Here is a 115,343-nt window from a genome sequence, read left to right as displayed (position 1 = left end):
TAATTTAGCATTATTGGCAGCATCATCGCCATGCTCACCAGCATAACGTGCAGAGTAAATACCAGGAGCACCACCAAGTGCAGGGACGCAAATACCTGAGTCATCTGCTATAGCTGGTTTACCCGAAATCTTAGAAGCATGTCGTGCTTTGATAATGGCATTTTCTACAAAACTTAACCCATCTTCCACCGCATCCTCAATGTTCAGTTGTCCTTGAGGCACAACGTTAACAGGGAGTTTTAATTCTTCAAATAACTTTTCGAACTCAGCTATTTTCCCTTTATTGTTGCTCGCTAAAACCAAAGTACCTTGATCTAACCAATCTTTAGACGCCATGTTGAATCACTTTCTGTTTCAAATTTGAAGCTATTCTAACGGATATTTGCGATGATACAGATGAACTCATCTTTAAAATAACCAATCATTAAACATGAGAAATTTAAATAGCATTCATATTCGTCAAGCAGAGATCGCAGATGTTGAAAATATTGCGTCCTGTATTGCTTTAGCTTTGAACCACTTTGATGAAATACCAAAAAGTAAGTCCCTATTTTCAAAATAAGCTCTTGTATCGCACATCAATCATCAAGAGATAAAATACTTTGTTGCAGAATTAAAGCAGTCGCTTGTTGGGATGATTGCTTACAAACAACCCACTCATATTTTTCATTTTTTTGTTCATCCAAATCTGCAATTTCAAGGCGTTGGAACTCTTTTATTTAATTATGTGTTAGATCAATTAAATCAAACGGAGATCCAGCAGATAACAGTCAATGCGCATATAGGGGCTGTTCATTTTTATAAAAAATTAGGTTTTACTTCACAGAGTGAAGTGGACATATTCGAAGATCTGAAATTCATAAGAATGAAGAAGATGATCGAATAAAAAAAGCACCGATAGGTGCTTTCTTCAAACTTATAAGCGTAATTAACGGCTTTGAATCCATTGATCAGCACGATCACGTGCAGTACGAATTTGTTCTGGTGTCAGGTTGGCAGCCAAAGCCGTCTTTTTTGTCTCAGACATATTGATCACTTTATTATCTAACATGCCATCACGTGTAGAAAGCTCATACCATTGGTAAGCACTCATATAGTTTTTCTTTTGCTCTTCCATAACGGCTAAATTGAAGCTTGCACGATTGTCACCATGACTTGCTGCTTTTTCGAAGTATTGGCGAGCTAAGGTTTCATTTTTAGCAACACCAATACCGTCAGCATACATACGACCCACATTCAGCTGAGCAGATGAAATACCTTGATCGGCTGCTGCCTTATACCAAACGAAAGCTTGCTTTAGGTCTTTAGCAACATCTTTACCATGTTGATAATGTGTTGCCAAATAAAACTGGGCAGCCGGTTGACCTGCTCGAGCAGCTTTTTGGAGCTCAGATACAGGCATACGTGAATACTGTGCAGCTAGTGCAGAAGTTGATGGCTGTTGAGGTACATAATCTGCATGAACTTGGAAACTCAACAACCCTAGAAATAATGAAGTACCTAAGAATAACTTTTTCATAGAGCGCTCACTCGATAAATCGCGACCTCGCCAAACAAGTTCGGGATATGCTTGCTGAGCAAACTCCCTTGTTGATTCCCATTCACGGCTAAACGGTCAATAATTTTAATTTGATTCTCAGCACAAAGTGCTTCGAAATCCTTAAACGTGCACAGATGGATATTTGGAGTGTTATACCACATATAGGGTAAGGCATCCGAAACAGGCATTTTCCCTTTTAAAGCAAGGAAAGAGCGTGTTTTCCAGTGTGCAAAGTTAGGAAAAGTAATAATTGCTTGTTTCCCAACACGCACCATATCGCGCAAAAGCACATCAGGTGCATCTACAGCTTGCAAAGCTTGTGCCATGACAACATAGTCAAATGACTGGTCTGCAAAGCGTCCCAAACCGAGGTTCAAGTCTTGTTGGATGATATTTAACCCTCGACTGACTGCAATTGCAATCTTTTCTTGATCGATTTCTAATCCGTATGCACGAATGTTGTGCTTTTTGCTCATATGAGCCAGTAACTCACCATCGCCACAACCAAGATCTAAAATGCTTGAATCAGGTTTAATCCATTTTTCTGCAAGCTTCTGATCGATACGCATTACACGGTCTCCTTAGGGGTTGAAGCAAGATGGTCTATACCACCTAAGAAAGCCCTTAAAGTTTTGACATATAAAGGGATAGGGAACAAGAACGAGTCATGACCTTGTTCTGCATCAATATCAACATAGCTCACAGGCTTATGATTGGTAATCAATGCATCCACAATCTCAACAGATCGGGAAGGAGAGAATCTCCAATCCGTAGTAAATGAAATCACAAGGAATTTACATTTTGTATTCGACATTGCTTTAACTAAAGATTGTTCATACTCACGAGAAGGATCGAAGTAATCCAAAGCTTTAGTCATGATCAAGTAGGTATTCGCATCAAAGTTACGACTAAATTGTTCACCTTGATAGCGAAGATAACTTTCAACTTGGAATTCAACATCGAAACCATACATGAATTTGCCAGATTTTAAATCACGACCAAATTTTTGTTTCATGGCTTCTTCAGAAAGGTAGGTAATGTGACCTACCATCCGCGCTAGAATAAGACCACGTTTAGGATAGCTGTCTTTTTCTAAATAGCGACCATGATGAAAATCAGGATCAGACAAAATGGATTGGCGCGCGACCTCATTAAACGCGATATTTTGCGCTGAAAGTTTAGGTGCACTGGCAATAATGACACAATTATTTAATCGGTCAGGATAATCTACAGACCACTGAAGTGCCTGCATGCCTCCCAAAGAGCCACCAATAATAGAGTGCCAAACAGTGATACCAAGACGATCAGACAGCATTGCTTGAGTTTTAACCCAATCGCGCACGGTCACTAATGGAAAATCTGGACCATAAGGACGATTTTCATTTTCAGGATTTGGGGAGGTTGGTCCTGTTGATCCGTTACAACCACCAATATTGTTTAATGCCACCACAAAAAATGTATTGGTATCAATTGCTTTGCCTGGCCCAATACAAGCATCCCACCAACCTGCTTTTTTATCATCTTCATGGTGATAACCAGCAGCATGATGATGACCAGAAAGCGCATGGCAGATCAAAATTGCATTAGATTTATCTGCATTGAGTGTGCCATAAGTTTCGACCATCAATTCGAAACGTGGTAAAACGCGGCCACATTCTAATGCGAGTGGTTCTTCAAATTGGAACTTTTGTGGAACAACAATGCCCACTGAGTCAGCTGGAAAAGACACAGGATAAATTCGCCTAAAATCTTAAGTATGAATAAATAAAAGGATACCACTTGAGGGTATCCTTCTAAAGTCATTTTCGTGCTAAATATTATTGCTAATATTTATACTGCCGCAGCGATCACTTGATCTGTGCTCAAAACACCTTGATCAATTAAACGATTTGTACATGCAATAATTCCTTCAATAGATGAAGTCACGATGTTGTCATGTACACCAGCACCGAATGCTGATTTACCTGTACCTTTGACTTGAAGTTCAATTAGTGCCAACGCTTTAGCATTTGCACCAGAACCAATGCTACGTTCTTCATAGTTCACAACATCGATTGGCAACTGTAAAGCATCTAAAATTGCAGAGATTGGTCCGTTGCCTTCACCACGTAGATGTTGAACTTGACCACCGACTTCAATATCTAATTCAATGACTTGATTGCCATTTTCATCAGATAATCGATAGTTTTGCGCGACATAATGTTTATCTTTCTGATTTACATATGTACTTTGGAATAAACTCCAAATTTGCTCAGCAGAAACTTCTACGCCTTCTTCGTCAGCTACCTGTTGCACGACTTGCGAGAACTCAATTTGTAAGCGACGTGGTAATACGACGTTGTAGTTCGACTCTAACAAGTATGCGATACCACCTTTACCTGATTGTGAATTGACACGAATGACTGCGTCATAATCACGTCCCAAATCTTTAGGATCAATTGGTAAGTAAGGCATGTCCCAAATTTCTTCGTTTTTCTGGAACTCAAAGCCTTTTTTAATCGCATCTTGGTGTGAGCCAGAAAATGCAGTAAATACTAAATCACCCGCATATGGATGACGTGGATGAACGGGTATACCTGTACATTCTTCAATAGTAGAAATGATTTCATTAATATTTGAAAAATCTAGATTTGGAGCGACACCTTGGGTATACATATTTAATGCAATCGCTGCAACGTCAACGTTACCTGTACGTTCACCATTACCAAATACACAACCTTCCACACGATCAGCACCAGCCATGATCGCTAACTCGGATGCTGCAATACCGCATCCACGGTCATTGTGACAGTGTACAGAAATAATGACACCATCGCGGCGTTGTAAGTTGCGATGCATCCATTCAACTTGGTCAGCGTAAACATGAGGCCCAGAAACTTCAACAGTTGCGGGTAAATTCAAGATAACTTTATTATCTGGGCGAGCATCCCAAATTTCAGTGACAGCATCACAGACATCTTTTGCAACTTCTAATTCAGTTGCGGTAAAGCATTCAGGAGAGTATTGGAACACCCATTCAGTTTCAGGATATTGCGCTGCATACTCTTTCACTTTCTGAGCCGCATTCACCGCTAAAGCTTTCGCACCCGCTACATCAACATTCAATACTTTTTGGCGGAATGTTGGTGAGTTTGAATTATAGATATGCACTATTGCACGTTTTGCGCCTTGTAATGATTCAAATGTACGTTGAATTAAGTGATCACGAGCTTGAACTAATACTTCGATATATACATCATCTGGAATATGATTTTCTTCGATTAATTTACGGGTGAAGTCAAAATCAATCTGTGAGGCAGATGGAAAGCCAATTTCAATATGTTTGAAACCAATTTTCACCAACATTTGGAACATCTTGAACTTTTGTTCAATGTTCATTGGTTCGAAAATAGCTTGGTTACCGTCACGAAGGTCGGTGCTCATCCAGATAGGCGCTTTATTAATTTCGTTATTTGGCCATTGACGGTCAGGTAAGTCTACACGTTGGTACATGCGACGGTATTTTTTGCTTGGATCAGCCAACATCATGAGATAACTCCTTTCATAGCACAACATGCTTGGGTCTTGTGTAAAGGCACTGCGCTATTTATATCGATTGTGTCTATTCTATCAATTTACAAGTGGCTTACTGCATCATTTTGCTGAATTCTCTAAAAATCTTTTGAATATATAGAGCTTAGCTATACCGTCACAGTGCTTGTAAATTCTTTCTTTTATTATAGTGCGATCTTCAAGAGAATTATTCCCTGATTTAGATCAAAGTATGATGAATGTGAAATTTTTTTTCACAATATATTTTTTTTTAATAAAATTTTTCATTATAAAAATTAACGATGAAAAATAAATTAGAGTTCTGCCCATTTTCGAATTAAATTGTGATAGAGGCTCGTGAGTTTGATGACTTGCTCATGTTGATCTCCTAATGCCATACGAAGTTGCTGAATAGATTGATCTAAAGTAAATAACATATGTCGATTTGAATCATCTCGAATCATACTTTGTACCCAAAAAAATGATGCCAAGCGACAACCCGATTGGATAGAAGTGACCTCATGTAAGCTAGTAGATGGATAAAGTATCAAATCTCCTGCAGGGAGTTTGACTTCGTGATATCCATAAGTATCTTCAATGACTAATTCACCGCCGTCATATTCGTGCGGATCACTCAAGAATAAGGTACAAGATAAATCTGTTCTCAAGCGTTCTTGTGAGCCTTGAACTCTGCGAATCGAGTTGTCGACATGAAAACCGAATGATTGATGCTGTTCATAGCGATTAAACAGAGGGGGGATGATATCTAGTGGAATTGCTGCTGATAAGAATAAAGGATGTTGACCTAGGGATTCTAAAATAATATCACCTAGATGTTTGGTCAGGGGATGATCATTAGAAAGTTGCTGATTATGTTTCACTGTTGCAGAGAGTGTTCCAGCTGTTACCTTTCCATTGACCCAATCTACTTTAGACATTTCTTCACGAAAATATCGAACTTGTTCGGGGCTTAGAATATTTGGAATATGATGAATCACTACGATCACTCACTGCTTTAGGTGATGAAAAGCATAGCTCGTATAGAGCTATGCTGAAATGAAATTAAAACTTGAAATTTAAAGACAATACAGCATTTCGACCTTCAGCTTCAGTTGCATAATGTGAAGCATAAGCTTTCGTGAAATAACGTGTATCTGAGAGATTATTGACGTTCAATTGAAGATCAATATCTGAATTTACTTGATAGCGAGCCATGGCGTCATAACGAACATAGCCTGGTACAAATTTGGTATTTGCAGCATCTCCATACACTCGATCCATAGCTAAAACACCAGCACCTAATTGTAATTTAGGGAGAACTTGGTAAGTTGTCCACAAAGTGGCAGAGTGTTTTGCGACATTTTGGACTTGGTTACCATTAGTTGGGCTAGCCGAATAACTTCCATCGCTATTTTTGACATAACCTGCATCAACAATTTCACTATCTAAATATGTGTATCCTGCAGATAAAGCCCATTTATTTGTGATATTGCCGTTTAAGCCTAATTCAACGCCATCAACACGTGTCTCACCAATATTTCTTGTAAATCCATCACTATCTAAAGCGCGAGTATTTTCTTTTTCTGTACGGAAAATAGCAGCTGTAAGATTAATTCTGTTATTCAAAAGGTCCCATTTGGTTCCGATTTCATAGGTTTTGACTTCTTCAGGTTTGAGGTTGTTAATTGCTCTTGCTTGTGCATCAGTTGTATTGCGTCCTGGGACACTTAACCCTTCTGAACCATTACCAGCATCGATTCCAACGGGATTAGCTGAAGTCGCATAGCTTGCATAAATTGATCCATTTTCTCTTGGTTTAAAGGTTAATCCAGCTTGATAATTGAAGAAATCGTGTTTTGAATTATATTTTGTTCCTGCTTGAATTGCTGAAGTGCCTGAACCAGTATCTTGATTGTATTTCATTTCAGTTTCGAATTCATCCCAGCGAATACCAAGGTCAAGGAGCCACTGAGGATTAAGCTCAATATTATTTAGGGCATATACTGATTGTGTTTCAGATTTAATCTTCATGACATTTGGATTCGCTTGAACTTTACCTAGCCAAGCATCATTCGAATTGGGGTTATAAAGATCAGTACACCAACCATTTGAAATATTTAATGAGCATGCATTATTAGCACCACTACCGCCTATTAACGTGGTATTAGGGTCGGTTACAATGTTTGTGCCGCGTTCAGAATCTTGTTTACTGTATTCAGCACCCAAATTGAAATTATGTTTTATGATGCCTGTTTGGAATTTACCTGTTAATGCGAGTTGATCTGTAAAACTGTCAGTGTTTGTTAGGTTGGTATTTAGACGACGCCAAACTTTTCCATTTGCGACGTTGCCCTGACTGTCATCTGGTTGAGTCCATAAGTAATTATTTTTTGATTTGCTATAGACAGCAGTATTCGTCAAGCTTAGATTTTCGCTAAAATCGTGCTCTAGCTTAAGGGTCCCACTTTGATTTTCTTGCTTTTGAAAATCACGATTTAACCAACCGTAGTATGTACCCTGTTTAACATCAACGGGTGAGCCGACGGTCGCTTTTCTGTCAGTGTCGTATTTATATGGAATACCTGAATCTGGCTTATCATCAGACTTTAGGTAGTAGTAGGCTAGTGTCGCTCGAGTGGGCGTGTCTAACCCAAAGCTAATACTTGGTGCAATACCAGCACGTTCATATTCAGCGCCATTATGTTGTCCCGCTTTTTCATTCTGGTGACCCATTGCCACGACACGAGTCGCAATACCATTCCCAAAATCTTTATTTGCATCTAATGTGATACGTGCATAAGCATCAGTACCGCCAGCAACAGAGCCTTGGAAAGCATCTCCAGATTTGGCTAATTTGGAAATTAGGTTAATACTACCACCCGTAGAACCTCCACCACCTAAAGTAGAGGCGGAGCCTTTGGTGACTTCAACCTGTTCGACAGCAAACATTTCACGGTTTTGAGAAGTAGAGTTTCTTACACCGTCAACGTACATTGAACTTTCAGAGTTATAACCACGGATAAATGGACGGTCACCATTTGGGTTGCCACCTTCGCCCGCACCAAGTGTAATTCCTGGAACAGTTCTTAAAGCATCAGACAGCGTAGTCACTTGAGTATCTTGTATCTGTTTTTGAGAAATAACAGAGATTGATTTTGGGGTATCGAGTAAGGGAGCAACGTATTTAGCGTTTGAGGATTTGTCGACTTTAAATGACTGCTCTGATTGAGCCTCTGATTTAATTGTTTCTAAATGCGCTGTATCTTCTTGTGCAAAAGTTTGACCTGAAATAACAGCCAATGACGTTGCTATAGCAGATGAAACGATTTTTTTACGTGTTGTGATAAAGGCCATGTTTAACCTGATATGAATTTGTTTTCAGGTTGAGAATAATAATGATTCTTTTTTAGCTTTAACGGATCTTAAAATTGATATTTGCGATTTAAGTCAAACTAAATAACGGAAGCTTAAATGTAATAATGTAATATTATGTATATAAGTAAATGAATTTAAATAATATTGGAAAAATTAAAGTTTCTACATTTTTGTATGGCTATTTTTAATAGGGAATTTTATTAAAATAAAAAACCCTGCTAGCGCAGGGTTTTGCTAGAGAGAATCTACCTAGAATTAGAAATCATATGAAATAGATAACCAGTAGTTACGACCAGCTAAGTATGTGCCTTCAGAGCTACGTCCAATTGAAAGATATTTATAAGCTTGTTGAAGATCGCCGTTAATATCTACATATTCCATATTTTGAGTAAAGTCTTTATCCAATAGATTGTTTACTGCAGCATTAATACGAATTTTATCGTTCAGTTGATAACTTGCACCAAGATTAAATAAATTATAACCAGAAAATTCGTTATTGGTTTGTTCCAAAATACTAATTGAGCCAGCGTCTGTAGGTTCACTAGTAAATCGAGGACGACCAGATTGATATTCATGTTGTAACCATAGGTCTAAAGAGTCATTAATGTGCCAAGTAGATGTTAGGCTAGCTAAATGTTTCGCAGTAGACTCTAAAGCATATCCTTTGTCTTGACCTTTAGTTATTTCTGAATCGGTATAGGTGTAAGCCGCTTTTAAGCTCCATTCTGGAATAATTTGATAATTTAGGGATGTCTCTAAACCATAAATTTCTGCTTCATCCGTGTTGAAACTCTTGCTATAAGAAGTTGCTTTATCACTAAGATTAGAGCAATCATTGGTGTTACAACTGAACGTTCTAGAAACGATCTTGTCTTCAACAACGTTGAAGAATGCAGTTGCTGTAAGGTTAAAATTATCAGAAGGTTGATAATTAAATCCAAGCTCATAGTTGATTGATGTTTCAGGATCTAAATCTGGATTTCCAAGACTCGGTGTAGCACCTTGACCACTATAACCATTGATTCCGTCGTAAAGATCCTTAGCGGATGGTGTTTTATAACCTGTACTTACGCCACCTTTGATCGTTAGTGCATCATTGGTGTTCCAAACTAAATAAGCCCGCGGACTAAATTGTCCACCAAATCCGCTATGATCTTCGAAGCGACCACCGAATGTGAAAAATAAGTTGTCTTTGAGTTGCCATTCATCTTCAGCGTAGAGAGACCAAGTATCCTGTGTAAATTCTTTTCCTATACCTGCAATATCATCTGCAATGGTTGTATCTTTGTATTCAGTACCAACTGTTAATTTATGACTTTTGATTGGTGCAACAATATGAGAGTCAATCACAAGATCTTTATTTTCGAGTTTTCGAGCTTGACCTGCTAACTCTGGGAATGCATCTGTTGGAATGGTGCGACCTTGGGTCTCTGTTGTGTTATGGCTTAGATAAGTTTTCCACAAACCAAAATCATAGTTACCATCATGACCAAGTGCAAATTGAGTTCGATTGAACTCAAGCTCATCGTTATAGCCTGCGATACCACCACGAGAAATAAAGTTTCCTAAACGTTGATCTGTGTTGTCATAGCGTTGGCTAGAATAAAAACCATCGATCCATAAAGCATTTTGTTCATCTAATTTAAAGTCTAATTTTGCACCATAATCATAATTATCTGCTTTAGTTGGGCGTGGATCACGGCTAGTCGAACCCTCAACAATACGTTCAGAACGTTGACGATCCAAATAGCTACCTCTTAATTGTAAACCTAAGCGGTCATTAATAAGTGGACCATTAATCACAAAACTAGATTTCCAAGAGTCTGCTTCAGCATTACTTTCCATAATGTTGCCACTCGTTGTGACATTTGCTGACCACTGATCTGCAACTTTTTTAGTAATGATATTGATCACACCACCCATTGCTTCTGAACCATAGCGAGTAGCCATTGGTCCACGGATAACTTCAATTCTCTCAATAGCGGCTAGAGGCGGTAAAAAACTATTAGAGGTTTCACCAAAGCCATTAGGTGTTACATCTGATGAGGTTGTTTGACGGCGTCCATCAATAAGAACTAAGCTATAGTCATTACCAAGACCACGCATCTTAACGTTAAGGCCAGATGTTTTCCCAACTCCAGAACGAATATCAATACCAGGGACATCTGATAAAAGATCAGCGATGCTTGTCGCATTTTTCTTTTCAATATCTTCTTTAGTTACAACACTAATAGATGCAGGTGCATTTTTAATATCCTGCTCAAAACCCGCAGCAGAAACGACAATTGTCGAAAGTTGATGAGCACTACTTTCATTTGAGGTATTTGCAAATGTTACACCGCTAGACAAAGCGAATAATGCAACTGTAAGAGGTTGAAGCTTAAACTTACTCATATTATGTTCTTCCGCTGGTATGAGTGATGCTTGAGGGCATGATCAAATTTGATGCAAATATTAATGATAAACTTTATCATTTGCAATAAAAAACAAACAATAATTAAGAAATATGAATTGAATATGGTCAAACCTTGTGAGCAAAAAAATATTCTCAGGTTCATAAAAAAGATGGTTTGAAAAAGGTATTTTGTATATCTTTGATTGTTGTCATATAATGTGGCACTTTAAAAATTGCAATTACTATTTCTATATCGAGGAAGCCATGCAAGTAACTTCTGAAGCGGTTTCGGGCGTAGCCCGTCGTTTAAATGTATCTGTACCGACGAGCCGTGTTAATGAGCAATTCGAAGCTCGTTTAAAACGTACTGCTAAAACAGTTAAGATCAACGGCTTCCGTCCAGGTAAAGTGCCTTTAAATGTTGTTCGTCGTGAATACGGCGCGAGTATTTACCAAGAAGTGGTAAATGATGTTATTCGTGACACAGTATTCGAAGCAATTCAACAAGAGAAAATCAATGCTGTAGGCATGCCTAACATTGAAAAAGTTGAAAACAAAGAAGATGCTTTAGTTTATGAAGCAACTGTTGAAGTTTACCCAGAAGTTTCAGTTAAGTTTGACGGTTTAGAAGTTGAACGTAAATCTACTGAAGTAAATGATAAAGATGTAGATCAAATGATCGAAAATCTTCAAAAGCAACGCGCGACTTGGACTGAAACAAAAGGCATGGCTAAAAAAGACATGCAAGTTACTTTTGATTTCGAAGGTTCTATTGACGGCGAAAAATTTGAAGGTGGTTCTGCTGAAGACTTCAAACTTGTATTAGGTTCTGGTCGTATGATCCCTGGCTTCGAAGACGGTATCGTTGGTATGAAGAAAGGCGAAGAGAAAGTAATTGATGTAACTTTCCCTGAAGATTACCAAGCAGAAAACCTTGCAGGTAAATCAGCTCAATTCAAAATCACAGTTAAGCTTGTTGAAAAACAAAAGCTTCCTGACGTAGATGCTGAATTCCTAAAAATCTTTGGTTTAACTGAAGAAGAAGGTGTTGAGAAGTTAAAAGCTGACGTTCGCAAAAATATGGAACGTGAAGTGAAAAACGGTCTTCGCAATCAAGTGAAAGGTGCAACTTTTGATGCGCTTGTAGCTGCAAATGAAATCGAAGTACCTGCATCTATGTTGTCTCAAGAAATTGACCGTCAACGTCAACAAATGATCCAACAGTTTACTCAACAGTTTGGTGCTCAAGGCGCTAAAGCATTTGATTCAAGCATGCTTCCAGATGAATTATTCAAAGAGCAAGCTGAAAAATCAGTAAAATTAGGTGTTTTGGTGAGCAGTATTCTTGCTGAAGCAAAAATCGAAGTTGATCAAGCACGTGTAGAAGCTTATATCGAAGATATGGCGACTTCTTATGAAGATCCTACAGAAGTTATTGAATACTTCAAAAATGATAAGCAACAACGTGCACAAATCGAAGCTGTTGTTTTAGAAGACCAAGTTGTAGATCACATCTTAGCGTCTGCTAAAGTAACTGATAAAGCTGTTAGCTATGAAGAATTGTTGAAAGAACAACAAGCTCGTCAACAAGGCTAATCGGTTATCCGAAGGAAGAGGCGCTTAACGCGCCTTTTTTCTTGTAAAAAATATGGATCAACTTGTCCTGTATTCACAAAGCCTAATTAAAAAATATCTGATATTTAATGGTGAATATTTTGCATTTTCGACAATTATCCCTCATATTGTGAAAATGTATTGAGTGACAAAAAATTCAGGAATAAATAACGTATGTATGTTCCAACAATTGATAATGCTTTGGTTCCAGTTGTCGTAGAGCAATCATCTCGTGGTGAGCGTTCTTTTGATATTTTCTCGCGTCTTTTGCGCGAACGTGTAATTTTCTTAACGGGTGAAGTTGAAGACAATATGGCGAACTTAATCGTTGCGCAAATGTTGTTCTTAGAAGCTGAGAATCCAGAAAAAGATATTCATCTGTACATTAACTCACCTGGTGGTTCAGTGACTGCGGGTATGGCAATTTACGATACGATGCAATTCATCAAACCAGATGTCGTGACATATTGTATGGGCCAAGCAGCCTCAATGGGCGCTTTTTTATTGAATGCTGGTGCTAAGGGTAAACGTTACTGCTTAGAAAACGCTCGTGTTATGATTCACCAACCATTGGGTGGTTTCCGTGGTCAAGCTTCAGATATTGAAATTCATGCACGTGAAATTCTATTTATTAAAGAGCGTTTGAACCGTCTAATGGCTGAACACAGTGGCCAAGATTATGAAACTGTTGCACGTGATACAGACCGTGATAACTTTATGACCGCTCAAGCTGCAAAAGAATATGGTTTGGTCGATGAAGTTTTAACGAAACGTCCGCAACTTTAAGCTGTAAAGCATAGAAATTTATTTGGAGTGAAGATGTCTGAAAATCCTCAAGGACAAAAGCATTGTTCATTTTGCGGTAAAACGCAGTCTGAAGTGGGTAAACTCATTGCAGGCGAGGACGCTTACATTTGTAATGAATGTGTAGATGTATGCTTAGATTTAGTTCAGACGAGCCAGCAAGTCGAAACTGGTGAATGGGCAACTCGTCCATTACCTAAGCCGCATGAAATTCGTGCAGCTTTAGATCAATATGTGATTGGTCAAGACACTGCGAAAAAAACGCTCTCTGTTGCGGTATATAACCACTATAAACGTCTTAAAGTGACTCAATCAACTGCAAAGTCAGAAGATCGTGTAGAACTTGCTAAAAGCAATATCTTACTCATAGGACCAACAGGTTCGGGTAAGACTTTGTTGGCGCAAACTTTAGCGCGCTTATTAGATGTGCCATTTGCGATGGCTGATGCAACGACATTAACTGAAGCTGGTTATGTTGGTGAAGATGTTGAGAATATCGTTCAAAAATTGCTACAAAAAGCAGATTACGATGTTGAGAAAGCACAGAAGGGTATCATTTATATCGACGAGATCGATAAGATTACCCGTAAGTCTGAAAATCCTTCAATAACACGTGATGTTTCAGGTGAAGGTGTTCAACAAGCGCTTTTAAAAATGATCGAAGGCACGGTAGCTTCAATTCCACCTCAAGGTGGTCGTAAGCATCCACAGCAAGAGTTCATTCAAATTGATACGTCTAATATCCTGTTCATCTGCGGTGGTGCATTCTCTGGTTTGGAGCGTGTCGTGCAACAGCGTCAAGAAAAAGGTGGAATTGGTTTCACTGCTGACGTGAAGACTAAAGATGACTCTAAGAAGTTATCTGAATTATTTAGTCAGGTAGAAGCTGCCGATCTTGTGAAATTTGGTTTAATCCCTGAATTCATTGGTCGTCTGCCAGTGATTGCAACGCTCGAAGAATTGGACGAAGAAGCATTAATGCAAATTTTGACTGAACCAAAAAATGCATTAACGCGTCAGTATCAATACTTGTTCGAAATGGAAGATGTTGATCTATTATTTGAAGATTCAGCATTGCGAGCTGTTGCGAAAAAAGCACTTGAGCGTAATACAGGTGCACGTGGTTTACGTTCAATTCTTGAAAACGTCTTACTCGATACGATGTACGATTTACCAAGTCGCTCTGATATTGGTACTGTTGTGATCAATGAAGCTGTGATCAATGAAAATGCTGAACCAGAATATCGAACTGAGCGCCAACCTAAACAAGAACAACAAGTTGAAGAAAAGGTCGATTTAAAGATTTTAGATACTAAATCTGCTTAATTGATTGTAATTCATCTGAAACGCGTAAAAAGTCCCACTTTTTGCGCGTTTTTTGTTTTTAATCTCGGATTGAGATGATAATCTAACGATAACAAAAATATGACATAGAATAAAAAGTATTCGTGATGAGGGATAATCATGCGATCAACCGTAGCAGTGTGTGCTTTGAGTCTGTTTCTTGTGGCATGTCAGACACATAAAGGGCTTAACGAAAATAATCAAACTCATGTGGTTTCAACGTTAAAACCGGTAGATTTTAGTGAGAAAAAAACTTTTGTATCTCAGAAGCTAGCTCAATATAAAGTTGCAGGATTTGATCTGGGCTCATGGGTAAATCAAAAACCAGGACAGTTTTTCAGCCGTGTAAAACCTCAACATCAGCAAGCCGCAGTGTTGTATCTGTACCGTCCTGATAGTAAGTGGAATCGTCAGGAAATTATTGCACCGAGTTTTTTTCTAAATGGTAAGCGCATTCCGAGTTTAATCAGCAATCATTATTATTGGATAGAGCTGGCTGAAGGGGATTATCAACTTAGTATCAGTCGACCTTTAACTGTGATGCATTTTCAAAAACCTTTGGTTGCAAGTTTTAGTGTTAAAGCGGGGCAGCAGTATTTCTTAAAATATGAAGAAGAACAGTTTCGAGGTGGACCAAATGGTAGTGAAGATCTCCTCAGAGTTGGACCATTGATGCAAATGCCAACAAAACAGGCATTAAGAGAAATTGGCATGACTCAGTTGAAAACGCCTGGGCTTAACTATGTTGCCGTTATTCAACCGAACGGAACATTGCAAAAATCAAAAGAAAAAATTAAAAATAAAGAATATAAAGCCAGTGATGATGTGCGCTTAACAGAACCTTTTAAGATATATGATCCACGCACATGGTAACTCTGATTCAGCAGAATGGTTTTTAGCTTATTTCGAGTCAGTATGAATACTTTGTTTTTGTAGTTGTTCTAATTTCTTTTGGACTTCAGCAAAATTCTTTTCTGTAGATTGTAAAGAGCCTGCAAGTTGTTGATTCAGGATTTTCATGGATTCTTGAGCAACAAGTGGACCTTTATTTAAAATGGATTGACCTGTTGGAGAGGAATAAAAGTCGATCTGGGCTTGAACTTCTTGGGCATCATAGACATCTTTATAAATTTTGAGATAGATCGGTTTAAGTTTTTCCCAAGAAGTTTGCTTAATATTTTCTTGGTGAATTTTATCAGCCAGTTCATTGGCAATAACTTGTTGTTGTGGTGTTAATTTTTCGGCCTTAACAATATTTTGAACAATGCTATAGGCCTGTTGATCAATTTGAGGTCGGATTTGTTTAAGTGTACTTTGTAAGAGCTGATCTAAATTCAATACTTGTATGAGTTTTTCGATTTGTTGATCAGTCGCTTGAGCTGCCATAACCGCAGGTGAGCAGATCATGCATCCGCTCAAAAATAATGTTCTTAAAATTTTCATGAGTATTCTCGGTATAAAAAAGCACCCTAATGATAGAGTGCTTTTTGAACTTGAGACAAGTCGAATATTATTTATTGTGCAGCTGCATCTACAACTGGAATTTTACCAATTTTAGCCTGCCAAATTTTTGGTGCAGTTGCGTGAACTGATGTTCCGTTAACGTCTACTGCAACAGATACAGGCATATCTTTAACCACGAACTTATAGATTGCTTCCATACCTAAATCTTCAAAAGCGACAACTTCCGCTTCTCGAATTGCTTTAGATACGAGATATGCAGCACCGCCTACAGCCATGAGGTAAGTTGCTTTATTGTCTTTGATTGCTTCAATCGCAGCAGGACCGCGGTCCGCTTTACCGATCATACCGAAAAGACCAGTTGCTTCTAAAACTTGACGTGTGAACTTATCCATACGTGTTGCAGTTGTTGGACCTGCAGGACCTACAACTTCGTCACCCACTGGATCAACAGGACCAACGTAGTAAATGAACTTACCTTTAAGGTCTACAGGAAGCTCTTCACCGTTGTTTAACATATCAACCATACGTTTGTGCGCAGCGTCACGACCTGTATAGATTGTACCGTTAAGAAGAAGCGTATCACCTGGTTTCCAAGAGTTCATTTCTTCTTGTGTGATGTTATCTAAGTCAACACGTTTAGAAGAAGATGAGTCCCAAGTGACTTCAGGATAGTCTTCAAGTTTAGGTGCAATAATATTCGCAACACCTGTACCGTCTAGTGTGAAGTGTGCGTGACGAGTCGCAGCACAGTTCGGGATCATACCGACTGGTTTACCCGCAGCGTGACAAGGGTAGTCTTTAATTTTGATGTCTAGAACAGTCGTTAAACCGCCAAGACCTTGTGCACCAATACCCAGCGCGTTTACTTTCTCGAAGATTTCGATACGAAGTTCTTCAAGTTTATTTTGTGGACCACGACGAAGAAGCTCGTCCATGTTGATCTCTTCCATCAATGCTTCTTTAGCAAGCATCATGGCTTTTTCAGCTGTACCACCGATACCAATACCGAGCATACCAGGAGGACACCAGCCTGCACCCATGGTTGGTACAGTTTTCAGTACCCAGTCCACGATTGAATCAGATGGGTTTAACATTGCAAGTTTAGATTTATTTTCTGAACCACCGCCTTTTGCTGCAACAGTGATATCTACTTTGTTACCTGGAACAAGTTTATGGTAGATCACAGCAGGGGTGTTGTCTTTCGTATTCTTACGGCCAAAAGCAGGATCAGCAAGTACAGATGCACGAAGTACGTTAGAGTTTTCTAAGTAACCTTGGCGAACACCTTCGTTAATCGCGTCGTCTAAGCTCATTGTTAAATCAAATTTAACGTCCATGCCCACTTCAACGAATACGTTGACGATACCAGTATCTTGACAGATCGGACGGTGACCTTCGGCACACATACGTGAATTGATTAAGATTTGTGCGATCGCATCTTTGGCAGCTTTGTTTTCTTCACGGTCATACGCACGACTCATTGCTTGGATGAAGTCTTGTGGATGATAGTAAGAAATGAACTGAAGCGCATCTTTAACGGATGTGATCAAGTCGTCTTGCTTGATAATAGTTGTCATACAAATATCTCTTGAGCGGGCTGATAGCTAGCGGGCTAAATTATAAGACAAAATGATTCAATTGTGGCTTTTTTGCTGAGGAATTGGGCGAAAGTTTAATTGGGAACACTGAGGGTTATTTTTCTAAATAATTTAAAAGAGGTTAGAGTTAGTTCTAACTTTATTAACTCATATAAAAGCAGGATTAATGAATAAATTAATCCTGTTTGGAAATAAATTTTATTTTTAAAATTCTTCAATTTTTTAAGATTTCGAAGTCAAGCTACATCTTGCTTATGTTGCTGAAAATCTGAATTATTTTTTGCCGTTGGTCTATATGGTGCATCTTTCAATCCTAGGTTTTCTCTTAATGTTTCACCTTCGTACTCCGTTTTATGTAAACCACGCTGTTGTAAAATAGGTACAACATGATCAACAAAATCTATAAAAGTACCTGGTGTGTAAGATGGTGAAATCAAGAAGCCATCGGCTTCTTCACTATGGAAAATTTCTTCAATCTGATCCGCTATTTGTTCCGCAGTTCCAATCAGTTGAGGAAGTAAAACACCTTGAGCGTAAAGTTGACCTATATCACGAATGGTTAGATTATCTTTATCAGAAAGCCGTTTAGCGAGGTTGAACAAGCCTTGCGAACCTGGTACCTCAATGTTGGAGATACCTTCATCTAAATGATATTGAGAAAAATCATGATCAGTATGAGCTGATAAAGTAATTAAACCAGAAATTGGGTCAGCCTTTTCATTGTGAAATTTTTGCTGAGCTAGTGCTGCTTCTTTAGTTTCGCCGATAAATGGAATGAATGCAGGAAAAATCTTAATTTGATCAGGATTACGACCATGGGAGATCGCTCGACGTTTCAGATCTTGATAAAATGCTTTACGACCTTCACTGGTTGGATCAATTTCAAAGATCGCTTCTCCCCATTTTGCAGCAAAATCACGACCACGATCTGATGCCCCAGCTTGGAAAAATACTGGGCGACGTTGTGGAGATCTAGGAACAGAAAGCGGACCTTGCACATTGAAGTTGCTAGTTTTATGCCCTGTAATATTGATCTTGTTAGGGTCTGCAAATGTACCAGATTCTTTGTCTGCAAGTATTGCATCTGCTTCCCAACTGTTCCAAAGTTTCAAAGCGAGGTCAACAAATTCCTCAGCACGGTCGTAACGTAAGGATCGGTCTAAAATATCTAAGTGTCCAAAATTTTTGCTCTCAGCTTCATTTAATGAAGTAACAATATTCCAGCCTATTCTACCATTTGATAAATGATCAATCGTTCCGAACGCACGAGCGATGTCAAATGGACTAAAATGTGTGACTGATTTAGTGACAGCAACCCCTAGATATTTTGTAACAGCGGCAATACTTGTTGCAACGTGAAGAGGGTCGAGGCTTGCTGTAAATTGAACGCCTTTTTGAATCGATGCTTCAATTGAATTCCCAAATCGTTCTGGAAAAGCAAGCATGTCTGCAAAAAAGACAAAATCAAATTTCCCCCTTTCTAATGTCTTGGCAATTTCGTGATAGTAGGAGGCTCGTGTAAAATCAATTCGACTTTCAGGATGTCGCCACGCAGAATGACTATGCGTGACATGTGAAGCCATGGTGAAACCAGCAAGATGAAGTTTTTTCGACATGGATTGATGCTCTCATTATGAATACATCTACCTTAATGTGATTGTTTTTTTAAAAAAAATAATTAATTTAGAAATCTTTTTATAATAAAAATATTTATGATTTAATGAATAGTTTATGTATAAAAATTAATCTCAACGAATTAAACCAATATTAATCCAATGCTTAAAAATACGTTGATAAATATCATAGATAAATAAAAATATTTGAGATCCAAATTTTTTCCAAATATAAATCCCAAAAAAGTTGATGATAAAAGCAAGATAAAATGCACCGATCATATCAAGAGGGAAGTGAACGCCAAGATAAATACGCGACCATGCGACACTTAATGCAAATACAAAAAAAATTGCGGCAAGTTTAAAACATCGAGAAAATAAAAAACCAAAAGCTACAGAGCTGAAAAATAACATATGATCGCTAGGAAATGATCCATTTGCTTTGTGTTCAAGTAGCGTCATTCCTATGGGGATGGCAAAGGGGCGAGGGCTATAAATAAAGTGAGAAATTAGCTGACTTGTAGCGAATGCTAAAATAGTCACAAAGAATATTCTAAGCAGAGTTTCTTTCGTATTTTTACTGACTAAGAACCATCCAATAAAGAAAAAACAGATCACAAAATAAAACAGATCATGTGCAATAAAAAATGCAAATCGAATTAATCCTGTTGATGAGTCAGGAGAAACGTTGAGTACATCGAATAGAAAATAATTAAATTGTTGTAGGGTCATGAATGAAGATTAAGAATGAGATGAACTATCTTTATCAAAATATTACTTGAAACGTACGGTTAATTTGTCATTTTATGTGTACCATAGAAACGTTTTGAAGATGCCTTTTTAATCATCACAAAAAGGCATCTAATTTAATTAAGCAGATTGTTGATCTGCTTGAATAGCGGTGAGTGCAATAGTGAAAACAATGTCATCGACCAAAGCTCCTCGAGATAAGTCGTTGACCGGCTTATTTAAACCTTGCAACATTGGTCCAACACTTACAACGTTTGCAGAGCGCTGAACAGCTTTATAGGTGGTATTACCTGTATTAAGATCTGGGAAAATAAAGACATTGGCGCGTCCAGCCACTTGAGAGTCAGGAGCCTTAGAACGTCCCACACTTTCGACAGATGCAGCATCATATTGAAGGGGGCCATCAATCAATAAATCTGGACGACGTTGTTTTGCGATGCGTGTTGCTTCAGCAACTTTTTCAACATCAGCACCTGTGCCAGATGTTCCTGTTGAATATGAAATCATGGCAATACGTGGATCAATACCAAACGCTTTGGCTGAGTCGGCAGATTGAATCGCGATTTCAGCAAGTTGCTCTGCATTAGGATCTGGATTGATTGCACAGTCACCATAAACATACACTTCATCTGGTAATAACATAAAGAAAACAGACGAAACTAAAGAGTAATCAGGTGCCGTTTTAATCAACTGAAATGCAGGGCGAACTGTATTGGCTGTGGTATGAACTGCACCTGAAACTAATCCATCCACTTGATCTAGTGCTAGCATCATGGTTCCAAGAACCACTGTATCTTGTAACTGTTCTTTCGCTTGCAGTTCATTTAACTTGCCTTTACGCAACTCAACCATTGGTGCAACATAGTTGTCCCGGATGAGATCTGGATCAATAATTTCTAAATCATCAGGTAATTCAATCCCTCGAGCTTTGGCTACATCTAAAACTGCTTCTGGTTTTGCCAGTAAGATACAGTGAGCAATACCACGTGATTGGCAGATCGCGGCTGCTTGAATCGTACGAGGTTCATCACCTTCAGGAAGAACAATTCTTTTCTTCGCTGCAATTGATTTTTGTACCAACTCATGACGGAATGCAGATGGAGAAAGTCGTGGTTGGTATGAGCCATTCAGCAACTGCGTTACCCAATCCGCATCAATATGGCTAGATACAAATCGAGTGACTTGTTCAGCGCGAGCAGTATCATCTACAGGAATTTCATTGCTTAAATTAGCCAATTGAGTCGCTGTTTCAAATGTACTCAGTGGTGTGTGTAAAATAGGTAAGCCCTGTTTTATCGCAGCTTGGCAGAAAGCCAGTACTTGTTGATTAGGCGCATAATGTTCAGTCAGTACTAAACCTGCAAGAGGAATACCATTGCTGCTTGCTAAACTACTTGCAAGTAAGACATCAATACGATCTGATGCGCTAATAATCAGTTCTCCTGCCGTGAATTTGTGCAGTTCGCGCTCGATATTTGAAGCGATCAGGCTACTATGCAGAACACGTCGTTGTGCAGCCTCACCTAAGTTAATCCATTCTGCTTGAATATGTTGCGCGATATCAGACATTCGCGGCACACTTAAAGTATTACTAAATGGTACTAATGCAATAACAGGAAGTTGTTCGGAACCAATCAGTGGATGTGTTTTTTGAATTTCCCCAACAAATTGTTGAGTCTCTTGTGTCAGACGCAGACTTGGATCAATGGTCACTGGAATCTGTGCAGACTCCTCGGACAGACCTTTGGTTCGCATGAACAGCACACCAGCTGTTCGGTTGCTGTTTGCTCCACCAAAATTACGTAATTGGGTTTCTACTTTTTCTGCTGTATAGGCTGGTTGTTTGATATCAGCATTGCTCACAATGATGACTTTCGCATCTAGTGCTTGAGCAAGTTGAGCATTCAGTTCAGATGCAAAACTATCACGACTGTTTGGAACTAACCCTTCCACAATAATAAGATCATGTTTTTTAGCAATTTGACGATGTAGACGAACAGCTTCTTCTAATAACTCATCACTTTCACCAGCATTTAATTGCTGAACTACATTTTGATATGAGATTGGTTCAACTGTTTCGTTCTGAGAAACATGGCGGAATAACGCTGTGGTGCGATCGAAATTTTCAGCATGTACTTCTTGTGAAAATGGCTTCACAAAACCAGCTTTTACACCTTGACACTCAAGTGCATAAATTAAGCCTAAACACGCTGATGTCAGACCTACACCTTCACCAGTTGGAACAAGTACAATTGTTTTCATATCATCAAAATCTATATCTAAAAATAAAAAATAAATATGTCTGCCTGGGCGACTACTTAAGCAGTCGTGGTTTCAAGTTCAGACTTTTTTTCAGATGAATTCACATCTCCGATTTGATTCACCACATGTTCTGTTTCTTGTGCAATACGTCCTTCTTCATCTGTAGGAATGACCCAAATTTGCGGACCAGTACCATTATCAATGCGACCTTCTGTACCGCGAGCTAATTGGTCATTTTTTTCTTTACTAAAGTTAAAACCAAAATGTGGCAAATAAGATAATGTTTTTTCACGAATAAATGCTGAGTTTTCACCAATACCACCTGTGAAGAATAAGCCATCAAGACGAGGTAAACCACAGCTAAGTGCTGCTAATGATTTAGCAAGACGATAGCAGAATACTTCAATAGCAAGTGCAGCATCTTCATTGCCTTCTTCTGAAGCTTCGATAAGTGTTCGCATATCGTTTGACAGGTTTGAAAGTCCTAATAAACCAGATTGGCTATTGAGCATTCTGTCAATTTTGTAAATGTCCCATCCTAGGTTTTTGGCTAAAAAATTATGTAAACTTGGGTCTACATCACCACTACGGGTACCCATCACTAAACCTTCGAGTGGCGTTAATCCCATAGAGGTATCAACACTTTTACCATTCCAAATTGCACAAGTAGAACTACCATTGCCTAAATGAGCGGTGAGCCAACCACCTTTACGGAAACTACCAGCAAGCTCAGAACCACGATCTGATACATAGGCATGGCTCGTACCGTGGAATCCATAGCGGCGAACATTATGTTCAGTGTATAAAAATTTTGGTACCGCATAACGATAGGCATGCGCTGGCATTGTTTGATGGAACGCTGTATCAAACACTGCAACCTGCGGTAAGTCTGGGAACAAACGTTTAGTCGCTTCGATCCCAACGAGATGTGCAGGATTATGTAATGGAGCTAAAGGTGTTGCTTCACGGATTTTTTCAATAATTTCATCGGTGATTAACTCTGCTTGAGTTAAAGAACCACCATGTACAATACGATGACCAATGGCATCAGGCTTGTGATTCGCTAAGCGAGATAATCCAACTTCAAGTGCTTCTTTATGGTCTGCATTTGGAATACGAATATCAACTGGTTCGTTGCCTACAGTCACGCCTTTGATGCGCGCTTCTGGCGTACCTAAGTTTTCAGCAAGACCATGAATTCGGAAATCTTGATCTTTAAGTAATAATGCAAACTTGATCGAAGAAGAACCGCAATTGATGATAAGAACTGAATGAGGCATGGTGTGTTCCTTTACTGGCAATTTTAATATTTCGTTTGTTTTCTTCCAAATGAACAAAAAATGTTATTTCTTGATCGTGAAGCATTTGTATCATGCGTTTTTTTATTGTCCTAGATAGACTTTAGGTGATTAGACTTAAGCACTATCGACCACTAAGGCGATAATAATTAAAATTTATAGTCTTTCTTTATTCATTTATTAAATAAATGATGGTTATGTTTTAATTAAATTGTATGCGTAAAACATAGCATGTATTGTATTTTTTATATACCACTTCTGGTTTGTAATTGATTTAATTTATACGTTTTTTATTTCGTTATGAAGAGTTGAATCACTCAAAAACAAAGCCCTTTACTCAAAGGGCTTTGTTTTTTTAAGTTAGATTTATTGACGGATTTGGCCATCGCCTAAAACAATCCATTTTTGTGAGGTGAGTCCTTCTAATCCGACTGGACCTCTGGCATGAATTTTATCTGTTGAAATGCCGATTTCAGCACCTAAACCATATTCAAAACCATCAGCAAAACGAGTAGAGGCATTAACCATGACCGAACTTGAATCGACGCGAGTAAGGAATTTTCGGGCCGTGCTAAAGTTTTCAGTAATAATCGAATCAGTGTGATGCGATCCGTATTTATTGATATGCAAAATTGCTTCTTCAACGCCACTGACCACTTTAACCGCTAAAATAGGTCCTAGATATTCCTCATACCAGTCTTCTTCGGTCGCAGTTTTAATCTGTTCACCTAAAATTGCTTTGACTTTCAAGCAACCACGCAACTCAACTTGTTTTTCAGCATAAAGTTCAGCAATGCGAGGCAGAAAGTCATCAGCAACTTTTTCATCAACCAGCAGCGTTTCCATGGCATTACATACGCCATAGCGATGAGTTTTTGCATTTAACGCAATTGGCAATGCTTTTTGTAGATCTGCTTGGGCCTCAACGAAGACGTGACAGTTACCATCAAGATGTTTGATTACAGGAATAGTCGCTTCACGTGTAATACGTTCAATTAAGCCTTTGCCACCACGTGGAACAATAACGTCAACATACTCAGAGAGGGTAATCAATTGCCCAACTGCAGCACGATCTGCTGTATTGACAACTTGGACTGCGTTAACTGGTACACCAGCTTGCTCTAAACCTTTTTGAATTGCGGTAGCAATGGCTTTGTTTGACTCTAATGCCTCTGAACCACCGCGAAGAATGATGGCATTGCCAGACTTAATCGCTAAAGAGGCTGCTTCTAGAGTGACGTTAGGACGTGATTCATAAATCATACCTACGACACCTAAAGGCACTCGCATTTTTCCAAGCTGAATACCAGACGGGCGATAAGCTAGGTCAGTAATTTCACCAATGGGATCAATTAAACTGATGACATCTTTAAGACCTTGTAACATTCCACTGAAGCGTGTGGGTGTAAGTTCCAAACGATCGAGTAATGCGCTGTCTAAATTGTTTTCATGACCACGAGTCATGTCTAGTTTATTCGCAGCTAGAATTTGAGCTTGATGGTCTTCCAAAGCGGTATGGATTGCCGTCAAAGCATTATTTCGTTCAAAAGTCGAAGAGCCAGCCAAAAAGCGTGAAGCTTCACGCGCATTCTGACCGACGACTTGCATGTACTGTTCGATGGAGTCTTGCATAGCAGTTTAACTGATCATTTTAAAATCTCATTCAAATAGTAGCAGCGCAGATGACAACAATCTATGTTTATCAGCGAAAAAAGCTAAGTTGATAAAACTTGTAACTATTTTTAGAACCTAACGGCAGTTAAAAAAGATAAAAGGTGAATTCTTGCATTGCGCAGATTTCATGCATCTGTATAAAATGAAATGAATGTTAATTATGTTGCATAATCATAACGAATTGAGAGTATGATCAAATTAACGGCTGTGAAAACAAAACAATAAAGCCAAATGGAGATAAGGGAATGAATTCCATGATAAAAATGGAGCTTGAAGATTATTCAGCTGAAGACAGCACTCATTTTTTTGATCTGTACCATAAAAATAGTTTTAAAGAGCCGCCACGAACCACATGGATTGATGGCTGGAAAATTGAATATATGGCGATCGCATCGCCAGAAACACTGTACCAGACGCCAACGCTGATTGTCGGAGGCGCATTTCAAAATTTTAATTCATATAAATATTGCGTTGAACAGCTCTTCGAGAAAGGACCTGTTATTTTAATCGACTTACCATCTTTAGGTTCAAATCAACAAATCCACAATCGTGATACTGGAATTTCTGCTGGTACTCTAGAGCTACCAGAGCTTTCAAAAATGTTAGGTCAATGGTTGGATTTGGTGGAGATTAAGAAAGTCTCTGTCATGGGGATGTCATTAGGCTCTGTGGTTGCTTCCTGTTTTGCTCATTATCACCCAGAACTGGTAGATCGATTGATTCTGATGGGCGTCATGCAGAAGACGCGTAAAAGCTGGCGTATGTTGCTTGAAGAGTCATTAATATTGATGCAAGAGCAACGTATGGATGAGTTTGGTCAGGCTGTCATTTTGTACTTAGTGAATCATGCAAAATTAGATCAAACGCGTATGTCTCCAACAGCTAAACGACTTTTTTATAAGCAGATGTCTGAGTTTGATATCGCTGAGCGTGAGCGATATGAAATCAACTGTAATCGTTTATTGCGTCTTTCCCATGTTCCAATACCGATGTGTAAAACATTGGTAGCATGTGGTCAATTCGATAGTTTTACTTTGCCATTTGAGAATGCGAATTTTGCCTTGCAATGTCCTGATGTTGAGTTTGCAATGATTGCAAATGCGGATCATGTGCCTCAACTGCAACGCCGAAAAGAAACCATGAATCTTTTTACCAGTTTCTTAAAAGGCGAATCGATTCATAATCTAGATGGGATCATTTATTTAGATAAAGACCAAATGCAATCTTTGGATCGTAGAGGAGAAGTTCGATTTGCCCTTAAAAATGCACATTCTGTTTTAATTCATCAAACAAATGCACAACGTTTTGAAGTTGAAATTAAAGACCTGAATTACTTTGGTGTATCATTCTTTTTGGATGACCCATCTCAAGTTGAAGTATTACAGGCAAATGCTCGAAGTTTTGCAATTGAATTTGAGGATGAGCAAGGACATTTTGCTGTCGAATGTTTAATGTTCGATTTTATTGGAAATGAAGTAAGAGCATTATTCAAGCATGGTTATTTTGAAGTAGCTGATCGCTTACTTCAATTTATAGATACCCATAAACACAATGACAGCGTGGATTAGGCTGTCATTGAATTCAATTGAATCAGAAAATATACTCTTCTTAATATTTAGATAAACGAATCATTATTTTATTGCATGAATCATCCATACTAGATCACCAAGATGCTGATCTGTATCCATATTTTGATTCTTTTTTTCAAAATACAGTTGAGGTTGAATGACTTCAACTTCAGTAAAACCTGACAGTTTAAAAAAGTGCTGTACCTCTAAAGGGTCTTTAAAGTGGAAGGTAAATGCACTTCTTGAAGCGTATTTGAGTAATTTGCTGCTCGACCAAATTAAGTTAGCCAGTTTATGTTGCACAGGCTCGGGATAAAGGTCAGTTAAATAATGAAGCGTTTGGAATGGTTGACCAAAACGCACAATCGAATTCAGCAATTGTTTGAGTAAATCTTGATTAAAATAATTGATTAATCCTTCACTGATAATCACTAGCGGTCGTGTTGGGTCGAATTCGTCAAAAGCTGTTTTGAAATCATCCGTGAATAAGTCTGCTGATAAAACTTTAGGGCTTTCGGGATCGATTTTATTCAAAGCGGATTGTTTTGTGGTAGCCATGTCTGGTAAATCTAATTCGCGATAATCTATTTCGGGATAATGGGATCTAAACCACCAACCACGAGGTGAAAGTCCCGCTGCAATTTCTAAAATTTGCAGGTTTGGATATTGTTTGATTAATAATTTTAAATGGTCGTCTAATAATGTATGTCGTGTCTTCAGGGTTGAACGCATACTTCCACCGATAAACTTCTCAGCCATACTTTCAAAAGGGTGAGCGAATTGCACCAACGCTTTACCTTTCGAAGTCGCAAATGCTTCGTGAGAGATACCCATTTGGTACCAAATATAGCCAGTGTAGTGAGCAGTAAACGAAATATGACGGTGCTTTGATTGTTTTGATTGAGACATACACATCCTTAGCTATGATTATTATTGGATTGGTCAAGATAAAGGGAGCATTAGAATGCTCCCTGTATTATTAAAATGATTGTCTAAAATCTTCAATGACCTTTTTGACAGATTTCCATTCGTTGCCTAAGTCAAGTTGTTCACCAATGCGAATCTCTTGAATCTTACCGCGCATACGCTCTAAGCGTTCTTGGTTCGGCAATGGATAATTCTCTATGGCACTGAGCGCGACACATGCAGATTCCCGATTATTGCAGACTAAGCCCATATCACAGCCAGCTTCAAGCGCGGCTTTGATGCGAGCATCTGCACCACCTGCAACACAAGCTGCTTGCATACTTAAGTCATCAGAAAACAGGACACCGTCAAACTGAAGTGTTTCACGAAGTACTTTTTGAACCCAATACTGAGAAAAACCAGCAGGATTTGGATCTACTTTTTCATAAATCACATGTGCTGGCATGAGTGCGTCAAGTTGAGGTTGGAGTTGAATAAAGCTTTGCATATCTTGAGCTTCAATTTCAGCATAACTTCGTGTATCCACAGCTGCCGCAATATGTGAATCTGCTTTAACCGAGCCATGGCCAGGGAAGTGTTTCCCCGTGGTTGCCATGCCTGCGCGTTTCATACCTTGCATAAAGGCTTGGGCTAAAGGGATGATATCTGAGATATTTTTAGCAAAAGCACGGTCACCAATAACATCGCTGATGTCGTTAAGGTCTAATACAGGTGCAAAGCTAAAGTCGATCCCGACTGCAAGGACTTCGGTAGCCATGAGCCAACCGCATTGTTCAGCCAATTCAATTGCTCGATCTGGCTGACTTAAATAGAGCTCACCGAAACGTCCCATGGCAGGAAGGAGAGTGAAGCCTTGTTTTAAACGTTGTACGCGTCCGCCTTCTTGATCGACTGCAATTAAAATATCGGGGCGAACTTGGCGCATATGATCCGTTAAGGCGCGAACTTGTTGAGGTGATTCAATATTTCTTCCAAACAAAATGACTCCACCGACTTGTGGAGATTGAAGGAGTTGAATATCTTCTTGATTAAGTGTTGTGCCCTCAATATCAAGCATCAATGCGCCAATCATAGTGGAATCCGTGATTCTAATTTTAAAAGAGAAAACAATACCCGAATTCTGCAATGATTTGCTACATTTTCTCCGTACAGATTATGATAAAACTATACGGCAGAAATAAAAAAGTTGTTTAAGGTTTTGAATATTAATATTTCTATCTGAAAACAATAGTGTAAATTTGGTTTATCCAAGGAAAGACAAATTCGTTATGAAACTTCAAACAATCGCTTGCGCGGTAGCCATTGCCACTGGTGGTTTATTTTTTGGTCATACAATTAATGTTGCGATCGCAGCGAATGAACCAGCGGTTCAACAGGTTCAAAATATAAAGCCCACACAAGAACAAGCTTTAGTTTCAAGACAATTAGCAACTTTGGTGGATCGTCAGCACTATTTAAATATGCGTTTAGATGCTACGACCTCACAACGTATTTTTGATATGTATATTGATAGTCTTGATCCTGACCATAGCCTTTTCTTGGCAGATGAAGTGGCAAACTATAAGAAAAAATACGGACCAACTTTTGGAGCGGCGCTCAAAGCGGGTAACCTTGAAGGACCTTATGCCATTCACGCTCAATATCGTGATCGTTTAAAGTCATTCTATGAGTTTATGTTGGCGGAGTTAAAAAAACCGCAAAACCTAAATCAACCTAATGTGTTTATCGAGTCTGATCGTGAAAAGGCTCCATTTTTCAAAAATAAAGCTGAGCAAGAAAATCAATGGCGCAAAATGTTGGTGTCTCAGTTAATCAATTTAACGATTGCTAAAGAAGAAGATTTGGCTAAGCAAAAAGCGCTGAAAGATGATCCTTCTTTAGCAGCAGGACAAGATCTCACTTTAGCTGAAGATTTAACGCCAGTTCAGACTTTGACCAAGCGCTATATGCGTCAATTAGAACGTATGAAGCGTACAAAAAGCGATGACGTTTTAGAAAAAACGCTCAATGCTATGTTGGCGACCTATGACCCGCACAGTAATTATTTCCCGCCAATCGATGCGATTGAGTTAAATCGTCAGACCACATTGCAGCTTGAGGGGATTGGTGTGTCGATCCGTCCAGAACGCGGGAATGAAGACTATACGCGTATCGAGACGATCGTAGATGGTGGTCCTGCGTTTAAGACGGGACAGGTCAAGTCTGGTGATCGTATTATTGGTGTCGCGCAAGACGGTGACAAAATGGTCGACGTCATTGGATGGACCAGTTCTGAAATCGTTGGATTGATCCGAGGTAAGCGTGGGACTAAAGTCACCATTAAATTGCTCGGACCTGGAGCATCTATGAGTCAGGCACGTACCGTAACTATCGTACGTGATGTGATTCAAGAAGAGGATGCGGGTGTACGTTCAAGAACAGTTGAAATTGTACGTGATGGCAAGAAACATAAAGTTGGAGTAGTCGAAATTCCATCGTTCTATTACAACTACCGTGCCCGTCGTGCTGGTGAAAGCTATCGTTCAGTATCTGAAGATACCAATAATGCATTGAAAAGTTTAGCTGCGCAAAATGTCGATGGCATTATCGTTGATCTTCGTAATAACCCTGGTGGTTCACTCGAAGAAGTGGCAAAAATGATTGGGCAAGTGATTAAATCTGGTCCAGTGGTTCAAATTCGGGATGGGAATGGTAACGTCAGTGTCTTCGAAGATCGAGATGGAGGTGCTCAAACCTACGCAGGTCCGTTAGCGGTCATGGTGAATCTGGCTTCTGCATCAGCAAGTGAAATCTATTCAGCTGCTGTGCAGGATTATGGTCGTGGGATTGTGATTGGAAGTACTACGACAGGTAAGGGTACAGCTCAAGTTCAATTGGACAGCTTAGCGTATGGTCAAGCGACATTGACGCAACGAAAGTTTTACCGTGTTACTGGTGGAAGCACACAAAATAAAGGGGTTGTGCCTGATATTCAATTGGTTGATATCTACGATGAAGAGTTTGGGGAGCGTAAAGCTAAGAATGCTTTAGAGTGGGATACCATCCCTACAGCTCCTTTCAAACGTGAGGGAGAAGTGCAAGCCTTTGTACCAAAATTAGCTGCTCATTCAAAACAGCGTGTTGCGAATGATATTCAATTTAAGTATTTAGAAGCGCGTAAAGCGATTTCGCAGAAAGCTAAAGAGAATAAACAAATCGTGTTGGATATCGATCAACGTAAAGCTGAACTCATCGCTTTGGAAAAAGAAACGTTGGCAGAAGAAAATAAACGCCGTATAGCAATGGGTAAAACTGCTTATCCAAATTGGGAAAGTTATCAGGCATCGATGGAAGCTTTGGCTGAATCGCGTGCTAAGATGAAAACTAATCAACGCCCACCTTTACCTGAAGAAGAGGCATTTGTCACTGAATCAGCTCATATCTTGCTCGATTACATTGCCTTGCAAAAATAAAAATATTTATTGTTAAGTTTTACTTAAAAAATGGCGTATTTCGATACGCCATTTTTTATGGATATCGCCGAAAAACAACTTGACGTTCAATGAGATGGTGATATTGTTGTAGGCGACAAATGCTCATTAAAAAGTTGAACCTTCTTACATTTATTTACTGTACTTTTGGGGTTTAAATAAAATAAAAACAGGTTCAGGTACGGATAAGTCTCTATATGATTCATATGAGTTACGATTATGCAATGGTGGCGGGTTCTGCTGTGGCGGCAGTGATCGTCTGCTTTATTGCTATTTCATTTGAACAACTCATTAGTACCCACAAAAACCCAGTTGGTCAAAAAGTGCTGCTCGGTGTAAGTGGCATGATATTTGGTCTTGCGATTTGGGTCATGCATTTTGTTGGAATGCTAGCTTGTCATTTGCCCGAAGATCATAGTTTCGATGTAGGTTTGACGCTATTTTCTTATGTGATCGCAGCTCTCGCTTCAATTTTTGCCATATGGCTCACGACTAGATCTACACTTCCTTTAGCTAGATTAGTTTTGGGTGCACTTCTGATGGGTTTCGGTATTTCAGGTATGCACTATACTGGAATGGCGGGATTGATCGTTCCCAACTACATTATTCGTTATGACACCATTTTGGTGATTTTTTCTGTGCTGATTGCTGTATGTGGTTCAGGGTTGTCATTCTGGCTGATGTTTAAATATAAGCGTACCTATCACAATAAATTGGCATTCAAGCTTGCCGTGGCATTCATGATCGCTTTTAGTATTGTGGGAATGCACTATATTGGTATGGCGGCTGCGACTTTTCAACCCGTGGATGCCAAATATGCAGCATTGAATCAACTCCATGAAGGTCAAGGTTTATTACTTTTTGTCATTATATTTGTCACCTGCTTGGTTTTAGTGGTCAGTTTTTTTGTCGCTATTTTAGAATTACGACTTGAAGAGAGAAATCAACAACTAATCAAAATGAATAAGGAATTGGAAAGCCTTGCCCTTCAAGATAATTTGACCAAACTTCCAAATCGACTTTTTTTGCTTGATTACACCACTTCATTATTTTCACTTCACCAATCTAAAGATCATAAAGTTGCATTCATTTATATTGATTTGGATCGTTTCAAGGCAGTAAATGATGCTTTTGGACATCATATTGGTGATCAGCTTTTAGTGAATTTAGCACATCGACTTCATGCATTACTCGAAAAAAACCAAAAATTAATTCGTATTGGTGGTGATGAGTTTTTATTGGTTGTTGAAGATTTTTCTACAGACCAAATTGATCAAGTTGCCAATCTAGTATTGAGTAAAATCCAAGAAGGCTTTGTGATTTCGGGGAAGGAAATCAATATCTCAGCAAGTTTAGGTGTGGTCTATTATCCAGATCATGGTGCTGATTTACATGATTTGTTGGTGAATGCTGATGCTGCAATGCTGATGTCCAAAGAGCAAGGTCGCAATACTTACAGTGTGTTTAACTATTCATTAGATCAACAAGAAATCGCACGTAGCCAATCAAAACTAATTAATGATTTGTATCGTGCTGTTGAAGAACAACAATTCATTTTATTTTATCAGCCGAAATTCACAGCAGATTTTAAAATTTGTGGCGTTGAAGCTTTAATTCGTTGGAAGCATCCAAGTCTAGGACTTCTAGCACCAAATATGTTTATTGAGGGTGCGGAGCAAACAGGTCTTATTATTAAAATGGGCTACTGGGCTCTTGAACAAGCGTGTATACAGATTCAAGCTTGGCAAAAAAAGAAATTGCCTTTCTGTCCGATCGCTGTAAATTTATCAGCTGTACAATTTGAACATAAAGCGCTGGTAGATACATTAAGATGTTTAATCACGCAATACCAGATCGATCCAGCCCATTTAATTATTGAGATTACTGAATCGACAGCAATGCATCATATCGATGTCAGTATTCGTACTTTTGAGAGCCTACGTAATTTGGGGATTGGGCTTGCGATTGATGATTTTGGAACTGGTCATTCAAGCTTCTTATATTTAAAGAATCTCCCGGTAGATGAACTTAAAATTGACCGTGAATTTATTCGAAATCTTTCACCCAATACTAAAGATGAAATTATCTTAGAAAGTATTATTGTATTGGCTAAACGTTTAGGTTTGGTGGTGACAGCTGAAGGCGTTGAAACTCAAAAACAAGCCGATATCTTAAAACGTTTAGGTTGTCAGCAATTACAAGGCTATTTATTGGGTATGCCATTACCTGTGGATCGTTTAGAAAGCACATTTAAGAACTATTAACTTCTGGTCAGTTTCTGATTCATCACATTCACATTCGGTATTGATCTGCTACAATATCGCCAATTTTTATTTTGATCTTTTTTGATCTTCTAAACTGCATGTCTGCAGTAGGTGTTATTCATGAGCTTTAAGCAAGAGTTAGCGGAGCAAGTTGCTCAGCGACGTACATTTGCCATTATTTCCCACCCCGATGCGGGTAAAACAACAATGACGGAAAAGTTATTGTTGTGGGGGCAAGCGATCCAAGTTGCAGGTATGGTAAAAAGCCGTAAATCTGACCGTGCTGCGACATCAGATTGGATGGAAATGGAAAAAGAGCGTGGTATCTCGATCACGACCTCTGTGATGCAGTTCCCTTATAAAGACAAAATGATCAACCTGCTCGATACACCGGGGCATGAAGATTTCTCTGAAGATACATATCGTACCCTTACAGCCGTAGATTCAGCGTTGATGGTGATTGATGGTGCGAAAGGTGTCGAAGATCGTACGATTAAATTGATGGACGTGTGTCGTATGCGTGACACACCGATTATTTCTTTCGTTAACAAAATGGACCGTGAAATTCGCGAGCCACTTGAACTACTCGACGAAATTGAAAACGTACTTAAGATTAAATGCGTACCTTTAACTTGGCCTTTAGGTACAGGCCGTGACTTCGCGGGTGTTTTTAATCTGATCGAAGAAAAATTCTATGTCTATAAAGCAGGTTTTGGTTCAACCATTACAGATATCGAAATTCGTGACGGTTATGACCATGCTGACCTTCGTGAAAAAGTCGGTGAATTAGCTTGGGCTGCATTTGAAGAGTCACTAGAATTAGTTCAAATGGCAAATGAACCGCTTGATCGTGAAGAATTCTTAGCAGGGCGTCAAACTCCAGTATTGTTTGGTACAGCGTTGGGTAACTTTGGTGTAGACCATGTCTTAAATGCATTTAGTGAATATGCACCACCACCAAAAGCACATCCTACCCAAGATCGTAAAGTTGAAGCGACTGAAGAGGGTTTCTCTGGTTTTGTCTTTAAAATTCAAGCCAATATGGACCCTAAACACCGCGATCGTATTGCTTTCATGCGTATCTGCTCAGGCAAATATGAAAAAGGCTTGAAAATGAAGCATGTACGTATTGGGAAAGATGTGCGTATTTCAGATGCATTAACTTTCTTGGCGGGTGATCGTCAGCATTTAGAAGAGGCATGGCCAGGTGACATTATTGGTTTACATAACCATGGTACGATTCAAATTGGCGATACTTTCACTTCGGGTGAAAACTTGCAATTCACAGGTATTCCTCACTTCGCTCCTGAAATGTTCCGCCGTGTTCGTTTAAAAGATCCTTTGAAATCGAAGCAACTCCAAAAAGGTTTAAAAGAGCTTTCAGAGGAAGGTGCAACGCAGGTATTTATGCCACAAAACAGTAATGATCTTATTGTGGGTGCTGTGGGTGTTCTTCAATTCGAAGTTGTAGCTTATCGTTTAAAAGAAGAATACAAAGTAGATTGTATTTACGAGCCTGTGAGCATTAACACTGTTCGTTGGGTTTCATGTCCAGATGAGAAAAAATTTAACGAATTTAAGAAAAAAGCACATGACCAACTTTCAGTTGATGGTGGTGGGCATTTAACGTACTTAGCACCTAGCCGTGTCAATTTACAATTAATGCAAGAGCGTTATCCTGATATTGTTTTCCGTAATACACGTGAACATTAATTTTGCTTGAAAATGTAAAACAGCTTCCTCGTGAAGCTGTTTTTGTATCAGAATAACCAATGATTTAATTTTGGTTGATTTTTGTGATTACTCTAAACTTACAAAAAAAACGATTGCGTATTCTTCTTGCTACCTTAGTCATTGGGATGGCATCTTGTGAAAAACAACCAGAGTCTAAGACACAAAAGTCAGGGCAGTCTGCCCAAGTTAAAAACGCTGATGTGTTACCATACTTAAATGATGACGCGTTTCAAGTTGAAATAAAGAGCGAAAATTGCACAAAATCGGTCTGTGAAAAAATTGAAATTTTAAGTTTAAAAACCGCAGATCAGTGGGTCAATCAACAACTTAACAACCATTTGGCTTTTGTGATTCAAGATCAAATTAATGAAAAAGAACAATTGAGTTTGGATCAATCCATCGAAACCTATATAAGTCGCTCTGAATCATGGATGAAGGAGTTTTCACTGAATCAGCCTTATGAGTTGGATATACTGACGCAAGTCGCCACCCAACGAAATCAATATGTGTTGATCCAATTCATTGTTAACACAAAACAAGCTGAAGTGATCGTTAAAGATCGTGGTTACTTTATGGTATTGGATCGAAAGCAGAAAAAAGTTTTACAGTTGCAGGATGTGATTCAAAAGAACCAAATAAATGATTTTGAAAGAATACTTCAAGTGTCCTATCAAAAATGGTTAAAGGCCCAGAGTGGTGAAGTGAGAAGTATCGCTCCAGTGAATCTCAGCTGGCAAAATCAGGAATGGTTCTTTGATGGTGAAGGGATTGGTGTTCATATTCGTGCGAACGAAATTGTCAAAGGTGGTGAGCAATTGGATATCTATTTGAGTCATGCTCAAACCAAGCAGGTGGTTGTACCGCAGATCTTTCAAAAGATGTTTTGAAATATTACAAATATTGTAATGTAGCATATACAATTGCAGTTAAACCCATACAAACGAAGCTTGAGCTATCAATTTCATCGGGTTAGGCTTAAATCAATGATAAATGACCGTTTCTCCTCAAGGTTGTGAGATGTTAAAAAATAAAATAGTTTGGACTGTATCTGTACTTACTGCCGCAATTACGCTGAGCGCATGTCAGCCAAAAGGGGACGGGCCTAAAGAGTCACCTGACACTCAAACTCAAGCAGCATCGGAAGTTCAGATACTCGTGCTTCAGGGTGAAACTGAAAAAGTGCCTGTTCGGTTGGTAGAATGTGATGGTAACAATTGTCCAGAAATTTCAATTGATCGATTGAGAACGAATCAATTTGTGTTAGATGGCTTAATTGATCAAGCGATTATCAAAAATTTACAAGAAACGCTAGAGTTGTTCGAACCTGAGCAGACGCTGCCTAAAGACAAAGATACTCAAGCCGCAAGTGAAGTTGTTGAATATAAAACTGCAGCGCAGTTACTTGCAGAGCAGATTCAGCCCTATATTGATAACTTTGTGGGTTTAGATAAAGAGTTAAAGCACTTGGGGGTTGGACATCAAATTAGTTTGAGTATTAGTCCTAAAATTTTAAATTCACAAGGACCACTTGCAACCGTCGTATTGAATACGAGTAACTATTTAGGAGGTGCACATGGTTCTTCTTCACAAACTTACTTTAATTTTGATTTGAAACAGCAGAAACAAGTGTCACTAGATCAAATTTTAGTGAAAGACCAAAAGAATAAATTAAATCAATTGGCCCATGATGAATTTAAAAAATGGGTCATAGATTCGCAGTTAGCAGATAACGTTGAAGAGTATGAAGAGGCTTGGAAATTTAAACTCACTGATAATTATTATTTGGGTAAAAAGGGTTTAATTCTTCAATACGGTGAATATGAAATTGGTCCTTATGTGGTGGGTTTGCCAAGACTTACGATTCCTTATGAAAAGCTACAGGGTGTGATTAAACCTGAAATGCTGGAGGCTGTTCATCCTTCGGTTCAAGTTGCTGTACCTCAAGCTGCAGGTGAAGCAAAATAACATGTCCATGCCACGTTTGTTTGATACGCATACGCACTTTGATGTAGAAGATTTTGACTTCGATCGTGAGCAACTTGCGTATCAGGCTAAACAGAAGGGAGTGGATGCCCTTGTACTGATTGGGTTTCAACACCAACGCTTTCATACATTGATTGAAACACACCATTGGTTAAATGGTTTAGATCAGGCACCGAGGAGTTATCTCGCTCCTGGTCTACATCCTTTTTATATCGAACAACATCAGCCTCATCATCTAGACGATCTAAAAAAAATTCTTGAAGTACAACAATGCATCGCCGTTGGAGAAATTGGTTTAGATACTTTTCTCAAGCAACATAAGCAGTCGGAAGTTTTCGCTAAGCAACAGGATTTTTTTGCGCAACAAGTCGATTTGGCTCAACAATTTAAGCTTCCTGTGCTGTTACATATTCGTAAATCTCATGCTGAAGCATTAAGGCTGTTAAAAGCAAAGCAATTTGTTCACGGTGGTATCGCCCACGCATTCAGTGGAGGGATAGAAGAAGCGAAGGCATTTATTCAACTTGGATTTAAGTTAGGGGTCACGGGACAGATTACCAATCCCAATGCTAAAAAATTACACCAAACAGTTCAGTATGTTGGTATTGAACATCTGGTCATTGAAACAGACTGTCCTGATATGACGCCATTATGTTGTCAAGCTTCAACTGAACACCGTACCCGTAATACCCCACAGAATTTAATTTATGTTTTAGAAGGTTTGGCACATAGTTTAAATACAAAAGTCGAAGACATTGCGCAACGTGTTTGGGAGAATAGTGTGTCTGCACTCAACCTAAAAAATGAACTGAAATTGTCGTGAGTTCAAAACTCTCTATTCCTCCGAAGTTTTGCTAAAATACGCCTTTTCCAAATAGTGTTAGAGCAATATGACTGACTTAGTTCATGATGATGAATATGAACGCCGTTTTACGGGTGTAGCCAAAATTTATGGTGAAGAAAATTTTCAGCATTATGAAAACAGTCATGTCATGGTGATTGGTATTGGCGGTGTTGGCTCTTGGGCTGTCGAAGCTTTGGCTAGAACAGGTTTGGGCGAGGTAACACTAGTTGATATGGATTCTGTTGCAGCGTCAAATATTAATCGTCAGTTACCTGCGATGACATCAACATTAGGTCATGAAAAAATTGAAGTGATGGCAGAGCGTTGTCGCCAAATTAATCCACGTATAAAAATCAATTTAATTGATGATTATCTAACGCCTGAAAATGTAACGGAGATTTTGAGTTCAAATCCAGATGTTGTGTTGGATTGCATTGATGATGTCAAAGCAAAACTCGCATTGATGCTACATTGTCGTTTCAATAAAGTCCCTTTGATTGTATCTGGTGGTGCTGGTGGTAAATTAGATCCACTCAAAATTCGGGTCGCAGATTTGTCAAAAACAGAATACGACCCAATGCTGGCAAAATTAAGAAGTCAGTTACGCTCAAAAGGTATCTGTAAAAAGCCGAAAGAGAAGTTCGGTATCACCTGTATTTATTCGGTGGATAATCCTTTTTCGAATGCTGATATTTGTGCGAGTGCTGGGTTAAGATGTGGTGGTTATGGTTCAGCCGTGGTGGTGACATCAAGTTTTGCAATGGTAGCAGTGGCTGAAGTGTTAAAACGATTAGATTCGATTCAAGCAAAACAAGCCTAAAAGTGATTATCAAAAAAGGTCTCTATCAAGAGACCTTTTTAATGATGAAATTGGTTTATTCAGCATTGATTTTTAAGCTTTCTTGTTCAGCATGTCTTTGAATGGCTTGTTGCATACCGATTAAGGCATTTTCAATATCTTTTAATGTTTTCGCGTTACCCCCACTCAGGGCTTGTCGCCATTTTCGTGCACCAGGAAGGTTTTGAAATAAGCCTAAAATATGACGTGTAATCACTGAAAGTGGCGCACCATCAGCTAAACGTTTTGCAATATATGGCATCATCTCCTGCATGATCTCAAAACGATCAGGTGCTGACAAACTCCATAATTGTCCTAGTTCAGCCAGTAGATAAGGATTGTGATAAGCCTCGCGACCAATCATGACACCATCCACATGTTGTAAGTGTTGTTGAGTTTCAGCAAATGTTTTGATCCCACCGTTGATTTCGATCAATAGTTCTGGGCGATCTTGCTTTAAGCGATAAACATCTTCATAACGTAAAGGCGGAATGTCCCGATTTTCTTTCGGTGACAAACCTTGTAGTAAAGCAATGCGTGCATGCACGATAAAATTTTGACATCCCGTTTTTGCAACGGTATCGACAAAATGCAGCATCTCCTCATAAGATTGCATATCATCGATGCCGATTCGGTGTTTTACCGTGACGGGAATATCAACTGCATTTTGCATTTCAGCAATACATTCAGCAACCAGCTCAGGCTCAGCCATGAGGCAAGCACCAATTTTATTGTTTTGAACGCGATCACTAGGACAACCAACATTCAAATTGATTTCATCATAGCCCCAATCTTGAGCCATTTTAGAGCAGGTTGCGAGGTCTTTAGGATTTGATCCACCAAGCTGTAACACAATAGGGTGTTCTTCTTTGCTGTAATCTAAATGACGGGCTGCATCGCCAAATAAAATTGCGCCTGTGGTTACCATCTCGGTGTACATGATGATATTTGGATTGAATAGACGTGCAAAAAAGCGGTAATCACGGGTCGTCCAATCCATCATTGGGGCGACGGAAATTCGAGGCTGTAAGGATTGGATATAAGACATGGTGAAACCTAGATTGAGTAAATCGTGAAAAGCTCGGCATCTTACCATAATTTAAAAAATGGTTCATTGAGGAGGGGCATGAAACACTTGATAATTCAGGTAATATTAGACAGATACGCCCAGAATTTAATAATGGAACTAAAACACATTATTTATTTGATAAGAATGGGTAATATACTGGGAAATGGTGATATGAAAATATTTTTATCAGATGTACAACAAGTATTCAGCGGCTTATTGACCCATAAAATCAGTCGAGAGGAAGCTGAAGAGTGGGCAAGAATAAGGATGAATGCGCTTGACCATAATGAATTGTTTTTTGATCCTCCTACTGAAGAGAAGCTTCTATGGAAAGCAATAATTTATTTGAGTGGTGTAGCTTTAAAAATATCACCTGAGGAATATATGGAAGATGATGATGGTATCAAAGAGATGTTTAATACTTATTGGTCAAAGTGATGTGGCGTCATGTATTAAACTGGACGGTATATTTAGCCAGACTTTGAGGAAGTTTAATACACTGCTTTATCGAATAGATAAAGGATGTGTGGATATGGGCTATGAAGCCAAATGTGGGTTTTCAAAATGATGAGTGGTTTTAAAAACCCAGGAGACTTTTTACTCATTTTGGCTTATTTTTTTATTTTTCAGGCTACATTGACTCTCTTTGGTTGGCAATTAAAAGAGAAAAGAGAAAAGATATTGAACTGGAGTATTGTAATTGGCTCGCTTCCATTTGTACTCAGTATTGAATTGTTGTTTGATCACTATCAGAATTCATTTTTTGGGGAACTAACATTAATTCTCACTTATTTTTGTATATGTTTTGCTTTAAATACATTTTTTTGGATATTTAGTTTTTTATTTAAATTAAATCTACTTAAAATTAGATGGTATTTTTTTTCTTATATCAATGTTATAGGCGGTTGGATATTTTCAATATTAATTTAAATATTATCAGAAGCTTTGGCTTTTTTTATATAAATCTTTTTATATGAATAAATCTTTATTATAGGAAATATAATTTTTTATTTTAATTGATTTGAATCAGGCGGTTATGAATTATTGTTTGCAACAAAGCCTCTTGGTTATTATATTTTTTTGCTTGGTATAAATATTAGGGTTCTTTCATAAATCATTTTTTACTCAGTTCTAAATTATAAACCCCTGCGATTAAACTGAATCTTAATCCCAATCTTTTGCCACGGTTGCGATATCGCTCAGCAAGGATTTTGAAGGTCTTCAAAGTTCCAAATACATGCTCAATCCCAATTCTTCTTTTATTGATTTCTTGATTGTAAACTTTTAGCTCAGGATCTAGTTTACAGCGCTTTTTTGCTTTTAATGGCAATAGACTATTTGGATACACCGTATAAATCCCTTGATAACCTTTATCAGCAAGAATAAAGCACCTTTAGGAATCTGATTCAAGTTGCGTTTGAAAAGCTCAAAATCATGTACTGCACCACGACTCGTGCATAAACTTAGAACTTGCTGTGTTCTATAATGGATAATGGCCTGAACTTTAAAAGTATGTGCCTTCTTCTTGCCACTATAGCTTTTCTTCTGTTTTTTAGGTCTTTGTATTGGAATTTCTGTGGCATCTACGATCACCACATTCCAGTCGATACCTTCGCCTTCAGGCAAGCTCTTGGGTAAATTAAATAGATTGGACTTGATCAGGCAATCCTCTACGTGGCGGACGATTCTTGAAGCAGTAGGCTCTGACACACCATAACTGGTTGCGACATGAAACAATGTTCGATATTCACGCCAATAACTTAAGCACAGCAGGATTTGATCTTCTACACTTAACTTAGATGGTCTACCTTTAGCAGGTACAAGCATTTTTAGCTGTTCCGCCATTAAATCAAAGGTTGACCATGAGATGCCTGTATATCGCTTAAACTGTGTTTCAGAAAGCTTCTTTGAGTCGATGTATTTCATTCGCAAATTATGTATGAATATTTAAAATTATTCGGTACAAATAATCAGCAAAGGATAGATCTTTTTTTGATTTATGAAAGAGATATAATTTAAATTTTTCAATCATTGGTTTAAAAAGTGTTCAAGTGAAGTCATATTTTATTGATGATTTTATTTTAGAATTCTATTAGCTAATCCTTCAAGAATAAACTTAGCTGCTTGAGTTTGACTCTGGATAAAACCATTATATTTTGGCAAATCATCAGCTACATCTTGCACACGACGATGGTAAAAAATATGCATATTTTCAGGGGGAACTTGCGAGAAGTCTTTTAAGTTCCATTTAGGAATAAATACCAACTGATCTAATATTCCAAATTCAATAGAAGGGGAATGACATTGTTTGCATATCCCACGACGGATATTGGGTGGTGACTTCAAACGTTTAAAAGTAGTCTGTTCAATATTCAAATCATAAACATCTTGTTTTAGAAATACCAAAACATCGGAAAATGTCTTACCTGTATATTCTTGGCAAACTTGGCAGTGACAAATAAAATGTGCGATGGGTGCATGAGAAAAGCGAAAAGTATTTGCGCCACAAGAACAACTTGCTTCAACATTGAAAGGCATGTGATTTAAATTTGACATAAAACTTCCTTGTTTAAGATCTATTCATAGATGAAATTAAAAATTTAAAGTTCGATTGAGTATCATGCAGGATGAATAAGGGACTCTGATGAACTTTGAATCTTCTAGTTAAAATTCGATGAGCACTGATATCGTATAGGAATTAAAGAATACCTAAAGTGCACTGATATCAGATCCGATCTTTTTGGGGTCTACCAAAATTTTAGCGTGTTGTTCAGGATCACCTAAGGCTTGAAAAGCATCTTTAACTCCTGCAAGACCTACAACGCCTGTTATCAGAGAAGAACAATCAATTTGACCTTCAGCGATCATATGGAGCGCATCTCTGAACTCAAGTGGCGTATAACCAATCACAAACTGGATTTCGATTTCTTTGTTTAAAGCCAAAGCGGGTTCGATGCTGTCGGATTGCATACATACACCCACACCGATAATTTTAGAAAATAATGGCGCACCGTTAATAATCTGTTGAAGGATGCCTGGCATCCCGACACATTCAAAAATCACAGGACGTTTGGGTAAAGCACCTAATTTGTCAGCCACACGCCACGCATGCCACCATGGAATATGCATAGACTGAATCTTTTCAAAAATACCGATTCCATAGTTAATCGCTTCAGAAGCATCACCCAATAAACCGTATTCTTTCCAACTCTCAAAAGGCGAGGATTGTTTAGGATCAAGGACGACATCTGCGCCACAAAGTTGAGCCAGCCGACGGCGATTTGGTGAAAAGTCACTGGCAATAATTTTTTTCACACCAATCGCTTTGAGCATTAAAATGACACCTAAGCCTACTGGACCACAACCAATAACAATTGCGGGTTCTGATTTCTTTATTCTGCTCCGACGTACTGCATGTAAAGCAACTGCCATTGGCTCGGTCATTGCCGCAAGACCGGGATGTAATCCATTTGGCACTGCAAACATGAGTTGAGATTGCACTAAGATTTGTTCGGCATAACCACCAGAAGCTTGAGGGGAAAGACCAGTCGCTTGATAACCCCACTGATCAACTTTCAATAGTGGCATCGCACAAACTAAGGTATCTGTTTTAAATTTTTTTCTAGTTTTAGGACCATAATCTAGAACACGACCGCAAAATTCATGCCCCATGACAAAACGGTCTGTTGACTTTGCAACACCTTTTAGACCCACTTTAGCCGTAAGTTCATGCATGTGGTCACAACTATGTTGCATATGTAAATCACTGCCACAAATACCACATCGCACAACTTCTAATAAAGTTTGTCCTTGTGATGGTGTTAGATGGCTGACATCTTCAAGTGTTAATTCATTTTGATGACATACAACTGCTTTCATTCTTGTTCACGAATATTTTTTATAATGATAGTGAACAGTGTGTGTGATTACGCACAAGAGATACACAGCTTTAGAGGACTGAATGATGACTGCAGAGGTTAAATTGTTGAAAAAGCCTCCATTTATAGAGGCTTAACATGCATATTTTATGAGTTAACTGAGTTGGGTTTGATGATAACGTTGATCCACTAGCGTGAATAGTGCCGTACAACTGACCAGAATTAATCCTACGATACACGCCATTGCCCATCCACCATGATCCCAAGCATAAATTCCTAGCGCGGAACCACTTGCGCCACCAATGAAATAGCTGGTCATATAAAGTGAATTTACACGTGATTTAGCATCCGGTCTTAAATTAAAAATCACATTCTGGTTGCTACTATGCACCAATGCTAGGCCGAGATTCATCAGTCCAAAACCGATGATATAGCAACTTAAATAGAATGCACCTAAATAAAGGAATATCCATGCGCTACCTAGGATTAAAATGCCAAACCAAGTGATTTGTTTGACGTAACCACGGTCGGCGATCTTACCAATTTTCTTGGTGGACAAGGCGCCAAATACGCCAACCAAAGTGACTAAACCCACCATGACATCTTCAAGAGAAAAAGAGGATTTAAGTAAAATAGAAATGGTGGAGAAGAGGATGCTCATCGTTGCAAATGCAAAGGCACCAATGATTGAGCGATAGATTAAACGAGGCTCTTCTTTAAGTAGCAGCCCCATGGATTTAAACACAGCAAAATAACTAATTTTAGAGCTAGGAATATAAGGCAGACGAATATTAAGTACCACAGCGACCATTAACATCAAAATTCCACTGACGATATAAATGAGCTGCCAATTAAATAAGTTGGATAACAAACCAGCTAAACTGGTCGAAATCAAAATACCGACCAATAATCCGCTCATCAGTAACCCGACGACTTCGCCTGTTCGTTCTGGTCGAACCGCCATCGTGGCAAACGGAATCAAAATTTGTGCTGCAACCGAGAAAAGGCCAGTGATAATTGTGCCAGCCCATAACATATAAAGGTTGAGCGAAAAAGCACAAATAAATAATCCCACTGCTGCAAAGAACATTAAAAATGGGATTAATTTCGTTTTATTGAGAATATCACCAAGTGGTACGATAAAAAGTAGTCCGACAGCATAAGAGACTTGAGCCAAAGTAACAGTTAATGCCACATCTGTTGCAGGGGCATTAAAGTAAAGTTGAACAGAGTGAATTAAGGGCTGCGAATAATAATTAGCGCCTGCACAAATACCACAAGCAATGGCCATCAACCAAAGTAAAGCAGTGTCATTCGTGATGTCTTTTTTATTTAAATCGTCAAGATCGTTATACATGAATAAATGGCTCAGTGGATGAGGAGCAGTAAGCTGTGGCTTCGATTTCAATTTGCATGGCGTCTAATGCCAAGCGAGACACAGGGATTAGTGTGCATGCTGGGAAATTTTGATCTTTCCATATTGTATTCATTTTCAGATTTAACAGGTGATGTTTTTGTTGGTCAAAATTGACAATCAAAACGCTTAGAACAGCAATATTATAAAAGTCGATATGTGCATAGCTGAGAGCAATTTTGAGATTTTCGAAGACTTGGTTGAGTTGTTCTGAATAATCAGTGGAATAATGTCCTTCGGCATTTTCACTACCTTGACCTGATATATGAACGACTGTGTTGAAGTGTTTGACCTCACAGATGTGGCTATATCCAAGTTGCCTTGGAGAATAAAGCTGAGGCGGATTTTTAGTGGTTAAACTAAACGTTGGCTTATTTGGTTTTGTCATTCTATCTTCTCTGCATTAAGCTTAGAAAAGAATTATGAAAGCTCAACTTAACTTGAGGTCAAGAGCATGGAAGAACAAAAATTACAACAGTGGCTCAGTATAGGCGCGTTAGCTGCTCGAAGTGGTGTATCGGTCGCAGCACTCAGATTTTATGAAGACAAAGCTCTTATTTGGAGTGTGCGGACGGAAGGAAATCAACGGCGATATCCACGATATATGCTGAGAAGGATTGCCATCATCAAAGTGGCACAGCAGGTTGGGATTTCACTCTCTGAAGTGAAGCAAGCATTTAACATACTCCCTAAGAATAAAACCGCGACTAAATCAGATTGGACCGCATTATCGAGTGCATGGCAAAAAATTTTAGATCAAAAAATCTTAAATATGCTTCAACTTCGTCAACAACTGGATTGGTGCATTGGTTGTGGGTGCTTATCTTTAACTGAATGCCCACTAAGAAATGAAAATGATCAAATGGGGTCTACATCGTCGGGTTCCCACTTTGTTCCACTCGACATTAAATTTGACGATGATCAAGGGAAAATAGAAATTCACTATGAAGACTAAGTTTCATCGTGAAGCATTATTTTGAAATTTGAACTGTGAGGTTAATGTTGTCTTTATTTCAGTTTAGTTTTGGAAAGCGTAATCATCATCACACCCAATATATTCAGCGCACAACCAAACCATTGAATCATATTCATTGATTCCCCTAAAAAGATAGTTGCCAATATAATGGTCAGAATTGGACCAAGTGAACCAATCATGGCTGTTTGAGAAGCACCTAAACGAGCAATACTTTGCGCAATGAGAATAGTTGGAATCACCGTTACCCCAATACCTAATGCAACACCATATCCGATTATTTCTATAGGTTGTTGAAGGATATTGGATATAGGACTTGGCTCAGCAATAAAGTAGTGAAGAATCGTCCCTAAGCAGGCGATAGACATTGCTAAGCCCGTAAAATTCCACGATCCAAATTTTTGGATTAATTTTGGAGTCATCAATAGATAACTCGCAAAGCAAATCGCGCTTGCGAAAACTAAACTCACACCTAGCCAAAAATTACTTTCATGAGGCATATTGCTTTGTTCTTGGAGCATCACCATAAGCGTGCCGCCATAACTTAGTCCAATTGCAAAAATAGTCTTCAGTGAAAGAGGATGTTTGAAAATTACACTTGATGCAATTACTGTCATGGTAGGATATAGAAATAGGATAATACGCTCCAAAGAGGCACTGATGTACATCAGACTCATAAAATCGAGCCAACTTGAAAAATAATATCCAATCAAACCAGCAACGAGGAGTAGGGCCCAATCCTGCGCTGAAAATCCACGATTACGGTGTCGGTTCAACCAACAAATAAAAAGAAAAACGGGTAAGGCACTGAGCATCCTTAAGGCAACCAGCAATGTTGCATCAACATCTTCAGAAACTGCATAAGCTTGTTTGATTAAGATCGCTTTACTACTAAACAAGAATGCTGCCAACAGCGCACATAAACTCCCTAACTGAGTGGGAGTCAGCTTAAGTACCATAAATGTTAAAAATCAATTTTTAAGTAATGGAAGTATAAGCCAATCTTCATTGTAAGCTCTAAAATTCAATCTCTAATTTTCGCTAAATCACCTACCTAGCGACATAAGAAGTTTTGATTTTTTGTTTAAATGCATCATTGTGGTGCGTAATATGAAAAAAACAGTGGTCTATCAACCCAAAAAATACATCAAAAAAATATTTCAAATTTTTTTTGCACGGTTTGTAAGCATTCTTTTCAAGAATCTGTCATCTTGTATTTCATCTTTAAGCCAAAATCTAAGCCCAATGTGTAAACCTAGATTTATCTAAATTTTGTCTTATTTATAATTTTTAAGAATGTCGTGAGAATTTGAATCGATTAGTCTGATTTTTTGTCAATTCGGCAAATTGAGATTTATGAGAATGAAAGAAGCAACTAAAATTGTGACATGCACGGCGCTTTAACACAATCAAAAGGGATAAAAAGAAAGCTAAAAAATGTCAGAATGATCAAAGCTTAATAAAGTCAAGCTCCCTATACTGACGATAAATTAGAAAAAAGTTTCTTTTTTGTTAAAAAATGGATCGAAAATTGAACGAATCTGGAACTATTTTTTATGAAAATGATAGATCAAATACCATGAAATTTTGTGATGATTGTGAATCATGAGTTCAAAATGAGGGTATTTATTAAATAAATATTGGGTGGTAATTTAAAAAAGTTCAATTAGAATCCAAAAAATTCACATGAATACATCCAGGGGTATATCGCAGGAATGCGATATCTACTTTAAGAAAAATTAGCTTGAGGAATGCTCATGCAGATCGGAATCCCTACCGAAACTGTAGTTGGTGAAAGTCGTGTAGCTGCGACACCAGAAACAGTAAAGAAGTTAATTGGTGCTGGTCACAGTGTCGTTATCCAACGTAATGCAGGTGTTAAAGCTGCTTATATTGATAGTGCTTATGAACAGGTTGGTGCAAAAATTGTTGATGATGCTTATACCGGCAGTCACTTGGTTTTAAAAGTTCGCGCACCTAAAGGCGAAGAAATACAAAAATTAGCCCCAAACACCACAGTGGTTGCGATGTTTGATCCGTACCGTAATACAGAACTTGATCAATTCGCTGCTCAGCAAGTGTCTGCATTTGCACTTGAGTTATTACCACGTACGTTATCTCGTGCCCAAAATATGGACGTGTTGTCATCACAAGCAAACTTGGCAGGTTATAAATCTGTGCTTCTTGCGGCGGCAGAGTACCAACGTATGTTCCCAATGTTAATGACAGCGGCGGGTACGGTTAAACCAGCTCGTGTAGTCATTATGGGTGTTGGTGTAGCAGGCTTACAAGCGATTGCAACAGCCAAACGTTTAGGTGCTATTGTTGAAGCGACAGACTTACGTCCAACAGCCAAAGATCAAGTTGAATCTTTAGGCGGTAAATGGTTAGACGTACCAATGTCAGCAGAAGAGCAAGCGCGTGCCGATGAAGCTGCAAAAAATGGTTATGGTTGGATGCCTGGTGAACAATATATTAAAGACCAAGCTGCAATTGTAGACAAAGCGGTATCGAATGCTGACATCGTGATCACGACGGCGCTTTTACCAGGTCGTGATGCACCGCGCTTAATTAAAGCTGAAACAGTTGCCAAAATGAAACCAGGTTCAGTCATCCTCGATATGGCAGTTGAAACTGGCGGTAACGTTGAAGGCTCAAAATGCGGTGAAACTGTTGTGACTGATAATGGCGTGAAAATTTTGGGTATTCCAAATATTCCAGCGACCGTTTCTACAGAAGCTTCAGCGCTATATGCACGTAACGTTTATAACTTTGTTGAAACGCTTTTTGATCAAGATAAAAACTACAGCATTAATCAAGAAGATGAAATCCAAAAAGCATTGCTTGTCACTCATGGTGGTCAAGTGCTGTTGAAGCGTGGTTAAGGAGACTGATCATGGTTGAAACTATTACAATTTTTGTCCTCGCAATCTTCGTAGGTTATTACGTTGTTTGGGGAGTGACACCTGCGCTTCACACGCCGCTGATGGCCGTAACGAATGCATTGTCTTCAATTATTATTGTCGGTGCGATGATCCAAACTGTTGGTCTACCTGTTATGGGTGTTGAGGGGGCTGTTGATTTTCAAACCATCAATGTGGTGAGTGTATTAGGTGCGATCGCTGTTTTCTTAGCAAGCATTAATATTTTCGGTGGCTTCGCTGTAACCGCTCGTATGCTTGAAATGTTTAAGCCAAAGCAAAAGAAAAAAGAGGGTTAATACATGGAATTTATTCGTGAGTATGCGGATTGGTTTTACCTAATCGGTGCCGTTCTTTTTATCTTAACTTTGCGTGGCTTGTCTGGTCCTAAGACAGCAATTGCAGGTAACCGTTACGGTATGATTGCAATGGCAATCGCCGTGTTAACAACTTTCTTTGTTGCTGATAATCCTGTGGTATGGATGATTGTCGGTGCAATGGTATTGGGTGCGATTGTTGGTATTGCTCGAGCTCGTACAGTGCCTATGACACAAATGCCAGAAACAGTTGCTCTCATGCACTCACTCGTGGGTCTTGCTGCAGTGTTGATTGCGATCGCTGCAATTATTCACAACAACAAGCTCGTCGAGCTTGGGCCAGACTTACTGGCTGCAAATGGTGTGAACTTCCATGAAATGAGTCGCGTACATTTATTCGAATTATTCGTAGGATGTTTCGTTGGTGCCATTACATTCACTGCATCGGTATTTGCTTATGGTAAATTGGCGGCAAAGAAATGGGCAAAAACGATTTCAGGTGCATGGGTTAAACCTGTTCAAGCTTTGATTTTTATTGCGATGCTAGCAGCAGGGATTCACTTCTTCTTGACGGGTAACATGACCTCGTTCTGGGCAATGACAGCACTTGCTTTAGCCTTTGGTTGGGTATGGATTGCGCCTGTTGGTGGTGGTGATATGCCAGTTGTGGTGTCTTTACTTAACTCATTCTCTGGATGGGCGGCAGCAGGGATTGGTTTTACGCTTGAAAACAACATGTTAATTGTTGCAGGTTCGCTTGTAGGTTCGTCAGGTGCAATTCTGTCTTATATTATGTGTAAAGCAATGAACCGTTCAATCATCAACGTATTGTTTGGTGGTGCAATGGGTGGTGTTGCAGCACCGACAGCAGCAGCTGGTGCAGCAGTTCAACGCAACTACCGTTCTGGTTCTGCTGACGATGCTGGTTTCTTAATGTCAAATGCAGACAGTGTTGTAATTGTACCGGGTTATGGTATGGCGCAGGGTCGTGCTCAAAATGCGGTGAAAGAGCTTGCAAATTTATTGAAAGAGCAAGGTGTAACTGTACGTTTTGCGATTCACCCAGTGGCAGGTCGTATGCCTGGTCACATGAACGTCCTTTTAGCTGAAGCAGATGTTCCGTACGAAGACATCTTAGAGATGGATGAGATTAACTCAGACTTCCCAGCAACAGATGTGGTGTTGGTCATCGGTGCGAATGACGTCGTTAACCCTGCAGCGAAAGATGATCCAAACTCGCCAATTTATGGTATGCCTATTCTTGAAGCACATAAAGCTCGTACCATTATGGTGATCAAGCGCTCTATGGCGACAGGTTATGCGGGTCTTGATAATGACTTGTTCTATAACGACAAAACAATGATGATCTTTGGTGATGCGAAGAAAGTTGTTGAAGATATGACGAAAGCCATTAATGGTACAGGTCACTAATTTATAGACTGTTTTAAAAAAACCACCTTCGGGTGGTTTTTTTATTTTTCATGTGTAGGTTTTCGCCACATTCCCCAAATTTCAGGTGCATCGTAGGGCAGATCGCGAAGGTGAAAGATCACTTCAAATCCATAATGACGATAGAGTCCAACATTGCTTGGTGTTGCAGTTTCTAAATAACATGGGATACCGTGTTGATCGCTCTTGGTGAGAATAGGTGTTAAGACTTTGCTGGCTAAGCCTTGTCCTTGGTGGTCAGGACTTACACCTATGAGTTGTAAATAATAATGCGCCTCACTGGGATGATGTTTCTGCACCAGATTAATGATGTGAATAAATTTCACCAGTTGTCTTAAACCGATAATCTTCGTTAATTGAGGGAGTAGTTTAACCTGCTGAATGAGGTTTAAATCCCACTGATTTGGCGGAATCCAAAGTGCAGCAACTGAGCGATCGGGATTGGTATAGACTTCATCATATGGTTGAGCGATATCTTTCAATTGAATACTAAAGAATTGCTCTAGTTTTTCATGTTTTTGTTGGAAACTCAGTTTTTCAGCTTGGATCGCCCAGTTGCAAAACTCTTCGTTCCAAAAGGATTGCATTAATGTTTCTACTAATGCATCGTGATCTGTTCTTGTGGCTTTTATCATGGTCATATCAAGGTAAACCAAATTAGTGAGTTCTTTTTTGTTGGCTTTATTGTTATAAATTTAAAATGCACAGTATAAAAAAGCGACCAAGAAGGTCGCTTTAATATGTTTATGCTACAGAATCTGTAGTTGAAGCATTACGCCATAAGTTTTCTAGATCATAAAACTTACGTGCTGTAGGTAACATCAGATGTACTACAACAGTGCCAAGATCAACAAGGATCCATTCTGCATCGCTTTCGCCTTCAATACCGATAGGGCGAAAACCTGCTTTACGTGCTTCATCAGCGACGTTGTTTGCAAGCGCTTTCACGTGACGTGTAGAAGTACCTGAAGCAATGACAATTGCATCTGCAACATTGCTCACTTCGCTAACATCAATCGTTGTGATTTCTTTTGCTTTAACGTCAAGCAATGCTTCTTGAACAACTTTTAAGCAAGCTTGAACGTCTTGTTTTGGAGAATTCAAAGAGAGTTCGTGAGAATTAGAAGCGCCGGGCGATGGTTCTAAATTCATGAGAAGTGTATTTTCCTGACTATAACTCATCTTTCACTATAGCGCTTTCTGCTTGAAAATTCAAACTTTGAACAAATTTTATACCACAATATGATGATATTAAAGAAGTTTATTTTTCCATTCGAAAGAATCTGTTGAATGAGATTGGGGGCGATATTCGGCTGCGACAAATCCTTCATACATGCTATTTGCAATGCATTCAAAAATAGCGGGATAGTCAATTATCCCTGTGAGTGGTTCATGTCGACCTGGTACATCTGCAAATTGGATATGCCCAATGTGTTGCATATTTTCTTTGAGTGACAGAATCAGGTCTTCTTGCATTCTAGCCATGTGATAGCAATCGAATTGCATTTTTAGAGCTGGATGATTGACGTCTTTCAGTAACTCTTTGGCTTGATGCATTGTTTGAATCATGAAGTTGGGCATATCAAAGCCATTAATCATCTCAAAAACGGGTTGAATCCCATGCGCTGTGAAGATCTCGCTGACAAATTTAAGATTTGAGACTAAGGTTTCATAGCAGACCTGATATTCAACATTATCTGGTTGCTTGCCAGCCAAAATATTCACTCGAGGTATATTAAGTGAGCATGCATATTCAATCGCTAAGTCAACAGCTTGTTTAAATTCATCAGTTTTACTTGGGATACTTGCTAATCCGCATCCGCCTTGCATTAAATCTCCGGCAGGAACGTTGATGAGACACAAGCTAAGTTGATGTTCATTAAGTTCATGCTGAATTTGCTCAATACTCAGCTCATATGGAAATTGAATTTCTACATGTTGGAACCCATATTCAGCAGCCAGCGCAAAGCGTTCAATGAGTGGAACTTCTGTAAAGATCATCGATAAATTAACAGCGAGCTTCATATTGAATGCGACCTATTTATTGTTTTGTTCAACTTGCAGAATGACTGAGGCAAGGTCTGATTCAGAAAAGCCATTGGATTGATGCGCTTTCAATTGTTCTAAGGCTTGTTGAGCGACAGGAATATTAAGGTCAAATTGTCGAGCCAAACTCAAGGCATTATTTAAATCTTTAGACAGCGTCTGAACTTTCCATTGCACAGGCTCAAACTCATGCGTTGCCATACGTGGTGTTAAAATTTGAAAAGGTTTAGAGTCGGCGAATCCACCTGCTAAGGCAGGTGCAAGCAGTTGAGTATCAACACCCGCCTGATCTGCTAAAGCAACAGCTTCTGCGATGAGTGTGCTATTTGCAGCAACGATGAGTTGATTACAAATTTTGGTGGCTTGTCCTGTTCCAGTTCCACCCATACAGGTTACACGTTGTGAAAGAACTTGATACATTGGTTGTAAAGATTCGATGATGCTCGATGGTCCGCCAGCAAAAATAACTAAACTGCCATTTTCAGCACCAGCTGTTCCACCTGACACAGGAGAATCTATCCAATGCGCTGATTTAGCAGTTGCACGTTGTGCAAGATTTTTAGTTTTATCCACAGATAGACTCGAGAAGTCCACAATAATCTGCTCGGGTTGAATCAGTGATTCAATTTGAGAAAAAACAGCCTCTACCGCATTGTCATCGGCTAAACAAGTTAGGATCAGATCAAATTGTGCTATCTCAGAGAGTTGAAGGGGATGTGCCCCAAGCTGGATTAACGGCTCACATGCGTTGGGGCTTCGGTTCCAGACAGCAGTGTAAAACCCAGCCTGTATCAATCGAGTCGCCATTCTGCTACCCATTAAACCCATACCTAAGAATGCGATTTTAGTTTGACCGTTAATCATTATTGAAGCTAATCCCTGATCTAAGTTTGAAAACCAATTTATTTGAATTGACGTGGTAGAAATTCCAAATCTGGATTTTTATCTTTTTTACGCGCAATTTGACTGTTTTTGCCAAGGAGTAATTTGAGTTGCCAAATTTTCTCAAGACGAAGTGATTTTTTGGGTGCGTGTTCCATCGCATCTAAGACTTGTTTTACTGCAGCTAAGGCATCAGGTGAGCGCTGCAACATTTCGTCGGCAAGCTGTTGAGCTTTTTGCATCGGCGCGTTATCAACATGTGTGATCAATCCAATTTCTTTGGCATATTGACCATCAAATACACGTGCTGTTAATGATAATTCTTTGGCTAGGTCGACTCCAATAATACCTTTGATTGAGCGTGTTAACCCCATATCTGGAACTAAGCCCCAACGGGTTTCCATAATCGACATTTGGGTGTTGGGGTGAGCAATTCGAATATCAGCCGCTAAAGCCAATTGCATACCTGCACCGAAGCAATACCCTTCAATAGCTGCAATGACTGGAACAGGGAGTTCTTGCCAGATTAAAAAAGCTTTTTGAAATAGACTTTGACCAGGCTTAATGAGTTCCCATGCGGCATAAGCACGATTTTGTGGATTATTCAGGTCTGTTAAATCAATACCTGCACTAAATACGTTGGCTTCACCAGTGAGAATCACACAGCGGATAGTACGATCAGATTTAATTTTTTTTGCGACTTGCACCAACTCTTTCAAAAGTTGAAAGCTCATCGCGTTACGTTTGTCGGGACGATTCAGAAAAACCGTCGCAATTCCATTATTTTTTTCTACACGTATTACAGCCATTATTGTGACTCGAGTTTATTGTTTCTTGTTTTAAGCATAACATGTCCAAAATAGACTGTCGTGACAGTAGAGTCATCACGTATTGCCTAATACAGTGCGTTGATCGTCTATTAATGATTCAAAATAGACTCGGCTGCTTCTTTTACTTGTACAATCGCATCTTTTAATTCATCCAGCCGTTTCATCACATTTTCAATAAATTGCTCATCTGCTTTTCTACGCTCTTTACGCAGCGTTGAAACGAACTGTTCAAATTCACCTGTGATGCTTTGTAAATTCGGAGTGCCGACGTAGCGTGTTGCCCCATATAAACGGTGTAATACATGTTCGAGCTGCGGATAATCTTCAAGTTCGATGAGTTGTTCTATTTCAGCAAGTTCATTTGGGAAACTATCTACCAGCATCTTCAATAAATCTTGTGCTAAATCTTCTTTATTCGCTGCCAATTGAACGCACTGTTTCCAATCTAAAACCTGATGATCTAAGGTTTCGATACGTAAAGTTTTTTCTTGGGATTTAATTGGATGAATAAACTTATCACTGCTCCAATGGGTCAGAATTTGAATAATTTGATCCATTTGGATTGGTTTGGTGACATAGTCATCCATGCCGACTTTAAGCAACTTTTGTTTCTCATCTGCTAAAGCATGTGCTGTAAGTGCAATGATCGGTGTGTGACGTCCCTCGATGGTGGATTCTAGTGACCTGATCGCACGAGTCGTATCGATGCCGGACATTACTGGCATTTGAATGTCCATAAATATCAGATCAAACGGCTTTTCATCATTTTGAATCTGTTGTTGTAAAATTTGTAGTGCCTCTTGTCCACTTTGCGCTTTAGTTGTTTGAACATTAATTTCGCCGAGCAAAGCTTCTAAAACGATTAAATTTGGTAGATGATCGTCTACTGCAAGTACATGTAAATTAAGGGCTTTAAAGTTATCATGAGGTTCTACTTCAAATATTGGCTGATTTTCCAAAAGCTGAATTAATGATGAACGGCTCAGAGGTTGATACAGTGGTCTCGCTTTGTATTCATTCAACATGTTGAGGTCGAGCGCCATCTGATAGCCATATACGGCTAAGTGACCTTGATAACGTCCGCGAATCTCTTTTAATAAAGCCTCTGGATCACCACTGTGATCTACAATCAACCACGTATTTTCAGGATGATGTGTCAAACCGTTTAGACGGCTGAATAAATCTAGAATGGATTGAGCTTCTGTGTGTTCAACACCGTAATTTTCTAAATAATGACGTAAAACATTCGCAGTTGCAGGGTGGGCTAAATAGGAGATGACACGCATGTCATGGAATTGCGGATGAATAATTTCATATTCATCAACCGCAAATTTCGCAGTAAACCAGAATGTTGAACCCTTTTCAGTTGGGGCGCGTTCTTGGTTATCTTCAAAGCCAATTTGGCCATGCATCAGATTAACCAATTGTTTTGAGATTGCTAAGCCTAAACCTGTGCCACCAAATTGACGAGTGACGGAAGCATCGCCTTGAGAAAATGATTCAAATAACCGTTTTCGGTCTGTACCACTTAACCCAATACCACTATCTTGAACACTAAAATGCAATAGGCAATGTTCTAGATCGTCATGCTCCATTCGAACACGTACAATAATTTCACCATCAGGGGTGAATTTAATGGCATTTGAAATCAGGTTAGTCAAAATCTGTTTACAACGTAAAGCATCGCCAATCACATACTTTGGAATGTTATCGGCATAGTAGAAGGCCATGTCGATATTTTTTTGGGCGGCTAATGGCGACAACATGTCCATAACATCGAAGATCGCTTCTTCTAAATCAAATGATGCGGTTTCTAATTCAAGTTTACCGGCATCAATTTTTGAAAAGTCCAAGACGTCATTGATCAGTGCTAAAAGATGTGCTGATGATTTGCGAATCGTTTGCAAATACAGGCTTTGATCATTGCTGAGATTCTCTTGGCGCAATAACAAGTGAATAAAACCATCGATACTATTCAGCGGGGTACGCAACTCATGACTGATATTGGCAAGAAAAACAGATTTTGCCTGATTGGATGAGATGGCCTGATCGCGTGCTTGTTTATAAGTAATATTTTGCACTTCAAGTGTATCAAGCGTACGTCTTAAATCGTCTTCGGTCTGCTCGGTATGTTCCTTCAGCTCTAAAAAGCTGAAATGTAGACGCTTCACGACATTCGCAATATCACGTTGGAGTAACCTTAACTCGCCAGTACTATTGATGACCATGTGTTGGTCGAGTGTGTCTGCATTGAGTCGCTGTAATTGCATACGTATTTCGTACATAGGTGCAATCCAACGTCGTGAATAAAAGTTCAAGCACAGTAATAAGAGTAAAAGTGTCAACAAACCCGTCGTGATCAGTACAATGAAAACACGATATTGAGAGATGGCGAGAGGTTGATTATCTAGCTCGATAACAAGCCATTTTTTACTTTGATCAGGCGTATTTAATGCTAAGCCATAAATATGATTATGTTGATCTTTAATCGGACCAAATGTTTGTACATTGGTCGGGAAGCTAGGCCAAGGTTTATCATTGCGATAGCCTAACCCAAAATAAGGTTTTTGTTGTTGGTCTAGGACTGCGACACTGAGTAAATACTTTTCATTAAACATCTTTTGTAAGATGCTTTTAGCGCGGTCTTGTTGCGCTTGTGAGGGGTTTTTTTCAAGCGCAATAAGTAGGTTTTCTGTCGTGTATTTATAACGACTTAAAATTGCATTTGCGGCAAAGCGTTGTTCTGATTTTGCGGAATTAGACGTTTCTGTGAGTACCAGTGCAGAGCCGACGCTTGCCAGTACCGCAATGGGTACAAAAATGAGGGCAATCAATTGCCCATAAGCATGGTTTAGTTTTAAGCGATTGAAGATTTTTTTATTCAAATTCGACATGTGCAGAGTGACTCATTCCCCATGTTGGGCATATTAGCACGCTTTAAAAAAATGATGGTGCTTTAATCACCCTCATTAAAAAGCCTTTGAAATTGATGCAGTGAGATACTTTTTTTCATACAATACCTGCACCTCAATATGGGTGCAAATAATGAGTAATACACAAGTAGATTTTCAATCAGACGATTTTTTATTAGACCACTATGTGGGTAAAACCCCATTGGTTAGGTTACAGCGTCTGGCAAGTCATACTCAAGCGACTGTATTGGCAAAACTGGAAGGTAATAATCCAGCGGGCTCTGTCAAAGATCGCCCAGCATATAACATGATCATGCAAGCTGAAAAACGTGGTGACATTAAGCCAGGTGATACGCTGATCGAAGCGACTAGCGGTAACACAGGTATTGCATTAGCCATGGTTGCGGCAATGCGTGGCTATAAAATGAAATTGATTATGCCTGCAAGCTCTAGTCAAGAGCGCAAAGATGCAATGCGTGCGTATGGTGCTGAGCTTATTGAATCCGAGAATATGGAAGAAGCTCGTGATATCGCACTGCAAATGGAAAAAGATGGTCTAGGTTTAGTACTCAATCAATTTGGTAATCCAGACAATGTCCAAGCACACTATTTGACAACTGGTCCAGAAATTTGGCAACAAACTGGCGGTAAAATTACGCATTTTGTAAGTTCGATGGGAACAACGGGAACCATCATGGGGATTTCAAAATACCTCAAAGAACAAAATCCAAATATTCAAATTATTGGTCTACAGCCATCTGAAGGGTCGAATATTGCAGGTATTCGCCGTTGGCCTCAAGAATATTTACCGACGATTTTTGATGCTTCTCGTGTTGATCAAATTATGGATATTCCACAAATTGAAGCTGAAAAAATGGCTCGTCAATTGGCACGTAAGGAAGGAATTAGTGCTGGTACTTCTTCTGGTGGTGCAGTTTGGGCATCAATAAAAATCGCTGAACAACATCCTAGTGCTGTGATTGCATGTATCGTGTGTGATCGTGGTGATCGTTATCTCTCTACAGGGTTATTCTCTGTAGAAGATGAACAATAAATTCGAGTAAATCTATATGCGCTTACCTGTTTTAGTGTTTGATATTGAAACATTGACCGATCTTAAATCAGGAGCGCATCTATATGGCTTAGATTTACCAGAAGATAGTATTGAACAAGCGCTGAGTAAGTTAAGACGTCAAGAAGCGGGCACTGACTTTCAGCGACTTGCTTTACATGAAATTGTCTGTATTTCAGGACTATGGATTGATGAAAAGGCGGGAATGAAATTATTTTCATTCAGTCGTGAACATTATTCAGAACCTGAAATTTTACAAAAATTTCTATCAATTTTTGATAAACGTAATCCGACTTTAGTCAGTTGGAATGGCTCCCAATTTGATCTGCCTGTTATTATGTATAGAGCAATGTATCATGGGTTGTCTGCGCCAAGTCTGTTTGATCAAGGCGAAATTGATACACAAAAGCGCTATAATAACTACCAGAATCGTTACCATCATCGTCATATTGATTTGATGGATTTTATGGCAATGTTTAATGCGCGTCACTTCCAAAAACTGGATGATGTCGCTTATATGCTCGGTTACCCGGGTAAGCGCGGAACACCAGGTTATTTTATCCCTGAATATGTTCGTAACAATAATTGGATAGAATTAACCAGTTATTGTGAAGGGGATGTTTTAAACACATGGTTAGTCTATCTGCGCTATGTATTGTTAAAAGGACAGATTTTGCCTGAAGATCATCGTCTGTGGATTCAAGCGACGATTCATTATCTTCAAGGTCAACCCCAGCAAACAGAATTTTTGCGTATTTGGCAAGAAACTGCTGAAAAAACTGACTTCACTGCTTCGGATTTTAAATCAACTCAACATTAGGTTATCTCTTTGAAACAACGTGCCGCACATCGCTCATCTCAACTTCCTCGTTATACATTTACAGTTGAGAGACTTTCACATGAAGGGCGAGGGATCGCACATTTTCAAGGACAGGAACATCCTCAAGACAAATTGGGTAAAAAGGTTTTTATTCGTTTTGCACTGCCAGGAGAAACAGTAGAAGCTCAAATTACCCATCAGGCAAAAAAATTAGAAGAAGCTGATTGTGTGCAGTTGATTGGGGCGCCGAGTCCAATTCGTACACAGCCAGTTTGTCCACATTTTGGAAAATGTGGAGGCTGTAATATGCAGCACATAAAATTAGATGAACAAATTCGTTTAAAACAATCAGTTTTAGAGTCGCATCTCACCCACTTTGCAGGTGCTCTTCCAGAGTCGTGGCTAGAACCATTGCGTTCGACACGTGAAGATTATCGTCACAAGGCTCGTATTGGCGTTCGCTACATTGCTAAAAAAAATAAATTAGTCATGGGTTTTCGTGAGGCTCAATCTAATCAGCTTACTGAAATTAAAACCTGCAAAATTTTAGATGCAGAGCTAGATGCTGCGTTACCTCACCTCAAGGTACTCCTTGAAAATCTAAAAGCAAAAGCAGATATAGGTCATATTGAATTGGCGAAAGGAGATCAAGAGGTTGCACTTTTGATACGTCATACCAACAAATTACCGCAAAATGATGTCAACCAACTGCGTGAATTTGCGTTAGAAAGATCATGGCAGCTTTATTTGCAACCTGCTGGTGTAAGTAGTGTTCATCGTGCGGATGGTGACCTATCTGAGCGATTACATTACTCACTACCGGATTTTAACGTGACGTTTGGTTTTAAACCGACTGACTTTACTCAGGTTAACCCCACCATTAATCCACAAATGGTGAAGCTGGCATGTGAATTGCTTGACCTGAGCGGAAATGAGCGTGTTCTTGATTTATTCTGTGGTCTAGGGAATTTCTCATTGCCACTTGCACGTTCTGTAACACGGGGTGAGGTCGTCGCGGTGGAGGGAAGTGAGGAAATGGTGATGCGTGGGACAGAAAATGCACTGAAAAACGGCATCACAAACGTAAAATTTTATGCTCAGGATTTAACGCAAGATTTTTCGCAACATTCTTGGGCAAATCAAGGGTTCGATGCACTCTTAATAGACCCACCACGCGCTGGAGCTGAAGAAATTATGCACTATGTGCCAAATTTTGGTGCAAAAAAAATCGTCTATGTTTCCTGTAATCCTGCTACATTAGCACGTGATACAGGGATTTTAGTACAACATGGTTATCAGTTGAAGAAAGCTGGTGTGATGGATATGTTCAGTCATACAGGCCATGTTGAATCTATTGCTTTATTTGAAAAAAGCTAGTGCTAAGTGTTGATTTAATAAAATGAAGATTAGATTTAAAAAAGGAGAAGGGTATGGTCACAGTACGTGAGCAGTTACCTGGACGACTGACTGAGTTGTCTGAGGAAACGACTGTAGAACATGCCGCTGAAGCGCAACTTGGTTTAGCAACTTGGCTAGACCGTGCGCGGATTATTTTAGACGGTGCAGAACTTAAAAAATTAGAAGAAGTCGCTCTTAGTGTTTTAAAAAAAGAACTGACTTCTGATCACCATCATAAAACCAATACCTTCGCGACTGGCTTAGGTATGGCAGATATTTTGGCTCACCTACATGTTGATGAAGATACTTTGTCAGCAGCGATGCTTTATCGTAGTGTGCGTGAGGGCATGACGTCGCTTGAGGAGATTCGTAAAAGCTTTGGTGAAAGTGTCTACAATTTGGTGAAAGGCACTTTGGCAATGGGTAAGTTGTCAGAGCTGATCGAAAAAAATAAACGTTTAGAAGATCACTTCAATAATAATCAGCGTGAACATTTAACTGGGATTTACAAGATGTTGATCTCAGTAACAGAGGATGTTCGCGTTGTATTAATCAAGTTGGCTGAGCGTACGCTGGCTTTGCGTGAGTTGGCAAACTCTCCAAAAGAGCGTCAAGAGCGTGTCGCACGAGAAATTTTGACCATTTACTCGCCCTTGGCGCATCGTCTTGGTATCGCGCAGTTAAAATGGGAACTTGAAGATCTTGCGTTCCGTTATTTAGCACCAGAGCGCTATAAAGAAATTGCATCTTTACTCAATGAAAAACGCTTAGAGCGCGAACAATATATTCAATTCGTGGTCGATAAGCTGAAAAGTGAGTTGTTGAAGCATGGCATTGAGGCTGAAATCTCAGGTCGTGTGAAACACATTTATTCGATTTATCGAAAAATGAAAAGCAAGAACTTAAGTTTCGATCAGCTATATGACATTCGAGCTGTTCGTGTATTAGTTCAAAATGTATCTGAGTGTTATCACGCTTTGGGGATCGTACACCAAATCTGGCGTCATATTCCCCATCAATTTGATGATTACATCACTAACCCGAAAGCCAATGGTTATCGCTCTTTACATACTGCAGTGATTGCTGAAAATAAATCTTTAGAGATACAAATCAGAACCACTGAAATGCATGAAGAAGCTGAGTTAGGCGTTTGTTCTCATTTCAATTATAAAGAAGGTGCGAAAACTACAGATTATTCATTTAATCATCGTTTACACTCTTTACGTTCCGTGCTTGAGCATTATCAAGAACGAAATGAAGCAGGTGCGCATCCGAATGAAGACGAAACTGAAAATTTCAATCAGCTTCAAGATTTTGAAGATTTTGAAAAAATTTATGTTTTTAGTCGTGATGGTGACATCAAAGAATTACCACGTAATTCAACCGTTTTAGATTTTGCATACCATGTGCATACGGAGGTTGGCAACAAGTGTTATGCAGCACGTGTAAACCAACGTTATGTTCCACTGACTTATACATTAAAAACAGGTGAACAAGTCGAGATTTTGACCAAGAAAGATCGTGAGCCAAATCGTGATTGGTTGGTGAACTCTTTAGGTTATATCAAGACAGCACGTGCAAGAGACAAGTTGCGCCATTGGTTCAGACAGCAAGACCGTAGTAAGAACTTAGAAGTCGGTCGAGAGATTCTCACCAAGGAATTATCACGTCTTGCAATTCACCCAAAAAGTATTGATTTGAGTGATTATTGTGCTCATTTTAACGTTAAAACAGGTGAGGACATTCTTGTATCCTTGGTGAGTGGAGATATCAGTCTTCATGCATTGATTAATCAAGTCAATCGTCATATGCACTTGGATCAAGATGAGCCTGAGTTAGTGCTGAAGCCAGCATTAAATCCACGGGCGAGTCATACATTATCAGCGCATGGGATTCTGATTGACGGTTTGGATAATGTTGAACTACATATTGCACAATGTTGTCAGCCTGTTCATGGTGAGTCGATTGCTGGATATATCACACTCAATCGTGGGGTGAGTATTCATAAGGTGGCTTGTCCGGATTATGTACGTATGATCAGCCAAGAACCTGAACGCGCTGTTGAAGCAGATTGGGAAATGCAACCTACAAGAGGGCAGAGTGTCCAAATTGTGGTTGAGGCTTATGATCGTCGAGGACTGCTGAAGGATCTAACCCAAGTGATTTTTTCAGATCAGATTAATATTCGCCAAGTGAATACCATTTCCGAAGCGGATGGTATTGCCAATATGAAACTATTGATTGAGGTCAAAGGTTTGGCTCAATTGTCTCGCTTGTTGGCTCGATTGGAACAGCAACCAGGCATCATTAGCGCAAGACGTTTGGTTCAAGGAAATTAAAAAAAAGCCTGCTTTAGCAGGCTTTTTTATGACTGATCACTCAAATAGAGTTAAATCAGATTTTGCATTTTTTAGAACCTTGATAGATTCCAATATTATCGATGTTTGCTTGCGATGCAGCTTTGATCTGTTGCTGTAATGGAATATTTGCAGCATCAGAAGTATCGCTTTCACCCGCTACAGAGTTTGCAACTTGCCCCATTTTTGTTGCTTTTTCTGAGTTGCCACCGAAAGTAGATAATGCATTACCTGCCATACCCGCCCATTTGCTCAATGATTTAGCTGGCGTTTGGGTTGCAGCAGCTGCAATATTTTTATCAGCATTTTCTAGGTTACGCTTAGCATTGGCTTTTTCAACAGCTAGTGTTGCACAATCCATTGCCTTGAGTTCAGCAGTTGAGTGTTGTTTCGTTGGTAGTTCACCCGAAGCTTGAGCAAGAGTCGTTGTTAAAGCAGTAGCGATAGCTAAAGTTAAAATTTTTTTCATTATATATTCTCATTTGTAACGCATTGTTATAAATGCCCCTGTTGGGGCGAGGGAATATTGCACAAATGCGACTAATTTGTCATTTCTTTTTACTTAATATTAAATTTGTCACTCTATTGATCAATTGAGGACTGAATCTTGACAGGTGATACATCAGTTCAGTTTTGATGCCAACCGTATGGTGAGTCACGGTTAAGTGATGGTTTTTTAAACGTGCGACACGGTAAATTTCCTGAGCAACGTCTTGGGCGCTGAGACTGACTCCCATATTTTGAATCGTACCCGCATCCATGCCTTTTACCATGGCAGTCTGAACAAATAATGGCATGATGTCTAATACGCGTATTCCATATTTTTGCCATTCAACATCAAGACCTTCTGTAATGCCGCGAACAGCAAATTTACTTGCTGAATAGGACACTAAATCAGCTTGACCATAGATAGCAGAAGCAGAGGACATATTGATGATACGTGCGTGGGAGGCCTGTTTTAAGAAAGGGAGCGCAGCATGACAGCCATTGAGAACGCCGTTAACATTGATATTAAATGTTCGATGATGCGATGAGATATCTGTATTTTCGAATGCCCCTGAATATAAGATGCCAGCATTATTTAATAATATATTTATTTCACCAGCCCATTCGTTGAACTCAGTTAAAGCACTTTGCCATTGGTCGTATTGGGAAACATCTAGCAAACCCGCTTTAGCATTTGGCCCTAAAGATCGAGCCACTTGTTCAGCTTGTTCGAGATTGATGTCATAAATACCGACTTTATAACCTTGCTGATAGAATAGTTTTGCGGTAGCTGCGCCAATCCCTTGAGCCGCGCCACTGATAAAAATGCTAGATGTCATCGAAAATCCTTGTTGTTTTACATCATTTTATGTTCCTAGTTGAGCATAAGATTGTTCATTGAATCAACAATATCTTTAAACTCATCATTCACTAGAGATCAACTTTCATGGAAAAACTTTTAAATATCATGCAAGAGCTTCGTGCGAAATGCCCATGGGATCAAAAACAAACGCCTGAAAGCTTGACTCGCTATGCGATTGAAGAGGCTTATGAGGTAGAAGAAGCAGTTCGATCACAAAATACAGCGCATGTAAAAGAGGAATTGGGAGATCTTCTGCTGCAAGTTGTATTTCAATCGCAAATGTATAGTGAGCAAGGAGCATTTAATTTTCATGATGTGGTGGAAACACTGTGCGACAAGTTGATTCGAAGACATCCTCATGTCTTTCAATCGGCTCAGTTTGAACAACTGAATGAACAGCAGGTGAGTGAACTTTGGCAAAAAATTAAGGCTGAAGAGAAAAAAGACAAAACTAAATCACGTTTAGATGAAATTAAAGCGGGTCCTGCCTTAGATCAAGCCGAGCAAATTCAAAAAAATGTAGCTCAGATTGGATTTGATTTCGAAAATGTTGAGCAAGCGTATGAAAAGTTAGATGAAGAGTTATCTGAATTGAGAGAGGCGCTCAACCATCAAAATTCCGACGAAATACAAGAGGAGTTTGGAGATTGTTTATTTTCTTTAATCAATGTTGGACGTAAAATCGGCATTTCAAGTGAGATGGCTCTACTTGGAACCATCCACAAATTTAAACAACGTTTTTCATACATTGAGTTGCAGGCAAAAAATAGAAATACGCCCATTGAAAATATGAGTCTCAAAGAAATGGACCAATTGTGGGATCAGGCAAAAGTGTATCTAAAGCAACATAACAATAAAATTCAGGTTCAACATGAATAGCATCATTTCTTTTCTTCTTCTGATATTTACTGCATGTGTGAGTTTAATCAGTTCGGCATATCCACAACAGTTTGATCAATCTTACTTAAAATGGAAAGCAGAGCAAGAAGCTCATGATCAACGACTTAACCGGCAAAGTGCGAACCATTATTTATCTCGACCAGCCGTAAATACATCATCAAAGCAAGCAGCTGGTGGTGTCGGGCAATCAACTAAAGTTCGTCTTAATACGGCTTCAATGGTTGAACTACAAATGATTAAAGGAGTGGGTGAGAAGAAAGCTGCTGCAATTATTGAGTATCGGCAAAAGCATGGCAGTTTTAAGTCAGTAGATGAACTTCAAAATGTCAAAGGAATAGGTCCAAAGTTTATCGAAAAGAATCGCAACCAGTTAGCCCTCTAACACATTTTTATAGAGATCAAATGGCACTAAGGGGTGTTGAAATTTAATCAATTTTGACGGTGAATCTTGGAGAATAAAATTGCCCTTTGATTGTGTTAGAGCTATGATTAGCACAATTATGATTTTACGTTCTGACGTAGGAGACAGCGTCTTTTGCAAACTTTGCACGCGTCAAAGTGCGGTTTATCCACTGCACAATTACCTTCTTCCATTTTAGATGTTATTGATTCTTTAACTAAAGCCGGCTATGAAGCCTATATCGTCGGTGGTGGTGTCCGTGATTTGATGCTTGGACTTGCCCCTAAAGATTTCGATGCTGTAACCAATGCGACACCTTCACAAATTAAAGAAGTATTTGGTCGTCGTTGCCGAATTATTGGTCGTCGTTTTGAGTTGGCTCATGTCTATTCTGGTCGTGAATTAATTGAAGTGGCCACTTTCCGAGCTCCTCCTAAAAAAGCAGTGACTTCTGCTGCAGGGATGATTCTAAGAGATAATAATTGGGGCTCAATTGAAGAAGATTTTGCTCGTCGAGATTTCTCAATCAATGCGATGTATTACCAACCGCGTAAGGGTATCGTTCTTGATTTCTGTAACGCTATTGATGATATAAAAACAAAAACATTGCGTTTATTGGGTGATCCAAAGTTACGTTTTGAAGAAGATCCAGTTCGTATGTTACGAACACTAAGATTTGCTGCGAAACTTAACTTTAAAATTGATCCTGCAATTTTAGACGTATTTACACCTGAAGCAACCTTGCTTTTACGTGATGTATCACCACATCGTTTATATGATGAATCTCAAAAGTTATTCACAATGGGGCATTTGAATCGTGTGCTCCCAATGTTGATTGAGTTTGGAATCTGGAAACAATTATTTGCAGATATCCCTCCTCATATTGATGCATTTATTGAACGTGCAGCGAAAAATACAGATCAGCGAATTCAAATTGGTAAAACGATCAACCCTGCATTTTTCTATGCGGTATTGTTGTGGAAACCATTCCTTGAGCGTTGTGATTTTTATATGCACAAAGGTGTTGTGGCAGCTGAAGCACGTGCTCAAGCTGGCTTAGATGTGCTGAAGCGCCAAGCGACACGCACGATTATCCCGCGTTTTGCAGAAACATTTATTCGTGAAGTTTGGGAAATGCAAACTCGTTTGTTGAACCCAAAACCTCAGCAAATTGAAGCACTCTCAGGTCATGCTCGTTTTAGAGCAGGTTTTGACTTTATGTTGCTGCGTGAAAAGTCTGGAGATCAGACGACCAATGGCATGGGTCAATGGTGGGATGCTTATCAGTTGATGTCTTTGGACGAAAAAGAGCGTGTGATTGCGCAGTACAATCGTCAACGGACTAAATCACGACGTAAAGTTGCCGTGACCGAAGATGTTGCGGAAACAAAGCCTCAGCAGATTGAACCGCTAGTTAAAGAAACGGAGTCACGTAGCCGCCGCAGTCGTAAGGCCGCTTCAGCGAATGAGCGAAGAACAGAGCAAAATGCGAGTATCGCTTTGGATAATGGTATTGCAGCTGATCATCCTATTTTGAAGCGTAAACGTGTCAAACGCGATTTAAATACAGTGGTGTTTGGTCCTATCCAATGACAGTACGAACATATATTGGACTGGGAAGTAATTTAGGTGATTCTCAGCAGTTGATGGCAGAAGCCTATACGAAACTGGCAATGCTGGGTGTGGTGAAAGCATCAAGGCTTTATCATAGTCCACCTATGGGTCCTCAAGACCAACCACATTACCACAATGCGGTCGTTCGTTTAGATACGAGTCTAACGGCGCTTGAATTATTAGATGAATTACAAAAAATAGAAAATGAAGCAGGGCGGGTGCGTTTACGTCGTTGGGGTGAACGCACACTCGATTTAGATCTATTGTTATATGGTGATCAAACGATTCAAAATGATCGCTTAACTGTTCCGCATATCGGGATATTTGAGCGAGATTTTGTCATACTGCCGTTATTAGATCTGGATGTCGAATTAGAAATTCATGGACAGAAAATTCGAGAAACGAATATTGCAAAACACAGCCAATTGGATGTTTTAGCAGATTCATCTTGGATCAATATTTAAACTTTAAAATGTTCTAAGGAACTGTGTTAGAGGACATCTTATGATCAGTCTGAGCGATTTAAGACAATTCAAACAGCAAGGTCGAAAATTTTCATGTCTGACTTGTTATGACGCCAGTATGGCGAAGGCAATGGAAATTGCTGAAATAGATACCATTTTAATTGGTGATTCGCTTGGGATGACTATTCAAGGCCATGATTCAACGTTGCCTGTGAATGTGGAAGATATGGTCTATCACACCTCAGTTGTACGTCGTGGAAATAACCATGCTTTCATCTTAACTGATCTGCCTTTTATGAGTTATGCCACACTCAATGATGCACTAGTAAACTCGAAAAAAGTGATGCAAGCTGGCGCACAAATGGTCAAGCTTGAAGGTGGTGCTTGGCTTGCTGAAACGGTAGAAGTATTGACTCGCAATGGTATTCCAGTGTGTGTCCATCTTGGACTAACGCCACAATCCGTTCATGTATTTGGTGGCTATAAATTACAAGCCAAAACGCGTGAAGCTGCGGATCAGCTGATTGCTGATTGTAAAGCCGTTGTTGAGGCTGGGGCTGCAGTGTTATTGCTAGAGTGTGTACCTGCACAATTGGGTCAAGAAATTACAGAACTATTTCCGCATGTACCTGTGATTGGTATTGGTGCTGGAGCACAAACCGATGGTCAAGTTCTGGTTGTTCAAGATATGCTGGGATTAAACTTCGGTCGTGTTGCACGTTTTGTACGTAATTTTATGAAAGAACAGTCTGGTGAAACGGCCATTCTTGATGCAATCAAATCGTATCATGTTGCTGTACTAGATCAATCTTTCCCTGCTAAAGAACATACGTTCCAAGTTGAGCTTTAATCATGAAAACTGAAACAACAATCCATGGTTTAACCGCATCACTTCATGCTGCTCGTCAAGCACGAAAGACTATTGGTTTTGTCCCGACCATGGGGAATCTACATCAAGGTCACTTAAATTTAGTACGTGAAGCACGTAAATTATGTGATGTGGTTGTGGTCAGTATTTTTGTGAATCCGATTCAATTTGGCCCAAATGAAGATTATGACAGTTACCCACGCACACTTGATCAAGACAGTCAGTTGTTGGCTGAAGAGGGTTGTGACATTATTTTTGCACCTTCAGTTGAGCAAATGTATGGCAGTCAACCTCGCTTAACAAACATTAGTGTCGGTCAAATTACCAATGATTTATGTGGTGCTCAACGTCCGGGGCACTTTGATGGTGTTGCGGTAGTGGTAACGAAGTTATTTAATATCGTACAACCACATTTTGCATTTTTTGGTCAAAAAGACTACCAGCAGTTGGCTGTGATTAAGACAATGGTACGTGACTTGAACATGCCGATTGAAATTATTGGTGTGCCAATTGCACGTGCTGAAGATGGTTTGGCATTAAGTTCACGTAATGGTTATCTTTCAGCTGAACATCGTCAAATTGCACCAGTCATTTATCAATCTTTAAAAACTGCTGAAACAAATTTAAAACAAGGTCAAGCGCTTACAGAGGTTCTTGCTGAGATAAAATCAACTTTAAGTGATGCTGGCTTTGTCGTGGATTATGTTGAAGCACGTAATCCAATGTTGCAGGCAGTAGAGCAATTTGACCAAGATATTGTGTTATTTGTTGCTGCGAAAATTGGTTCGACACGCTTGATCGACAATTTACAAATCAGTCATTAAAACAGGATTAAACTCGATGATGATCGTCAGGTGTGGTGCATGAAGCGAATTCTTATTGTTACAGGACAATCCGGTTCAGGGAAGTCATCTGCATTGCAGGTTCTCGAAGATTTAGGTTATTACTGTATCGATAATTTGCCGCTAGCATTACTTCCTGAGATCGTTGGAAAGTTAGATCAAGAAAATAATTTAGAACAATTGGCTTTAGGGGTTGATGTTCGGAGTACACGCGCTGATTTGCAAGAATTTGAGCAAGTTTATCAGCAACTGGAAAAACATGGTGAGGTTGAGGTGATTTATCTCACCACTAAAGATCAAGAGTTAATTGCTCGTTTTAGTGCCTCGCGTCGACCTCATCCACTGGCGAATCGTTTTAAAAGTCTGAATGAGTGCATTCAGGAAGAGAAACAATTACTGTTGCCGATTCAATTAAGAGCAACTGTACAGATTGATACATCAGATAAAAGTGTCCATGATCTTAAAGATACATTATTATCCCGCTTAGGGCAGGTAGATAACTTAATTGTTATTTTACAGTCTTTTGGATATAAGCATGGTATTCCGTTGGATGCTGATTTTATTTTTGATGTGCGGCATTTACCCAATCCACATTGGGATTTAGAGCTTAGAAAATATTCGGGTTTAGATGAGCCCATTGAAAAATTCCTGACATCATTTGACCAAGTGAATATGATGTTTGAGGATTTAAAGCAATTTTTAGAGAAGTGGTTGCCTGCCTTTGCAGAAGGGCATCGCCATTACATTACGGTTTCGATTGGATGTACAGGTGGTCAGCACCGCTCTGTATTTATTGTGGATAGACTCAAAAAGGCGCTTGAGGCACAATGGTCTATTCAGGTCTTGCATAGAGAAATGAAGCACTGGTCATGATTGACACAACTGTTGACGTAATTAACAAATTAGGATTACATGCGCGTGCGTCAGGCAAGCTCATTGAGGTCACTACCAAATTTCGAAGTTCGATTAAAATTGGTAAGGGCGATAAATTAGTCGATGCCAAAAATATTATGTCTTTGCTCATGCTCGGTGCAGGCAAAGGAACTACATTAAGACTAGTGATTGAAGGGGCAGATGAAGAGAAAGCTTTGTCCGAAGTTCAAGCATTATTCGCAGCAAAATTTTACGAGGCTGAATAATCGTGGCACGTCGATCGCAACGTTTTACTGAAGATGATTTTGAGTCTTTAGAAGGACGTGCAAGTAAAACTGAACAAAAGAAAGCTGTACAACGTATGGCTGCTTTAGGGGCTCAACTTGCTGAGTTACCCAAAAAAAAGATTGAAAGCCTTCCTGTGGAAGAGCGCTTAATTGAAGCTTTATTGGATGTTCAATTGATAACATCAGGTGAGGCTCGTCGTCGTCAATTTTTGCGTATTGGTAAATTATTACGCAATGAAGACGAGAGCATGATCTTATCTTATTTGACACCTCAACAAGGGGCGAAAAAGACAGCACAATTGCACCGCTGGGTCGATCGTATGATTGCACAAGGTGAGCCTGTTATTAAAGAATTTATGAAGACTTACAATGCTGCAGAGCATCATGCAATACGTCAGCATTTACTTCGTATTGAACGTGATATTCAAAAAAACTTAGGTGAGGATGCTGTTGCACAATCTAAGTTAAATTTGCTGAATTACGTTCAGCAAGTTGCACTTATCTCTGATCGTTAATGGTCAAAAAAAAGGTCTGATGTTTCAGACCTTTTTTATTTCTTAGATGCTTAATATTTAGAGTGCAGCACGATCTTTTGCCCAATCTCGCAACACAAACTTTTGCAGTTTACCTGTTGAAGTTTTAGGGATTTCAGTAATCACTACGTCTTTAGGTACCTTGAATCGAGCAAGATGTTGTTTGCAGTATTCAATGATTTCTTCAGGTGTAGCTTGTTGCCCTTGCTTCAATTCAATAAATGCGCATGGAACTTCTTGCCAACGTGGATCAGGTTTTGCAACAACTGCAGCTGTCAGCACGGCAGGGTGTTGATAAAGTACTTCTTCCACTTCAAGTGAAGAAATATTTTCACCACCAGAAATAATCACATCTTTCGAGCGATCTGTGATTTTGGCATAACCATCAGGCTGGCATACGGCAAGATCGCCAGTATGGAACCATCCACCAGCAAATGCTTCAGCGGTGGCTTCAGGATTCTTCAAGTAACCTTTCATGACAATGTTGCCACGGAACATAATTTCCCCCATGGTCTGACCATCGTTCGGTACAGGCAGCATCGTTTCAGGATCCAATACTTTCATCCCATCTTGAAGTGGATAAGGTACACCTTGGCGTGAATGTAGTTGAGCTTGTTCTTGGATGCTTAAATCACTCCAGCCTGCTTGCGAAGCACATAGCGCTGATGGTCCATAGGTTTCAGTGAGACCATAGACGTGGGTAACATTGATTCCTAGATTTCGCATACCTTCAATAATGGCAGCTGGTGGCGCTGCACCAGCAACCATCACTTCAACTCGATGATTAATTTCGCGTTGTTGCTCTTTTGGTGTGTTGATCAACATGGACAATACAATTGGTGCACCGCAGAAGTAATCGACTTGATGATCCGCGATCAATTGATAGATCTGTGCTGGATCAACTTTTCGAAGACAAACATTTGTGCCACCGTTGGCGGCCATGGTCCAAGCGAAACACCATCCATTACAATGGAACAGAGGCAAAGTCCATAAATAGGTGGCACGGGGTGTCATACCACAAGCAATGATATTACTTGCTGCATTAATATAAGCCCCACGATGATGATAGACCACACCTTTTGGATTCCCAGTTGTGCCTGAGGTGTAGTTTAAGCTGATGGCATCCCATTCATCCTGTGGTAATTGCCACTCAAACTCAGGATTACCTTGTGAAAGCCAAGATTCATACTCAATTTTTCCAATACGGGGCGCTTGTTCATTGAATTCATATTCAGTATCTGCAACATCGATAACATAAATATCTTGAGGAACTTGTGCTAAAGCTTCCTGTGCTAATTCTGAGAATTCAGGGTCAACTAAAAGTACTTTTGATTCAGCATGTTCAAGCATAAATGCGAGTGTTTTTGCATCTAGGCGCGTATTTAATGTATTGAGTACAGCGCCTGCCATAGGCACTGCAAAATGCGCTTCGATCATGGCTGGAATATTTGGAAGTAATACCGACACAGTATCATTTTTTTGAATACCAAGCTTTTGCAGCTGATCGGCAAATTGACGGCAACGTTGGTACTTTTCTTTCCAGCTAATCCGGCGTGTACCATGAATAATTGCATCTTGCTGAGGGTAGATATAGGCCGCACGCTCTAAATATCTGAGTGGAGAAAGGGCAACAAAATTTGCTGGCGTTCTAGGTAGTTCGTCATACGGACTTAAATTCATTTTAGTATCCATCTTCATTTTTATAATCCTGAGTAAAAGATAAGCAAAAAATAAACGGAATACATTTATCCTTTAGTCGAGCAAACGTGACATTTTGTCAATTAGGCGAAATTTCATATTTTTTAACTTCATTTTATTGCGATTTATTCGTGAAGTTGGTGATATTTATTTGTGCTGAATAATGTAATTGATCGAGAAATAGGGTAAATTTTAAACAGATTTTAAGTTTCAAAATCGAATAATAAAAGCAAAAGGATTTTGCATATGTATATTGTTGGGTGGGGGAAAGATGAAATTAACATCGAACCCAAAGGCTATGCCATGTTTGGCTATGGGATGTGGCATCACCGTGCCTATAAAAAAAGAACTGCGCTGTATGCGAGAACAGTGACCATTCAAAAAGATCAAGATGCCCCATTGATATTATGTTGTCTAGATTTTGGCTGTATTACTTCAGCAATTCGAATCAATGTAATCCAACGCTTGAATGAAACGTTGAGGGATTGTTTCGATCCGCATCGTTTGGTTCTAATGGCAACGCATACCCATTCAGGTCCAGGCGGTTGTGGTTATGAAGCTCTTTATAATATGCCGACACCAGGATTTGTGCCTGAGCACCTTGATGCAGTTGTGGATGCTGTGCAATCCAGTATTCAACAGGCATTATCCAATCGCGATTTTACAGAGATTCGATTAGCGACAATTGACATTCCTGAGCAAGTCCCTGTGGCATGGAATCGCTCGATAAAAGCGTATAATCGAAATCTCGATACTGCATTCGTCGATGAATCTGAAACTTACAAAGCAATCAATCGACAAATGCAAGTCCTTGGCTTTTATCGTGGGGAAAAGCTTCATTCTCTGTTGTCACTGTTTGGTGTGCATGCGACATGTTTGGGCAATCAATTAGACGCTCATGATGGTGATAATAAAGGCTATGCCGCAACACTTTCGGAAGAGACCTTAAGTGCTGCTGGGGTGGATGGACCAGTTTGTATATTTGCGCAAGCAACAGCAGGCGATGTGTCACCACACTTCCATGGAAAGAATCAGACTAAGATCAGAAAAAAGATAAAAGGAGAAGCAGAATACATCTATGCGAGAAACAATGGTCGTATACAGAGTGAGTATGCTTTAGCCGCTTTACTTCAGAAACAGAATCAAAACATCCAATATCAAGATTTGGATGCAGTACTCGAGTATGTGGATATGGCAAATACTGTGGCTGATCCAGAGTTTTCAGGTGGATATAGCAATGCGATAACAAGCCAAGCTTGTCATGGGACAGCATTTATTGCGGGCACACCAGTCGATGGTGTGGGTGCTGCAAAGCCATTGATCATGGCTATGAATTTACTTTCAAAACAATTCAAACGAAGTAAATTGAATTCAAAAGATCCAGTGGAAAGTGCTTATTATCAGAAGCTTTATCATGCTCAAGGACCCAAAAATATTATTTTTGAATCGGGTCAGCATCGGATATTAGGAAAAAAATTAGGTTCACTTCCTGGTGTTTTAGATCCACTCATTGCTGAAATGAATGCTCAAGTTCACGCCGGCGCAATTCAAGAAAGCGATTTAGTGCCACATATTGTGCCAATTCAGCTCATTCGAATCGGTCAACTTTTTTTGGTATGTGTTCCCGGAGAGTTTACAACAACTTCAGGTAAGCGCGTATTAAATACCATTCAGAAAAGTGTATTACCGACATTTCCTAACGCAAAAATTTGGTTTGCATCTTATTGTAATGACTATATGGGCTATGTCACGACATTCGAAGAATATCAAGAACAAGCCTATGAAGGTGGACACACTTTATTTGGTCAATGGACTTTGGCAGCTTTTCAAACCTATTTTAAACATTTGGCTAAACAGATTTGTTTGCCACCTGAACAACGTCAATTATCAAATTGCGTACCTAAAGCAGTACCTCAAAAAGAATTAGACAAAAGAACCAATCGGGGAAATGTTCAAACCGCCGTTGCACAAAAGGAGTTGGCAACATGAGTAATCTGACACATCATTATTGGTCTAACTGGTCGGGATATTGCCACTCAAACCCGCAACATATCTTATATCCAGACCAATTACATGAATTACAGGATATTGTGATTCAACATCCTAAAGTTCGTGTGGTTGGTGCAGGGCACTCATTTACTCCGTTGGTAAAAACGGATGCGTCTATTATTTCTTTAGACCGATTTTCAAGTGTCTTAAATGCTGATCAGGCTAAATGCCAAGCGACGTTATGGGCAGGTACTCGACTATTCAATTTAGGCCAGCATCTTGCGCCTTATGAGCAGTCGCTTATGAATCAGGGTGATATTGATCAACAAAGTTTAGCTGGTGCTGTATCTACAGGAACACACGGGACAGGTGCAGCGCTATATTCTATTTCAGGCTATGTAGAAGATTTTGAGCTATTACAGGCAAATGGGGATTTAATCCAATGCTCAAAGACGGAGAACCCTGAAATTTTTCAGGCAGGTAGAGTATCGTTGGGATCGCTCGGGATATTAACGAAAATAACCATGCAAAACCGCCCTAGATATAAATTGAAAGAGAAAATTCATTTAGCCCCTGTAGAAGAAAGCCTTGATCAATTTCTCCAATTGATGCACCAACATCGGCATTTGGAGTATTTTATTTTCCCTTTTACAGATCAGTTAATTTTTAAAACACTTGATGTTACAGAGGGTGAGGTGAAGCCAAGAGAAACTTCTTGGCCATCTGAGGATCAACTTTTAACATGGTGTTGTGAAATTTCTAAAAAAGCCCCTTTTTTGACGAAATATCTTCAAAAATTAGTCGGTGTTTTTGTGAAGCCAACAGAATTCATTGATTGGTCGGGTGATATTTTTGCAACACCTCGGAATACCAAATTCAATGAAATGGAATATCAAATTCCAATTGAGAATGGTATTCAATGCATCAAAGAAGTGATTGCAACGTTTAGAAAATATCAAATAAATTCTTTTTTCCCTATCGAATTCCGCGTGGTCAAAGGGGACGATATTTGGCTAAGTCCTTTCTATCAGCAAGACAGTATTTCGATTTCAATCCATCAATATTATAAGCAGTCACCTCAAAAAGTATTTGATCTTATTGAGCCGATTTTTCAAAAATATCGAGGCCGTCCACACTGGGCTAAGATGCATCAACTGTCTCACCAAGAGATGCGAGCTCTTTATCCGAAATGGAATGAATTTATGCAAATCAGAGAAGCGCTCGATCCCCATCGAAAGTTTCTCAATCCCTATCTTGAAAAACTATTACTTGGGCAACAAGGATGAGAGATGAATAGTTTTTTTAATCAAATGAATGATGATTTGCGGGCACATGGTTTAGGTCAACCTATGCTCTTGATCGATGACGATGCATTAAACTTTAATATTGCTTATGTAAAACAGCAGCTAGCTTCGGCAAAGCACTTAAAACCGCGGTTAGTCGTTAAATCTTTGGCTTGTTTGCCTTTGTTAAAAAAGCTAAGTTTCGATTTAGACACCCAACACTTTATGGTATTTCATATTGATCACTTACAATTGATGTTCAATCATTTTGATCAAGCTGATTTACTCTTTGGCAAGCCGATGCCAATTCGTGCAGTAGAAAGGTTTTATCAAAACCATCACACGCCAATCAAATGCAAGATACATTGGTTAATTGATTCCTTTGCTCGTTTGCAACAATATCATGCCTTGGCTGATCAACTGGGATTTAGCTTCAATATCAATCTTGAAATTGATGTGGGATTACATCGTGGAGGCGTTCAAAATTCTGCTGAATTTATACAAATGCTCAATTATATTCAGCAGCATCAAAAAACGCTAAATTTGAGTGGTTTAATGGGCTACGATGCGCATGTTACTAAACTACCTAAGATGGTGAAGCGTCCAGAAACAGCTTATGCTGAGTCTCAACATATTTATCAAAATTATCAGCACATCTTAAAACACCAATTCCCAGATTTAAATCATGCTCAGCTGTGTTTTAACGGAGGAGGAAGTCCAACCTTTAGTTTTCACGTGAAACATAGTGTGTGTAATGATCTGTCATTTGGCTCAATGTTGCTAAAGCCCAGCGATTTTGATTCTGAACATCTTTCTTTGCTTAAACCCGCTTTATATATTGCGAGTCCCGTACTGAAAGTTTTAGACCAAGTCTCATTGCCAGGGATACCTTCATTTAAAAAAATAAAATTCTTTCAGAAGCATCAAGCGGTTTTTATCTACGGTGGCTATTGGATGGGTCAATATGTTTATCCAGCAAAATCTCATCCTCATTTATTGTATGGACGAAGCACCAACCAGGAAATGATTTGTGTCGATCGTAAAATTGATATCCATCCTGATGACTATGTATTTATTCGACCGAGCCAGAGTGAGGTGGTCATCCCGCAGTTCAATCGCACGTACCTTTATCGAAAAGAAAATGAGTGGAATTCATCTGATTTGGAAACGAGTAGATTTGAACCTTGGGAAAATTTTAGAGAGTAGTGATTAAAAGAAAAAAAGGGATGAAGTTAATCATCCCTTTTTAGCATTGGTTTGAAATTTATTGGACGCCGCCGTAATGGATGCCCGTTAATTCACTGATTTCTTTTTTCCAAGTGGTTAAGTCATCCAAATTAAATTTACTTAAATGGTCATGCCCACAAGCACGCGCCATTACTTGCATCAACTCGACTGAAGCATTGAAGAAGTTGGCGAGTTGCTGTGCTGATTTTTCTATTTCGAGTCTTCGACGCAAATGATCTTTTTGTGTTGCAATACCGACAGAGCATTCATTTGTATTACACGCGCGCATTCCCAAACAACCAATTGCCTGCATGGCAGAGTTAGACACGGCAATGGCATCTGCACCCAGCGCTAAGGCTTTAATAAAATCAGCGGGGACACGTAAGCCACCTGTAATGACCAAACTAATGTCACGACGTCCTAAACGATCTAAATGACGACGTGCCCGTGCTAAAGCAGGAATGGTCGGCACTGAAATATTGTCACGGAATAATGTTGGTGCTGCACCTGTACCACCACCACGACCATCTAAAATAATGTAGTCCACACCTATCGCAATCGCAGCATCAATGTCTTTTTCGATATGCTGTGCAGACAGTTTAAAGCCAATCGGAATGCCACCTGTCTGCTCGCGTATATAGTTTGCAAACTCCTTGTACTGTGAAAGTTCAGTCCAATCCGGAAAGGTTGCGGGAGAAATCGCAGATTGTCCTTCTTCTAAACCACGTACTTCTGCAATTTTTCCGACCACTTTATGCCCGGGTAGATGTCCGCCTGTTCCTGTTTTTGCTGCCTGTCCACTTTTAAAGTGAAAAGCTTGGCATTTTTTTACTTTTTCAATGTCATAGCCAAAACGACCAGAGGCCAACTCGTAAAAATATCGTGAATTCGAGGCTTGTTCATCATCTAACATTCCACCTTCACCAGAACAGATGCCAGTACCTGCCATTTCCGCACCCATTGCCAGTGCAGTTTTTGCTTCTTGAGATAAAGCTCCAAAACTCATGTCGGAAACAAATAATGGAATATTGAGTCTCAATGGTTTTTTTGCATTTGGTCCAATAATCACTTCGCTTGCAACGGGGGCATCATCCAGTAGAGGAACTTTCCAAAGTTGAGCTGTGACCAGTTGAATATCTTCCCATTTTGGAAGTTTGTCAAAAGGCACACCCATGGCTGCGGTAGGACCATGATGACCGAAATTTTTTAGACCATTTCGAGCTAATTCTAAGATGAATCTATTGTGTGGCTCTTCAGGAGCAGGCTGAGAATCTGCGTAGAGTCCTTGATAACGATTACGGTTGAATTGCTGTGGATTTCTTTTTTCCCAAGCTTCGATTTCTTCTAAGTCAACATAGACATGATCATCATGAATCCAAGCTTTAAATTTTTGCAGATTTTTATTGAGATATCTCGGGTTAATGCCAGTTTTATAGATGTAATGAGAGCCGTGAAGGCCACATACAATTTTGTCGCCTTGAATATGGGCATCGGACATGAGTGCTCCGCGATGCTGACAACGACCATACATGACTACGACTTTTTCTTCATCATGATCTTCAAGACGAAGAACAACAAGATCCACATTGGCTGCTAAAGCATATGCGGGTTTAAGCGGCTGGAGTGTAGACCAAGCAATTAGTGGGTGAGATTTCATATGACCTGCCTAATGATTTCAGTGGGTTATATTTATTTGTTTAAAAGTATGTTGATCATCTAATAGAAAGTATAAAAGATTATTTTTCTATAATTGGGATAATATTGGTTTAAATATTAGATTGGGAATATATTTTAACTATTTTTGTCACAATTAAAACTGCTATCGCCTAATGCTCGATTAACGGTTTATTAAACAACGTGACACGTGTAAAATCTCTAGCGATTTTATTTATCCACCGTTTTTATCTTTTGAGGTTCGCCTCGATCATAATCTCGCGGTGACATGCTCCATTGTACGGGGCATCACTCCTTAAGGATTTTTTATGCCAATTATTACTTTGCCAAACGGCGATCAAAAACAATTTGATCAAGCTGTCTCTGTCATGGAAGTTGCTCAAAGCATCGGTCCAGGTCTTGCAAAAAATACGGTTGCAGGTCGTGTAAACGGCCATCTAGTTGATGCATGTGACTTAATCACTGATGATGCCACGTTGCAGATCATTACGCCTAAAGATGATGAAGGTGTTGAAATTATTCGTCACTCTTGTGCCCATTTAGTTGGTCACGCAGTGAAGCAGCTTTTCCCCGAAGCAAAGATGGTGATTGGACCTGTCATTGAAGATGGTTTCTATTACGATATCTACAGTGAAAAACCATTTACACCAGATGATATGGCTGCCATCGAAGAGCGTATGAAAAAGCTCATCGATCAAGATTATGATGTCATTAAAAAGATGACACCTCGTGATGAAGTGATCAAAGTATTCACTGAGCGTGGTGAAGATTATAAATTACGCCTCATCGAAGATATGCCAGATGAGACTCAAATGGGTCTTTATTATCATCAAGAATATGTGGATATGTGTCGTGGTCCACACGTACCAAACACTAAATTCTTAAAGTCATTTAAATTGACGAAGATGTCAGGTGCTTACTGGCGTGGTGATGCGAAAAACGAACAACTTCAACGTATTTATGGTACGGCTTGGGCGGATAAGAAGCAGTTGGCTGCTTATATCAAACGTATTGAAGAAGCTGAAAAGCGTGACCACCGTAAAATTGGTAAAGCGCTTGATCTGTTCCACATGCAAGAAGAAGCACCAGGCATGGTGTTCTGGCATCCAAATGGTTGGACGATCTATCAAGTTTTAGAACAATACATGCGTAAAGTTCAGCAGGACAATGGTTATCAAGAGATTCGCACACCTCAGGTGGTCGATTTTAGTCTTTGGGAAAAATCAGGACATGCTGCAAACTATGCAGAAAACATGTTTACTACACATTCTGAAAACCGTAACTATGCCGTTAAACCAATGAACTGCCCATGTCATGTTCAAGTGTTTAACCAAGGTTTAAAATCTTACCGTGATTTACCAATTCGTCTTGCTGAATTTGGTTCATGTCACCGTAACGAACCATCGGGTTCATTACACGGGATTATGCGTGTTCGTGGTTTCACCCAAGATGATGCACACATTTTTTGTACAACTGAGCAAATTGGTCAAGAAGTTGCTGACTTTATTAAACTGACTTTAGATGTTTATAAAGATTTCGGTTTTGAAGAAGTGCAAATGAAACTCTCAACACGTCCAGAAAAGCGTGTAGGGGATGATAAGCTTTGGGATGTTGCTGAAAAATCTTTAGCTGACGCACTGGATGCAGCGGGTCTCGCTTGGGATTTACAACCTGGTGAGGGTGCGTTCTACGGTCCTAAAATTGAATTTTCTTTGAAAGATTGTTTAGGTCGTATCTGGCAGTGCGGTACAATCCAATGCGATTTTAACTTGCCATTACGTTTAGATGCATCTTATGTCACTGAAGACAACGATCGTGATCATCCTGTGATGCTTCATCGTGCAATTCTTGGCAGTTTTGAACGTTTTATTGGTATACTTATTGAACACTACGCTGGATTTATGCCACCATGGTTGGCACCAATTCAAGCATGTGTGATGAATATTACCGATTCTCAAGCAGATGCTTGTCAGTCAGTCGTCGCTAAATTGCAAGAAAATGGCATTCGAGCGATTTCAGACTTGAGAAATGAGAAAATCGGCTTTAAGATTCGTGAGCGTACTTTAGAGCGTATTCCATACCTATTGGTGCTTGGGGATCGAGAAGTAGAGGAAGGTACAGTGAATGTACGTACCCGCTCTGGAACAAATTTAGGTACTATGTCTATCGATGCATTCGTTGACTTAGTGAAAGTAGCCGTAGCCGAACGCGGCCGGTATATTGTGGAGTAAGAAAGATTAAACAGCCTGACCGTAACCAACAACAAGGTGCTAAAAGCAATCGTCCTGCATTAAATGATGAGATTCGTGCGAAAGAAGTACGTCTCGTTGGCGCTGACGGAGAACAAAAAGGCATCGTTTCACTTGCTGAAGCGTTGCGTGCTGCAGAAGAAGTTGATCTTGACCTCGTTGAGATCGTTGCGAATGCAGAGCCGCCTGTTTGTAAAATCATGGATTACAACAAGCATTTATTTGATCTGAAGCAAAAGCAAAAAGATGCTAAGAAAAAGCAGCATCAAGTTCAGGTTAAAGAGATCAAGTTGCGTCCTGGTACAGACGTTGGTGATTACAATGTTAAGTTGCGTGCTATTCTGAAATTCCTTGAAGAAGGCAACAAAGTTAAAATTACTCTACGTTTCCGTGGTCGTGAGATGGCTCACCAACAATTGGGTCTTGCTCAATTACAAAAGATTGAAGCTGATGTGGCTGAAATCGGTGTAGTGGAACAAGCACCAAAAATGGAAGGCCGTCAAATGGGTATGTTACTTGGTCCTAAAAAGAAAAAGTAAAACCGATTTAGAGAAAAAGCCCTGCACATGCAGGGCTTTTTTATATGTTGATTGAAGGAATATAGGTACATCCTGAGTTAGTAAAGAGAGGAACGACTGTAGTTGGGGTATAAATCATCAGTTGAATATTTCCATCAGGCAGTACTTTAGTGAAGTCTAATAAACGTATATTTTAAACTTCTCGAATCATTTTGTGGCTTGAGTAGAAAATGTAATTATTTCGACAGGTAAACTCGTACTTATGCATAGAAAATTCTAGATGGATGGTAAAACTGAATAGATTTAGAGTGTTTACTGTCTTGAAAGATGACCCAAAAAGGATTTTTTATATTGCACATCAGCACATCAGGAAATTCGTTGCTCAAAGCACCTGTAGATTTGATCTATAAAAAAAAGCCGATACTTTTGCATCGGCTTTTTTGTGACTCATCAAGTTCGATGTTTTATTCAACATGAACTGTTTTTTCAGTAGACTCTGTATTTTCTAACAGAAGTTTTTTGCCAATTGGAATTTGTCGAGGTAATTTCTCTTCTGGAATGATACGCTCTAAGTCGATCACTAATAAGCCATTTTCATAATCTGCTTGTTGAACTTCAATGTGTTCATCTAAGCGAAGCGATAATTTAAATGAACGACGCGCAATTCCTTTATGAAGATATTCGGTTTGTTCAGATTGAATAGCTTCTGGTTTTCCTGTTATCGAGAGAAGCTGATTTTCAAGACTGATATTTAACTCATCTTGACTAAATCCTGCAGTAGCGACCACGATGCGATATTTATTCTCACCTTTTTTTTCAATGTTATAAGGTGGGTAGTTTGGAGCATCACTTTGCATTGCATAATCAATAAAATCGTTTAAACGATCAAAACCAATGCTACGACGAAACAATGGATGAAGATTTAAGTTACTCATGATTAAAACCTCCTGAGGTCAGCAAAGTCATAAAAATAAGAATGTTGTTCTGTCATGACTATCATCAACAGAACCAGATGATCATCATAAATCTGGCAATTTTTTATATAGGTTCAGACCGAAATTTTTCAATAATAAATTCAAAAAATTTTTAAAATATTTTATAAATAATTGATTTTTTATAACTTATAAATAAAAAATTTCTATCCTTGTTGTTTGGTTTGAAATGATTTATGGTGGATAAATCAATCAACAAAGGGCATATGGAGCCTGAACTGTAATGATCGATTTATATTACTGGGGAACACCCAACGGATTAAAAATAACAATTGCACTCGAAGAAATGGCTTTAGATTATCAAATCTATCCAATCAATATATTAGAAAATGATCAGTTCCAAACTGACTTTCTTGCGATCTCTCCTAATAATAAAATTCCTGCGATAGTTGATCAAAATGGACCGAATAATCAATCGATTTCGATTTTCGAGTCTGGTGCAATACTGCAATATTTAGGACGTAAAACGGGACAATTCTATCCTCAGCACGAAATCGCAAGGATTCAGGTCGAACAGTGGTTGATGTGGCAAATGGGTGGTCTAGGACCGATGTTAGGTCAAAATCATCATTTCGCTAAATTTGCTAAAGAGAAAATCCCTTATGCGATCGAGCGCTACATTACAGAAACCAAAAGATTATATGGAGTGCTCAATAAGCAGTTAGTTGGGCAAGACTATGTGGCAGGTGAGTACTCTATCGCGGATATGGCAATTTTCCCTTGGTTGATGCGGCACGAGTGGCAAAGTATTCATTTAGCAGAGTTTCCTGAAGTGGAAGCTTATATTCAACGTATCCAACAGAGACCAGCGGTACAAAAGGCGCTTGCACTACTAAAGTAGATCACGGATTTAAGTGTGATAAACTCTACATATCTAAACCACCATTCGGTGGTTTTTTTATGGAGAACTGCCATGAAGGATTTTTTTTTAAATTTTAGCAAAATTGTTGAATCTAATTCAAAAGTATACTGGGCAATTATTGCTGGTATTTTACTCTGTGTTGCTTCTTATATCGTCGAAATATTTCATGTGCAAAATATCATTGCAGCAATCGAACCAGATTCTAGGGACCAATTAAAACAGGTGATTCCAGCGACAACGAATAAATATACGGTGCTACGTGCCATCATAGTAGTGTTAGCAATTGCTTGGTCGATAAAAGAATATCGTAAAACTCAGAAACTTCTAGCGGTGAATAAGTCCAGTAAATGAATCTGATTTTATTGTTCTTAAGTGCCTTTGGAGCCGCCACTTTATTGCCCTTACAGTCCGAAGCAATATTGTTGGGGTCATTTGCTCTAAAACAATTTTCGCCGTGGATGCTTATTTTTGTTGCAAGTGTAGCGAATGTGATGGGTTCATGCGTTAATTGGTGGTTGGGCTTAAAAATAGAGCAGTTTAAAACCAAAAAGTGGTTTCCATTTAAGTCAGATCAAATGATTCGTGCTCAACGGGCTTATCAGCAGTATGGTACATGGTCACTTCTTTTAAGTTGGGTCCCTATCATTGGTGATCCAATCACCTTAATTGCAGGAATCTTGAAAGAAAAATTTTGGAAATTTATCTTCGTGGTGGGTATAGCGAAAACAGGTCGATATCTATTTATCTACTGGGTGTATCTTGGTTTGTTTTAAATTTTCGTAGAGTAAAACTCATCAAGATTAATTTGTCTGAATCAAGATTAACGGTGCTTTTGTTTTGCGCAAAGATGCTATAGAATACTCGCTCCCTTACCTGCAGGTCGTATTGTAATGGTGCAAACGAGCCGAACAGGTGTTCAAAAGAGGTTGTTATGCCTAAGATGAAAACTCGCCGTGGTGCAGCAAAACGCTTCAAAGCGACTGCTAACGGTTTTAAGCGTAAACAAGCGTTCAAACGCCACATTTTGACCAAAAAATCTGCTAAGCGTATTCGTCAATTGCGCGGCTGTGTAATGGTTCACGTAAGTGACGTTGCTTCAGTTCGTCGTATGTGCCCGTACATCTAAGGAGATTATAAATGGCTCGTGTAAAACGTGGTGTACAGGCTCATCGCCGTCACAAAAAAATTCTTGCTCGCGCTAAAGGTTACTATGGTGCTCGTTCACGCGTTTACCGCGTAGCGTTCCAAGCGGTAATCAAAGCAGGTCAATATGCTTACCGTGACCGTCGTCAAAAGAAACGTCAATTCCGTGCTTTATGGATTGCGCGTATCAATGCTGGTGCACGTCAAAATGGTTTGTCGTACAGCCGTATGATCGATGGCTTGAAAAAAGCTCAAGTGATCATCGACCGTCGCGTACTTGCTGACATCGCTATGCATGACGCAGTTGCATTTGCTGCTTTAGCTGAAAAAGCTAAAGGCGCATTAGCTGCTTAATCATCGTAGATGAGAAAAAGACCGCTTTTTAGCGGTCTTTTTTATTTTCATTGTTTACGACCAAATAAAGCCAAGAGATTAGTATGAATAAAATTATGGTCGTCGGTACAGCAGCATCTGGGAAAACAACCTTTGCACGTAAGTTGGCTGCTCAACTGCAAGTCGATCATATTGAACTTGATAATCTCTTTTGGTTGGATAACTGGACTGAGTCATCTTCAATACAATTTCAAGAAAAATTTATAAATCATGTTAGGTCTATGAATAAGGGCTTCGTAATTGATGGTAATTATTCCCTGATTCAAAATTTAATCTTAAGTGAGATCGACACTGTGATTTGGTTGGATTTTTCACTACGCGTAAATCTTTATCGTGTGATTAAGAGGTCGCTATACCGTGTGATTAGCCAAAAGAAAATATGGAAAAATTCTAACAATAGAGAACATTGGGCTAAATTGTTAAGTAAAGATTCACTAATATTGTGGGTAGTCCAAACACATGGGAAAAATAGATTTAAATATTTGCAGATGATGAATGCCACTCAATATCATCATATAAAGTGGCTACATTTTCATAAAACTGAACAATTAGATGAATTTTTAAAACATCACAGTCCAAAATAGTAAGCGCAGAAACAGATTATTGCAGTGACTAAAATGAGGGCAAACACATTTGATTTACCTGTTTTAGGTGTGGGTTGGTGAGAACTGGAATCATTGTTGAAAAATCGTTTTCCATGTTGAGTATGTGTTGAGGCTTCATCCAAAGGGGAATGAATTTCGGGGCTTTTTAAATGAGCAGTTTTATAATGATTTGCTACTTTAGTAATGAATTTTGCACTCAGGTCATCTAACTTTTGTTGAAATACCTTCAGTTGTTTTTCTTCCTCAATAGATTCTTGATGATCTTGCTCCAAAAGCTTTCGTTTTTGAATATTTAAATGTTGTTCTAGATGCATGAAGCGGACTAAGGTTTCATTGGCATAAGGTGCTGCATAATCTTGTGGCAGTAATGGTAAGGCAACTCCAATGTTGCAGGGCGATTGATCGTCAGTACCATAAAAGATTGCGCCACGCTCAACGGATTGCACACCTTGTGCTAATGCGCGATCGAACAGCTCATTCTCTGTGTAGTCGTGAATATCATTCCAATTAGGTGCTTGAAGATCTGCCTCAACACGTTTGATATGCTGGGTGGATAGATCAAAACGCCAAAATGTTTCAATTCGTGCAGGGAGTGTTTGATTGTTTGGTATGTCGAAGTCTTGTTCAGAGCTATACCATTCGGCAAGTTCTTTACCACAGATCCATGCTGTTTTTACATTACGGTGATGACTGACAATGAAATGGGGATATGGTAAAAGTTCAACATTTGGATTGGGATTTTTTTCATCGATTAATAAACTTGAGTTATGTAGGCTTAAGCGTGTGACACCCTGACGTTTTAAGCTTTCTAACCAAACTTGGAAGTGTTGTGCCAATAAGTGTTGTGTATTTAAATCTCGAAAAAGGAAATGGTGCTGATTAAAAATCGCATGATTTTTCCAGTGTTGAAAACTTAAATCCTGACTTAAAAACTCATTGCCATAAGTCACGAGTGTGAGCTGTTGTTTCCAAATTTGATCTAATGCCATGACATATTTTCTCAATGATCATTGCGCATATCTTAAACTTTTTATAAATGTAATTTCCAATTTAATTCCACATCCAATTTTAACACTTGCTGATCTTCATACGGAGCTATAAAAGCTGTTAGAATGCGCAGTTATATTATTTTTTATATTTGTTGCTTTGAGAGTTACTATGTCACTGGAAGCCCTGACCACTGAAGCGCTCGCTGCCATTGCAGCAGCTCAAGACCTTGCAACACTCGATCAGGTTCGAGTGCAATTTACGGGTAAGAAAAGCCAGCTTGCTGAACAATCGAAAGCACTGGGTAAAATGGATCCGGAAGAGCGTAAGGTCTTTGGTGCGCAGATTCATTCAGTTCGAGAAGCGATTAATGGCGCATTAACTGAGCGTCAAACTGCATTACAAAAAGCTGCACTAGAACAAAAATTAGCAAGTGAACAGATCGACATCACGTTGCCTGGTCGTGGTCAACAGGTGGGTAGTATCCACCCAGTGACCCAAGTACAAGAGCGTATTTGTCAATTCTTCACGAAAGCAGGTTTTTCTGTTGCGACTGGTCCAGAGGTTGAAGATGACTATCACAACTTTGAGGCATTAAATATTCCGGGTCATCACCCTGCGCGTGCAATGCACGATACCTTTTACTTCGATGTAAACCATTTGCTTCGTACGCATACCTCTGGTGTACAGATTCGTACGATGGAAACACAGCAACCACCAATTCGTATTGTATGTCCAGGTCGTGTGTATCGCTGTGACTCAGACCAAACACATTCTCCGATGTTCCACCAGATTGAAGGTTTGTACGTTGCAGAAAATACGAGCTTTGCTGAGTTAAAAGGATTATTGGTTAATTTGCTGAATGAGTTCTTTGAAAAAGACTTGAAAGTACGTTTCCGCCCATCTTACTTCCCATTCACAGAACCAAGTGCTGAAGTCGACATCATGGATGAGCGAGGAAAATGGTTAGAAGTATTAGGTTGTGGCATGGTACATCCAAATGTTCTTCGTTCAGCGGGTATTGATCCAGATAAGTACAAAGGCTTTGCATTTGGTTTAGGTGTTGAACGTTTTGCAATGCTTCGTTATGGCATAAACGACTTGCGTATGTTCTACCAAAATGATGTGCGTTTCTTACGCCAGTTTGCTTAAAACTTTTTATTAAATCCTCTCCTAACTAGAGGAACTCCACAGAATCATTTGGGGTTCTCTCTTAGCAAAGGGGGTTAGAGGGAGGATTCTAGAGATTTGAATTACAGGTTTTATATCAATGAAAATTAGCGAAAATTGGCTACGCACATGGGTTAACCCAGCCATCGATAGCGATACTTTATCTGACCAACTGACCATGTTGGGTCTTGAGGTAGATGATTTATCTCCTGCTGCAAAACCATTTACAGGTGTGGTTGTAGGTGAAGTACTTACGGTAGAACAGCACCCAGATGCAGATCGTTTACGTGTAACGACTGTCAACATTGGTTCGGGTGAACCATTACAAATCGTCTGTGGTGCACCTAATGTACGTGCAGGAATGAAAGCACCCGTAGCAACCATCGGTGCAGTATTGCCAGGTGATTTTAAAATCAAAAAAGGTAAGCTTCGTGGTGTTGAATCACAAGGTATGCTGTGCGGTGCATCTGAAATTGATTTAGAAGATAAAATCGACGGTCTACTCGAGCTTCCTGCAGACGCGCCAGTCGGTGTAAACGTACGTGAATATCTAGACCTTGATGACAACGTGATTGATATTAGTATCACACCAAACCGTGGTGACTGTTTCAGTATCCGTGGAATTGCACGTGAAATTGGTGTGATTAACCAACTTCCTGTGACTGCGCCTGAAATTAAAGAAGTGGCTGCAACGATTGCTGATGAAAAGAAGGTCGTTGTATCTACTGAAGGTTGCCCACGTTACTTAGGTCGTGTGATCAAAAACGTCAACACCAAAGCGCCAACTCCTGAATGGATGGAGCGTGCACTGGCTCGTTCTGGTATCCGTCAGCACAGTATCTTGGTTGATATTACCAACTATGTATTAATGGAGTTGGGTCAACCGCTTCACGCATTTGATGGTGGTAAAGTTCAAGGTGCGGTACACGTTCGCCAAGCAACTGCAGGTGAAAAACTTGTTCTATTGAATGAGCAAGAAGTTGAAATGCAAGACAACGTGATGGTGATTGCAGATGACGAAAAAGCATTAGCAATTGCGGGCATCATGGGTGGCTTGTCTTCATCGGTGACAGACACAACGACTGAAATCTTCCTTGAATCAGCATTCTTTGCGCCACTTCATATTGCGGGTCGTGCGCGTAGCTTCGGTTTACATACAGATGCGTCTCAGCGTTATGAGCGTGGAGTGGATTTCGAACTTCCAATGATCGCAATGCACCGTGCATCTCAGTTGATTTCTGAGCTTGCAGGTGGTGAATTTGGTCCAATTACGGTAGCAGAAAATCCAACAGTATTGCCAACACGCGAAGCAATCGAGCTTGAGCAGGCGCAAGTTGATCAACTTCTTGGTTATAAAGTTGACTCTGACTTTATTACTGATGCGTTAACACGTCTAGGTTGTCAGGTAACAATTAAAGCACAAGGTCAATGGTCTGTCGTACCGCCATCACATCGTTATGATATGGCAATCTACCAAGACTTAATTGAAGAGGTTGCGCGTATTCATGGTTATGACAACATTCAAATCAGCTTGCCTGTGATTGATGTGAAACTTGCAAAATACCAAGATCAATTTGAAGTTGCACAATTACGTCAAACTTTGGTTGCACTTGGTTATCAAGAGGCAATCAGCTTTAGTTTTGCTGATCTAAAACTTGAAAAACAGTTAAATCCAAGTGTAAATCCTTTGGCATTGGCAAATCCAATTTCAAGTGATTTGGCGGTAATGCGTTCGACTTTACTTTCAAGCTTAATTCCTTGTGTCCAATACAACGTTAATCGTCAACAAAGTCGTGTGCGCTTCTTTGAACTTGGCTTGCGTTTTGATTATCAAGAAGCAACCAGTATTCATGATCTTAAGCAAATACCTACACTAGCGATTGTGGCAACAGGTGCGAAGAATCAGGAATCTTGGCATGCTAAACCTCAGCCAATGGATTTCTTCGATTTTAAAGGTGAAATTGAGGCTGTATTGGCGGCTGGACGAGTTCAAGTAGAATATGTGCGTTCAGAGCGTTCATGGTTGCATCCAGGTCAATCTGCTGAAATTTTAGTGGACGGACAATCGATTGGTTATATTGGTCGTTTACATCCATCGCTTGAAGATGAGCTTGATCTCGCAACGACATGGGTAGCAGAACTCGATCAATCGTCTGTTTTGCAAACTTATGTATCTAATTTTACAGAATTATCACGATTTCCTTCAGTGAGACGTGATATTGCAGTTTTAATTAGTGATAAGATTAATGTTAGTGAAATTCAGCAACTTATCGAAAAAACTGGAGGAGAGTTACTTGATTCTTCTTGGTTATTCGATGTGTATACGGGTCAAGGTGTAGAAGAGGGTAAACGTTCATTGGCGTTTGCACTTTTATGGCAGCATCCGAGTCGCACGCTTGAGGATGCTGAAATTAAATCTGGTATGGATAATATTTTACAAGTGTTAGAAAACACTTACCAAGCGACATTGAGGGCCTCATGACAGCATTAACAAAAGCAGAAATGGCTGATCATTTGAGTGAGCTGACGAGTTTAAATCGTCGTGAAGCTAAACAAATGGTTGAGTTGTTTTTTGATGAAATTAGCCAGGCATTAATTGCAGGTGAACATGTCAAATTATCGGGTTTTGGTAATTTCGAACTGCGTGACAAGCGTCAGCGTCCAGGGCGTAATCCAAAAACAGGTGAGGAGATTCCTATTTCTGCACGCCGTGTAGTGACCTTCCGTGCTGGTCAAAAGTTTAGACAGCGTGTAGGGACAGAGCAAGTCGATTAATCGCTTGATCAAATAACATTAAAAAAAACCTGAGCTCAGCTCAGGTTTTTTTTATGCTCTTAACTTTATGCGTATTCATAAAATTCAGCGCATAAAAAAAGAGAACCAAAGGTTCTCTTTTTTTCGAATAATCTAAACTTTAGATTATTGAGCAGCAGAAGCAGCAGCAGTAGCGTCAGCAGCAGCGTCAGTAGCTTCAGCAGCAGCATCAGTAGCTTCAGCAGCAGCAGCGTCAGCTTGAGCAGCAACTTCAGAAGAAGCTTCAACAGCAGCAGCGTCAGCAGCTACAACAGCTTCAGAAGCAGCTTCTACAGCTTCAGATGCAGCAGCGTTTGCATCAGCAGCAGCTTCTTCAGTTTTTTTAGCACAACCAACGAAAGCTAAAGTAGTAGCAACGGCAGCAGCAATAGCAATTTTTTTGAATAACATGGCATCACTCTCATTAAAATAAATTGAGACAAAAAACCCGGTTAGTCTGTTGTGTGCTTTTATTATTCCTAACGTTAGTAAGGTTAATAACGCATGGAGCAGCCTAACTGGTATGCCGACATGCTATCACTGAGTATTTTGAATTACTACTAGGCGAAATGAAAAAATGCTTAAAAAATGAGAAATTTGACCCTATTTTTAACAGAAAATTACAATCATTTTTGCATTTTGAATTGGAGAAATACTAAGTAAATACTTAAAAAATAAAGGGAATTAAAATACAAGATGATAAAAATCACATACTTGCAAGAAAAGTTACATTCAAAAGTTAGTATTGTGTATTTATGTAAATGGTGTCAACCCAAATAAAAGGCCATCAATAAATGATGGCCTTTTGCGTATTAGTTGGCAGCTTTGCGTTTCATTTGATCGAAGAAATCATCATTGGTCTTGGTTTCCTTCATGCGATCAAGTAAGAATTCCATCGCAGCAAGTTCGTCCATAGGATGGAGAAGCTTACGTAAAATCCAAACCTTACGTAGTTTATCTTCATCCATGAGACGTTCTTCACGACGTGTACCAGATTTCTTGATATTCATCGCAGGGAATACACGTTTCTCAGCAATACGGCGATCAAGCGTAATTTCTTGGTTACCTGTACCTTTGAATTCTTCGTAGATGACTTCATCCATTTTACTGCCAGTTTCAATCAAAGCAGTAGAAATGATCGTAAGTGAACCACCTTCTTCGATATTACGTGCAGCACCGAAGAAACGTTTTGGACGTTCTAAAGCGTGGGCATCAACACCACCAGTTAAAACTTTACCTGATGATGGAATAACCGTGTTATATGCACGTGCTAAACGTGTAATTGAGTCAAGCAAAATAACAACGTCTTTTTTGTGTTCTACTAAACGTTTCGCTTTTTCAATCACCATTTCAGCGACTTGAACGTGACGTGCAGGTGATTCGTCAAATGTTGAAGCAACAACTTCACCACGAACGGTACGTTCCATTTCTGTTACTTCTTCTGGGCGCTCATCAATGAGAAGAACGATTAGGAAGCATTCAGGATTATTACGAACAATAGATTGAGCAATGTTTTGGATCAACATTGTCTTACCAGCTTTAGGTGGTGCAACAATAATTGAACGTTGACCTTTACCAATTGGAGCAACTAAATCGACAACACGCGCAGTTAAATCTTCAGTCGAACCATTTCCTAACTCCATCACTAATTGTTCAGTTGGGAATAAAGGCGTTAAGTTTTCGAAAAGAATCTTATTGCGAGAGTTTTCTGGCGTGTCGTAGTTAATTTGATTCACTTTTAAAAGTGCAAAATAACGTTCGCCTTCTTTTGGTGGACGAATCGTACCTGTAATCGTATCCCCAGTGCGCAAATTGAAGCGGCGAATTTGAGAAGGGCTGACATAAATGTCATCTGGACCCGCAAGGTAAGACCCTGCTGCAGAACGTAAAAAACCGAAACCATCAGAGAGAATTTCAAGAACACCATCGCCGAAAATTTCTTCACCATTCATAGCATGGCGTTTCAAAATGGCAAAAATAATGTCTTGCTTACGGTTACGTGCCATTCCTTCAAGGCCCATGAACTCAGCAATTTTGATGAGTTCGCCTATCGGTTTTTTCTTGAGTTCAGTTAAGTTCATAAATGGTCGATTGAATTAAAAGGAAGTGTGGAACACAGATAGAATAGAAGCAAAAGACATCCGCAGTGCAAGAAAAGAGCAGCAATTGATTTGCACAATAACAAACTCAGAATCTAGTAAGTTCTTTCGAGGAGAAATGTGTAAACAATTTCTTTAGCCGAGCGGCGATCTTATGTTTTGTGTATTGTAAGAAACGAGGAGAAATTGTCCAAGTGTTTCTTGATCATGCAATATAAGTGAGATATGGCTCTTTGTCAATTTTACCGTCAAAAAAAGCGCCAAAAATTTGACGCTTTCAAAGCAATTAAAATTGAAAGAATTAGATATTTTCTTCAATAAAAGCTGCAAGTTTAGATTTAGGAGCTGCACCAACTTGTTGAGCAACAACTTCACCATTTTTAAACATCAATAAAGCTGGGATATTACGAATATTGTAATTTACAGCAGTTTGTTCGCATGAAGTTACGTCAACTTTTACGATTTTAACTTTACCTTCGTATTCAGTTGCTAAAACTTCAAGTACAGGAGCAATAGCTTTACATGGCGCACACCAGCCTGCCCAAAAATCAACAAGAACTGGCGTGTCAGAATTTAAAACGTCAGCTTCAAAATTAGCATCAGTTGTATTAACGATATTAGCAGACATGGAATTTGCTCCGAATAATTTTTTGAAAACGGTCTATCTATGTATATAAGTATTACATAGACCACTTTAACAAAGTAGGGGATAGGGTTTATTTTCGGACTAAATTCTGTAAATGTCTAATTGATGCTCACGATTTCCATGATCGGTGTAACACAATTGTCATATATGATGATTTTTTAAATAGTCGATAAATTGACTAAATAAATGGCTTTTAAATTACAGTTATGTGAATTAATCTAGGCACAATTCTGGTTGAACTTAGCGCAACAATGTCTGATTTTTTGATTGATGAAGAACTCCTTGCAGCCATTGATATGGGCTCAAACAGCTTCCACTTGGCGATTGCTCGAGTTGATCATGGTGAGGTAAAAAAAGTCGCATCTATGTCTGAAAAGGTCCAATTGGCCGCAGGTTTAGATGAAAATAAAAATTTGACAGAAGCTGCTCAACAACGTGGTTTAGCATGCTTAGCTCGATTTGTAGGGCGCCTAAGTTCAGTCCAATCCAATCGCTTAAGAATTGTGGCCACCAATGCGTTGCGCCAAGCTAAAAATGGGCATGAATTCATTCAAAAAGCAGCTGAAATTCTGCCTAAACCTATTGAAATTATTGCTGGTCGTGAAGAAGCACGTTTAATTTATTTAGGTGTATCACATACTATGGCGAACAGCGGTCGCCGTTTGGTGATTGATATTGGTGGTGGCTCGACTGAGTTAATCATTGGTGAAGAGTTTGAGCCGATTCATACTGAATCCGTGCAAATGGGATGCGTTGCATTTACAAAGGCCTATTTTGCAGAGGGCGATATTAATCCAAAAGCTTTCGATCGTGCGGTGACTGCTGCACGCAAAGAAATCTCGGGTATCGCGACAACTTATCGTGCGGCAGGATGGGATACTGTTGTCGGTTCAAGTGGAACCATTAAAGCCTGTCGTCAAATTGCGGTAAATATGGGCTGGAGCGATGATCAGGAAAACTTGACTCGTGAAGGCTTGGAAAAACTTAAAGATAAATTACTCAAATATAAACATATTTCAGACATGGAATTTGAGGGGCTTAAGGAAGATCGTCGTGCAGTCCTACCTGCGGGTATTGCGATTTTATACGCTGTATTTGAAGTTCTTCAAGTTGATAAGCTGGTCTATTCAGATGGCGCCTTACGAGAAGGTGTAATGTATGATTTACTCGGGCGTTTCCAGCATGAAGATATTCGAGATCGTAGCGTACAAGCCTTGATGGGGCGTTATGGTGCTGATCAAAAACAAGCAGAACGTGTTGTTGAAACGGCTCAACATTTATTTGATAGCGTGGCAGGAACGCTTGGTCTAAATAATGACGATAGTGATTTGCTACGTCGAGCAGCTTATCTTCATGAAATAGGTTTAGCCATTAGTCATAGTGGTTATCACCGTCATGGCGCATATTTGCTTCAGCATTCTGACATTGCTGGTTTTTCACAAATTGATCAAAATCATTTGTCACATTTGGTCGCTCATCATCGCCGTAAATTGCGTGCTGAAGCAAAAAATGATGTGACGAAAGTCGGTGGAATTAAACTTGTCTATCTATGTTTGCTCCTTCGTCTCGCAATTTTGCTGAATCACAGCCGAAGCGATGAGATGCTTCCTGCCATTGAATTAAAGATATTAGATGAGCAACAATGGCAACTGAAAGTTTCTGGTGATGCAAAACAATGGCCTTTGTTGGTTGCAGAGCTGCATGATGAGCAGGTGCAATTTAAACATTGGGATATCGTTTTGAATATTCAGTCGGAACAATTTATTGGCTAACAGAAGCTGATAAGCGAATTTTATTAGTTAACTACGTCATAGTTAATTTAGGGATATTCATCGACTTATGAAAAATAAAGCTGCTCAATCTAAAGCATGGAAAACGGTTCAAATTGCGCGTCATCCAGATCGCCCACAATTTTTAGATTATGTGAGCGAAATTTTTACAGAATTTGATGCACTTCATGGTGACCGTTTATATGGTGATGATGGTGCAATGGTTGGCGGTTTAGCACGTTTTAATGGTCAGGCTGTGATGGTGGTTGGTCAACATCGTGGTCGTAGTACACGTGAAAAGTTACAGCATAATTTTGGGATGAGTAATCCAGAAGGCTATCGCAAGTCTCAGCGTTTACTTGATATGGCTGAACGCTTTAATCTTCCAGTTTTCACATTTATTGACACCATGGGTGCATACCCTGGTGTAGGTGCTGAAGAGCGTGGACAAGCAGAAGCAATTGCTACGAGTCTAGCTCAACTCTCAAGTTTAAAAGTACCTGTCATCGCGACTGTTCTAGGCGAGGGTGGTTCTGGCGGCGCATTAGGCATTGGCGTTGCAGATCGTGTGATTATGCTCTCTCACAGTATTTACTCTGTGATTTCACCTGAAGGTTGTGCCTCAATTCTTTGGAAAACTGCTGAAAAAGCTGAGCAAGCGAGTGAAGCACTTGCACTCACTGCGGATAAACTGAAAGAACTTGGTATTGTTGAGTATGTTGTAGATGAAGGTGAGGGTGCTCATCTTCAGCCAGACGTAGTCATGGATAAATTAAAACATGTGTTACAAGCTGCACTTGATGAGCTTGTTCCAATGGATGCAAATGCAAGATGCGAAGCACGTTACCAACGTTTAATGAAGTTTGGCAGCGACAATTCAGGTCTAGCTTCTTAAAACAAATTGCCAAATTTGGTGATGAACACACGTTCTTAGTGGGATGCAGTGGCGGCATGGATTCCATGCTGTTGCTGTATGTCATGTCTCAATTAATTCCCCAAAAAATCCGTGCGATTAATATTAACCACCAGTTGCAATCTGCAAATCAGGAATGGGCTGAATTCGTCCATCAATTTTGTATAGCAGCGCACATCCCTGTGGTTCTCGAGACAGTTCAAGTTGCTGAGGGGAATTTGGAACAGCAAGCTCGAGCAGCACGTTATCAAGCTTTTAAACATCATTTATCCGACACAGATATTTTAGTACTGGCACATCATCAGCAGGATCAAGCTGAGACCGTATTATTACGTTTGTTCTATGGTGCTGGAATACAGGGGTTGTCCGCGATGAAATTATTAGATTCACGTGAAAACATCATTATTTGGCGACCATTATTGAATCTCAGTCGTGAGCAGATTTGCCAATGGGTAGAGCAACTCAAATTGCCTTACGTGGATGACCCAACCAATTTTGATACGCACTATGATCGAGCTTGGTGTCGTCATGAGCTTTGGAATATTTTGCAAAGCCGATTCCCTAAAATGCAACAGGCGATTGTGAGAACCAGTGTGCTGATGCAAGATGCGGATGAAATTTTGCAAGAGGTTTTACAGCAAGATTTGGCGTTCTGTGGCGATGATGATCATCTAGATTTACGACAACTCAATCAATTAAGTTTAGCAAGAAGAAGACAACTTTTATCCAATTGGATGAAAGGTAAGGATCAATACCGTCCTGCATTTGAGATGGTAGAGCGGTTGACTGAAGAAGTTATTTTGGCGAAACCTGATGCACAAGCAGCATTGCATTGGAATGGACAATATTATGTTCGTTTCCAAAACATCTTATATCGAGTTGCTAAGGATGAATACTTAGCAGAATCGAATACAACTGATTCAGAAATAAAATTTGAAATCCAGCAAGTTGTAAATTTAGCTTCGGGTCAATTTAAGATCTGCCACCATCAGGAAGAGTATGGTCTGCGTATAGAACTTTTAAATCAGCCTTTGACATTGCATTATCGTCAAGGTGGGGAAAAAGTCCATTTGCATGGACGTGTGGGGAAATGGCCATTAAAAAAAGCAATTCAAGAGGCACAAATTTTTCCATGGAAGCGTCATACTATTCAAATTTTAAGCTTAGATAATGTTATGCTTGGTGTTTTCACGCCAAAAGGGTTTTGGCTGGCTGAATCAGAGTATTGTGAAGTCGGTGGTTGGCAGCCAAAGTTAGTTTCATCGCTATAAAATCAAGGTTGAGAGTCGTTCATGAGTGTTGCGTTAAACTGTAATATTTGTTTCATTGGTGGTGGTAATATGGCTCAAGCCCTAATTGGAGGGTTGATTAGTCGTGGTTTACCAACAACGCGTATTACAGTTTCCGATCCTGTAGAACGTGTGAGAGAGTTATTAAAAGAAAAAGAAATTCAAGTTACAGACAATAATGAAGACGCGATCCAAAATGCTGATGTTGTTGTTCTGGCGGTGAAACCACAAGTACTGGCACAAGTTCTTAAACCGTTAAAAGATAAATTTGAGAATAAGTTAATTGTTTCGATTGTAGCAGGAGCTGAAATTGCAACGATTGCTGCATTAACGGGGACGGAGTTTATCGTTCGTGTCATGCCTAATACACCTGCATTGGTTCAAACAGGTGCCCATGGTTTATATGCTCATGACGTTGTTGACCAAGCAAAGCGTGAATTGGCAAGTCAGATTTTAGCTGCAACAGGCTTAACACTTTGGGTAAACTCAGAAGAGCAAATTGATGCAGTAACTGCGGTATCGGGGTCAGGGCCAGCGTACTTTTTCTATATGATGGAAAGTATGATTCGTGCTGGGAAAAATTTAGGCTTGGATGAGAAAACTGCAACAGCATTAACGCTACAAACAGCTCTCGGTGCTGCACAAATGGCGATCACCAGTTCTAATACGCCATCTGAACTGCGTAGAAATGTGACATCACCAAATGGTACAACTCAAGCGGCCTTGGAAGTTTTTGATCGAGCGCAAATTTCACAGAATATTCAAGCTGCTCTTGCGGCTGCAAAAAAACGCAGTCAGGAGCTCGCTCAGGAATTAAGTGATAGTTCTAAATAACTAAATTTTAGGAAAATTGAAGTATGGGTGCGAACTCTGCGCTATTTTTTGACATTATCATTAATGTTGCGATTTTATTGGTGTTTTTCCGTTTTTTAATGCAATTAGCGGCAGTCAGTCCATATAACCCTGTTGTGCTATCGACAGTGAAAGCAACTAAAATTGTAGATGTGTTTGGACGAATCTTGCCAACTGTGGCACAGGGGCGTGTAAATCTAGCAGCTTTAGTGCTGATCGTGTTGTTGTATTTTCTTAAGGTATTTGGCTATAAATATTTAAATGCCTTACCAACAGGCGATGCATTGTACTTTATTGGTTCAACAGTACTTTCAATGTTGCAGGCATTAATTTCAATTCTTAAATATTTGCTGTTTGCTTACATTATATGTAGTTGGATTTTGATGTTTTCACAAACACGTTCACCATATATTGAAGTGATTCAAGAATTAGCTGAACCGATGTTGGCACCATTCCGTAAAGTAATGCCAAATTTAGGAATGATTGATCTATCTCCAATTCTTGCATTCTTTACACTTTATATTGCTGAAATCATGTTGAAATCAATTGGTTAAATCTAGATTACGGATTTTAACAATTTTATAAAAAAGGACTCATTTGAGTCCTTTTTTACAATTTAAGAATCTTAGAAATTAGTGCGCTTCGCCCCAGTTTTTCCCTTTGCCGACTTCAACAACAAGTGGCACAGAGAGTTGAACAACACCTTGCATTGCATCTGCGATTTTAATAGAGATCTCGTCAGCAATCGCTTCATCTACCTCAAACACTAATTCATCGTGAACTTGCAATAATAATTTGGCCTGAGCTTTAGGGAGAATTTTATCTACTTCGATCATTGCCATTTTGATAATCTCCGCAGCAGAACCTTGAAGAGGCGCATTAATTGCAGCGCGTTCAGCTGCCTTTCGAATCATCATATTGCGCGCATCGATATCTGGGGTGTATAAGCGTCGCCCTGTAATGGTTTCAACAAAGCCTTGTTCTAAGGCGACTTGTCGTGTGCGTTGCATATATTCATATATGCCAGGATAGCGATGGAAATATTGTTTAATGTAATTTTGAGATTCTTCGCGTGTGAATCCCAACTGACGTGTTAAACCAAACTCAGACATGCCATAAAGTAATCCAAAGTTGACAGCCTTTGCTTGGCGACGTTGATCATTGGTTACATCATCCAAAGCAATATTTAATACTTCTGCTGCAGTACGGCGATGAACATCTTGGCCGTGATTAAACGCGTCAACTAAAGCCTCATCTTGTGAAAAATGTGCCATAAGACGTAGTTCAATTTGTGAGTAATCGGCAGCAAGTAAAACCCGACCTTCAGGTGCAACAAAAGCTTTTCGGATTTGACGACCGATCTCTTCACGAATTGGAATATTCTGAAGATTAGGATCAGTAGAAGATAATCGTCCAGTTGCGGTTAAAGCTTGATGGTAGCTGGTATGAACACGATGACTTTCATTATTGGCTTGTTTAATTAAACCATCAGTATAGGTACTTTTTAATTTAGACAAGCCACGATATTCTAAAATAAGTGCAGCGATAGGGTGATCAATTTTCTCAAGAATGCTTTCGCTGGTACTGTATTGACCTGTTGAAGTTTTCTTACCACCTTTTAAACCTAACTTATCAAAAAGAATATCACCCACCTGCTTAGGTGAGCTGACATTGAAGGGTTGACCCGCGATTTCGATAATCTGATTTTCTAACTCTAGAATTGTATTAGAAAATTCTTGACCCAATTGATCGAGGAAACTCAAATCGAGCTGAATTCCATTTTCTTCCATCGTCGTCAGAACTGCAGCTGTCGGCATTTCGATTTGATGAAGAATATTGAGAAGCTCTGGGATTTCTTTAAGCTTACGCTCCAATACCTCATACAAACGATAGGTTACATGGGCATCTTCAGCGGCATAATGCGCTGCTGTTTCGATTTCAATTTGATTAAAGGTTTTTTGTTTAGCACCTTTGCCAGCCACTTGTTCGTAAGTGGTGGTTAAGTGGCTAAGATAAACGCGCGCAACGTCATCCATACCATGGCGCGTCGCCACAGCATTGAGCACGTACGAGGCAAGCATGGTGTCAAAGTACCAGCCTTGTAAATGAATTCCATGATTTTCGAGAATATGAGCATCATATTTTAAATGATGACCAATCTTCTCAATCTCAGCGTTTTCTAAAATTGGTTTGATTTGCGCAAGAATAGCGTCGCGATCCAATTGCTCTGGAGCACCTTCATAGTCGTGAGCAAGCGGAACGTAATATGCATCTTGGGCATCAAATGCCACAGAAAAGCCTACCATCTCTGCAACACGATAATCTAAACTTGTGGTTTCAGTATCGAAAGCAAAGCGTTTCTCAGTAGTCAATCTTTGAAAGAGTTTTTCCCAATCCGCTGGTGTTAAAACGGTATGGTAAGTTGCCTCGCCAAGCTGATCATCTACACTAGTTTGAACCGCTTGGTCTTCGATTTTCGATGTTGCAGTACTCGGTTTTGCGATAACTTGACTTGATTGTTTATACGCAGCACTATTTGGATTGTTGGGATGATCTAGAGACTGAAGTTGATTTCTAAACTCAAGTTCGGTGTAAAGCTGACGTAACTCTGCAACATTTGGATCTCGGAGTTTAAGATCATCGTAGGTCAGATTCATGTCTAAGTCACAAACAATACTTGCTAGCTGATGATCTAGCGCAATACCATCTGCATTGTCTTTAATATTTTGGCCTACTTTGCCTTTAATTTTATCGACATTTTCAAGAATTCCGCCTATTGAACCATATTCATTCAGCAGTTTAGCCGCAGTCTTTGCCCCGATACCAGGAACGCCCATGATGCCGTCAGAGGCATCTCCCATGAGGGTTAAATAATCAATAATTTGGTTCGGCCAAACACCAAACTTTTCAAAAACGCCATTCACATCCATGGGCTTGTCTTTAAAACTGTCTTCAAGTGTCACTTTGTCCGTGACCAATTGAGCCATGTCTTTATCGCCTGTGGAAATCAAGACTTGATAGCCTTCTTTTTCTGCACGTTTTGCCAGCGTACCGATGATATCATCGGCTTCCGCGCCTGGAATGGCATGGAGTGGGATACCTAAAGCGCGTATTAAATTATGTAAATACGGAATTTGTTGAGCGAGTTCGTCAGGCATGCTCGGTCGATCCCCTTTATATATTGGGGAAAGTTGATGACGGAAAGTTGGTTCAGGTGTGTCAAAAATGACAGCCATGTGTGTAGGTTGAACACGACGCATTAACTTTTGGATAGCAGAAATAGCTCCGCGAATTGCGTTGGTTTGTAAACCTGTTGACGTCGTTAGCGGTGGTAGTGCGTGATAAGCACGAAATAAAAAATATGACCCATCGACCAAGACAAATGGTGGCATTGAAACGTTCCTAATCCAATTAACTTTTTCATTGTACGTGATTTTCAGCAGTTGCGCTGATACAAGATTTGCAATCAAGTGTACAGAATATGCGATGAAAAACGCAAAATGCTAATTCTTGCTGAGGTATCATCAATCTAGCTAAAAAGGAATGATGTGTATGCTGAAGCAATATAGTGAAATAAAAATGATTTGGTTGATGCTACTCATCATAGTAGCGATCAGTACTTGGGTTCTAGCGTTGCCGATCATTACGTTTTTATGTGTTGCTGCATTCCTCATAAGTGTTATGCAATATGCCCATCATATTGAAAAACCGCTTACCAACATTGAGCAACAGACTCATTATTCGAAACAGAATACATCACGATTGCCCTTATATATTTCGTCATTTCTTGCACTAATTGGCAGCTTGTTCGATTGGACATGGTTGGTTGGATTAGGTTTAACACTCTGGATTTATTTTTTTCTAAACTGGTTGCGACAACTTGAGGGTCGATTAATTCAAATCGGTGCTTTGCAGGAAAAGCTAATAAAACTAGATCGAGACGATCAGACCAGCACCACAAGTATTTTACAAGATTCAGAGGGAATCCAGACAAATCAGCAGCATGATTTGGGTTTTGGGATGCAAATCAGACGATGGATCTTTCATGGTAATCCTGTTCTCAAAGTTGCGATTACCGTCCTAGTGATTGGGGTCGTCTTATTATTGAGATATATGGTTGAACATTGGACCTTAAGTCTTTCAATCAAACTTTTGGCTGTTGCTGTCATCGCCGTCATATGTGTTGCCTTTGGTTATCATATACAGAAAAAAAACCGCGGCTTTGGTCTTGCTTTACAAGGACTGGGTTTTGCGGGATTGTTATTAAGTATTCTATTTGCTTATCACTATGATCTGTTAAATCTCATTAATACGATTACGCTTTACAGCTTGAGCATGCTGTCGTTGGTCATACTGATTTTAAAACAGCGGTCAGTGGAGCTTTCCCAGATGGGAGTTTTGGTTGCTTATATTGCACCGTTCACATTACCTCATGCAGATTTTTCCTCAGCTCAATTACTGTCTTATTATCTAGCGGTCAATAGTGTTGTAGGTGTAATTTGTACATTACATCCATGGAAAATACTCACTCAAATAGCGTTGCTGCTCATTGTTGTTATCGGTGGTGGTTATGCCTTTTTGAATGGCGGTGTTGCAGAGAGATTCGTTTTATCCTGTCTAGTTATTGCACATGCGAGTGTATTTATTTGGTTGGGTTTCAGATTTAACCAGCTCGCTATACATCAAAATCAGGCTCATTTAGGTCAGCGTATTATTGACTCCGCATTGATTTATGTCAGTCCCTTGGTCGCATATGCATTTTTACATCTCATGTATTTAGATCAAACATCAGTTCAAATTGCCTTGTGTTTAGGTTTTGCATTGACTCACTTTGCGATTTTTAAAGTTGTGCAGCACGCAAAATTTGATACGGCGATTAAACAAAATTATTTAATGTTAGGTTTTATTTTTCTAAGTTTTATCCCGCCGATCTTGATTCCACAAGCATGGAGTGTGATCGGGTGGATCATTGAAGGACTGCTTATTTTAATGTGGGGCTTGCATCGTGAGTTTAGGGTAGGGCGAACATTAGGTTATGCGTTGTTAGCAGTTGGATTATTTTCGTATTTATACTATTTGATCGAGTTAGCATCAATTCCAAATATCATCCCATGGTTACTAGGTCTAAGTTATATCCTTGCGATTGCGGTCTCCAATGTTGTTATGCGTTATCAAAAACAGCTGACACTGTCAGATAAAATTTTCCTGTCTATTTTTTCTTTTTTTGCGAGTCTTTTACTGCTTTATCAAGGTGTGGAAACTTTTAGTGAACCGATGAGATTAATCTACACACTTGCATTCACAACTGCGATTTATTTTGCTGCTAATTTAGTCTTACAACCGCGCCAAGTAGTCTCATGGTCATGGTTATTACCAAAATGGTTGGGGCTGATTCCTATTGTAGTGTTCGCAGCTATTATGCTGATCGATCAATACACTCAAGGTATCATCGTCTGGCTATCATTTGGTGAGCAAGGCTTGTTTATCTTGGCTTGTTTGGCTCTCAGCTATCTGTGGTTAAAACCAATTTCAAATGCTCAGTATGAAAATGAATGGATCGCCTTTGGTGGACTCGCTTCTTTAGCTTGTGCCAGCGTAGGTGTAGTTTCAATGTCACCTATGATGGGAGTTGTCCTTCTACCGTTGATACTTTATGGCTATAGTTTTTTTAAAACAACAGACTTGAATAAGCTTTGGTTAACAAAGACCAGCCTCATTTTATTGTTGTGCTGGATTGTCAGCTCACAAATTTGGGTGGTAGAAATCTTTTGGAAATATTTTATCCCAATCTTAAACCCTATTGATGTAGTCAGTCTGACTGGTTTGTGGGTGCTTATTCAGGTGCTTCGCAGTCAAATCAGAATGGGGCTAGAGCGAACACTTGGCGCATTCTTGATCTTACTCGCTGTGCTATGGGTAAGTAGTTATGTACTTCTTAGAGCCTTACATTTTTATTTTGCTACACCTTATAACCAGTGGATCATTTGGCAAGATTCTGCAGTGCAATTGGCGTTGACATTATTGTGGGTGGTCATGGCATTCATTGTGATGAAATATGCCGCTGTCATCCATAATCGAGTGGTATGGATGTTTGGTGCAAGTATTTTGGCGATCGTGACTTTTAAATTGGTATTGTTAGATTTATCCCATATCGGCACTCTAAGTCGAGTTTTATCATTTTTAGGCGCGGGAGGATTGATGCTGATTATTGCGTACATCGCCCCAGCGCCAGAGCAAAATCGAGTAGAAGAGACTAATGCTTGATCCTGAGATCAAGCATTAACCTTAATTCATTATAATTTAGGCTCTCTTTTGATTTCCTTAGCATTGGCGTATTGGTCTATTTCCTCATCTGTTAACGAGGGTTGTGGAGGGCGATCAACAAAACCCATTTTAGGTACAGGAATTTCAATATGGTGATCAACAAAACCGTTTCGAATCCGCTCTTGCATTTCATCACGCACTTTTAAAAAGTTTTCCTGTTGGCACCAAATGGCGAATAACAATTCGATTGAAGATTCACGGAATGCGGTTACCGTTACAGCAGGTTTGGGATCTGCTAACACTAAAGGATAGCTGTTTGCCACTTTTAATAAAACTTCTCGTACTTTAATGATGTCTTCATGAAAGTTGATTGCAAGTGTAATGGGGATGCGCCGTATCGGGAATTTAGAAAGGTTGTGTACGGGAGCACGAATTAATTGCTCATTAGGTAAACGGACATAGACATTATCTTGAGTCAGTAATTTGACAGACAGTAAATCAATGGAGATCACTTCACCTTCGATGGTATGTCCACGAATTAACGTAATTTGAATGGTGTCACCAATTTCAAAAGAACCTTCACCAATCAAGAATAAACCGCTGATCAAGTTCGTCGCAGAGGTTTGAGATGCAAAACCCAGCGCTACGGTCAAAATACCAGCGGCACCTAGAAATACACTTAATTTAAAACCTGCTTCTTTTAAACTCGCCATCACAAAGATGAGGAAAATAAAATAAAAAATACCGCGCCGCCATACCAAACGCTGATGAGCATTAAATTTGGCGCCGATCGTTCTCACAAAAGTATTGGAAACGACTCGAGCAAAAAGGAATCCAATAAAGCAAAGCACAATCGCAATAATAATTTCAGTTAGGCGATCCGTATTGATATTGGTAAATATACTTTTGAGGCTATCAGCAATGGTGCCGGTAAGACTATCTGCCATATGCCCCCCTTAGAAGAATGAATCAAACATGTTAAATAAAGTACTACCTGGGGCACGTGCTGGATTGACATAAATTACATCACCAGCCAATGGTGGGGTGCGATTTTCAATACGAATACGTGCTGGTCGATCCATCCCTTCGTGAATGACTTTAATTTGTGACGTCCATAATCGCTCTGTACTTTCACTATAAAACAAAGGCAGGGCAGGAACAGGTACATTCATTCGATCGAAACGGAGTTGATGTCCACTGACATTGTGAAAGTCAATTGGAGTGACTGCACGAAATGCACGTGGACGAAGTTGTTTGAGTTCTGTTCGACCATCAACTGAAGTGGCGTAACACATTTCACCACTGCGTTGATCAGGTCCGAACCATGTATCTTTAGGCATAATGACCGGTATATCGAATAATGGGGTCTTTTGACTTTCGACATAACCTGAAAGCCACAGAGGGGTACTAATATAAAGCGTGCCACGTTGACCAGCTGGAATGTAAATTGGGTCTACAGGACGGATCACCACAGATCGATCTGCAAGACGTGGTATCAATTGAATTTTAGGGTGAGTTTCCCTGAACATGTAACGTTCTACATGCACTGGACGAGGAAATGAAAAATGGGGGTCATCCATTTCCTGCCACTTTTGTTCGTAGTCGTATTGAATTTGAGGACGGTAGTACTCCATGCGCCATTCTTGTAAGCCACGAGTGAGTCGAAAGAGCAATGAACCAAATTGCCAAGCACGCACTTGATTGAGTTCAAAATGCTGCTCACCCCACCATCTTAAAGTCGAAGGGTTTTGCTCAAGTTGCTGATCTAGTGACAATAGGGAATATCCTTAAATAAATTCATTAAAAAACTGTCTTCACGCTGTCAAATGCTTAGAGTACACTCGAGGTAATTTTAATCATGATTATCATCCCTTATGCAAGTACTTAAACAAATACAAATACCGTATAGTTTTGCAAAAAAGCATGGCGTTTTGTTGCGTTATGAAGGGGATCAAGTTTTTATTGTCCGTCGTCAAGATACTGCTTTGGTTGCTTTGCAAGAAGCACGCCGTTACGTGGGGCGTACAGCCCAATATCAATTGGCGACTGAACAAGATTTTAGTCAGTTACTCAGTTCAAGTTATGCTGGCGAGACAGGCGAGTCTCAGCAAGTGGCTGCTGGTTTAGAAGATCATCCTGACTTGTTAAGTTTAGCCGATCAAGTACCTGAAGCAGAAGATCTGATGGATCAGGAAGACGATGCTCCGATTGTTAGATTGATTAACGCATTATTGTCCGAAGCCATTCGAGTGAGTGCATCAGATATACATATTGAAGCTTTTGAAAAAAAGTTATCGGTTCGTTTACGTGTTGATGGGCAACTTCGAGAAATCGTGCAACCACGTCGTGAACTTGCCCCATTGTTAGTTTCACGTATTAAAGTAATGGCAAAACTTGATATTGCTGAAAAGCGAATTCCTCAGGATGGTCGTATCTCTTTACGACTGGCAGGTCGTGAGGTGGATGTCCGTGTTTCGACTTTACCCTCTTCACATGGTGAGCGCGTAGTAATGCGTCTTTTAGACAAGCAAGCAGGTCGTTTAAATATGACCCATTTGGGTCTGATGAAAGATGATTACGAGCGATTAACCCAATTAGTGCATCGTCCTCACGGTATCATTCTCGTGACCGGACCGACAGGTTCTGGTAAAACGACGACACTTTATGCTGCACTCTCGGATTTAAATGACGGATCTAAGAATATTTTGACCGCGGAAGATCCAATTGAATATCAACTTGAAGGTATTGGACAAACTCAGGTTAACACTAAAGTGGATATGACATTTGCGCGTGCATTGAAAGCGATGCTTCGTCAAGATCCAGATGTGGTAATGGTGGGGGAGATCCGAGATTTAGAAACCGCAGAAATTGCTGTGCAAGCATCCTTGACGGGTCACTTGGTATTGTCGACGTTGCATACCAATACTGCGATTGGTGCAGTGACGCGTTTAAAAGACATGGGAATTGAGCCATTCCTTCTATCGAGTTCTTTAATTGGTGTGATTGCGCAACGATTGGTTCGTACTTTGTGTTCGCATTGTCATAGTTGGCGTGCCGCGGATGATTTTGAAAAAGAAATTTTTAAGAATGTCCATGATGGTACTGCACTCAATCTGCCTCAACCAGAGGGATGTGAACATTGTGCGCATACAGGTTTTAGTGGTCGTACCGCCATTTATGAAATCGTCCCTGTTGATGATGGAATGCGCCGTCTGATTCATGGGAATGCTGCAGAGTTTGAAGTTGAAAACTATGCTCGTCAGCAGTCAGGTTCGATACGTGATGATGGGTTACGAAAGGTGCTTGAAGGTAAGAGTACATTAGAGGAAGTACTTCGAGTAACAAATGAAGCGGCGGAGTGATTCAGAGATTATTTAATAATTCTCGATAAAACGAAGAAGCGCTGATTTGAAATTAAGCTCGAAAGCTGAGGATTCAACAAAAGAGCCCAATTATAATAGTTGGGCATTTCGTATTCGCATAAGGTAATGAATTACATTAATAAATAAAAATAATTTTGAATAAGGTTTATAAGGTCAATTATAGGAATATTTATGAATTATCTTATGTCAAAACGCCATTACTGTAAGACATCTCACTAAAATTATTTTACAAAATTAAAGATTATGTAATATTTAGATTTTGCAATGTGATAATTTAATTTTGCATTTGGTTTCATACATAATGTGAAAAATCTGTGAAGTATTACCAAATAGATCTAACAATACAAAACAATAGCTATAAAACATATATTTACTAAAAAATAATAAAAACATATGGTTAATTAACATGCGACAGACATTGAACTTGAAGATCTACATTTCTATGTATTCTACATGCTTAACTATAGAGAATGATCCTTTCCAAGTCTAAAGATACCTCGACGTGTTTCTCAGCAAAGCTGAGTTGTTTTACATATTGAACCGTGTAATCAGAAGTTCTTCAAAATCAAATATCAGTAATTAAGGAAAATTATACATGGAACTCAAAACACTCATCTGCACCCTCACCGTACTCGGTGGTATCGGATTAGTTGGATGTAATGATTCAAATTCATCTGAGCCTATTCCTCCAACAAATGCTACTGGTAATCTCTTGGTACTGACCAGTGACGGTATGATTAGCTCACTCAATCATGACCAACCTAGTTCGCTGATTTCAAATATTAAAATTTCAGGTTTAGTTTCTGGGGATCAACTGGTTGGAATGGACCATCGTCCAAGTGATGGAAAGTTATATGCAGTAGGTTTGTTGGGTAATATTTACACGTTAAATCCAAGTTCTGGAGTAGCAAAATTCGTTATTAAAATGACAGCTGATCCAGCAGATACGACAGATGGTAATGCAGCTTTTAGTAAAATTACTTCCAATCCTGATGCGCTTAGCGTGAATTTCAACCCTGCTGCGGATCGTCTAAGAATTATTGGTCAAGATGGTCAAAACCTAAGAGTTAATGTTGATACAGGTCTCACCATCACCGATGGAGAAATTAGTCGGGTTGGTGATGCTACAACCGAAGTAAGTGCCGCAGCTTATACCAATGCTTTTGCTGGAACGGCAAGTACAAAATTATACAGTATCGAATCTTCGACAGATCGCATTTATCTGCAAAATGCAAATGCCGGAACATTAGGTATCTCTGCACCCTTAGGTCAGGATGTATCGAATAACGGTGGTTTTGATATAGACCCAATAAATAATATTGGTTTTGCTGCATTAAAAGTCTCGGGTGCATATAAACTATTTCAAGTTAATCTTGCTCAAGTCGGAACGACCAATAACGCTATTTTTGAGACAAGCGACTTGCCTAACGAATATCGTCAAACCTCCATTCGTGGGATTGCGCTTAATCGAGCAGAAGAAACCACTTCAAAAGGAATTGGGTTGACCAATAATAATTCTTTAATTAGATTTGAAATCAATAGTCCAAATGATACGACCGAACAAAAAATTACAGGCGTATTGGTCAATGAAAAATTCGTAGGTATTGATTTTAGATTACGTACTGCTACTGATAAAACCGGTACACTATATGGTTTAACTAATCAAGCAAACCTGTATACCATTAACCCAAATTCTGGTGCTGCAACACTTGTGACTGCACTTAAAGCAGGCACGGGTAGTAACTTTAGTACTCTAGACGGCACACAGTTTGCTGTTGACTTCAATCCAACGGCTGACCGTTTAAGAGTCATCAGTAATTCAGGGCAAAATCTGCGAATCAATGTCGATACGGGTGAAACCATTCAAGATGGCAAAATTAATGGGATCACAAATGCAGTGATTAGCGCTGCGGCATATACCAACAGTTTTAAAACACCTATTTCAGCTCTTAGCACCGAATTATTTAATCTAGATCAGGCCAATCAGTTACTGACGAAGCAAGTTCCACCCAATGATGGAACATTGGTGAGATTAGGTAGTCTTGGCGTGAACTTAAGCTTGAATGATGGTTTCGATATTGCTGGTGGTGATAATGGATTAGCTCTAGCGGCAATAAGCAACAATAATGGTGCTTCTATCCTATACCGTATAGATCTAAATAGCGATACAGCACTTACAACTCCTCGTGCACGTCCAGCTATTTCCGTTAATGGGACGCCTAGTGTTATGAAGTCAATGATCGGCTCAATTACAACGCCCGCCTTAATTGACTTAGCAATACTTTTTAAATAGTTTACTTGCTAGATTAAAAGAGTAATAGTCAAAAAGACATATGTACTTTTGAATTGATATAGTTGAAGACGGAAATTTTGGAGATACTGAACTAGTTACTGGAGGTATCTCCAAATCACTATTTTTCTTTAAATTAAGCTGCAGAACTGATTACTGCAAGCTGAGGCAAAGAGTCATTATTCCTTTAGATACACATAAATCTACTTGATCCCACCTAATATAAAATTTCTTTTTCTAAGTTGAAATTAACTTATAACCACAAAAAAGCTGAGATGCATATGCATATCAGCGTGATTTTTAGGATTGAAACAACTGGATCAAACAATCACATTCAAGGTCACATCAATATTGCCACGTGTTGCATTTGAATATGGGCAAACGATATGAGCAGCATCTACCAGCTTTTGAGCTTCCTCTTTATCCAAGCCTTCCAGATGAATATTTAAAGTGGCTGCTATTCCAAAACCAGTTGGAATAGGACCAATACTCACTTCGCCTTCAATATAAGCTTCTGGTGTGATTTTCAATTTATCGCGGTTGGCAACAAATTTCATCGCACCTAAGAAACATGCAGAATAACCAGCAGCAAATAATTGCTCTGGATTTGTTCCACCACCGGGACCACCCATTTCTTTTGGTACAGCGAGCTGAACATCTAAAATTTGATCTGATGATGTAGCACGACCATCACGCCCACCAGTAGCTTTTGCATGTGCGGTATAAACAACTTTTTCTAATGACATAATTCCTTCCAGATAGAGTATAGGTGAATATCTATACTCTCTGATTTAAAAGGAATGATAATCGGTAATTTTGTAAAGCTTGGTATTCAATTTTTATGTGTGAGCAGGTCAAAGCTGAATAAGTTTACGATGCTGAATTAATGGCATCGATTCTCTAATTTTTTTCTGTTCATCGATGTCAAAAGGAACTGTAATCATTTGAGCACCTTCTTCAGAGGTGATATCTAACAATTGACCACGAGAATTCGCAGCACCAGAGTGACCCCAGGTTTGTCTTTTTTCACCGTGCCACCCTTGTTGAGCTGAGCCTAAAACTTGGCATTGACTGTCCATGGCACGAGCTTGTAAAAGTAATTGCCAGTGCATTTGACCTGTCGTGTAAGTAAAAGCAGAAGGTGCTGTTAAAATATTTGCGCCTTGTACGCGCAGCTTTAAAGCAAGTTCAGGAAAACGAAGGTCATAGCAGACCATTAAACCAATATTGCCAAATGGAGTTTTAGCAATGACGGGTTGATCACCTGGTTCAAAAAACTTAGATTCTTGATATCCACCTACCGCATCACCGACTTGAACATCGAATAAATGAATCTTGTCATAACGTGCTTCTGTCTTTTCAGGGCTAATACAAAGACTAGTTGTTCTGACACGACCATCTGGCACAATGGTGCCGTCTGGGCGAAAAGGACAGGGGAGTGTCCCAGCAACAATCCACATTTGATATTGATGAGCAAGTTGTTCTAAACGAGATTGTATTTCTTCAAATCGTTCAGCAGTCTCACGCTGTTTGCCTGCCGCAAAACAAACGAAATTCTCCGGGAAAACGATCAAGGAGGCCCCTTGATTCTTACTTTTTGCTAACAATGATTCAATGACTTGAAAGTTATTTTCAATATCATTTTGGGAGTTCATTTGGGTGACAGAAAGTAAGGTTGTCATGAGGTTCTCCTTAAGCGCTCAGTATGCTTAAGAGAATATCAGATGCTGTGATCGATGGTATCTTGTTGTTGTTCTAATTGTTTAACCAAAGGCTCGAACATATTTTGGTTATCAGCATTTAATTTCATTAATGTACGATGAGCATCTAATACAGTTGAAAGCATTGCATTATGTGTGATGTGTTCGTCCAATAAAGCGCGCGTGCACACATTCGGATCTCCGCAATAGTTTAAAATTACGAAAACCTGACCAAGACCCATACTGTTCGCAAGTGTAGTGATATCTGGGTTAGTAGATAACATAACAGCTTGAACTTGATGCACTTGTTTGAGCTTTAATCCTAGTTTTGCGAGGATTCCAAGCACAGTACTGTCTATGAATGTAGTTTGGGTTAAATCAACAATTGCGCCTACGACGTTTTGTTGTTGTTCAATCCGAGATAATAATTTATCAAGGCTTATACAAGATTGAGCGCGCACTTCTCCAATGAGTTTGAAAATGTGCGTACCATCCAAGCTTGCATATTCAACATGACCTGTTGACATATAAATGCCATTTGCAGAAAGGATGCTAAAATTATCACATAGCGCAAGTCGATACTCAAGTAGTCTTCAGTCGTAGATCGATTTATAAACAGCTACACTATTGATTATTAACTTAATTTAGACGTTGGAAGCTGAGTATTGCAATATCATCTGCAACATGTTCAGGAACTTCGAATGATTGATTTTGCAAGTGATAGACCAATTGTGTAAATTGTTCATTCAATCCACCATCAAAAGGTTCAAGTGCACCATCTGAGCAAATAATAAAACGAGCTCCACGATTCAACGTACATTCAAACTCTTCAATTTCGAGATCTTCAGTAAGACCTAAGGGAAAGCTGCTGGTGTTGAGGATGCGAGCATCCTGATTAGGTTCAAAGATAATTGCTGGAGGGTAATGCCCTGCGCTTGACCACTTAAGCTGGTGGGTCTCTAGATTCAATGTGCCTGCAATCATTGTAATATGCTTTTCGATGTTCTCTTGTAAAAGCATGCCATTAAGTTTTTTGAGGAGTTCTCGTGGGGTTTTCGATCTACCGTGAAATGCAGCCATCCAAGAGGTAAGAAGTGAGCTTGTTACACCATGTCCAGAAACATCCGCGAGATAAAATAAGATTTCACGATCACTGAGTTTCCAATAATCATACCAATCACCAGATAAGTAAGCTGACGGTTGAAATAAAGTCTCGACTTTATAATTAAGTAGGTCGATTGGGTTGGGTAATAGTTTTTTTTGTAATTCAGCTGCAGAGGGCAGGTCGCGGCTGTCCTGATTGCGTTTGTATTTTGCTTCAATTTTAGCAATCGATTTTGCGAGATCTTTTGGAAGACGGTCCCAAATCCAGCCAGCGAGTGCGCCAAGTTCCCATGCTTGCGAGAGTTGAAGTCCCTCATCTGCATGACCTATCACGATCGTAGGGAGAGTCCATTTATATTGCAGAAAATCATTAACATCACTAATGGCAATGATGGTTGAATCGTAAAGATGAAGATCATCTATATGAATCATTTGTAAACTCGGCAGAGCCTCTAGAACGCTATCTAGAAGATGGATGTCACGAGTGGGTTGAATGAAATACATAGATGAAAGAATCAATCCTAAATGCTTTATTTATAAAACTATCTTAGACGAACTTATATCGAACGCCAAGTTAAAGTCTAAAAACAAAAGATTTAGACTTTAACTTACATATGGCTTTTATTCAGATTCGATAGATTCATCCATGAAGGATTCATCATCTGAAAAATCATCTTCAATAAATAGTCCAGAACCCGTTTCTAAACCGCGTTTTTCAGCAATAACATAGTTTTTTCGTTGTAAGTAGGCATCACGCATTGCTGCATACTTGTCACCTTGCAAGACTTGTTCAATCTCTAAAAGTTGAGCACGTGTATCTAATGCGCTAAGTGCCCAGTCACTATAATAGATGCGATCATGACCATCGAGTAAATATTTTTGAGGGCGTGCCTGACTATCTACTACGCGACCAACAGTATCACGGAAGGTGCTTGGTCCCATAAAAGGAAGAACGAGGTAAGGACCAGAAGGGACACCGTAATAGCCTAGAGTAGTTCCAAAATCCTCATCTTCCATTGGCAGATATAAGCGACGTGCAGGATCAGCGAAACCAAGCGTTGTAATTGTATTTAATGTAAAACGACCAAACGTTTGTGCGGCACGTTTAAAGCGACCTTGAGCAACCTGATTTACAGCATTCCATGGCTCACCCAAATTGTCTCGGAAGCCACGTAATGAATCTCTAACTTGTTCTGGAACTTTATCAGCGTACTGCACGGCTATAGGGCGCAAGACATTTTGATCGACAACATCATTAAATGCGTAGATTTGTCTGTTTAAAGGTTGAAGTGGATCTTTTTCATTTTCAGGTAATGCTGCTGTTGCATTGACTTTGAAATTATCAATTTTTAAATTTTTTAAATCTTTGATAGATCCATTGGTGTTAACTGAATTTTCTAAAGCTGGTTGTGAAGCCTTAGCAATATCGTTGTTTAAAGGCTGGTTATTATCATTTGAGGTAGACAACTTATCAGATGTTGATAATGCAGTATCGTCAGCAATTTTATTGCCTGCAATCTCAGGTTGTTTGGCGTAAGCGGGTGCTGCTAAACCAATACTTAACATACTGACCCAAATAAGTTGAGAGTACTGCATAAAAACATCCTAGAATAAAAGCTGAATATTAGTCTTATTAAATAAATAGTAAGTACGAACAGAATAACGCCATTATAGCGAGAGTTGAAAGCAGTTTACTAAAGTATATTTGCACAAAAAATGTGAATTAACCGTGAAAAAAGAGTGATTTTGTAGAAAATATAATCACTTGTTAAGAAAATATAATTAAATTTTAAAAAAGAGGTTGCATTGGGGGAGGAATGCTGTAGAATGCACATCCATCGGCGGTGATGTTGATTAAAACTTGTTGAAAAACAAGGATTTAGCTGAATAGGTTGGATCTAAGTTTTGAGAATGAGTTAGAAAATAAATTAACATTGCTAGTTGACTTTCTGAAAAGAAAGGGTAATATAGCCGACCTAGCTTGATGCTGACGAAGCATTAAGAAGATCATTAAGAGATTATGAAGAACAACTTGTGTGGATTTTTACTGGTTGATTGATCGATATATATTATCATTAATAATTGGTAGAAATT

At 39.4% G+C, this 115,343-nt stretch carries 100 protein-coding genes and 1 pseudogene (1 of these 101 running past the window's edge); 54 read left to right on the top strand and 47 right to left on the bottom strand.

The features are described 5' to 3' along the window. Positions 1-336: the 5' portion of an RdgB/HAM1 family non-canonical purine NTP pyrophosphatase gene (gene rdgB, locus AC1M83_RS07665; protein ID WP_092766756.1), read on the bottom strand. 294 nt of this gene lie to the left of the window's left edge; only the first 336 of its 630 coding nucleotides appear in the window; it begins with the start codon at positions 334-336; the stop codon falls past the left edge of the window. A gap of 241 nt (positions 337-577) precedes the next feature. Between rdgB and AC1M83_RS07660 the strand changes: the two genes are divergently transcribed. Beyond that, a complete protein-coding gene (locus AC1M83_RS07660; RefSeq protein ID WP_092766757.1) occupies positions 578-886 on the top strand; it encodes a GNAT family N-acetyltransferase in 309 nt (102 codons plus the stop codon). A gap of 42 nt (positions 887-928) precedes the next feature. Here AC1M83_RS07660 and AC1M83_RS07655 read toward each other — a convergent pair whose 3' ends face one another. The 7 genes from AC1M83_RS07655 to AC1M83_RS07625 all read right to left on the bottom strand — a co-directional run bounded on the left by AC1M83_RS07655 (position 929) and on the right by AC1M83_RS07625 (position 10,840). Further along, on the bottom strand, positions 929-1,519 hold the full coding sequence (locus tag AC1M83_RS07655) for a tetratricopeptide repeat protein (RefSeq protein ID WP_180028340.1): 591 nt from the start codon (positions 1,517-1,519) through the stop codon (positions 929-931). Continuing rightward, positions 1,516-2,109, bottom strand: a complete 594-nt coding sequence (gene metW / locus AC1M83_RS07650; protein ID WP_092766759.1) for a methionine biosynthesis protein MetW — start codon at positions 2,107-2,109, stop codon at positions 1,516-1,518. Before metW ends, AC1M83_RS07655 begins: the two co-directional genes overlap by 4 nt. After that, complete coding sequence (gene metX / locus AC1M83_RS07645; RefSeq protein ID WP_092766760.1) at positions 2,109-3,269, bottom strand: homoserine O-succinyltransferase MetX; 1,161 nt, start codon at positions 3,267-3,269, stop codon at positions 2,109-2,111. The genes metW and metX overlap by 1 nt, the downstream gene beginning before the upstream one ends. Before the next feature lie 101 nt (positions 3,270-3,370). Further along, positions 3,371-5,068 (bottom strand): 2-isopropylmalate synthase, encoded by a 1,698-nt coding sequence (leuA, locus tag AC1M83_RS07640; protein WP_481590370.1) that lies wholly within the window; start codon positions 5,066-5,068, stop codon positions 3,371-3,373. Positions 5,069-5,385: 317 nt separating this feature from the next. Then, the gene (locus AC1M83_RS07635; protein WP_180028368.1) at positions 5,386-6,069 is read right to left on the bottom strand and encodes a Fe2+-dependent dioxygenase; all 684 of its coding nucleotides are present in this window, start codon (positions 6,067-6,069) and stop codon (positions 5,386-5,388) included. 64 nt (positions 6,070-6,133) lie between these two features. After that, positions 6,134-8,425, bottom strand: a complete 2,292-nt coding sequence (locus AC1M83_RS07630) for a TonB-dependent receptor (RefSeq protein ID WP_180028339.1) — start codon at positions 8,423-8,425, stop codon at positions 6,134-6,136. A gap of 276 nt (positions 8,426-8,701) precedes the next feature. Then, the gene (locus tag AC1M83_RS07625; RefSeq protein ID WP_180028338.1) at positions 8,702-10,840 is read right to left on the bottom strand and encodes a TonB-dependent receptor domain-containing protein; all 2,139 of its coding nucleotides are present in this window, start codon (positions 10,838-10,840) and stop codon (positions 8,702-8,704) included. 265 nt (positions 10,841-11,105) lie between these two features. Between AC1M83_RS07625 and tig the strand changes: the two genes are divergently transcribed. The 4 genes from tig to AC1M83_RS07605 all read left to right on the top strand — a co-directional run bounded on the left by tig (position 11,106) and on the right by AC1M83_RS07605 (position 15,476). Continuing rightward, a complete protein-coding gene (gene tig, locus AC1M83_RS07620; RefSeq protein WP_180028337.1) occupies positions 11,106-12,437 on the top strand; it encodes a trigger factor in 1,332 nt (443 codons plus the stop codon). 192 nt (positions 12,438-12,629) lie between these two features. Next, entirely contained in the window at positions 12,630-13,241 is a 612-nt protein-coding gene (clpP, locus tag AC1M83_RS07615; protein WP_035265270.1) for an ATP-dependent Clp endopeptidase proteolytic subunit ClpP, read from the top strand. Between the two features lie 33 nt (positions 13,242-13,274). After that, positions 13,275-14,585: an ATP-dependent protease ATP-binding subunit ClpX gene (gene clpX, locus AC1M83_RS07610; protein ID WP_035265272.1), complete on the top strand. Its 1,311-nt coding sequence runs from the start codon at positions 13,275-13,277 to the stop codon at positions 14,583-14,585. 138 nt (positions 14,586-14,723) lie between these two features. Further along, complete coding sequence (locus AC1M83_RS07605; RefSeq protein ID WP_035265274.1) at positions 14,724-15,476, top strand: DUF2846 domain-containing protein; 753 nt, start codon at positions 14,724-14,726, stop codon at positions 15,474-15,476. A 27-nt stretch (positions 15,477-15,503) separates the two neighbouring features. Here AC1M83_RS07605 and AC1M83_RS07600 read toward each other — a convergent pair whose 3' ends face one another. The 7 genes from AC1M83_RS07600 to AC1M83_RS07570 all read right to left on the bottom strand — a co-directional run bounded on the left by AC1M83_RS07600 (position 15,504) and on the right by AC1M83_RS07570 (position 25,220). Next, complete coding sequence (locus AC1M83_RS07600; protein WP_035265277.1) at positions 15,504-16,046, bottom strand: DUF2059 domain-containing protein; 543 nt, start codon at positions 16,044-16,046, stop codon at positions 15,504-15,506. Between the two features lie 71 nt (positions 16,047-16,117). After that, positions 16,118-17,644 (bottom strand): fumarate hydratase, encoded by a 1,527-nt coding sequence (locus AC1M83_RS07595; RefSeq protein ID WP_035265279.1) that lies wholly within the window; start codon positions 17,642-17,644, stop codon positions 16,118-16,120. Positions 17,645-17,901: 257 nt separating this feature from the next. Beyond that, positions 17,902-19,281, bottom strand: coding sequence for an LLM class flavin-dependent oxidoreductase (locus AC1M83_RS07590; protein WP_180028335.1), 1,380 nt, complete (start codon positions 19,279-19,281; stop codon positions 17,902-17,904). 132 nt (positions 19,282-19,413) lie between these two features. Next, a complete protein-coding gene (locus tag AC1M83_RS07585; protein ID WP_180028334.1) occupies positions 19,414-20,010 on the bottom strand; it encodes a phosphatase PAP2 family protein in 597 nt (198 codons plus the stop codon). Positions 20,011-20,148: 138 nt separating this feature from the next. Continuing rightward, a complete protein-coding gene (gene pta, locus AC1M83_RS07580) occupies positions 20,149-22,290 on the bottom strand; it encodes a phosphate acetyltransferase (RefSeq protein WP_481590369.1) in 2,142 nt (713 codons plus the stop codon). A 56-nt stretch (positions 22,291-22,346) separates the two neighbouring features. Next, positions 22,347-23,570, bottom strand: coding sequence for an acetate/propionate family kinase (locus AC1M83_RS07575; RefSeq protein WP_481590368.1), 1,224 nt, complete (start codon positions 23,568-23,570; stop codon positions 22,347-22,349). Positions 23,571-23,954: 384 nt separating this feature from the next. Further along, complete coding sequence (locus tag AC1M83_RS07570) at positions 23,955-25,220, bottom strand: glutamate-5-semialdehyde dehydrogenase (protein ID WP_035265287.1); 1,266 nt, start codon at positions 25,218-25,220, stop codon at positions 23,955-23,957. Between the two features lie 287 nt (positions 25,221-25,507). Between AC1M83_RS07570 and AC1M83_RS07565 the strand changes: the two genes are divergently transcribed. Next, positions 25,508-26,830, top strand: coding sequence for an alpha/beta fold hydrolase (locus tag AC1M83_RS07565; RefSeq protein ID WP_481590367.1), 1,323 nt, complete (start codon positions 25,508-25,510; stop codon positions 26,828-26,830). 63 nt (positions 26,831-26,893) lie between these two features. On the opposite strand, the gene AC1M83_RS07560 is transcribed toward AC1M83_RS07565, so the two are convergent. Together AC1M83_RS07560 and nagZ are read right to left on the bottom strand one after the other, a co-directional pair. Then, positions 26,894-27,739 carry a class I SAM-dependent methyltransferase gene (locus tag AC1M83_RS07560; protein ID WP_035265290.1) on the bottom strand — a complete coding sequence of 282 codons (846 nt, stop codon included), beginning with the start codon at positions 27,737-27,739 and terminating at the stop codon, positions 26,894-26,896. Positions 27,740-27,809: 70 nt separating this feature from the next. Next, entirely contained in the window at positions 27,810-28,829 is a 1,020-nt protein-coding gene (gene nagZ, locus AC1M83_RS07555) for a beta-N-acetylhexosaminidase (RefSeq protein WP_092766767.1), read from the bottom strand. Positions 28,830-29,025: 196 nt separating this feature from the next. On the opposite strand from nagZ, the gene AC1M83_RS07550 reads away from it, so the two are divergent. From AC1M83_RS07550 to AC1M83_RS07520, 7 genes are all read left to right on the top strand, one after another. Beyond that, the gene (locus AC1M83_RS07550; protein ID WP_481590366.1) at positions 29,026-31,209 is read left to right on the top strand and encodes a carboxy terminal-processing peptidase; all 2,184 of its coding nucleotides are present in this window, start codon (positions 29,026-29,028) and stop codon (positions 31,207-31,209) included. Positions 31,210-31,424: 215 nt separating this feature from the next. Beyond that, on the top strand, positions 31,425-33,491 hold the full coding sequence (locus tag AC1M83_RS07545) for a putative bifunctional diguanylate cyclase/phosphodiesterase (protein WP_481590365.1): 2,067 nt from the start codon (positions 31,425-31,427) through the stop codon (positions 33,489-33,491). A gap of 120 nt (positions 33,492-33,611) precedes the next feature. Then, the gene (locus tag AC1M83_RS07540) at positions 33,612-35,204 is read left to right on the top strand and encodes a peptide chain release factor 3 (protein ID WP_035265298.1); all 1,593 of its coding nucleotides are present in this window, start codon (positions 33,612-33,614) and stop codon (positions 35,202-35,204) included. Positions 35,205-35,287: 83 nt separating this feature from the next. After that, on the top strand, positions 35,288-36,112 hold the full coding sequence (locus AC1M83_RS07535) for a hypothetical protein (RefSeq protein ID WP_481590364.1): 825 nt from the start codon (positions 35,288-35,290) through the stop codon (positions 36,110-36,112). Between the two features lie 130 nt (positions 36,113-36,242). Continuing rightward, on the top strand, positions 36,243-37,190 hold the full coding sequence (locus AC1M83_RS07530) for an RsiV family protein (RefSeq protein WP_035265380.1): 948 nt from the start codon (positions 36,243-36,245) through the stop codon (positions 37,188-37,190). A gap of 7 nt (positions 37,191-37,197) precedes the next feature. Beyond that, on the top strand, positions 37,198-38,031 hold the full coding sequence (locus AC1M83_RS07525) for a TatD family hydrolase (RefSeq protein ID WP_481590402.1): 834 nt from the start codon (positions 37,198-37,200) through the stop codon (positions 38,029-38,031). Positions 38,032-38,098: 67 nt separating this feature from the next. Beyond that, complete coding sequence (locus tag AC1M83_RS07520) at positions 38,099-38,872, top strand: tRNA threonylcarbamoyladenosine dehydratase (protein ID WP_481590363.1); 774 nt, start codon at positions 38,099-38,101, stop codon at positions 38,870-38,872. Between the two features lie 55 nt (positions 38,873-38,927). Here the strand turns inward: AC1M83_RS07520 and dusA are convergent, their stop codons facing one another. Continuing rightward, entirely contained in the window at positions 38,928-39,938 is a 1,011-nt protein-coding gene (gene dusA / locus AC1M83_RS07515) for a tRNA dihydrouridine(20/20a) synthase DusA (protein WP_481590362.1), read from the bottom strand. A gap of 192 nt (positions 39,939-40,130) precedes the next feature. Here dusA and AC1M83_RS07510 point away from each other — a divergent pair, with 192 nt between their 5' ends. Continuing rightward, complete coding sequence (locus tag AC1M83_RS07510) at positions 40,131-40,397, top strand: hypothetical protein (protein ID WP_481590401.1); 267 nt, start codon at positions 40,131-40,133, stop codon at positions 40,395-40,397. Positions 40,398-40,523: 126 nt separating this feature from the next. Next, positions 40,524-40,889: a hypothetical protein gene (locus AC1M83_RS07505; RefSeq protein ID WP_481590361.1), complete on the top strand. Its 366-nt coding sequence runs from the start codon at positions 40,524-40,526 to the stop codon at positions 40,887-40,889. A 184-nt stretch (positions 40,890-41,073) separates the two neighbouring features. On the opposite strand, the pseudogene AC1M83_RS07500 reads toward AC1M83_RS07505, so the two are convergent. The 5 genes and pseudogenes from AC1M83_RS07500 to AC1M83_RS07480 all read right to left on the bottom strand — a co-directional run bounded on the left by AC1M83_RS07500 (position 41,074) and on the right by AC1M83_RS07480 (position 45,639). After that, positions 41,074-41,786: pseudogene (locus tag AC1M83_RS07500) on the bottom strand (IS5 family transposase). Between the two features lie 249 nt (positions 41,787-42,035). Next, positions 42,036-42,515, bottom strand: a complete 480-nt coding sequence (locus AC1M83_RS07495) for a GFA family protein (RefSeq protein WP_481590360.1) — start codon at positions 42,513-42,515, stop codon at positions 42,036-42,038. 153 nt (positions 42,516-42,668) lie between these two features. Beyond that, entirely contained in the window at positions 42,669-43,838 is a 1,170-nt protein-coding gene (locus AC1M83_RS07490; protein ID WP_481590359.1) for a zinc-binding dehydrogenase, read from the bottom strand. Between the two features lie 153 nt (positions 43,839-43,991). Then, on the bottom strand, positions 43,992-45,194 hold the full coding sequence (locus tag AC1M83_RS07485; RefSeq protein ID WP_481590358.1) for an MFS transporter: 1,203 nt from the start codon (positions 45,192-45,194) through the stop codon (positions 43,992-43,994). Then, the gene (locus AC1M83_RS07480) at positions 45,187-45,639 is read right to left on the bottom strand and encodes a RidA family protein (protein WP_481590357.1); all 453 of its coding nucleotides are present in this window, start codon (positions 45,637-45,639) and stop codon (positions 45,187-45,189) included. The genes AC1M83_RS07485 and AC1M83_RS07480 overlap by 8 nt, the downstream gene beginning before the upstream one ends. Before the next feature lie 66 nt (positions 45,640-45,705). Between AC1M83_RS07480 and soxR the strand changes: the two genes are divergently transcribed. Next, the gene (gene soxR / locus AC1M83_RS07475) at positions 45,706-46,206 is read left to right on the top strand and encodes a redox-sensitive transcriptional activator SoxR (protein ID WP_035265311.1); all 501 of its coding nucleotides are present in this window, start codon (positions 45,706-45,708) and stop codon (positions 46,204-46,206) included. 53 nt (positions 46,207-46,259) lie between these two features. Here the strand turns inward: soxR and AC1M83_RS07470 are convergent, their stop codons facing one another. Next, positions 46,260-47,183: a DMT family transporter gene (locus AC1M83_RS07470; RefSeq protein ID WP_481590356.1), complete on the bottom strand. Its 924-nt coding sequence runs from the start codon at positions 47,181-47,183 to the stop codon at positions 46,260-46,262. A 798-nt stretch (positions 47,184-47,981) separates the two neighbouring features. Between AC1M83_RS07470 and AC1M83_RS07465 the strand changes: the two genes are divergently transcribed. From AC1M83_RS07465 to AC1M83_RS07455, 3 genes are read left to right on the top strand one after another with little or no spacing between them, the layout of a single operon-like run. Next, positions 47,982-49,109: a Re/Si-specific NAD(P)(+) transhydrogenase subunit alpha gene (locus AC1M83_RS07465; RefSeq protein ID WP_481590355.1), complete on the top strand. Its 1,128-nt coding sequence runs from the start codon at positions 47,982-47,984 to the stop codon at positions 49,107-49,109. 11 nt (positions 49,110-49,120) lie between these two features. Continuing rightward, entirely contained in the window at positions 49,121-49,444 is a 324-nt protein-coding gene (locus AC1M83_RS07460; RefSeq protein WP_035265316.1) for a proton-translocating transhydrogenase family protein, read from the top strand. A 3-nt stretch (positions 49,445-49,447) separates the two neighbouring features. Next, the gene (locus AC1M83_RS07455; protein ID WP_481588701.1) at positions 49,448-50,893 is read left to right on the top strand and encodes an NAD(P)(+) transhydrogenase (Re/Si-specific) subunit beta; all 1,446 of its coding nucleotides are present in this window, start codon (positions 49,448-49,450) and stop codon (positions 50,891-50,893) included. A 41-nt stretch (positions 50,894-50,934) separates the two neighbouring features. On the opposite strand, the gene AC1M83_RS07450 is transcribed toward AC1M83_RS07455, so the two are convergent. From AC1M83_RS07450 to AC1M83_RS07425, 6 genes are all read right to left on the bottom strand, one after another. Continuing rightward, entirely contained in the window at positions 50,935-51,552 is a 618-nt protein-coding gene (locus tag AC1M83_RS07450; protein ID WP_481590354.1) for a GNAT family N-acetyltransferase, read from the bottom strand. 103 nt (positions 51,553-51,655) lie between these two features. Further along, the gene (gene rsfS, locus AC1M83_RS07445; protein ID WP_035265319.1) at positions 51,656-52,063 is read right to left on the bottom strand and encodes a ribosome silencing factor; all 408 of its coding nucleotides are present in this window, start codon (positions 52,061-52,063) and stop codon (positions 51,656-51,658) included. A 99-nt stretch (positions 52,064-52,162) separates the two neighbouring features. Then, on the bottom strand, positions 52,163-52,936 hold the full coding sequence (locus AC1M83_RS07440) for a hydroxypyruvate isomerase family protein (RefSeq protein WP_481588703.1): 774 nt from the start codon (positions 52,934-52,936) through the stop codon (positions 52,163-52,165). A 12-nt stretch (positions 52,937-52,948) separates the two neighbouring features. After that, positions 52,949-53,824, bottom strand: coding sequence for an NAD(P)-dependent oxidoreductase (locus AC1M83_RS07435; RefSeq protein WP_481590400.1), 876 nt, complete (start codon positions 53,822-53,824; stop codon positions 52,949-52,951). A gap of 35 nt (positions 53,825-53,859) precedes the next feature. Then, entirely contained in the window at positions 53,860-54,648 is a 789-nt protein-coding gene (locus tag AC1M83_RS07430; RefSeq protein ID WP_092768311.1) for a crotonase/enoyl-CoA hydratase family protein, read from the bottom strand. A 110-nt stretch (positions 54,649-54,758) separates the two neighbouring features. Continuing rightward, positions 54,759-57,563 carry a GacS-like sensor histidine kinase gene (locus AC1M83_RS07425; protein WP_481590353.1) on the bottom strand — a complete coding sequence of 935 codons (2,805 nt, stop codon included), beginning with the start codon at positions 57,561-57,563 and terminating at the stop codon, positions 54,759-54,761. 151 nt (positions 57,564-57,714) lie between these two features. Here AC1M83_RS07425 and cysM point away from each other — a divergent pair, with 151 nt between their 5' ends. From cysM to AC1M83_RS07405, 4 genes are read left to right on the top strand one after another with little or no spacing between them, the layout of a single operon-like run. After that, complete coding sequence (gene cysM, locus AC1M83_RS07420) at positions 57,715-58,635, top strand: cysteine synthase CysM (protein WP_481588705.1); 921 nt, start codon at positions 57,715-57,717, stop codon at positions 58,633-58,635. A gap of 16 nt (positions 58,636-58,651) precedes the next feature. Next, positions 58,652-59,473, top strand: coding sequence for a 3'-5' exonuclease (locus AC1M83_RS07415; RefSeq protein ID WP_035265329.1), 822 nt, complete (start codon positions 58,652-58,654; stop codon positions 59,471-59,473). A gap of 9 nt (positions 59,474-59,482) precedes the next feature. After that, a complete protein-coding gene (gene rlmD, locus AC1M83_RS07410) occupies positions 59,483-60,850 on the top strand; it encodes a 23S rRNA (uracil(1939)-C(5))-methyltransferase RlmD (protein WP_180028509.1) in 1,368 nt (455 codons plus the stop codon). A 53-nt stretch (positions 60,851-60,903) separates the two neighbouring features. After that, entirely contained in the window at positions 60,904-63,210 is a 2,307-nt protein-coding gene (locus tag AC1M83_RS07405; RefSeq protein WP_035265331.1) for a RelA/SpoT family protein, read from the top strand. 55 nt (positions 63,211-63,265) lie between these two features. Here the strand turns inward: AC1M83_RS07405 and AC1M83_RS07400 are convergent, their stop codons facing one another. Together AC1M83_RS07400 and AC1M83_RS07395 are read right to left on the bottom strand one after the other, a co-directional pair. Beyond that, a complete protein-coding gene (locus AC1M83_RS07400; protein ID WP_035265332.1) occupies positions 63,266-63,697 on the bottom strand; it encodes a hypothetical protein in 432 nt (143 codons plus the stop codon). 79 nt (positions 63,698-63,776) lie between these two features. After that, complete coding sequence (locus AC1M83_RS07395; RefSeq protein WP_481590352.1) at positions 63,777-64,553, bottom strand: SDR family oxidoreductase; 777 nt, start codon at positions 64,551-64,553, stop codon at positions 63,777-63,779. A gap of 107 nt (positions 64,554-64,660) precedes the next feature. Between AC1M83_RS07395 and mazG the strand changes: the two genes are divergently transcribed. The 9 genes from mazG (at position 64,661) to yjgA (ending at position 71,339) form a co-directional block, all read left to right on the top strand. Continuing rightward, positions 64,661-65,455, top strand: coding sequence for a nucleoside triphosphate pyrophosphohydrolase (gene mazG / locus AC1M83_RS07390; protein WP_481587553.1), 795 nt, complete (start codon positions 64,661-64,663; stop codon positions 65,453-65,455). Then, the gene (locus tag AC1M83_RS07385) at positions 65,448-65,858 is read left to right on the top strand and encodes a ComEA family DNA-binding protein (RefSeq protein WP_092768325.1); all 411 of its coding nucleotides are present in this window, start codon (positions 65,448-65,450) and stop codon (positions 65,856-65,858) included. The genes mazG and AC1M83_RS07385 overlap by 8 nt, the downstream gene beginning before the upstream one ends. 153 nt (positions 65,859-66,011) lie before the next feature. After that, positions 66,012-67,469: a polynucleotide adenylyltransferase PcnB gene (pcnB, locus tag AC1M83_RS07380; RefSeq protein ID WP_481588712.1), complete on the top strand. Its 1,458-nt coding sequence runs from the start codon at positions 66,012-66,014 to the stop codon at positions 67,467-67,469. After that, complete coding sequence (folK, locus tag AC1M83_RS07375) at positions 67,466-67,954, top strand: 2-amino-4-hydroxy-6-hydroxymethyldihydropteridine diphosphokinase (protein ID WP_035265339.1); 489 nt, start codon at positions 67,466-67,468, stop codon at positions 67,952-67,954. Before pcnB ends, folK begins: the two co-directional genes overlap by 4 nt. Before the next feature lie 40 nt (positions 67,955-67,994). Beyond that, positions 67,995-68,804, top strand: a complete 810-nt coding sequence (panB, locus tag AC1M83_RS07370) for a 3-methyl-2-oxobutanoate hydroxymethyltransferase (protein ID WP_035265341.1) — start codon at positions 67,995-67,997, stop codon at positions 68,802-68,804. Between the two features lie 2 nt (positions 68,805-68,806). Beyond that, a complete protein-coding gene (panC, locus tag AC1M83_RS07365) occupies positions 68,807-69,646 on the top strand; it encodes a pantoate--beta-alanine ligase (protein ID WP_179998617.1) in 840 nt (279 codons plus the stop codon). Between the two features lie 39 nt (positions 69,647-69,685). Continuing rightward, positions 69,686-70,537 (top strand): RNase adapter RapZ, encoded by an 852-nt coding sequence (gene rapZ / locus AC1M83_RS07360; RefSeq protein ID WP_035265345.1) that lies wholly within the window; start codon positions 69,686-69,688, stop codon positions 70,535-70,537. Further along, on the top strand, positions 70,534-70,803 hold the full coding sequence (locus AC1M83_RS07355) for an HPr family phosphocarrier protein (protein WP_035265349.1): 270 nt from the start codon (positions 70,534-70,536) through the stop codon (positions 70,801-70,803). The genes rapZ and AC1M83_RS07355 overlap by 4 nt, the downstream gene beginning before the upstream one ends. A gap of 2 nt (positions 70,804-70,805) precedes the next feature. Next, positions 70,806-71,339, top strand: a complete 534-nt coding sequence (gene yjgA, locus AC1M83_RS07350; protein WP_035265351.1) for a ribosome biogenesis factor YjgA — start codon at positions 70,806-70,808, stop codon at positions 71,337-71,339. Positions 71,340-71,396: 57 nt separating this feature from the next. Here the strand turns inward: yjgA and AC1M83_RS07345 are convergent, their stop codons facing one another. Beyond that, positions 71,397-73,037 (bottom strand): acyl-CoA synthetase, encoded by a 1,641-nt coding sequence (locus tag AC1M83_RS07345; protein ID WP_035265353.1) that lies wholly within the window; start codon positions 73,035-73,037, stop codon positions 71,397-71,399. 264 nt (positions 73,038-73,301) lie between these two features. On the opposite strand from AC1M83_RS07345, the gene AC1M83_RS07340 reads away from it, so the two are divergent. From AC1M83_RS07340 to AC1M83_RS07330, 3 genes are read left to right on the top strand one after another with little or no spacing between them, the layout of a single operon-like run. Then, positions 73,302-75,044, top strand: coding sequence for a neutral/alkaline non-lysosomal ceramidase N-terminal domain-containing protein (locus AC1M83_RS07340; RefSeq protein WP_481590351.1), 1,743 nt, complete (start codon positions 73,302-73,304; stop codon positions 75,042-75,044). Beyond that, positions 75,041-76,330 (top strand): D-arabinono-1,4-lactone oxidase, encoded by a 1,290-nt coding sequence (locus AC1M83_RS07335; protein ID WP_481590350.1) that lies wholly within the window; start codon positions 75,041-75,043, stop codon positions 76,328-76,330. The genes AC1M83_RS07340 and AC1M83_RS07335 overlap by 4 nt, the downstream gene beginning before the upstream one ends. Positions 76,331-76,333: 3 nt before the next feature. Continuing rightward, the gene (locus AC1M83_RS07330) at positions 76,334-77,533 is read left to right on the top strand and encodes an alanine racemase (RefSeq protein ID WP_481590349.1); all 1,200 of its coding nucleotides are present in this window, start codon (positions 76,334-76,336) and stop codon (positions 77,531-77,533) included. A 58-nt stretch (positions 77,534-77,591) separates the two neighbouring features. Here AC1M83_RS07330 and AC1M83_RS07325 read toward each other — a convergent pair whose 3' ends face one another. Beyond that, complete coding sequence (locus AC1M83_RS07325) at positions 77,592-79,211, bottom strand: glutamate synthase-related protein (protein WP_481590348.1); 1,620 nt, start codon at positions 79,209-79,211, stop codon at positions 77,592-77,594. A 325-nt stretch (positions 79,212-79,536) separates the two neighbouring features. On the opposite strand from AC1M83_RS07325, the gene thrS reads away from it, so the two are divergent. Beyond that, entirely contained in the window at positions 79,537-81,459 is a 1,923-nt protein-coding gene (gene thrS / locus AC1M83_RS07320; protein WP_092768341.1) for a threonine--tRNA ligase, read from the top strand. 5 nt (positions 81,460-81,464) lie between these two features. Continuing rightward, positions 81,465-82,016 carry a translation initiation factor IF-3 gene (gene infC / locus AC1M83_RS07315; protein WP_081403231.1) on the top strand — a complete coding sequence of 184 codons (552 nt, stop codon included), beginning with the start codon at positions 81,465-81,467 and terminating at the stop codon, positions 82,014-82,016. Positions 82,017-82,459: 443 nt separating this feature from the next. On the opposite strand, the gene AC1M83_RS07310 is transcribed toward infC, so the two are convergent. Beyond that, on the bottom strand, positions 82,460-82,930 hold the full coding sequence (locus AC1M83_RS07310) for an Hsp20 family protein (protein ID WP_179998611.1): 471 nt from the start codon (positions 82,928-82,930) through the stop codon (positions 82,460-82,462). 280 nt (positions 82,931-83,210) lie between these two features. On the opposite strand from AC1M83_RS07310, the gene AC1M83_RS07305 reads away from it, so the two are divergent. From AC1M83_RS07305 to AC1M83_RS07280, 6 genes are all read left to right on the top strand, one after another. Beyond that, positions 83,211-83,828, top strand: coding sequence for a glutathione S-transferase family protein (locus AC1M83_RS07305; protein ID WP_035265364.1), 618 nt, complete (start codon positions 83,211-83,213; stop codon positions 83,826-83,828). Between the two features lie 72 nt (positions 83,829-83,900). Continuing rightward, positions 83,901-84,200 (top strand): hypothetical protein, encoded by a 300-nt coding sequence (locus AC1M83_RS07300; protein ID WP_481590347.1) that lies wholly within the window; start codon positions 83,901-83,903, stop codon positions 84,198-84,200. Beyond that, the gene (locus AC1M83_RS07295; RefSeq protein ID WP_035265367.1) at positions 84,197-84,622 is read left to right on the top strand and encodes a YqaA family protein; all 426 of its coding nucleotides are present in this window, start codon (positions 84,197-84,199) and stop codon (positions 84,620-84,622) included. The genes AC1M83_RS07300 and AC1M83_RS07295 overlap by 4 nt, the downstream gene beginning before the upstream one ends. A 158-nt stretch (positions 84,623-84,780) precedes the next feature. Beyond that, positions 84,781-84,975 carry a 50S ribosomal protein L35 gene (gene rpmI, locus AC1M83_RS07290; protein ID WP_004278281.1) on the top strand — a complete coding sequence of 65 codons (195 nt, stop codon included), beginning with the start codon at positions 84,781-84,783 and terminating at the stop codon, positions 84,973-84,975. 11 nt (positions 84,976-84,986) lie between these two features. After that, entirely contained in the window at positions 84,987-85,346 is a 360-nt protein-coding gene (gene rplT / locus AC1M83_RS07285) for a 50S ribosomal protein L20 (protein WP_004867327.1), read from the top strand. A gap of 83 nt (positions 85,347-85,429) precedes the next feature. Further along, complete coding sequence (locus AC1M83_RS07280) at positions 85,430-85,969, top strand: P-loop NTPase family protein (protein ID WP_481590346.1); 540 nt, start codon at positions 85,430-85,432, stop codon at positions 85,967-85,969. On the opposite strand, the gene AC1M83_RS07275 is transcribed toward AC1M83_RS07280, so the two are convergent. Continuing rightward, positions 85,954-86,979: a hypothetical protein gene (locus AC1M83_RS07275; protein WP_481590345.1), complete on the bottom strand. Its 1,026-nt coding sequence runs from the start codon at positions 86,977-86,979 to the stop codon at positions 85,954-85,956. The two genes, AC1M83_RS07280 and AC1M83_RS07275, sit on opposite strands and share 16 nt — an antisense overlap. 169 nt (positions 86,980-87,148) lie before the next feature. On the opposite strand from AC1M83_RS07275, the gene pheS reads away from it, so the two are divergent. From pheS to AC1M83_RS07260, 3 genes are all read left to right on the top strand, one after another. Beyond that, on the top strand, positions 87,149-88,129 hold the full coding sequence (pheS, locus tag AC1M83_RS07270; protein ID WP_035265373.1) for a phenylalanine--tRNA ligase subunit alpha: 981 nt from the start codon (positions 87,149-87,151) through the stop codon (positions 88,127-88,129). Positions 88,130-88,247: 118 nt separating this feature from the next. Beyond that, positions 88,248-90,629: a phenylalanine--tRNA ligase subunit beta gene (gene pheT, locus AC1M83_RS07265; protein WP_481590344.1), complete on the top strand. Its 2,382-nt coding sequence runs from the start codon at positions 88,248-88,250 to the stop codon at positions 90,627-90,629. Next, positions 90,626-90,922: an integration host factor subunit alpha gene (locus AC1M83_RS07260; RefSeq protein WP_035265376.1), complete on the top strand. Its 297-nt coding sequence runs from the start codon at positions 90,626-90,628 to the stop codon at positions 90,920-90,922. Before pheT ends, AC1M83_RS07260 begins: the two co-directional genes overlap by 4 nt. Before the next feature lie 144 nt (positions 90,923-91,066). Here the strand turns inward: AC1M83_RS07260 and AC1M83_RS07255 are convergent, their stop codons facing one another. The 3 genes from AC1M83_RS07255 to trxA form a co-directional block, all read right to left on the bottom strand. Beyond that, complete coding sequence (locus tag AC1M83_RS07255) at positions 91,067-91,351, bottom strand: hypothetical protein (protein ID WP_035268570.1); 285 nt, start codon at positions 91,349-91,351, stop codon at positions 91,067-91,069. Between the two features lie 401 nt (positions 91,352-91,752). Then, a complete protein-coding gene (gene rho / locus AC1M83_RS07250) occupies positions 91,753-93,021 on the bottom strand; it encodes a transcription termination factor Rho (RefSeq protein ID WP_035268567.1) in 1,269 nt (422 codons plus the stop codon). Between the two features lie 319 nt (positions 93,022-93,340). After that, complete coding sequence (trxA, locus tag AC1M83_RS07245) at positions 93,341-93,667, bottom strand: thioredoxin (protein WP_035268564.1); 327 nt, start codon at positions 93,665-93,667, stop codon at positions 93,341-93,343. 269 nt (positions 93,668-93,936) lie between these two features. On the opposite strand from trxA, the gene ppx reads away from it, so the two are divergent. From ppx to AC1M83_RS07220, 5 genes are all read left to right on the top strand, one after another. Beyond that, positions 93,937-95,457 (top strand): exopolyphosphatase, encoded by a 1,521-nt coding sequence (gene ppx, locus AC1M83_RS07240; protein WP_481590343.1) that lies wholly within the window; start codon positions 93,937-93,939, stop codon positions 95,455-95,457. A 67-nt stretch (positions 95,458-95,524) separates the two neighbouring features. After that, complete coding sequence (locus tag AC1M83_RS07235) at positions 95,525-96,349, top strand: acetyl-CoA carboxylase carboxyltransferase subunit alpha (protein WP_035268558.1); 825 nt, start codon at positions 95,525-95,527, stop codon at positions 96,347-96,349. After that, positions 96,286-97,638 carry a tRNA lysidine(34) synthetase TilS gene (tilS, locus tag AC1M83_RS07230; protein WP_481590342.1) on the top strand — a complete coding sequence of 451 codons (1,353 nt, stop codon included), beginning with the start codon at positions 96,286-96,288 and terminating at the stop codon, positions 97,636-97,638. Before AC1M83_RS07235 ends, tilS begins: the two co-directional genes overlap by 64 nt. Before the next feature lie 21 nt (positions 97,639-97,659). Further along, positions 97,660-98,490 (top strand): pyrroline-5-carboxylate reductase, encoded by an 831-nt coding sequence (proC, locus tag AC1M83_RS07225; RefSeq protein ID WP_035268555.1) that lies wholly within the window; start codon positions 97,660-97,662, stop codon positions 98,488-98,490. Positions 98,491-98,513: 23 nt separating this feature from the next. Next, a complete protein-coding gene (locus AC1M83_RS07220; RefSeq protein ID WP_092768361.1) occupies positions 98,514-99,062 on the top strand; it encodes a YggT family protein in 549 nt (182 codons plus the stop codon). Between the two features lie 78 nt (positions 99,063-99,140). Here AC1M83_RS07220 and polA read toward each other — a convergent pair whose 3' ends face one another. Next, positions 99,141-101,900 (bottom strand): DNA polymerase I, encoded by a 2,760-nt coding sequence (gene polA, locus AC1M83_RS07215; protein WP_481590341.1) that lies wholly within the window; start codon positions 101,898-101,900, stop codon positions 99,141-99,143. Between the two features lie 160 nt (positions 101,901-102,060). On the opposite strand from polA, the gene AC1M83_RS07210 reads away from it, so the two are divergent. Further along, on the top strand, positions 102,061-104,772 hold the full coding sequence (locus AC1M83_RS07210; RefSeq protein WP_481590340.1) for a DUF2339 domain-containing protein: 2,712 nt from the start codon (positions 102,061-102,063) through the stop codon (positions 104,770-104,772). A gap of 29 nt (positions 104,773-104,801) precedes the next feature. On the opposite strand, the gene AC1M83_RS07205 is transcribed toward AC1M83_RS07210, so the two are convergent. After that, positions 104,802-105,719 carry a mechanosensitive ion channel family protein gene (locus tag AC1M83_RS07205; RefSeq protein ID WP_035268545.1) on the bottom strand — a complete coding sequence of 306 codons (918 nt, stop codon included), beginning with the start codon at positions 105,717-105,719 and terminating at the stop codon, positions 104,802-104,804. Between the two features lie 9 nt (positions 105,720-105,728). Next, positions 105,729-106,547 carry a hypothetical protein gene (locus AC1M83_RS07200; protein ID WP_481590339.1) on the bottom strand — a complete coding sequence of 273 codons (819 nt, stop codon included), beginning with the start codon at positions 106,545-106,547 and terminating at the stop codon, positions 105,729-105,731. A gap of 99 nt (positions 106,548-106,646) precedes the next feature. Between AC1M83_RS07200 and gspE the strand changes: the two genes are divergently transcribed. Next, positions 106,647-108,134 carry a type II secretion system ATPase GspE gene (gspE, locus tag AC1M83_RS07195; RefSeq protein ID WP_035268540.1) on the top strand — a complete coding sequence of 496 codons (1,488 nt, stop codon included), beginning with the start codon at positions 106,647-106,649 and terminating at the stop codon, positions 108,132-108,134. 616 nt (positions 108,135-108,750) lie between these two features. After that, entirely contained in the window at positions 108,751-110,448 is a 1,698-nt protein-coding gene (locus tag AC1M83_RS07190) for a DUF4394 domain-containing protein (RefSeq protein ID WP_481590338.1), read from the top strand. 317 nt (positions 110,449-110,765) lie between these two features. Here the strand turns inward: AC1M83_RS07190 and AC1M83_RS07185 are convergent, their stop codons facing one another. The 5 genes from AC1M83_RS07185 to AC1M83_RS07165 all read right to left on the bottom strand — a co-directional run bounded on the left by AC1M83_RS07185 (position 110,766) and on the right by AC1M83_RS07165 (position 114,845). Then, positions 110,766-111,191 carry an organic hydroperoxide resistance protein gene (locus tag AC1M83_RS07185; RefSeq protein WP_035268535.1) on the bottom strand — a complete coding sequence of 142 codons (426 nt, stop codon included), beginning with the start codon at positions 111,189-111,191 and terminating at the stop codon, positions 110,766-110,768. A gap of 108 nt (positions 111,192-111,299) precedes the next feature. Beyond that, entirely contained in the window at positions 111,300-112,127 is an 828-nt protein-coding gene (locus tag AC1M83_RS07180; RefSeq protein WP_481590337.1) for a carbon-nitrogen hydrolase family protein, read from the bottom strand. A gap of 38 nt (positions 112,128-112,165) precedes the next feature. After that, positions 112,166-112,672 carry an anti-anti-sigma factor GigB gene (gigB, locus tag AC1M83_RS07175; protein ID WP_035268529.1) on the bottom strand — a complete coding sequence of 169 codons (507 nt, stop codon included), beginning with the start codon at positions 112,670-112,672 and terminating at the stop codon, positions 112,166-112,168. Positions 112,673-112,784: 112 nt separating this feature from the next. Continuing rightward, positions 112,785-113,753 carry an RsbU family protein phosphatase GigA gene (gene gigA, locus AC1M83_RS07170; protein ID WP_035268527.1) on the bottom strand — a complete coding sequence of 323 codons (969 nt, stop codon included), beginning with the start codon at positions 113,751-113,753 and terminating at the stop codon, positions 112,785-112,787. Between the two features lie 117 nt (positions 113,754-113,870). Further along, positions 113,871-114,845: an MlaA family lipoprotein gene (locus AC1M83_RS07165; protein ID WP_481590336.1), complete on the bottom strand. Its 975-nt coding sequence runs from the start codon at positions 114,843-114,845 to the stop codon at positions 113,871-113,873. Between the last annotated feature and the right edge of the window lie 498 nt (positions 114,846-115,343).

The organism is Acinetobacter sp. 25-47-130 (genome assembly GCF_056779705.1).
Note: the sequence above shows the minus strand (reverse complement) of the source record. Positions and strands in the feature narration are given on the sequence as shown.

Bases quoted from the DNA above. Each gene is read 5' to 3' on its own strand.
- AC1M83_RS07185 (WP_035268535.1), bottom strand. From the start codon at position 111,191: ATGTCATTAGAAAAAGTTGTTTATACCGCACATGCAAAAGCTACTGGT.
- AC1M83_RS07400 (WP_035265332.1), bottom strand. From the start codon at position 63,697: ATGAAAAAAATTTTAACTTTAGCTATCGCTACTGCTTTAACAACGACT.
- tilS (WP_481590342.1), top strand. From the start codon at position 96,286: ATGCGAAGCACGTTACCAACGTTTAATGAAGTTTGGCAGCGACAATTC.
- AC1M83_RS07165 (WP_481590336.1), bottom strand. From the start codon at position 114,845: ATGCAGTACTCTCAACTTATTTGGGTCAGTATGTTAAGTATTGGTTTA.
- AC1M83_RS07340 (WP_481590351.1), top strand. From the start codon at position 73,302: ATGTATATTGTTGGGTGGGGGAAAGATGAAATTAACATCGAACCCAAA.
- AC1M83_RS07540 (WP_035265298.1), top strand. From the start codon at position 33,612: ATGAGCTTTAAGCAAGAGTTAGCGGAGCAAGTTGCTCAGCGACGTACA.
- AC1M83_RS07180 (WP_481590337.1), bottom strand. From the start codon at position 112,127: ATGACAACCTTACTTTCTGTCACCCAAATGAACTCCCAAAATGATATT.
- pheT (WP_481590344.1), top strand. From the start codon at position 88,248: ATGAAAATTAGCGAAAATTGGCTACGCACATGGGTTAACCCAGCCATC.
- AC1M83_RS07525 (WP_481590402.1), top strand. From the start codon at position 37,198: ATGCCACGTTTGTTTGATACGCATACGCACTTTGATGTAGAAGATTTT.
- AC1M83_RS07595 (WP_035265279.1), bottom strand. From the start codon at position 17,644: ATGACAACTATTATCAAGCAAGACGACTTGATCACATCCGTTAAAGAT.
- AC1M83_RS07355 (WP_035265349.1), top strand. From the start codon at position 70,534: ATGATTGACACAACTGTTGACGTAATTAACAAATTAGGATTACATGCG.
- AC1M83_RS07210 (WP_481590340.1), top strand. From the start codon at position 102,061: ATGCTGAAGCAATATAGTGAAATAAAAATGATTTGGTTGATGCTACTC.
- panC (WP_179998617.1), top strand. From the start codon at position 68,807: ATGAAAACTGAAACAACAATCCATGGTTTAACCGCATCACTTCATGCT.
- AC1M83_RS07465 (WP_481590355.1), top strand. From the start codon at position 47,982: ATGCAGATCGGAATCCCTACCGAAACTGTAGTTGGTGAAAGTCGTGTA.
- dusA (WP_481590362.1), bottom strand. From the start codon at position 39,938: ATGTCTTATATCCAATCCTTACAGCCTCGAATTTCCGTCGCCCCAATG.
- AC1M83_RS07480 (WP_481590357.1), bottom strand. From the start codon at position 45,639: ATGACAAAACCAAATAAGCCAACGTTTAGTTTAACCACTAAAAATCCG.
- ppx (WP_481590343.1), top strand. From the start codon at position 93,937: ATGTCTGATTTTTTGATTGATGAAGAACTCCTTGCAGCCATTGATATG.
- AC1M83_RS07255 (WP_035268570.1), bottom strand. From the start codon at position 91,351: ATGTTATTCAAAAAAATTGCTATTGCTGCTGCCGTTGCTACTACTTTA.
- soxR (WP_035265311.1), top strand. From the start codon at position 45,706: ATGGAAGAACAAAAATTACAACAGTGGCTCAGTATAGGCGCGTTAGCT.
- AC1M83_RS07455 (WP_481588701.1), top strand. From the start codon at position 49,448: ATGGAATTTATTCGTGAGTATGCGGATTGGTTTTACCTAATCGGTGCC.
- AC1M83_RS07605 (WP_035265274.1), top strand. From the start codon at position 14,724: ATGCGATCAACCGTAGCAGTGTGTGCTTTGAGTCTGTTTCTTGTGGCA.
- panB (WP_035265341.1), top strand. From the start codon at position 67,995: ATGATCAGTCTGAGCGATTTAAGACAATTCAAACAGCAAGGTCGAAAA.
- AC1M83_RS07565 (WP_481590367.1), top strand. From the start codon at position 25,508: ATGAATTCCATGATAAAAATGGAGCTTGAAGATTATTCAGCTGAAGAC.
- AC1M83_RS07415 (WP_035265329.1), top strand. From the start codon at position 58,652: ATGCGCTTACCTGTTTTAGTGTTTGATATTGAAACATTGACCGATCTT.
- AC1M83_RS07560 (WP_035265290.1), bottom strand. From the start codon at position 27,739: ATGTCTCAATCAAAACAATCAAAGCACCGTCATATTTCGTTTACTGCT.
- AC1M83_RS07570 (WP_035265287.1), bottom strand. From the start codon at position 25,220: ATGCAAGACTCCATCGAACAGTACATGCAAGTCGTCGGTCAGAATGCG.
- folK (WP_035265339.1), top strand. From the start codon at position 67,466: ATGACAGTACGAACATATATTGGACTGGGAAGTAATTTAGGTGATTCT.
- pheS (WP_035265373.1), top strand. From the start codon at position 87,149: ATGTCACTGGAAGCCCTGACCACTGAAGCGCTCGCTGCCATTGCAGCA.
- mazG (WP_481587553.1), top strand. From the start codon at position 64,661: ATGGAAAAACTTTTAAATATCATGCAAGAGCTTCGTGCGAAATGCCCA.
- leuA (WP_481590370.1), bottom strand. From the start codon at position 5,068: ATGATGTTGGCTGATCCAAGCAAAAAATACCGTCGCATGTACCAACGT.
- cysM (WP_481588705.1), top strand. From the start codon at position 57,715: ATGAGTAATACACAAGTAGATTTTCAATCAGACGATTTTTTATTAGAC.
- rpmI (WP_004278281.1), top strand. From the start codon at position 84,781: ATGCCTAAGATGAAAACTCGCCGTGGTGCAGCAAAACGCTTCAAAGCG.
- AC1M83_RS07345 (WP_035265353.1), bottom strand. From the start codon at position 73,037: ATGAATTTAAGTCCGTATGACGAACTACCTAGAACGCCAGCAAATTTT.
- AC1M83_RS07575 (WP_481590368.1), bottom strand. From the start codon at position 23,570: ATGCCTCATTCAGTTCTTATCATCAATTGCGGTTCTTCTTCGATCAAG.
- rplT (WP_004867327.1), top strand. From the start codon at position 84,987: ATGGCTCGTGTAAAACGTGGTGTACAGGCTCATCGCCGTCACAAAAAA.
- AC1M83_RS07280 (WP_481590346.1), top strand. From the start codon at position 85,430: ATGAATAAAATTATGGTCGTCGGTACAGCAGCATCTGGGAAAACAACC.
- AC1M83_RS07590 (WP_180028335.1), bottom strand. From the start codon at position 19,281: ATGTCGAAAAAACTTCATCTTGCTGGTTTCACCATGGCTTCACATGTC.
- AC1M83_RS07530 (WP_035265380.1), top strand. From the start codon at position 36,243: ATGTTAAAAAATAAAATAGTTTGGACTGTATCTGTACTTACTGCCGCA.
- AC1M83_RS07470 (WP_481590356.1), bottom strand. From the start codon at position 47,183: ATGGTACTTAAGCTGACTCCCACTCAGTTAGGGAGTTTATGTGCGCTG.
- AC1M83_RS07305 (WP_035265364.1), top strand. From the start codon at position 83,211: ATGATCGATTTATATTACTGGGGAACACCCAACGGATTAAAAATAACA.
- AC1M83_RS07450 (WP_481590354.1), bottom strand. From the start codon at position 51,552: ATGACCATGATAAAAGCCACAAGAACAGATCACGATGCATTAGTAGAA.
- AC1M83_RS07460 (WP_035265316.1), top strand. From the start codon at position 49,121: ATGGTTGAAACTATTACAATTTTTGTCCTCGCAATCTTCGTAGGTTAT.
- rapZ (WP_035265345.1), top strand. From the start codon at position 69,686: ATGAAGCGAATTCTTATTGTTACAGGACAATCCGGTTCAGGGAAGTCA.
- AC1M83_RS07485 (WP_481590358.1), bottom strand. From the start codon at position 45,194: ATGTATAACGATCTTGACGATTTAAATAAAAAAGACATCACGAATGAC.
- AC1M83_RS07425 (WP_481590353.1), bottom strand. From the start codon at position 57,563: ATGTCGAATTTGAATAAAAAAATCTTCAATCGCTTAAAACTAAACCAT.
- thrS (WP_092768341.1), top strand. From the start codon at position 79,537: ATGCCAATTATTACTTTGCCAAACGGCGATCAAAAACAATTTGATCAA.
- AC1M83_RS07205 (WP_035268545.1), bottom strand. From the start codon at position 105,719: ATGGCAGATAGTCTTACCGGCACCATTGCTGATAGCCTCAAAAGTATA.
- AC1M83_RS07310 (WP_179998611.1), bottom strand. From the start codon at position 82,930: ATGAGTAACTTAAATCTTCATCCATTGTTTCGTCGTAGCATTGGTTTT.
- AC1M83_RS07490 (WP_481590359.1), bottom strand. From the start codon at position 43,838: ATGAAAGCAGTTGTATGTCATCAAAATGAATTAACACTTGAAGATGTC.
- AC1M83_RS07600 (WP_035265277.1), bottom strand. From the start codon at position 16,046: ATGAAAATTTTAAGAACATTATTTTTGAGCGGATGCATGATCTGCTCA.
- AC1M83_RS07440 (WP_481588703.1), bottom strand. From the start codon at position 52,936: ATGAAGCTCGCTGTTAATTTATCGATGATCTTTACAGAAGTTCCACTC.
- AC1M83_RS07260 (WP_035265376.1), top strand. From the start codon at position 90,626: ATGACAGCATTAACAAAAGCAGAAATGGCTGATCATTTGAGTGAGCTG.
- AC1M83_RS07495 (WP_481590360.1), bottom strand. From the start codon at position 42,515: ATGTCAAATTTAAATCACATGCCTTTCAATGTTGAAGCAAGTTGTTCT.
- pta (WP_481590369.1), bottom strand. From the start codon at position 22,290: ATGAAAACAATTGTACTTGTTCCAACTGGTGAAGGTGTAGGTCTGACA.
- metW (WP_092766759.1), bottom strand. From the start codon at position 2,109: ATGCGTATCGATCAGAAGCTTGCAGAAAAATGGATTAAACCTGATTCA.
- proC (WP_035268555.1), top strand. From the start codon at position 97,660: ATGAGTGTTGCGTTAAACTGTAATATTTGTTTCATTGGTGGTGGTAAT.
- AC1M83_RS07235 (WP_035268558.1), top strand. From the start codon at position 95,525: ATGAAAAATAAAGCTGCTCAATCTAAAGCATGGAAAACGGTTCAAATT.
- gigB (WP_035268529.1), bottom strand. From the start codon at position 112,672: ATGTCAACAGGTCATGTTGAATATGCAAGCTTGGATGGTACGCACATT.
- AC1M83_RS07335 (WP_481590350.1), top strand. From the start codon at position 75,041: ATGAGTAATCTGACACATCATTATTGGTCTAACTGGTCGGGATATTGC.
- AC1M83_RS07630 (WP_180028339.1), bottom strand. From the start codon at position 8,425: ATGGCCTTTATCACAACACGTAAAAAAATCGTTTCATCTGCTATAGCA.
- AC1M83_RS07585 (WP_180028334.1), bottom strand. From the start codon at position 20,010: ATGACCCTACAACAATTTAATTATTTTCTATTCGATGTACTCAACGTT.
- polA (WP_481590341.1), bottom strand. From the start codon at position 101,900: ATGCCACCATTTGTCTTGGTCGATGGGTCATATTTTTTATTTCGTGCT.
- rho (WP_035268567.1), bottom strand. From the start codon at position 93,021: ATGAACTTAACTGAACTCAAGAAAAAACCGATAGGCGAACTCATCAAA.
- AC1M83_RS07510 (WP_481590401.1), top strand. From the start codon at position 40,131: ATGAAAATATTTTTATCAGATGTACAACAAGTATTCAGCGGCTTATTG.
- nagZ (WP_092766767.1), bottom strand. From the start codon at position 28,829: ATGATTGGCGCATTGATGCTTGATATTGAGGGCACAACACTTAATCAA.
- gspE (WP_035268540.1), top strand. From the start codon at position 106,647: ATGCAAGTACTTAAACAAATACAAATACCGTATAGTTTTGCAAAAAAG.
- clpP (WP_035265270.1), top strand. From the start codon at position 12,630: ATGTATGTTCCAACAATTGATAATGCTTTGGTTCCAGTTGTCGTAGAG.
- tig (WP_180028337.1), top strand. From the start codon at position 11,106: ATGCAAGTAACTTCTGAAGCGGTTTCGGGCGTAGCCCGTCGTTTAAAT.
- AC1M83_RS07545 (WP_481590365.1), top strand. From the start codon at position 31,425: ATGATTCATATGAGTTACGATTATGCAATGGTGGCGGGTTCTGCTGTG.
- gigA (WP_035268527.1), bottom strand. From the start codon at position 113,753: ATGTATTTCATTCAACCCACTCGTGACATCCATCTTCTAGATAGCGTT.
- rsfS (WP_035265319.1), bottom strand. From the start codon at position 52,063: ATGAATTTAGAACCATCGCCCGGCGCTTCTAATTCTCACGAACTCTCT.
- AC1M83_RS07405 (WP_035265331.1), top strand. From the start codon at position 60,904: ATGGTCACAGTACGTGAGCAGTTACCTGGACGACTGACTGAGTTGTCT.
- AC1M83_RS07220 (WP_092768361.1), top strand. From the start codon at position 98,514: ATGGGTGCGAACTCTGCGCTATTTTTTGACATTATCATTAATGTTGCG.
- AC1M83_RS07655 (WP_180028340.1), bottom strand. From the start codon at position 1,519: ATGAAAAAGTTATTCTTAGGTACTTCATTATTTCTAGGGTTGTTGAGT.
- clpX (WP_035265272.1), top strand. From the start codon at position 13,275: ATGTCTGAAAATCCTCAAGGACAAAAGCATTGTTCATTTTGCGGTAAA.
- AC1M83_RS07385 (WP_092768325.1), top strand. From the start codon at position 65,448: ATGAATAGCATCATTTCTTTTCTTCTTCTGATATTTACTGCATGTGTG.
- AC1M83_RS07505 (WP_481590361.1), top strand. From the start codon at position 40,524: ATGATGAGTGGTTTTAAAAACCCAGGAGACTTTTTACTCATTTTGGCT.
- AC1M83_RS07395 (WP_481590352.1), bottom strand. From the start codon at position 64,553: ATGACATCTAGCATTTTTATCAGTGGCGCGGCTCAAGGGATTGGCGCA.
- AC1M83_RS07330 (WP_481590349.1), top strand. From the start codon at position 76,334: ATGAATAGTTTTTTTAATCAAATGAATGATGATTTGCGGGCACATGGT.
- AC1M83_RS07520 (WP_481590363.1), top strand. From the start codon at position 38,099: ATGACTGACTTAGTTCATGATGATGAATATGAACGCCGTTTTACGGGT.
- AC1M83_RS07275 (WP_481590345.1), bottom strand. From the start codon at position 86,979: ATGGCATTAGATCAAATTTGGAAACAACAGCTCACACTCGTGACTTAT.
- AC1M83_RS07190 (WP_481590338.1), top strand. From the start codon at position 108,751: ATGGAACTCAAAACACTCATCTGCACCCTCACCGTACTCGGTGGTATC.
- AC1M83_RS07625 (WP_180028338.1), bottom strand. From the start codon at position 10,840: ATGAGTAAGTTTAAGCTTCAACCTCTTACAGTTGCATTATTCGCTTTG.
- AC1M83_RS07295 (WP_035265367.1), top strand. From the start codon at position 84,197: ATGAATCTGATTTTATTGTTCTTAAGTGCCTTTGGAGCCGCCACTTTA.
- AC1M83_RS07550 (WP_481590366.1), top strand. From the start codon at position 29,026: ATGAAACTTCAAACAATCGCTTGCGCGGTAGCCATTGCCACTGGTGGT.
- AC1M83_RS07300 (WP_481590347.1), top strand. From the start codon at position 83,901: ATGAAGGATTTTTTTTTAAATTTTAGCAAAATTGTTGAATCTAATTCA.
- trxA (WP_035268564.1), bottom strand. From the start codon at position 93,667: ATGTCTGCTAATATCGTTAATACAACTGATGCTAATTTTGAAGCTGAC.
- AC1M83_RS07325 (WP_481590348.1), bottom strand. From the start codon at position 79,211: ATGAAATCTCACCCACTAATTGCTTGGTCTACACTCCAGCCGCTTAAA.
- AC1M83_RS07430 (WP_092768311.1), bottom strand. From the start codon at position 54,648: ATGGCTGTAATACGTGTAGAAAAAAATAATGGAATTGCGACGGTTTTT.